This window comes from Alteromonas sp. ABH2_165, assembly GCF_056159945.1.
Genome location: NZ_JBSWWF010000008.1, coordinates 1 through 115,343, shown reverse-complemented (window position 1 = coordinate 115,343; position 115,343 = coordinate 1). Strand labels below are relative to the sequence as shown.

At 47.8% G+C, this 115,343-nt stretch carries 103 protein-coding genes and 2 pseudogenes (1 of these 105 running past the window's edge); 52 read left to right on the top strand and 53 right to left on the bottom strand.

The window, feature by feature from the left end; genetic code table 11:
- From ACXAFQ_RS15910 to ACXAFQ_RS15880, 7 genes are all read left to right on the top strand, one after another.
- Positions 1-654: the end of a tetratricopeptide repeat protein gene (locus tag ACXAFQ_RS15910; protein WP_474824379.1), read on the top strand. Its footprint begins 1,953 nt before the window's first position; the window shows 654 of its 2,607 coding nt (coding positions 1,954-2,607); the start codon falls outside the window, past its left edge; its stop codon occupies positions 652-654.
- 248 nt (positions 655-902) lie between these two features.
- Positions 903-1,226 (top strand): serine O-acetyltransferase, encoded by a 324-nt coding sequence (locus ACXAFQ_RS15905; protein ID WP_474824377.1) that lies wholly within the window; start codon positions 903-905, stop codon positions 1,224-1,226.
- Positions 1,223-2,410, top strand: coding sequence for a glycosyltransferase family 2 protein (locus ACXAFQ_RS15900; RefSeq protein ID WP_474824375.1), 1,188 nt, complete (start codon positions 1,223-1,225; stop codon positions 2,408-2,410). The genes ACXAFQ_RS15905 and ACXAFQ_RS15900 overlap by 4 nt, the downstream gene beginning before the upstream one ends.
- The gene (locus ACXAFQ_RS15895) at positions 2,410-3,585 is read left to right on the top strand and encodes a hypothetical protein (RefSeq protein WP_474824373.1); all 1,176 of its coding nucleotides are present in this window, start codon (positions 2,410-2,412) and stop codon (positions 3,583-3,585) included. Before ACXAFQ_RS15900 ends, ACXAFQ_RS15895 begins: the two co-directional genes overlap by 1 nt.
- A 1-nt stretch (position 3,586) precedes the next feature.
- Complete coding sequence (locus ACXAFQ_RS15890) at positions 3,587-4,570, top strand: polysaccharide deacetylase family protein (protein WP_474824371.1); 984 nt, start codon at positions 3,587-3,589, stop codon at positions 4,568-4,570.
- Position 4,571: 1 nt separating this feature from the next.
- Positions 4,572-5,624 (top strand): glycosyltransferase family 4 protein, encoded by a 1,053-nt coding sequence (locus ACXAFQ_RS15885; protein ID WP_474824369.1) that lies wholly within the window; start codon positions 4,572-4,574, stop codon positions 5,622-5,624.
- Positions 5,621-6,739: a glycosyltransferase gene (locus ACXAFQ_RS15880; RefSeq protein WP_474824367.1), complete on the top strand. Its 1,119-nt coding sequence runs from the start codon at positions 5,621-5,623 to the stop codon at positions 6,737-6,739. The genes ACXAFQ_RS15885 and ACXAFQ_RS15880 overlap by 4 nt, the downstream gene beginning before the upstream one ends.
- A 59-nt stretch (positions 6,740-6,798) precedes the next feature.
- Here the strand turns inward: ACXAFQ_RS15880 and ACXAFQ_RS15875 are convergent, their stop codons facing one another.
- The 3 genes from ACXAFQ_RS15875 to ACXAFQ_RS15865 all read right to left on the bottom strand — a co-directional run bounded on the left by ACXAFQ_RS15875 (position 6,799) and on the right by ACXAFQ_RS15865 (position 10,789).
- Complete coding sequence (locus ACXAFQ_RS15875; RefSeq protein WP_474824365.1) at positions 6,799-7,869, bottom strand: GNAT family N-acetyltransferase; 1,071 nt, start codon at positions 7,867-7,869, stop codon at positions 6,799-6,801.
- 7 nt (positions 7,870-7,876) lie between these two features.
- Positions 7,877-9,304, bottom strand: a complete 1,428-nt coding sequence (xrt, locus tag ACXAFQ_RS15870; protein WP_474824363.1) for an exosortase — start codon at positions 9,302-9,304, stop codon at positions 7,877-7,879.
- 72 nt (positions 9,305-9,376) lie between these two features.
- Positions 9,377-10,789 carry a TIGR03013 family XrtA/PEP-CTERM system glycosyltransferase gene (locus ACXAFQ_RS15865; protein WP_474824361.1) on the bottom strand — a complete coding sequence of 471 codons (1,413 nt, stop codon included), beginning with the start codon at positions 10,787-10,789 and terminating at the stop codon, positions 9,377-9,379.
- 198 nt (positions 10,790-10,987) lie between these two features.
- Between ACXAFQ_RS15865 and ACXAFQ_RS15860 the strand changes: the two genes are divergently transcribed.
- The 4 genes from ACXAFQ_RS15860 to ACXAFQ_RS15845 are packed head-to-tail and all read left to right on the top strand — an operon-like array spanning position 10,988 to position 15,749.
- A complete protein-coding gene (locus ACXAFQ_RS15860; protein ID WP_425388382.1) occupies positions 10,988-11,575 on the top strand; it encodes an XrtA/PEP-CTERM system exopolysaccharide export protein in 588 nt (195 codons plus the stop codon).
- Positions 11,576-11,600: 25 nt separating this feature from the next.
- Positions 11,601-13,175 (top strand): XrtA system polysaccharide chain length determinant, encoded by a 1,575-nt coding sequence (locus tag ACXAFQ_RS15855; RefSeq protein ID WP_474824359.1) that lies wholly within the window; start codon positions 11,601-11,603, stop codon positions 13,173-13,175.
- Positions 13,175-14,104 carry an XrtA-associated tyrosine autokinase gene (locus tag ACXAFQ_RS15850; RefSeq protein WP_474824357.1) on the top strand — a complete coding sequence of 310 codons (930 nt, stop codon included), beginning with the start codon at positions 13,175-13,177 and terminating at the stop codon, positions 14,102-14,104. The genes ACXAFQ_RS15855 and ACXAFQ_RS15850 overlap by 1 nt, the downstream gene beginning before the upstream one ends.
- Entirely contained in the window at positions 14,070-15,749 is a 1,680-nt protein-coding gene (locus ACXAFQ_RS15845; protein WP_474824355.1) for a porin family protein, read from the top strand. Before ACXAFQ_RS15850 ends, ACXAFQ_RS15845 begins: the two co-directional genes overlap by 35 nt.
- Positions 15,750-15,827: 78 nt before the next feature.
- On the opposite strand, the gene ACXAFQ_RS15840 is transcribed toward ACXAFQ_RS15845, so the two are convergent.
- A complete protein-coding gene (locus ACXAFQ_RS15840; protein WP_474824353.1) occupies positions 15,828-16,919 on the bottom strand; it encodes an XrtA/PEP-CTERM system-associated ATPase in 1,092 nt (363 codons plus the stop codon).
- A gap of 112 nt (positions 16,920-17,031) precedes the next feature.
- Positions 17,032-18,459, bottom strand: a complete 1,428-nt coding sequence (gene hldE, locus ACXAFQ_RS15835) for a bifunctional D-glycero-beta-D-manno-heptose-7-phosphate kinase/D-glycero-beta-D-manno-heptose 1-phosphate adenylyltransferase HldE (RefSeq protein ID WP_474824351.1) — start codon at positions 18,457-18,459, stop codon at positions 17,032-17,034.
- Between the two features lie 23 nt (positions 18,460-18,482).
- Here hldE and ACXAFQ_RS15830 point away from each other — a divergent pair, with 23 nt between their 5' ends.
- Positions 18,483-18,833 carry a GIY-YIG nuclease family protein gene (locus ACXAFQ_RS15830; RefSeq protein ID WP_474824349.1) on the top strand — a complete coding sequence of 117 codons (351 nt, stop codon included), beginning with the start codon at positions 18,483-18,485 and terminating at the stop codon, positions 18,831-18,833.
- 25 nt (positions 18,834-18,858) lie between these two features.
- Here the strand turns inward: ACXAFQ_RS15830 and ACXAFQ_RS15825 are convergent, their stop codons facing one another.
- Positions 18,859-19,779 carry a DUF350 domain-containing protein gene (locus ACXAFQ_RS15825; RefSeq protein WP_474824347.1) on the bottom strand — a complete coding sequence of 307 codons (921 nt, stop codon included), beginning with the start codon at positions 19,777-19,779 and terminating at the stop codon, positions 18,859-18,861.
- A gap of 106 nt (positions 19,780-19,885) precedes the next feature.
- Here ACXAFQ_RS15825 and glnE point away from each other — a divergent pair, with 106 nt between their 5' ends.
- Positions 19,886-22,768, top strand: a complete 2,883-nt coding sequence (gene glnE / locus ACXAFQ_RS15820; protein ID WP_474824345.1) for a bifunctional [glutamate--ammonia ligase]-adenylyl-L-tyrosine phosphorylase/[glutamate--ammonia-ligase] adenylyltransferase — start codon at positions 19,886-19,888, stop codon at positions 22,766-22,768.
- A gap of 11 nt (positions 22,769-22,779) precedes the next feature.
- Here glnE and ACXAFQ_RS15815 read toward each other — a convergent pair whose 3' ends face one another.
- From ACXAFQ_RS15815 to ACXAFQ_RS15785, 7 genes are all read right to left on the bottom strand, one after another.
- Complete coding sequence (locus tag ACXAFQ_RS15815) at positions 22,780-23,394, bottom strand: TcpQ domain-containing protein (RefSeq protein WP_474824343.1); 615 nt, start codon at positions 23,392-23,394, stop codon at positions 22,780-22,782.
- A 122-nt stretch (positions 23,395-23,516) separates the two neighbouring features.
- On the bottom strand, positions 23,517-24,446 hold the full coding sequence (lpxL, locus tag ACXAFQ_RS15810) for an LpxL/LpxP family Kdo(2)-lipid IV(A) lauroyl/palmitoleoyl acyltransferase (protein ID WP_474824341.1): 930 nt from the start codon (positions 24,444-24,446) through the stop codon (positions 23,517-23,519).
- A gap of 141 nt (positions 24,447-24,587) precedes the next feature.
- The gene (locus ACXAFQ_RS15805) at positions 24,588-24,845 is read right to left on the bottom strand and encodes a DUF3081 family protein (RefSeq protein ID WP_070125657.1); all 258 of its coding nucleotides are present in this window, start codon (positions 24,843-24,845) and stop codon (positions 24,588-24,590) included.
- A 93-nt stretch (positions 24,846-24,938) separates the two neighbouring features.
- On the bottom strand, positions 24,939-25,496 hold the full coding sequence (locus tag ACXAFQ_RS15800; protein WP_474824339.1) for an outer membrane beta-barrel protein: 558 nt from the start codon (positions 25,494-25,496) through the stop codon (positions 24,939-24,941).
- An 18-nt stretch (positions 25,497-25,514) separates the two neighbouring features.
- Entirely contained in the window at positions 25,515-26,750 is a 1,236-nt protein-coding gene (locus tag ACXAFQ_RS15795) for a hypothetical protein (RefSeq protein WP_474824337.1), read from the bottom strand.
- Positions 26,719-27,516, bottom strand: a complete 798-nt coding sequence (locus tag ACXAFQ_RS15790) for an outer membrane lipoprotein-sorting protein (RefSeq protein ID WP_474824335.1) — start codon at positions 27,514-27,516, stop codon at positions 26,719-26,721. Before ACXAFQ_RS15790 ends, ACXAFQ_RS15795 begins: the two co-directional genes overlap by 32 nt.
- On the bottom strand, positions 27,513-29,819 hold the full coding sequence (locus ACXAFQ_RS15785; RefSeq protein ID WP_474824333.1) for an efflux RND transporter permease subunit: 2,307 nt from the start codon (positions 29,817-29,819) through the stop codon (positions 27,513-27,515). The genes ACXAFQ_RS15790 and ACXAFQ_RS15785 overlap by 4 nt, the downstream gene beginning before the upstream one ends.
- A gap of 274 nt (positions 29,820-30,093) precedes the next feature.
- Between ACXAFQ_RS15785 and ACXAFQ_RS15780 the strand changes: the two genes are divergently transcribed.
- The 5 genes from ACXAFQ_RS15780 (at position 30,094) to ACXAFQ_RS15760 (ending at position 37,037) form a co-directional block, all read left to right on the top strand.
- Positions 30,094-32,337 carry an acyl-CoA dehydrogenase gene (locus ACXAFQ_RS15780; protein WP_474824331.1) on the top strand — a complete coding sequence of 748 codons (2,244 nt, stop codon included), beginning with the start codon at positions 30,094-30,096 and terminating at the stop codon, positions 32,335-32,337.
- 198 nt (positions 32,338-32,535) lie between these two features.
- On the top strand, positions 32,536-34,548 hold the full coding sequence (locus ACXAFQ_RS15775; RefSeq protein ID WP_474824329.1) for a putative bifunctional diguanylate cyclase/phosphodiesterase: 2,013 nt from the start codon (positions 32,536-32,538) through the stop codon (positions 34,546-34,548).
- 6 nt (positions 34,549-34,554) lie between these two features.
- Positions 34,555-35,145 (top strand): thymidine kinase, encoded by a 591-nt coding sequence (locus ACXAFQ_RS15770; protein WP_474824327.1) that lies wholly within the window; start codon positions 34,555-34,557, stop codon positions 35,143-35,145.
- Between the two features lie 41 nt (positions 35,146-35,186).
- On the top strand, positions 35,187-36,776 hold the full coding sequence (locus tag ACXAFQ_RS15765; protein ID WP_474824324.1) for a serine hydrolase: 1,590 nt from the start codon (positions 35,187-35,189) through the stop codon (positions 36,774-36,776).
- Between the two features lie 114 nt (positions 36,777-36,890).
- A complete protein-coding gene (locus tag ACXAFQ_RS15760; protein WP_474824322.1) occupies positions 36,891-37,037 on the top strand; it encodes a hypothetical protein in 147 nt (48 codons plus the stop codon).
- Positions 37,038-37,089: 52 nt separating this feature from the next.
- On the opposite strand, the gene ACXAFQ_RS15755 is transcribed toward ACXAFQ_RS15760, so the two are convergent.
- The 3 genes from ACXAFQ_RS15755 to ACXAFQ_RS15745 all read right to left on the bottom strand — a co-directional run bounded on the left by ACXAFQ_RS15755 (position 37,090) and on the right by ACXAFQ_RS15745 (position 39,795).
- Positions 37,090-38,118, bottom strand: coding sequence for a LacI family DNA-binding transcriptional regulator (locus ACXAFQ_RS15755; RefSeq protein WP_474824320.1), 1,029 nt, complete (start codon positions 38,116-38,118; stop codon positions 37,090-37,092).
- Positions 38,119-38,396: 278 nt separating this feature from the next.
- Positions 38,397-39,026 (bottom strand): uracil phosphoribosyltransferase, encoded by a 630-nt coding sequence (gene upp / locus ACXAFQ_RS15750; RefSeq protein ID WP_474824318.1) that lies wholly within the window; start codon positions 39,024-39,026, stop codon positions 38,397-38,399.
- A gap of 37 nt (positions 39,027-39,063) precedes the next feature.
- A complete protein-coding gene (locus ACXAFQ_RS15745; protein ID WP_474824316.1) occupies positions 39,064-39,795 on the bottom strand; it encodes a class I SAM-dependent methyltransferase in 732 nt (243 codons plus the stop codon).
- A 332-nt stretch (positions 39,796-40,127) separates the two neighbouring features.
- Between ACXAFQ_RS15745 and ACXAFQ_RS15740 the strand changes: the two genes are divergently transcribed.
- Positions 40,128-41,672 carry a S10 family peptidase gene (locus ACXAFQ_RS15740; RefSeq protein ID WP_474824314.1) on the top strand — a complete coding sequence of 515 codons (1,545 nt, stop codon included), beginning with the start codon at positions 40,128-40,130 and terminating at the stop codon, positions 41,670-41,672.
- 131 nt (positions 41,673-41,803) lie between these two features.
- The gene (locus ACXAFQ_RS15735) at positions 41,804-42,397 is read left to right on the top strand and encodes an acyl carrier protein phosphodiesterase (RefSeq protein WP_474824312.1); all 594 of its coding nucleotides are present in this window, start codon (positions 41,804-41,806) and stop codon (positions 42,395-42,397) included.
- A gap of 29 nt (positions 42,398-42,426) precedes the next feature.
- Here the strand turns inward: ACXAFQ_RS15735 and minE are convergent, their stop codons facing one another.
- The 5 genes from minE to ACXAFQ_RS15710 all read right to left on the bottom strand — a co-directional run bounded on the left by minE (position 42,427) and on the right by ACXAFQ_RS15710 (position 48,032).
- A complete protein-coding gene (minE, locus tag ACXAFQ_RS15730) occupies positions 42,427-42,681 on the bottom strand; it encodes a cell division topological specificity factor MinE (protein ID WP_070125643.1) in 255 nt (84 codons plus the stop codon).
- Positions 42,681-43,490, bottom strand: a complete 810-nt coding sequence (gene minD, locus ACXAFQ_RS15725; protein ID WP_474824310.1) for a septum site-determining protein MinD — start codon at positions 43,488-43,490, stop codon at positions 42,681-42,683. Before minD ends, minE begins: the two co-directional genes overlap by 1 nt.
- Before the next feature lie 30 nt (positions 43,491-43,520).
- Positions 43,521-44,273, bottom strand: coding sequence for a septum site-determining protein MinC (gene minC, locus ACXAFQ_RS15720; protein WP_474824308.1), 753 nt, complete (start codon positions 44,271-44,273; stop codon positions 43,521-43,523).
- Positions 44,274-44,469: 196 nt separating this feature from the next.
- Complete coding sequence (locus ACXAFQ_RS15715) at positions 44,470-45,876, bottom strand: zincin-like metallopeptidase domain-containing protein (RefSeq protein ID WP_474824306.1); 1,407 nt, start codon at positions 45,874-45,876, stop codon at positions 44,470-44,472.
- Positions 45,877-46,148: 272 nt separating this feature from the next.
- Entirely contained in the window at positions 46,149-48,032 is a 1,884-nt protein-coding gene (locus ACXAFQ_RS15710; RefSeq protein ID WP_474824304.1) for a DUF885 domain-containing protein, read from the bottom strand.
- 178 nt (positions 48,033-48,210) lie between these two features.
- On the opposite strand from ACXAFQ_RS15710, the gene ACXAFQ_RS15705 reads away from it, so the two are divergent.
- From ACXAFQ_RS15705 to ACXAFQ_RS15660, 10 genes are all read left to right on the top strand, one after another.
- Entirely contained in the window at positions 48,211-49,026 is an 816-nt protein-coding gene (locus ACXAFQ_RS15705; RefSeq protein WP_474824302.1) for a sugar phosphate isomerase/epimerase family protein, read from the top strand.
- 121 nt (positions 49,027-49,147) lie between these two features.
- Entirely contained in the window at positions 49,148-50,380 is a 1,233-nt protein-coding gene (locus ACXAFQ_RS15700) for a methyl-accepting chemotaxis protein (protein WP_474824300.1), read from the top strand.
- Between the two features lie 821 nt (positions 50,381-51,201).
- On the top strand, positions 51,202-51,273 hold the full coding sequence (gene pqqA / locus ACXAFQ_RS15695; RefSeq protein WP_083273040.1) for a pyrroloquinoline quinone precursor peptide PqqA: 72 nt from the start codon (positions 51,202-51,204) through the stop codon (positions 51,271-51,273).
- 166 nt (positions 51,274-51,439) lie between these two features.
- Entirely contained in the window at positions 51,440-52,363 is a 924-nt protein-coding gene (gene pqqB / locus ACXAFQ_RS15690) for a pyrroloquinoline quinone biosynthesis protein PqqB (RefSeq protein WP_474824298.1), read from the top strand.
- Positions 52,364-52,378: 15 nt separating this feature from the next.
- Positions 52,379-53,134 carry a pyrroloquinoline-quinone synthase PqqC gene (gene pqqC, locus ACXAFQ_RS15685; protein WP_474824296.1) on the top strand — a complete coding sequence of 252 codons (756 nt, stop codon included), beginning with the start codon at positions 52,379-52,381 and terminating at the stop codon, positions 53,132-53,134.
- Positions 53,131-53,397 (top strand): pyrroloquinoline quinone biosynthesis peptide chaperone PqqD, encoded by a 267-nt coding sequence (pqqD, locus tag ACXAFQ_RS15680; protein ID WP_474824294.1) that lies wholly within the window; start codon positions 53,131-53,133, stop codon positions 53,395-53,397. Before pqqC ends, pqqD begins: the two co-directional genes overlap by 4 nt.
- Positions 53,390-54,535: a pyrroloquinoline quinone biosynthesis protein PqqE gene (gene pqqE / locus ACXAFQ_RS15675; RefSeq protein WP_474824292.1), complete on the top strand. Its 1,146-nt coding sequence runs from the start codon at positions 53,390-53,392 to the stop codon at positions 54,533-54,535. The genes pqqD and pqqE overlap by 8 nt, the downstream gene beginning before the upstream one ends.
- Before the next feature lie 3 nt (positions 54,536-54,538).
- Positions 54,539-55,789, top strand: a complete 1,251-nt coding sequence (locus ACXAFQ_RS15670; RefSeq protein ID WP_474824290.1) for an insulinase family protein — start codon at positions 54,539-54,541, stop codon at positions 55,787-55,789.
- Positions 55,790-55,953: 164 nt separating this feature from the next.
- Positions 55,954-57,855, top strand: coding sequence for a monovalent cation:proton antiporter-2 (CPA2) family protein (locus tag ACXAFQ_RS15665; RefSeq protein ID WP_474824288.1), 1,902 nt, complete (start codon positions 55,954-55,956; stop codon positions 57,853-57,855).
- A 41-nt stretch (positions 57,856-57,896) separates the two neighbouring features.
- Positions 57,897-58,355 (top strand): GNAT family N-acetyltransferase, encoded by a 459-nt coding sequence (locus ACXAFQ_RS15660; RefSeq protein WP_474824286.1) that lies wholly within the window; start codon positions 57,897-57,899, stop codon positions 58,353-58,355.
- Positions 58,356-58,393: 38 nt separating this feature from the next.
- Here the strand turns inward: ACXAFQ_RS15660 and ACXAFQ_RS15655 are convergent, their stop codons facing one another.
- The gene (locus ACXAFQ_RS15655; protein WP_474824284.1) at positions 58,394-59,410 is read right to left on the bottom strand and encodes a M48 family metallopeptidase; all 1,017 of its coding nucleotides are present in this window, start codon (positions 59,408-59,410) and stop codon (positions 58,394-58,396) included.
- 5 nt (positions 59,411-59,415) lie between these two features.
- The gene (locus ACXAFQ_RS15650) at positions 59,416-60,687 is read right to left on the bottom strand and encodes a YjgN family protein (protein WP_474824282.1); all 1,272 of its coding nucleotides are present in this window, start codon (positions 60,685-60,687) and stop codon (positions 59,416-59,418) included.
- 179 nt (positions 60,688-60,866) lie between these two features.
- On the opposite strand from ACXAFQ_RS15650, the gene ACXAFQ_RS15645 reads away from it, so the two are divergent.
- Positions 60,867-61,361, top strand: a complete 495-nt coding sequence (locus tag ACXAFQ_RS15645; protein WP_474824280.1) for a DUF411 domain-containing protein — start codon at positions 60,867-60,869, stop codon at positions 61,359-61,361.
- A 55-nt stretch (positions 61,362-61,416) separates the two neighbouring features.
- Here ACXAFQ_RS15645 and ACXAFQ_RS15640 read toward each other — a convergent pair whose 3' ends face one another.
- Positions 61,417-63,039, bottom strand: coding sequence for a PAS domain-containing sensor histidine kinase (locus tag ACXAFQ_RS15640; protein WP_474824278.1), 1,623 nt, complete (start codon positions 63,037-63,039; stop codon positions 61,417-61,419).
- 332 nt (positions 63,040-63,371) lie between these two features.
- Between ACXAFQ_RS15640 and ACXAFQ_RS15635 the strand changes: the two genes are divergently transcribed.
- Together ACXAFQ_RS15635 and ACXAFQ_RS15630 are read left to right on the top strand one after the other, a co-directional pair.
- Entirely contained in the window at positions 63,372-65,651 is a 2,280-nt protein-coding gene (locus tag ACXAFQ_RS15635; protein ID WP_474824276.1) for an InlB B-repeat-containing protein, read from the top strand.
- Positions 65,652-65,831: 180 nt separating this feature from the next.
- The gene (locus tag ACXAFQ_RS15630; protein ID WP_474824274.1) at positions 65,832-66,734 is read left to right on the top strand and encodes an alpha/beta fold hydrolase; all 903 of its coding nucleotides are present in this window, start codon (positions 65,832-65,834) and stop codon (positions 66,732-66,734) included.
- A gap of 132 nt (positions 66,735-66,866) precedes the next feature.
- Here ACXAFQ_RS15630 and acuI read toward each other — a convergent pair whose 3' ends face one another.
- The gene (gene acuI, locus ACXAFQ_RS15625; protein WP_474824272.1) at positions 66,867-67,850 is read right to left on the bottom strand and encodes an acrylyl-CoA reductase (NADPH); all 984 of its coding nucleotides are present in this window, start codon (positions 67,848-67,850) and stop codon (positions 66,867-66,869) included.
- Between the two features lie 52 nt (positions 67,851-67,902).
- Positions 67,903-68,604, bottom strand: a complete 702-nt coding sequence (acuR, locus tag ACXAFQ_RS15620; protein WP_474824270.1) for an acrylate utilization transcriptional regulator AcuR — start codon at positions 68,602-68,604, stop codon at positions 67,903-67,905.
- Between the two features lie 173 nt (positions 68,605-68,777).
- On the opposite strand from acuR, the gene ACXAFQ_RS15615 reads away from it, so the two are divergent.
- Together ACXAFQ_RS15615 and ACXAFQ_RS15610 are read left to right on the top strand one after the other, a co-directional pair.
- Positions 68,778-69,653: an EamA family transporter gene (locus ACXAFQ_RS15615; RefSeq protein WP_474824268.1), complete on the top strand. Its 876-nt coding sequence runs from the start codon at positions 68,778-68,780 to the stop codon at positions 69,651-69,653.
- Positions 69,654-69,659: 6 nt separating this feature from the next.
- The gene (locus tag ACXAFQ_RS15610) at positions 69,660-69,959 is read left to right on the top strand and encodes a Fis family transcriptional regulator (protein WP_474824266.1); all 300 of its coding nucleotides are present in this window, start codon (positions 69,660-69,662) and stop codon (positions 69,957-69,959) included.
- A gap of 21 nt (positions 69,960-69,980) precedes the next feature.
- On the opposite strand, the gene ACXAFQ_RS15605 is transcribed toward ACXAFQ_RS15610, so the two are convergent.
- On the bottom strand, positions 69,981-70,148 hold the full coding sequence (locus ACXAFQ_RS15605; RefSeq protein ID WP_474824264.1) for an entericidin A/B family lipoprotein: 168 nt from the start codon (positions 70,146-70,148) through the stop codon (positions 69,981-69,983).
- 13 nt (positions 70,149-70,161) lie between these two features.
- Complete coding sequence (locus tag ACXAFQ_RS15600; RefSeq protein WP_474824262.1) at positions 70,162-71,154, bottom strand: mechanosensitive ion channel family protein; 993 nt, start codon at positions 71,152-71,154, stop codon at positions 70,162-70,164.
- A 429-nt stretch (positions 71,155-71,583) separates the two neighbouring features.
- Between ACXAFQ_RS15600 and ACXAFQ_RS15595 the strand changes: the two genes are divergently transcribed.
- Positions 71,584-72,969 (top strand): amidohydrolase family protein, encoded by a 1,386-nt coding sequence (locus ACXAFQ_RS15595; protein WP_474824260.1) that lies wholly within the window; start codon positions 71,584-71,586, stop codon positions 72,967-72,969.
- A gap of 154 nt (positions 72,970-73,123) precedes the next feature.
- Here ACXAFQ_RS15595 and ACXAFQ_RS15590 read toward each other — a convergent pair whose 3' ends face one another.
- Positions 73,124-73,627, bottom strand: coding sequence for a fasciclin domain-containing protein (locus ACXAFQ_RS15590; protein WP_474824570.1), 504 nt, complete (start codon positions 73,625-73,627; stop codon positions 73,124-73,126).
- Positions 73,628-74,055: 428 nt separating this feature from the next.
- Between ACXAFQ_RS15590 and ACXAFQ_RS15585 the strand changes: the two genes are divergently transcribed.
- Entirely contained in the window at positions 74,056-76,296 is a 2,241-nt protein-coding gene (locus ACXAFQ_RS15585) for a TonB-dependent receptor (RefSeq protein ID WP_474824258.1), read from the top strand.
- Positions 76,297-76,337: 41 nt separating this feature from the next.
- Here ACXAFQ_RS15585 and ACXAFQ_RS15580 read toward each other — a convergent pair whose 3' ends face one another.
- Positions 76,338-77,903, bottom strand: coding sequence for an FAD-dependent oxidoreductase (locus ACXAFQ_RS15580; RefSeq protein ID WP_474824256.1), 1,566 nt, complete (start codon positions 77,901-77,903; stop codon positions 76,338-76,340).
- A 456-nt stretch (positions 77,904-78,359) separates the two neighbouring features.
- Here ACXAFQ_RS15580 and ACXAFQ_RS15575 point away from each other — a divergent pair, with 456 nt between their 5' ends.
- Both ACXAFQ_RS15575 and ACXAFQ_RS15570 read left to right on the top strand, forming a co-directional pair.
- Positions 78,360-80,462: a prolyl oligopeptidase family serine peptidase gene (locus tag ACXAFQ_RS15575; protein ID WP_474824254.1), complete on the top strand. Its 2,103-nt coding sequence runs from the start codon at positions 78,360-78,362 to the stop codon at positions 80,460-80,462.
- 159 nt (positions 80,463-80,621) lie between these two features.
- Positions 80,622-80,894 carry a hypothetical protein gene (locus ACXAFQ_RS15570; RefSeq protein WP_474824252.1) on the top strand — a complete coding sequence of 91 codons (273 nt, stop codon included), beginning with the start codon at positions 80,622-80,624 and terminating at the stop codon, positions 80,892-80,894.
- A gap of 61 nt (positions 80,895-80,955) precedes the next feature.
- Here the strand turns inward: ACXAFQ_RS15570 and ACXAFQ_RS15565 are convergent, their stop codons facing one another.
- Entirely contained in the window at positions 80,956-81,918 is a 963-nt protein-coding gene (locus ACXAFQ_RS15565) for a hypothetical protein (protein ID WP_474824250.1), read from the bottom strand.
- Between the two features lie 83 nt (positions 81,919-82,001).
- Between ACXAFQ_RS15565 and ACXAFQ_RS15560 the strand changes: the two are divergent.
- Both ACXAFQ_RS15560 and ACXAFQ_RS15555 read left to right on the top strand, forming a co-directional pair.
- A pseudogene (locus tag ACXAFQ_RS15560) lies at positions 82,002-83,144 on the top strand (TonB-dependent receptor domain-containing protein).
- Between the two features lie 421 nt (positions 83,145-83,565).
- Positions 83,566-83,757, top strand: coding sequence for a hypothetical protein (locus ACXAFQ_RS15555; RefSeq protein WP_474824248.1), 192 nt, complete (start codon positions 83,566-83,568; stop codon positions 83,755-83,757).
- An 86-nt stretch (positions 83,758-83,843) separates the two neighbouring features.
- Here the strand turns inward: ACXAFQ_RS15555 and rluF are convergent, their stop codons facing one another.
- From rluF to ACXAFQ_RS15510, 9 genes are all read right to left on the bottom strand, one after another.
- On the bottom strand, positions 83,844-84,611 hold the full coding sequence (rluF, locus tag ACXAFQ_RS15550) for a 23S rRNA pseudouridine(2604) synthase RluF (RefSeq protein WP_474824246.1): 768 nt from the start codon (positions 84,609-84,611) through the stop codon (positions 83,844-83,846).
- A gap of 85 nt (positions 84,612-84,696) precedes the next feature.
- Entirely contained in the window at positions 84,697-85,524 is an 828-nt protein-coding gene (locus ACXAFQ_RS15545) for a hypothetical protein (RefSeq protein WP_474824244.1), read from the bottom strand.
- A 35-nt stretch (positions 85,525-85,559) separates the two neighbouring features.
- Positions 85,560-86,291, bottom strand: a complete 732-nt coding sequence (gene fabG / locus ACXAFQ_RS15540; RefSeq protein WP_474824242.1) for a 3-oxoacyl-ACP reductase FabG — start codon at positions 86,289-86,291, stop codon at positions 85,560-85,562.
- Complete coding sequence (locus ACXAFQ_RS15535; protein ID WP_474824240.1) at positions 86,284-88,470, bottom strand: MMPL family transporter; 2,187 nt, start codon at positions 88,468-88,470, stop codon at positions 86,284-86,286. The genes fabG and ACXAFQ_RS15535 overlap by 8 nt, the downstream gene beginning before the upstream one ends.
- Before the next feature lie 129 nt (positions 88,471-88,599).
- Positions 88,600-89,310, bottom strand: a complete 711-nt coding sequence (locus ACXAFQ_RS15530; protein WP_474824238.1) for an outer membrane lipoprotein carrier protein LolA — start codon at positions 89,308-89,310, stop codon at positions 88,600-88,602.
- On the bottom strand, positions 89,292-89,708 hold the full coding sequence (locus ACXAFQ_RS15525) for an acyl-CoA thioesterase (RefSeq protein WP_070125611.1): 417 nt from the start codon (positions 89,706-89,708) through the stop codon (positions 89,292-89,294). The genes ACXAFQ_RS15530 and ACXAFQ_RS15525 overlap by 19 nt, the downstream gene beginning before the upstream one ends.
- 4 nt (positions 89,709-89,712) lie before the next feature.
- On the bottom strand, positions 89,713-89,967 hold the full coding sequence (locus ACXAFQ_RS15520) for an acyl carrier protein (protein ID WP_070125610.1): 255 nt from the start codon (positions 89,965-89,967) through the stop codon (positions 89,713-89,715).
- 12 nt (positions 89,968-89,979) lie between these two features.
- The gene (locus ACXAFQ_RS15515) at positions 89,980-90,843 is read right to left on the bottom strand and encodes a lysophospholipid acyltransferase family protein (protein WP_474824234.1); all 864 of its coding nucleotides are present in this window, start codon (positions 90,841-90,843) and stop codon (positions 89,980-89,982) included.
- The gene (locus tag ACXAFQ_RS15510; protein WP_474824232.1) at positions 90,836-91,774 is read right to left on the bottom strand and encodes a chorismate transformation FkbO/Hyg5 family protein; all 939 of its coding nucleotides are present in this window, start codon (positions 91,772-91,774) and stop codon (positions 90,836-90,838) included. The genes ACXAFQ_RS15515 and ACXAFQ_RS15510 overlap by 8 nt, the downstream gene beginning before the upstream one ends.
- Before the next feature lie 239 nt (positions 91,775-92,013).
- Between ACXAFQ_RS15510 and ACXAFQ_RS15505 the strand changes: the two genes are divergently transcribed.
- Entirely contained in the window at positions 92,014-93,378 is a 1,365-nt protein-coding gene (locus ACXAFQ_RS15505) for an AMP-binding protein (RefSeq protein WP_474824230.1), read from the top strand.
- An 86-nt stretch (positions 93,379-93,464) separates the two neighbouring features.
- Here the strand turns inward: ACXAFQ_RS15505 and ACXAFQ_RS15500 are convergent, their stop codons facing one another.
- The 10 genes from ACXAFQ_RS15500 to ACXAFQ_RS15455 form a co-directional block, all read right to left on the bottom strand.
- Positions 93,465-94,700 carry a beta-ketoacyl-ACP synthase gene (locus tag ACXAFQ_RS15500; protein ID WP_474824228.1) on the bottom strand — a complete coding sequence of 412 codons (1,236 nt, stop codon included), beginning with the start codon at positions 94,698-94,700 and terminating at the stop codon, positions 93,465-93,467.
- A gap of 15 nt (positions 94,701-94,715) precedes the next feature.
- The gene (locus tag ACXAFQ_RS15495; RefSeq protein ID WP_474824226.1) at positions 94,716-95,171 is read right to left on the bottom strand and encodes a hotdog family protein; all 456 of its coding nucleotides are present in this window, start codon (positions 95,169-95,171) and stop codon (positions 94,716-94,718) included.
- Positions 95,171-96,178: an LpxL/LpxP family acyltransferase gene (locus ACXAFQ_RS15490; protein ID WP_474824224.1), complete on the bottom strand. Its 1,008-nt coding sequence runs from the start codon at positions 96,176-96,178 to the stop codon at positions 95,171-95,173. The genes ACXAFQ_RS15495 and ACXAFQ_RS15490 overlap by 1 nt, the downstream gene beginning before the upstream one ends.
- 10 nt (positions 96,179-96,188) lie before the next feature.
- Complete coding sequence (locus ACXAFQ_RS15485) at positions 96,189-96,935, bottom strand: glycosyltransferase family 2 protein (protein WP_474824222.1); 747 nt, start codon at positions 96,933-96,935, stop codon at positions 96,189-96,191.
- Positions 96,932-97,315 carry an ApeI family dehydratase gene (locus tag ACXAFQ_RS15480; RefSeq protein ID WP_474824220.1) on the bottom strand — a complete coding sequence of 128 codons (384 nt, stop codon included), beginning with the start codon at positions 97,313-97,315 and terminating at the stop codon, positions 96,932-96,934. Before ACXAFQ_RS15480 ends, ACXAFQ_RS15485 begins: the two co-directional genes overlap by 4 nt.
- Entirely contained in the window at positions 97,308-97,901 is a 594-nt protein-coding gene (locus ACXAFQ_RS15475; RefSeq protein WP_474824218.1) for a COG4648 family protein, read from the bottom strand. The genes ACXAFQ_RS15480 and ACXAFQ_RS15475 overlap by 8 nt, the downstream gene beginning before the upstream one ends.
- Positions 97,898-99,469, bottom strand: a complete 1,572-nt coding sequence (locus ACXAFQ_RS15470) for an NAD(P)/FAD-dependent oxidoreductase (protein ID WP_474824216.1) — start codon at positions 99,467-99,469, stop codon at positions 97,898-97,900. Before ACXAFQ_RS15470 ends, ACXAFQ_RS15475 begins: the two co-directional genes overlap by 4 nt.
- 3 nt (positions 99,470-99,472) lie before the next feature.
- Positions 99,473-100,282 carry a beta-ketoacyl synthase chain length factor gene (locus ACXAFQ_RS15465; protein ID WP_474824214.1) on the bottom strand — a complete coding sequence of 270 codons (810 nt, stop codon included), beginning with the start codon at positions 100,280-100,282 and terminating at the stop codon, positions 99,473-99,475.
- A 1-nt stretch (position 100,283) separates the two neighbouring features.
- Positions 100,284-101,462 (bottom strand): beta-ketoacyl-ACP synthase, encoded by a 1,179-nt coding sequence (locus ACXAFQ_RS15460; RefSeq protein ID WP_474824212.1) that lies wholly within the window; start codon positions 101,460-101,462, stop codon positions 100,284-100,286.
- Between the two features lie 62 nt (positions 101,463-101,524).
- Positions 101,525-101,788 (bottom strand): phosphopantetheine-binding protein, encoded by a 264-nt coding sequence (locus tag ACXAFQ_RS15455; RefSeq protein WP_474824210.1) that lies wholly within the window; start codon positions 101,786-101,788, stop codon positions 101,525-101,527.
- 90 nt (positions 101,789-101,878) lie between these two features.
- Between ACXAFQ_RS15455 and ACXAFQ_RS15450 the strand changes: the two genes are divergently transcribed.
- The 5 genes from ACXAFQ_RS15450 (at position 101,879) to btsR (ending at position 107,975) form a co-directional block, all read left to right on the top strand.
- On the top strand, positions 101,879-102,634 hold the full coding sequence (locus ACXAFQ_RS15450; protein WP_474824208.1) for a 4'-phosphopantetheinyl transferase family protein: 756 nt from the start codon (positions 101,879-101,881) through the stop codon (positions 102,632-102,634).
- A gap of 164 nt (positions 102,635-102,798) precedes the next feature.
- The gene (locus ACXAFQ_RS15445; protein ID WP_474824206.1) at positions 102,799-103,701 is read left to right on the top strand and encodes a MaoC family dehydratase; all 903 of its coding nucleotides are present in this window, start codon (positions 102,799-102,801) and stop codon (positions 103,699-103,701) included.
- A gap of 232 nt (positions 103,702-103,933) precedes the next feature.
- Positions 103,934-105,427, top strand: a complete 1,494-nt coding sequence (locus tag ACXAFQ_RS15440; protein WP_474824204.1) for a carbon starvation CstA family protein — start codon at positions 103,934-103,936, stop codon at positions 105,425-105,427.
- Between the two features lie 98 nt (positions 105,428-105,525).
- Positions 105,526-107,241 (top strand): LytS/YhcK type 5TM receptor domain-containing protein, encoded by a 1,716-nt coding sequence (locus ACXAFQ_RS15435; protein ID WP_474824202.1) that lies wholly within the window; start codon positions 105,526-105,528, stop codon positions 107,239-107,241.
- Entirely contained in the window at positions 107,235-107,975 is a 741-nt protein-coding gene (gene btsR / locus ACXAFQ_RS15430; protein WP_474824200.1) for a two-component system response regulator BtsR, read from the top strand. Before ACXAFQ_RS15435 ends, btsR begins: the two co-directional genes overlap by 7 nt.
- A gap of 25 nt (positions 107,976-108,000) precedes the next feature.
- Here btsR and ACXAFQ_RS15425 read toward each other — a convergent pair whose 3' ends face one another.
- Positions 108,001-110,094: a UvrD-helicase domain-containing protein gene (locus tag ACXAFQ_RS15425; protein ID WP_474824198.1), complete on the bottom strand. Its 2,094-nt coding sequence runs from the start codon at positions 110,092-110,094 to the stop codon at positions 108,001-108,003.
- A 204-nt stretch (positions 110,095-110,298) separates the two neighbouring features.
- On the opposite strand from ACXAFQ_RS15425, the gene ACXAFQ_RS15420 reads away from it, so the two are divergent.
- Together ACXAFQ_RS15420 and ACXAFQ_RS15415 are read left to right on the top strand one after the other, a co-directional pair.
- Positions 110,299-110,943: an MBL fold metallo-hydrolase gene (locus ACXAFQ_RS15420; RefSeq protein WP_474824196.1), complete on the top strand. Its 645-nt coding sequence runs from the start codon at positions 110,299-110,301 to the stop codon at positions 110,941-110,943.
- Between the two features lie 183 nt (positions 110,944-111,126).
- Positions 111,127-111,276 (top strand): annotated as a pseudogene (locus ACXAFQ_RS15415) (hypothetical protein); the annotation flags it as partial.
- 82 nt (positions 111,277-111,358) lie between these two features.
- On the opposite strand, the gene ACXAFQ_RS15410 reads toward ACXAFQ_RS15415, so the two are convergent.
- Entirely contained in the window at positions 111,359-112,243 is an 885-nt protein-coding gene (locus tag ACXAFQ_RS15410) for a LysR family transcriptional regulator (RefSeq protein ID WP_474824194.1), read from the bottom strand.
- A 120-nt stretch (positions 112,244-112,363) separates the two neighbouring features.
- Here ACXAFQ_RS15410 and ACXAFQ_RS15405 point away from each other — a divergent pair, with 120 nt between their 5' ends.
- Entirely contained in the window at positions 112,364-113,041 is a 678-nt protein-coding gene (locus tag ACXAFQ_RS15405) for a type 1 glutamine amidotransferase domain-containing protein (RefSeq protein WP_474824192.1), read from the top strand.
- A gap of 242 nt (positions 113,042-113,283) precedes the next feature.
- Here the strand turns inward: ACXAFQ_RS15405 and ACXAFQ_RS15400 are convergent, their stop codons facing one another.
- Positions 113,284-113,505 carry a M61 family metallopeptidase gene (locus ACXAFQ_RS15400; RefSeq protein ID WP_474824190.1) on the bottom strand — a complete coding sequence of 74 codons (222 nt, stop codon included), beginning with the start codon at positions 113,503-113,505 and terminating at the stop codon, positions 113,284-113,286.
- A gap of 18 nt (positions 113,506-113,523) precedes the next feature.
- Between ACXAFQ_RS15400 and ACXAFQ_RS15395 the strand changes: the two genes are divergently transcribed.
- Together ACXAFQ_RS15395 and ACXAFQ_RS15390 are read left to right on the top strand one after the other, a co-directional pair.
- On the top strand, positions 113,524-114,105 hold the full coding sequence (locus ACXAFQ_RS15395) for a YceB family lipoprotein (RefSeq protein ID WP_474824188.1): 582 nt from the start codon (positions 113,524-113,526) through the stop codon (positions 114,103-114,105).
- A gap of 108 nt (positions 114,106-114,213) precedes the next feature.
- The gene (locus ACXAFQ_RS15390) at positions 114,214-115,083 is read left to right on the top strand and encodes a lysostaphin resistance A-like protein (RefSeq protein ID WP_474824186.1); all 870 of its coding nucleotides are present in this window, start codon (positions 114,214-114,216) and stop codon (positions 115,081-115,083) included.
- Positions 115,084-115,343 lie beyond the last annotated feature (260 nt).

Below are 115,343 nucleotides of genomic sequence, written 5' to 3'. Positions count from 1 at the left end.
CCGGTTTACGAAGCGTTTTTCGAAGCAACCATGATGGCAGATGGCGACCGCGCGGCGATTCGCGCCATGAACAATGCGCCTGAGAAAATAAAAACCGACCCTCAAATTCTGCTATTGCGCAGCCATATTTTGGTAAACCAAAAAGCTTACGGAGAGGCAAGGCAAGTACTGGCATCTTTACCTGCTTCTGTAGCCAATTCGCCAACAGCACAAGAGATAGCCGGGCGAATCAGCTCAGCTGAACAGAATTACGACGAGGCTATTCCTGCGCTCACGGCAGCGTTTAAGAATATGCGTACAACCAAATCAGCCCAACTGTTATATAAAGCGCTCGTTGAAACCGGCGAACCGGAAAAGGGTTTGGCCGTGTTAGAAGAACTTGCCAATGAAACCCGTGGCTACGATGACGCAGATTTACTTTACGTGAGTGAGCTTTCCCATTTCCATCCTAAGAAGGCTATCGCGTTTTATGAAGGTCTGCTTGGCGAACAAACGAGAAACTGGAAAGCAATGAATAATATCGCGCTGCTATTGTTGCAAGACAAACAGCCAGATAAAGCTTACAAGTGGATTTCTCAAGCGCTGAATATCCGTCCTGGCAATCAAACATTGTCAAATACAAAAAGTCTGATTGAAGACGAACTGAAAAGTTAGATTTAACGTAAACAGCCGCGGGCACAACCTTGTGCTCGCAGTAAGCGAAAATATGGAAGTACAAGTTAGTGTTAAACATTTTCAAGAGCGACCTCAAATATAAACAAGCTATCTTTGCCGATGATGGTGCTCACCTCTCACTACTCAGACTTTTATTGACTGACGGAACAAGTGCAACATTTTTGTTCCGTTTATCTCACCTGTGCAGTCGAGGATTACTCAGCCCTCTCGGACTCTTTTTTCAAATTTTGAATAAATGGTTCAACGGTTGCGTTATTGGTGTGAAAGCTCAGTTCGGTAAAGGTTTGGTGATCATGCATCCTGTGGGTGTGGTGATTAACAGCAAGGTCGTAACCGGTGAGCGTGTGGTTATTGAAAGCGGCGTGGTTATTGGTGATGAAAAAGGACTATCACCCACTATTGGTAACGATGTATTTATTGGCGCTGGGGCTAAAATAATCGGTGGGGTGACCATCGGCGATAACGTGAAAATTGGCGCCAATGCAGTGGTAGTAAAAGATATACCTTCTAACTGCACCGCATTAGGCATACCAGCGAAGCCTAAACAATGACGACTTTTCTTACAACCGTCTTCTGGCTAAGTGTTGGTGCAATCCTTTACACCTATGCTGTTTATCCGGTTCTGCTCATTCTATTAAGTAGCTTAAAACAGGCAATCAAAGACACGAAGTTCGTGCTAAGTAAACAGGGGCGTCGTAAACGCGACAGCGAGCTGCCTGAAGTCACGGTGGTTATTGCTGCCTATAACGAAGAAAAGTGTATAAAAGCGCGGGTTGAAAATTTACTCGCGCTGAATTACCCCGCTGAAAAGTTGAGTATTCTTATTGGGTCTGACGGGAGCACAGATAATACCAATGCGCTATTAAGCGAATTTACTGACTCGCGTTTTGAAGCCGTTTTATTTGAACAAAATCGCGGCAAGATCAACGTACTTAACGATTTGCTGAACCAGGTAAAAACACCCATCACCGTTTTTTCCGATGCTAATACGTTTTTTCAGCCTGATGCAATTACCAAGTTGGTCGCTGATTTCCGTGAGCCCGAAATAGGTGGCGTATGCGGCGAACTCGAGCTTGTAGACGCATTTTCCGGTAACAACAAAGACAGCCTTTATTGGCAGTATGAGCAGGTGCTTAAATTCCATGAATCTCGCATCAACGCAATGCTCGGGGCAAACGGTGCCATTTATGCTATTCGTACTGAACTTTATGAACCCTTGCCAGAGAACACCATCATTGATGATTTCTGTGTATTTATGGGCGTAGCGAGGCAAGGATACCGGTTAACGTATAACCCGGAAGCCAGGGCCATTGAAGAAATTGCCCCTAACCTTAGCGAAGAAGCAAGCCGCAGAGTGAGAATTGGTGCCGGCAATTACCAAGCGATGAGTCGTCTTGGCTGGGTACTTAGCCCAACGGCAGGTGCCCGTTGCTTTGCCTACATTAGCCACAAAATTGTGCGCTGGTTTGTGCCTCACTTCATGCTTTTAGCATTAGTAACCAATATTATGCTTGCTTTTGGCAACCCGATTTACAGTGTTTTGATGTGCGGTCATGCCCTCTTCTATCTGGCGTATTTTTATGGTTTAAATATGTCTGAAAACAAAAAGGGAAAACTCGCTGCCATCATTAAACTTGTCACATTTTTTGTCTCTATGAACGTTTCCCTCGGACAGGGATTCATTCGCTTTTTAACATCAAAGCAGTCTGCAACCTGGAAAAGAACGGCCCGCTAATGACTTTTTATATTCTTCTTACCTTCGTGTTTCTTTTACTGCTGGCTGTGTCCTTTGCAGTCGTGCTTATTTATAAAAAAGATATGCATCCTTGGATCCTCGGGTATTGGAGAAAAGCTTTTTTTTCCAGTAAACCTCAAACATCCGGCACTACGCATGTCATGTTTTGCTTTGTCGATCACTACGAACCTCAGTGGTTAAATAAAGACAATATTGAGCTTGAGAGAGAGCGTGTTGATCGTTGGTTTAATGACTACCCCAAAATGGCGGAAAAATTCACTGATGCCGACGGCTGTCACCCTAAACATTCGTTTTTCTTCCCTGAAGAAGAATACCGCGAAGAACACTTGAACAAGCTGTCAGATTTGTGTGCCAGAGGATTTGGTGAAATAGAGATACACCTTCACCACGAAAACGACACCAGTGATAATCTGCGTATGGTCTTGAGCAATTTTGCACAGACACTGCATGAAAAACACGGTGCCCTGGCGACAGACCCCGTAACAGGAAAGCCTGTTTATGCATTTATTCATGGTAACTGGGCCCTTGATAACTCTCATCCCAAAGGCCATTGGTGTGGCGTGAATGACGAGCTCATTGTGTTGAAAGAAACTGGCTGTTATGTCGATATGACATTCCCCTCACCAGATTCAACACAGCCGTCACTGACTAACTGTTTTTATTACGCCAAAGACGATCCAAATAAGCCCAAGTCCTATAATACGGGCAAGCTTATGCATAAAAACGGCAGCGCAAGCGGTGACATGCTCATCATGCAAGGCCCTATGGGCTTCAACCGTGAAGCCTTCAAATTTGGTATCCTGCCGAAGATAGAACGCGCTGATATTCGCGATAATATGCGTCCATCACCGGCACGTATTGATAACTGGGTAGATAAACACATTCACGTTGAGGGGCAGCCAAACTGGATTTTCATTAAAATTCATACCCACGGCGCTCAAGATGTCGATATGCCTGCACTACTCGGCGAGCCTATCGAAGCCATGCACCGTCATTTAAATGAAAAGTACAATGATGGTGAGCAATATAAATTACATTACGTAAGTGCAAGGGAAATGTACAACATCGCCAAAGCAGCCGAAGCTGGTGAACAAGGCGATCCGAACGATTACCGCGATTTTATTTTGAAAAAGCCAGCATTTAAAAGGATGTAGTGTGCTAGCCAAAAGGATACAGTCAAAAGTTGAGTCATTATTGGGCGTTTCCGATTTTCGTTGGAAACACTTGCCCAATGGTGTTTATGTACTCAACCTGCACCGGATAGGTGATGTTGCCAGCAGTAAACTGGATCCGAATGTTTATTCCTGCTCTGCAGAAAAACTTCAACAACATCTCACTTACCTCAAACAGTACTTTGATATTATTAGTCTGAGTGAGCTTATTGAGTTAGTCAGCAACAAATCGCGGGCTAATGGAAAGTATCTCGTTGTGACTTTTGACGATGGTTACCGGGACAATTTTGAATTGGCCTACCCGATCCTCAAGTCATTGAAAATCCCAGCTGTGTTCTTTATTGCTACGGGCCTTATTGAAAATGCGGAGCTTCCCTGGTGGGACAAGGTCGCTTATTTAATTCAGCGTTCTCATATTAAAAAGATAAAACTCCCTTACTGGAAAGAAACTGTAGAATTAACCGGTAACCGACAAATTTTTGTACGCTTGATACTCAATCAAATTAAGCAGTCTACATCACCAATTTGTCAACAAATCACTGACATTGAGAACTTTGTAGGCAAGCCCACTGCTTACCCAAATTCAGAGTTTATGACCTGGGAGCACATTCGCGAACTGAGTGCGAATGGTATGGATATTGGCGCACATTCGCATAGCCACGACATTCTCGCCAAACTGGATGATGAACAGATGCTTTTCGAGCTCAGTCATTCGAAGTCGATTTTGGAAGAGAAGCTTGGTAAGAAAGTGCGCGCTTTTAGTTATCCGGTTGGAAGTAAAAACACCTACAATGACAGTGTCATTGAAGCACTGATAAATAATGGCTACGAAATTGCCTTTAATTTTCATCCTGGCGTAAATGTGAATTTGACGAAGAATCGATATGACCTCTGTCGGTTCCCCATCGAATACATGATGGATGACACAGCCCTTAAGAAAATGCTCACCTACGCCAAACGGATATAGAATGAAGACTCAAAAAATACTGCACTGTGTGAGCAGCTTTCAGGTTGGAGGTGCAGAAAAGTGTGCTGTAAACCTCCTGACTTATCAACATGAGCAAGGTTATAAAGTGGCAGCTCTGAGCTATGGGCATGTAAATGATCCTTTTCAAGCTATTGTAGAAAAGCGAGGGATCAGAGTGATTAACAATACGCAAAGTGTGCTTAAACGCCTGGCAACAGCCAAGCGCCTCATCCGCGACTTCGACATCATTCATATCCATTCTCCTGCAGTAATTCGAGCACTCATGCCCATTTTCCCATTTTTGCTGGATAAAAAGGTCATCTATACCCATCACGGTGAAGATTCTCCTTCTCAAAGAGGCATGCGTTTAAGTCACTGGATAGCCGCACTTTATATCGATCAGGACTTTGCAGTATCAGAAAAAGTGAAAACCAGTGTGAAAGTACGCTATAACTGGTCCCCTGAAAGTACTGTAGTGATTCAAAATGGCGTAATAGCTAATTCAGCCTTACCACAACCGCCATCTCGCCCCTTCCGCTTTGGGTGTGTTGCCAGAATGGTACCACTTAAACAGATTGATAAAGTTGTTCATGCCTTTGCTGAACTAAATGGTGAATATGCATGTGAATTGCATCTTTTTGGTGATGGACCAGAAAGAGAAAATGTTGAGCGGGCGATTGCGCAGCACCAGTTACATGATCAGGTATTTACACACGGTAATGTGTTGGATGAAGACGACATTTACAAGCACCTTGACTGCTTGGTTATAAATTCAACCACGGAAGGTCTGCCAATGGCGCTCATTGAAGCCCTTGCCAGAGGAATACCGGCCATATCTACCCGAGTGGGTGAAATACCCAACCTCGATCAACAACAGCACTTTTGTCTGTTTGTCGATGATACCCAGGCATCGCTCACTGCAGCGATGAATAAAATGGCGACCAATGAAATTCAATGGCAAGAACTCTCAGCCAGTGGTTTGGCGCTAGTGAAATCTTCTTTTGACATTAGTCAGGTCTCTGACATTTATCTAAAAGCCGTCAATGCATTATGAAGCGCAGTGCAATTACCTATTTTACCAACTTGTATCCTTCACCCTGGGAACCAACCAGAGCGGCATACAACTATCAAATAGTAGAGGCTTTACGCGATTTTGCAGACGTCGATGTGCTGGTACCGGTTCCAGCACATATTTATTTTAAGCAACTTTTAAAAGGCAACCTAAAGCAAAGCCGTGCCTGCTTTTTCCCGTTTCTTTTTTTGCCTGGTTTTGGGCGTCGTACCTATTCACTGACCTTGCTGGTTTCAATGCTTTGTTGCATTTTTCCTTTCATCAAACTTGCCCGTTCAGAGAAGATTGTTGCCAGTTGGGCGTTTCCTGAAGGTGTGGTCGCCACTTGGTTTAAGCGTATTTTTGGAAACCGCGTTGTGATTCATTGCGTTGGCACTGATATCAACCTCCATTTCCAACAAAACGGTAGACAGTCGCAAATGCTCAATGCTTTTCAAAGCGCAGATGCAGTCATCACCGTAAGCAAAGACTTGGCAAATAAAATCTCTCAGAAAGCCACCTCTCCCCTTCCGCTCTCGACGGTGTACAACGGCGTGAGCTTTGATGCTTTTTCAGCAGCCCCCGTTGCACAGCACACACCGCGTTTGTTGTTTATAGGTAATTGGCTGCGAACCAAAGGAGTATTTGAACTGATAGACGCCATGGCGCTGCTGCAAGAGAACGGCATTCAGGTGACCTTAGATATCGTCGGTAAAGGCCCTGAAGAACAAGCCATGGCAGAACGGATCGCCCAGTTAAACCTTGGTGATCGAATAACGCTTCGCGGCCCTGTTATGCATAAAGATATTCCTGGCGTACTAAAGAATGCGACGGCACTCATATTGCCTAGTTATCGCGAGGGCGTGCCCAATGTGATTATGGAAGCGCTAGCTGCCGGCATCCCACCGATAGCAACGGCCGTGGGTGGCATCCCGGAAATCATTACTGATGGTGTTAACGGAATATTAATCCACGAGCTAACGGCTCTATCCGTTGCCAATAGTGTTGAAGCTGCATTGAATAACGCCTGGGACCCAGACGCATTAAGACACTCTGTGGCAACCTATACATGGGAAAATTGTGCGAGAGGCTTTTTAAAGGCGTTTGGCGATGAGTAGCGACGTTGAATTGAGTTTAGTTTCAATTGAGACTAGTTAACGTTACGGCTAGTTGAGTGTCACGAAAGTCGTCTCATGACTTTGCAGGCTGTTACGCGCAGCCTATCAATCCATTGCTGTGCCTGATTATGATAAGCGTTAATCGCAACTAATGGCTCGCTATTTTCAGTGAGTCGTTGTTTATAGCTATCATTGATAGACGCTCCCAAAAAATCATACTCTTTAAAACCTCGCCATGCTGCCTCCTGGGCCACCAGAAAATGAATAACCGTTCCTGGTGAAACATTCGGCGTAAAGCCATCATCAATGCCACTTTGATAAAAATACACTGAATCTGCCGATGTCATGCCGTAAAAAGCCGCAACGGGCTGACCGTTGACTTCTAACGTTGCTAATATGAGTTCATCACTATCGAAAAGGGATTTCGCCAGAGCCTGATGAAATTGTAAAAAGTCGCGGTTATCGAATATGGTTGGTGTGTTTGCTTTGCCCCAGCGCTTTTTATGCAAGCTGACGAGCTCATCGAAATACTGCGGCAAATCCTGTTTGTCTTCACAAATACGTAATTGCCCGCCAAGACGGTGAACTAGGTTAAGGTAGCGTTTTGATTTCTTGTTAAGTTTTGATTTAGCCAAGCCATCATTTATCAATGGAATATAAAATCGTGATTGAACCTGTACAGAGTGCATCAGTGAAGCGCTATAAAGCTGCTTACATAGCCGTAATAACAGCGAGTCAGATCGTAGGTTGGCAAGCACTAGGCCTTTGCCAGAAGCTAACAGCGCCGCTTTCAGCGCCTTTAAAACGTCTTCCTGATTAGCATTGTGCATTAGAATATCGTGGTATTCCGTACACACTTCACTTTCTTCCGATTCTCCAGTACCAATAAAACGAAGTTGAAACCATTCATGCTTTCGCTGATAAAGAGGTAACACGGCAACCAATTCGTCACCGCGGAAAACTGTAAATATCTTCAGCTGACGAATGTACTTTTTATATTGACGAAGCCAGCATAAATGCCATTCGGGATGTAGAAAAATTTGGCGATTCCCAGCGGCCTTATACAACTGACGCCACAAGGGCGCCAACCCTATTAATTCGTCAGCCGAATCGATAACGCGGACACGCATAGTGCACTCAGAACTGTTGGAAGCTGAAAGCTTGAGATACTGCCGGCCACTGTTGAATTACTGCATCACAGTTATTGGGACATTGCGCGTGTGCCCATAGTAAGCCCGCTCGCCGTTCCCCTTTTAGCGCAGCTGAAACCCTGGCTTTTTTCATTGCCGTTTCACTGGCAACCTGCTCTGTGGGGGTTATGTAGCTATAAGCGATAAAATGCTGTTCGCGGCCATTTCGAAATATGCGGATAGTCCAAGAGCCATTCTCTAACCGACGCAGCTCCTGCCACGACTCCGGCGCTAGGCGGACTTGATATTGCGTTGGCTTACCGTCAGGATCTTCACCATTGTAGAGGGCTGAAAGCGTATGATATGCAATGCCACCGGCACGTTGTTGTGTTGTGCATATTGTTGGGCCATAAGGAAGATACGGCGCGTATTCACTCTCCAATTGATATTGGTTGCAGTTTTCTTTGTCAATTGGCGGCGTTAGGACATTCAGTTGCAGTACTGAAGAAGAGAGGACAATTAAGCAGCACGCAATAATAACATTGGGCATATGTTGACGGTATGTTTTCAGTGCCGCAGCCTCTTCTTGCTTTTGCAACACATCAGCGAGTTCTTGTTTAATCAATTTCTCGCCGTACCAAAAGAGCAATATGATGAAAGGCGCGTAGATGTACCAGCCAAAATTATTGTGGTCATGCATCAGGTCGCTCTGCATTTCGGTAAAGTGGCCAATCAACACCAGCGCCACGATTCGAATCCAGTTTGTTATGAGTGCACCGATAATCGCCAACGCTATAAACTTAACCACAGAAACTCTGTTTCTAAGGTTAAGAAAAACAAACATTGAGCCAATGGCGAGAGAAACAATGAAGTAACGCAGACCACTGCACCCACCGGCTATAATAAAGGTGCCTTCCGGAATCATTACGGAAGTCCCTTCCACATAGGTGGGAATTCCGGTCAGATTCATTAAGTTCATCACCGCAAAAACAGACAAATGTTGTAGCACATATTGTAACGCACCCCACATTGGATACATGAACAATAAGAAGCCAATTGCGTAAGCCAGCCCTAACGTATAATGGACAACGATCCAACACGCACTAGCCAACAGTAACAAAGAAAACGTCCAATATAGCAGCGACAACTGTGCAGTAAGTGCAAAGTAAAAGCCTACGGCACAAATTATAAAAGCAAACACTGCGGGCAAGTACACGGATTGTCGGGGCTGCAATTCCCCCCGGCGGGCAAGTACAATTAGCAGATAAATAAAAATGAAAGGAATAAGGTAGGAATGGGAGTAGGTACCATCGTCGAAACCATGGCGCCATAAGGTGAGCATAACTGGCGCATTAACCAATGCCCAAAAAAGCGCTAACCCAACAAGCGTCAGCAATATATTTCTTGCTGGATGCTTAGCAAAAAAAGCCATCATACCCATCTCCTTATTCATACTTCTACCCTGATGTTATACAACGGCTTTTTAAGCAATAGCGATTGCGGAAAATTAGCGCCCTTTACCAAATAAAACGATTTCTACCGTACGAATTAGAATGAGAATATCCAGCAGTAGACTCTGATGTTTGACGTAATAGAGATCAAACTTCAGTTTTTCCATTGAATCTTCAACGCTCGCACCGTAGGGATAATTTAGCTGAGCCCAGCCAGCAAGGCCCGGCTTAACGTTGTGGCGCTGATTATAATACGGCACTTCACGTACCAGTTTCTCAACGAATTCAGGCCGTTCAGGACGAGGACCGATGAAAGCCATCTCACCTTTGAAAACATTAAACAGCTGCGGTAATTCATCAACCCGGTACTTACGGATGAAGTGACCAATACGGGTCACACGATCATCATTTTTACTGGCCCACTTTGCACCGTCTTTTTCAGCGTCAGGCCGCATACTTCTGAACTTAATGATCTTAAACAGCTTTCCGTTCAGACCTACACGCTCCTGTTTATAAAATACAGAGGCGCCTGTCCGTCGGCCGTCATCCAACCAAATGATGATGGCGGTGATCAGCATGAATGGCCAGGTGAAGAAAAACACAAACGAGGCAAGAAATGCATTGAGAAAGTAATCCATTGCATCACGCAGATAGTTCTGACTATGGAAACCATTAGAGTAAATAACCCAGCTTGGATACATGAGGTTGACAACGATTTGTCCTGTTTCACGTTCCATGAAGTCGAGTAAGTCTGTCACTTCAATACCGCGTAGTCTGCATTCGAATAGGACATCTATGGGTAACGTACCTCGACGCTGGTCACAAGCAATGACAATTTCTTCGATTTCATTGTCGGCAATAAACTGCTGAAAATTCTCATCGACTTTAACGTGAATGATTTTTTCATTTTTGATGCCGTCTTCCCGGTTGTCACCAGGTATGGGAATAAATCCCAACAGATCAAATCCGATACGGTCCACATCGCGGCGCATTCGCTTTTCTATAATAGATGCACGCTCACCCGCACCCAGCACGACAATGCGCACTTTACCTAGGCCAAGTAGGCCCAAGCGGTTGGTGAAGTAGCGGAATATCACCAGCGTGATAATAATGCTAGATACAGCCGCTGGCAGGAAATAAGAATGCATCGTCAGTTCGTCGAACAGCGCGCGACTGACCACTTCCACTAGAAAATAACTCAGACCCACACTCACGAAAATTCGACGAATAATACCGCGGAATGTTTCTCTGAGCTTAGCTTCGTAAAGCCCCACAGACAGTGAGCAAAGCAGGATACTAACAGTGAGCATGCCTACATTTACCACTAATTTCTCAATACTTACCGGTTCACTAATACCGATCTGAACCAAAATGAACTGCGTAATGTATCCCATGTACGCAACGAGCAGAGCTTCGGTTAGAACAAGAATGTTTGAACGCTTGCTTTGATTGTGCTTATTTATCGCCACCCTTGGCCCCCTGATACTGCAACATCTTTGTACATGATAAAGGTTATTATTGTAATAGACTACATAAGATGATGGCATTATAGTGGTATTTGCCGTAGGGTAAATTACATTAAGGCAAAAAAATTAATTAAACCGAGTGTAGGATGAACTCTCATGTATTGGTCTAAACAAGTTTTAAGTTTGACGGTTGTCGGCGCCATGACAGCCCTTTCTGGATGCACAAGCCACTCTACGTTGCCAACTGCAACAGCACACCCATCAAAGACAACAAATGTTAATGATTATCAATACCTTATCGGTCCTGGTGATTCGTTAACTATCTTTGTGTGGCGTAACCCTGAAATTTCTGGTCAGTTTATCGTTCGTCCGGACGGTAAAGTGACGACTTCATTAGTAGAAGACGTTGATGTTGCAGGAAAAACCCCTTCTACATTAGCCCGAGAGCTTGAAGAAAAGCTGTCTACTTTCATTAATAACCCTCGCGTTACGGTTAGCCTGAATAATTTTTCTGGTCCTCTCAGCGAACAGGTTCGTGTTATTGGTGAAGCCACTAACCCACGTGCTATTAGCTACACCGAAAACATGACATTACTGGATCTCATGATTGCAGTGGGTGGATTGACCGAGTTCGCTAACGGTAATGACGCCAAACTGGTTCGAGTCGTAAACGGCGAGCAAGCGACCTACGATGTGAATATTGATGATCTGATCCGTGACGGCGATATTTCTAAGAATATTGATATCCTGCCTGGCGATATCGTAATTATTCCAGAAGCCTGGTTCTAGAAGTAAAAAGTAGTTAGGACATTCAATGCAGGATTTACAGCGCGCCCTCGGTCACTTTAACGACTATGTAAAGGGAATTTGGGTCAAAAAGCGTCTTATCATGGTGTGTACCTGGATACTCTGCCCGATAGGTTTCGCCTACGTGGCGATGCTTCCAGACGTTTACCGATCGCAGGCCGTGGTTTTCGTTGATACCCGCTCCGTGTTACAGCCATTGTTGAAGGGTTTGGCCATACAGACAAACCCTGACCAAGAAATACAGACAATGGCAAAAACACTGCTTAGCCGGTCAAACGTAGAAACCATTGCTCGAGAAAGCGATTTAGATTTAACCACTACCAGCGACAAAGAATTTGATAACCTGGTAAATGGCTTGTCTACCGATATTCAATTAAGAGCTACCGGTCGCGACAACATTTTCACCATTTCCTACGAAAACAGAAGCCCGGCTATGGCGCAAACTGTGGTTCAGGAAACGCTGAATTTATTCGTAGAAGGTGCCCTCGGCAACAACCGTCGCGACACCGATACCGCAAACCGTTTCCTTGATGAGCAGATTGCTGAGTACGAGTCACGACTTTCTGAAGCAGAGCAACGCCTTGCCAACTTCAAACGTCAGTACAATAATATTCTCCCGCTTCAAGGTACTTTCTATTCAACATTGCAAACGCTGAATAACGAGCTCGAAGCCACACGCTTGTTGATAAAGCAAACAACGCAGCAGGTTGAATCGTTAACCAATCAGCTATCACGTTCTAAAGGCACTGGCGATAGCTTTGGTGTGAGTAATCAGTCTGATTCGGTGCTTCGTACTCGCTACGATGAACGAATCAAAACCTTGGAAGAGCGTCTTGACGATCTTCAATTGCGTTTCACTGATCAACACCCTGACGTTATAGAAGCGAAAGCCTTGCTTGCGAATCTGGAAGAAGCCCGTCAGAAAGAAATCGATGATTTTCGAAATGCAGACGAAAGTGATTCTGATGGCGTGCCCATGAGCGATTTAAACCAGGAACTTAAACTGGAAATCAGTCGCCATGAGAGCTCTGTTGCGGCACTCACCGTTAAAGAACAGGATTTACAACGCCGTATTGCTGCTCTCGAATCTAAGATAGATTTAGTGCCGCAAATCGAGGCCGAGTCAGCTGCGCTTAACCGTGACTACTTTATCACTAAAGACAAGTACGAAGACTTACTGGCTCGACGTGAGTCAGCAGACCTGTCTCGTCGCGCTGATGTTTCAGCTGAAGAGTTGCAGTTCCGAATCATTGAGCCTCCTCTTCAGCCGAACGAGCCTTCCGGCCCTTATCGCATCATCTACTACACAGTTGTGCTGCTTTTAAGCTTCGGTATTGGTATTGGTCTTGCGTTCCTGTTTAGCCAATTGTCTCCACTGTTGGTCAGAGCGTCGCAGCTCAATCAAATTACAGACTATCCAGTCTGGGGCACGGTAACTCACCTGAACATTAATGAAATCAGGAAGACAAACCGGGTGCGCATGGCTGTTTTCCTTGTATCTTCAGGAATATTAGTGATGGCGTATGGCCTATTAGTTGGAGCAGAATTGCTTAATATCGATCTACTGCAGGGTATCTTGTAATGAGCAGTACAATTGAAAAAGCGCTGCAACGGCAGCGTGAAGCCCAGAAGAAGAAAGCTGAACTTGAAGCTCAACAAGCAGCTTCTGCCTCTTCTGAATCGCCGGCAGTGTCTGAAGAGGAAGTTATTTCTGCTACTCAGCCTGCTGCGAAACCTAAACCTGCACCTTTAGGTAAGTCATCGACTCTCGAACCGTTTGAACTTGATATTCAACGTTTAGAAGAGAACGGTCATATTTCTATTAATGGTGTACGTAAGCAAATTAACGAAGAGTACCGTGAAATCAAGCGGAAGCTCATCAACAACGCCTTCGGTAAACTGTCTTCAACACTGAAAAACAGTAACATCATTATGGTTACCAGTGGACGCCCGTCAGAGGGTAAAACGTTCACGGCGTGTAACCTGGCAATGAGTATTGCAGCCGAGCAGGACAAAACCGTACTGTTGGTGGATGCTGACGTGTTAAAGCCGAATGTTTTAAATACATTAGGCTTACAACGTCGTGAAGGTTTGATGGAATATCTCACAGGTGAAGTGGACGATATATCTGACGTACTCTACCCCACTAACCTTGATAAGTTGAAAATCATTCCTGCCGGTCGTTCTCACCATTTGACCACTGAGCTTCTGGCCAGTGAGAAGATGGCCGAAACAGTAAATGAGTTTGCCAACCGCTATCCAGATCGTATCGTTATCTTTGACACACCGCCCCTGATCGGGATTACAGAAACGGCTGTACTGGCAAACTTCGCCGGCCAAGCTGTGGTAGTGGTTGAAGAAGGTAAGTCAAAACTAAATGATGTTCGTCATGCAGTCGAACGTTTGAACCCAGACATGGCAATCGGCTTCGTTGTTAACAAATCGGTGAATAATGATCCGGAAGGAACCGGCTACTATGGATACTACTACGCAGAAAGGCAAAACCCTTAGTATGCGAGCATCTCAGCGTAATAAAAAAAATTGGTTACCTGTGCTGTCGCCGTTAGCTTTAGTGCTAACGGCTCATTTCGCGCATGCTGAAGGCCTTAATGTATCAGCTTCGGTAGAAGCTAAATCACTTTTGCAGAATCGTCATTCCAATGTGCGAAATGAGGAACTGTTGACACTTGCCGTTACGCCCGAAGGTCGTATTGGTTATACATCACGTACATTTCGCGGCTATGTAACTGGTAGTGTTACGCAGATGGAACGGGATTCCGACGATGTTGTCCGTAAAGATACCTACGCGGAATATGGCTACGGTGCAAGTTGGGAAGCTATTGATAATCTGCTGACACTCGAAACACGAGGCAGCCAACGCTTCCTCGACAATACAGGTGCTAACTTTCTAATTTCAGATTACTTTCTCTACGCTGAAGAGTTGGTGAAAGTTGAAACGCAAAGCTATAGCGCCAAGCTCACTTTACCCCAGGGTGATTACATCGCTGGTGGCGGTTCAGTTAACTACTCAGCCGGTGACTCAAGCGAGTCAGAATTTCGACCAACGACAACGTTCAACAACGACTCAATGACCTCAGATTTTTATCTGATGAACGGCAATGACGCACAAAATTACTTTTGGACTGCCACAGGCATGTACCGTGATCTTGAGCGCGACGAACAAACCAGTAACGGGGACTACTCAGGTACCTACCTGACCGGTTCACTCGATTCAATGGTTTACGGCCCCATTGGCATTCGTCTTAACGCCAGTTATGACGCCAATGAACTTACCGACCGTACCGATGAATTCAGTAACAAGCGGCAGTTCAGAAGTTATGGTGTGGGGTTAACTTACCGCCAGGATGCTGGCCACTATGTGGCAATTACAGCTAACAAAGTCAATTCAGATGTAGAAAGAGACGATGGCGACATATTCGTTGGTATCGACACCCGTTGGGCGATAACCCCACGTACCAGCTTCCAGGCTACCTATGGACGACGTTTCTACGGTAAATCGGGCAGTGCAGCACTGACCTATAACTCCCGTAAAATACGCGGAGCCTTACGATATAACGAACAAGTCACGTCATATAGCCAGCTTGTAGCCAACCCTCAATCACTTGGCATTTTTGTCTGTCCTATTGGTCAGTTTACTGCTGCAGACTGTTTCCAGCCACCTTCGCTTGATTACTCGCTGGGTGACGGTGAACAATATCTTCAGTTTATCGATTCGGGCGTTGAATTATCTAATGCTGTTATATTGAGAAAATCAGCGGCTGCAGAAATGGGGCTTCAAGGGCGCCGGGCAACTGTACTATTAAATTTGCAGTATGCTGACGACAACTTCCTTGAGTTCAATCGACAGCGAACCATTTACTCTGCAACCGTGAGTGGTACTTACGAACTCGGAAGACGCACAACGCTACTTGGGAGCCTTCGCTATGGAACTACTGAGCAAGACAACGGAACGTCAACTGCAGATAACGAGCAGTGGCTATTATCAACGGGTCTTCGACGTAAGTTTGGTAAGAGCCTCAGTGGCGATATCGAGGCTGGTTACATGAAGCGTACCGGCACGCTTGCAACTTCGGTTTATGGTGCGAATTACGATGAGCGAAGAATTACATTGACGGTTCGTTACGAATACGAATAGTGTTTAACGTTTAATAAAAACGCCGCTTGAAGCGGCGTTTTTTATTGGCTGACGGTTATTGAGAATATCCCAATGCCATCATTCCTCGTCTTTCATGCGGACGTACGTCTGATACTTCTTCTTAAGCATTTTGTCGATGTATTGCGTGAGTTTAACCTTATGCGCAATCGCATCGTCCAATGCATCCACCAGCTCAGCAAGCATTGCCTTATAGTATTCGGCGTCCTGCACTTCTTTACCTTTTGGCGTAATCAATTTTGAATGGGGGCCTTTTTGCTTCAGGCTCGCCATGACCTCTGACAAATCCATTTCTTCGTCGTCATCGTCTTCATCCATCTCAGCTAACGGTGAGTCAGGTACAAACATCTCGTCTTTGACTTCGCTGATCACTGCATTTACCGCTTCTTCGTCCAGGGTTTCCAACTCTTCAAGAAATCCGTACAGAAGGATGCGGTCCATGAGCGTATTAATTTTTCTTGGTACGCCCCGGGTGAATTCGTGAATACGAGAATACGCTTCCTGAGAGAACAACGCGCCACGATTCCAACCCGCATGCTCCATACGATACTCGATATAGCGAACCACTTCGTCGGCAACCAATGGAGCCAAATGACATGATGCAACAATACGCTGACGGAACTGCTCCATGTTCGGCGCACGTAAAATAGGCTGAAGCTCTTCCTGACCTAACAGAAAGCTCTGCAACAAGGGTTTACCGTTCTGCTGGAAGTTAGACAGCATTCGCAATTCTTCGATGGTTTCCAGCGGCAGGTTCTGCGCTTCATCCACGAGTAAAAGCGCGCGACGGCCTTGTTGGCTTAAGGCATAAAGGAAAGACTCAAGTTCTTTGAGAATATCGGCTTTAGTCAGACCCGCTGTATTGATCTCGAACTTCGATGCCACCATTTTCACCAGTTCGTCTGGCGTGAGTTTGGGTGTTACGATTTGAGCAGCAACGATATCATCTTCAATTTCAGCCAGCAGGCTGTTAGCGATGGTGGTTTTACCGGTACCGATATCACCGGTGATAACGATAAATCCTTCTGCTTGTGACAGACCATACTGTAAGTATGACATCGCCCGTTTGTGCCACTTACTGGCAAAGAAAAACGCCGGATCCGGGGTTAACTGGAATGGCTTGGAATCGAGTCCATAAAAACTTTCGTACATGAATATACCGCTATGCTTAAACCACGTCTTGTGAAGATTTAAGGGTATCGTAAAGCCGTGAGTATCGCTATGCCTGAAGCCGCTTTATTGACGAATAAAGCGGGATTTCTGCCTACTGCTGTTTACTAACGATTTGGCTGATTATTCCCGTTGTCGACACACCCTCTTCAAAGTGCAATACCCGCACTTCACCGCCATTATCCATGACTTCCTGGCCGCCGGCGATTTCCTCTACCTTGTAGTCTCCCCCTTTCACCAGAATGTCTGGGAGCAGCCCGGCGATCAAACGTTGCGGCGTGTCTTCGCTAAATGGAACAACCCAATCTACGGCTGCTAAGCCGGCCAACACCGCCATTCTTCGACTGACATTATTGATGGGTCGACCCGGCCCTTTCAGACGCGATACCGATGCGTCGTCATTCACGGCAACGATCAAACGGTCACCAAGTTTAGCGGCAGCTTCCAGATAGCTCACATGGCCCGCATGCAGAATGTCAAAGCAACCATTGGTCATCACAATACGTTCGCCACGATGACGGGCCTGGGCCATGGCAGACAAGAGCTGCTCTTCGGTCATCACGCCGCCATCCAAATGGCTGGATTGTTCACCCAGTGCAACAGCGAGTTCCGTGGTTGTTACTGTAGAAGTACCTAGTTTGCCAACGACAATACTTGCAGCAATGTTAGCTAATACGCAGGCATCTGGCATGCTCACGCCGGCTGCGATAGAAGATGCCAGCACCGACACGACGGTATCACCTGCACCGGTCACATCGTAAACTTCTTTTGCTTTCGCGGGTAAATGGAACGGGGCTTCATCAGCACAAAACAGCGTCATGCCCTGCTCAGACCGGGTGAGTAAAATTGCGTACAGTTCAAGTTCATTTCTTAATGACTCGGCTTGAGCAACCAGAGTGGTTTCATCAGCGGCAGGGCCTTTCACTAATTCAAGCTCGGCTCGATTAGGTGTAATGAGCGTGGCACCCGCATAGCGGGAGAAGTCTTGCCCTTTAGGATCGATAACGACAGGTTTTCCCGCCGCTTTCGCAGCTTTGATAAATACCTGGGCATCCGACAGACAGCCTTTCGCATAGTCGGAAAGCACCACTAAATCGTGATCTGCCAGCGCTTTTTCGTAAGCGGCGACAAGTGCGCTTTTATCCACATCGGCAAAGCTCTTTTCGAAATCCAGGCGCAACAGTTGCTGATTTCGACTCATAATACGCAATTTGGTAATCGTATCGTGCCCCGCACAACGGACTAACTCATGTTGAATATCAAAAGATGTCAGCCTTTCTGCAAGAATAGCGGCATTTTCATCGTCACCGCAAAGCCCCAGCAAAGTGACATTTGCACCTAGTGATGCCGCATTAATTGCCACGTTAGCAGCACCACCGGGACGGTCTTCGATACTGTTCACATTGACCACAGGAACCGGTGCTTCAGGGGAAATTCTGCCGGTGCCGCCGGTCCAGTACCGGTCGAGCATCAGGTCGCCGACAATCAGAATACGCGTTGCGCTAAAGTCTGGTAGAATCATCGTTTTATTTACTAGCTTTTAAGTTGCAGCAGAGTATACCAGTCATCGATACAAAAGAGCAGACAACGGCGCCGCAGTGGTATATCTACATCGTTGAAAATCGTCTGGGCCAGCTTTACACCGGCGTGACCACGTCCCCGCAACGTCGTATTCGACAACATCGCGGGGAAATTAAAGGCGGAGCGAGAGCTTTGAAAGGTAAAGGTCCGATAAAGTTCAGATGGATTGCGTCAGTGTCTGGTAAATCTGACGCCATGCGCTGCGAGTATAGTTTGAAACAGTTAAAGCGGCCTCAGAAACTGGCGCTGATTAAAGGCGTACGGCCACTCCCCTTCGAAGCAGAGGTTTGCACCCACCTTTTTCAAGATAACTAAGCGCCCCTCTGCAATGAACTTGCCGTTAAGCGCTAACGTCCAGAAAAGCCAGAATACCGTTTACCACCAGTGCGATACCGATGCTCAGCGTAAGCTCTAAACACGCTACGCCCACGTTATGTTGTTGATCGACTTCCTGGCGATAATCCAGGCCAATCAAGAGTAACTTTTTACTGAGCGTCACTAACACCAACAGCGCCAATGACAAGATTGCCCCCGTAATCAACCAGCCGGTGATGTTGCTCACGTAACCGGAAGGATTATAGGTAAGCAGGTGACTGGCTGACGACACAATCATAGCAATCCCCAGCAAATTACCGGCATGTTCCACGGCTAGTGCAAGCTGACCTTTTCGCAATGCTCCCTGAAACGAGTCGTTTTGATTATCTCTGGCATAGCGGATTTCGTAGAGCCGGGTCATCATCATTAATAGCGCCAACACCACGGTAAAGCCAGTGATAATCGCTATCAGCGCGTTCATATCACTGCCATCGACCCACAGCATCATACTACGCAGAATAATGGCGCTGGCAATGAGACTGGATGCATCCACCAATGCCACACTGACGCTGCGATCTTCAATAAGCCCCATGGTATCGAGTCGGTTTAGCACAATTTTGTCGTGGGCGAAGCGGCCGAACTTCACCAGGACGACACCTACAAGACCAAAGGTAATCATACCAATTGCCGCTTCCGTGTAGCCTTGTCCTACATGACGCCCTACAACAGATGCCAACACGATGCAGAGTGATAACATGCCACCGGCCATGCTAATGCCGAATGCGAAGTTATCCTGAACCCCTAACTCTTCTACTACGGAATGTTTGCGAAAAGCACCAGACAGCCACTTCATCACCATCAAAAGCGCCAGCGCGATAGCAATATCAATCAGCAGGTATATCCATATATCGTGGGGAACCGGGTTTAACTTAACCAACGCATCCATGAACTATCACTCCGAAAATAAAAGGAAAGTTGTAACTGTTGAACTGGAGACCATCCGCATCTTATGCCAGACTCGGCGCATACCGATATAAATGATCCCGCGTATTATGCCTACGACAAAACTAAAAAACAGGATTATCCAGAAAAAGGGTGAACAAGCCTGGCAAACCCTTTGCGAACGACATCCGCACCTCAGTGAATTCAGTGAACACGAAGAGACAATTATAGCTGCTCTGGGCTGTAGCGATTTTATTTTCCGTCAATGCCTTGCTCACCCGACCTTGCTGTCTGAATGTCTGTCAAAGGAACCTGTTGCCGATACCGTAGATGCGTTTAGCGATGCGCTCTCGCCGTTGCTAGCGGAACAAGATGAAGCCGGCCTGACAAAAGCACTGCGGGTTTTCCGCAATCAGCATATGGCCAGAATAACCTGGCTCGACATGCTGAATCAGCAAACCATTGAAACCTCACTCACCCAGGTTTCAGCACTGGCTGACGCACTAATTCTAGGCGCCTACAACAGCTTGTACCAACAACACTGCCAACGCTACGGCGTTCCCATGGGCGAACACGGTGCGCAACCTATGTTGATTCTGGGCATGGGAAAACTAGGCGGCAAAGAACTGAATTTTTCCTCAGATATCGACCTGATTTTTGTTTATCCAGAAAAAGGCGAAACGGAAGGGGCGAAGAAGCCCATCGAAAACCAACAGTTTTTTATTAAACTCGCGCAGAAACTGATTAACGCACTCAATAAAATTACCACAGATGGTCAGGTTTACCGTGTTGATATGCGTTTGCGTCCGTTTGGCGATAGCGGGCCTCTTGTGATGCACATGGCAGCGTTCGAAGACTACTATCAAGAGCAAGGCCGTCACTGGGAGCGCTTTGCCATGATCAAGGCCAGGGTGCTGAATCCTCCCTCCCCGTATCGTCAGGACGTTGAAAACATTCTGCGCCCATTTACTTTCCGACGCTATCTGGATTTCACCACTATTGATGCCCTACGAGAAATGAAAGGCTTGATAGCCTCAGAGCAGCGTCGGCGTCAGTTAACCAGTAACATTAAGCTAGGCGCCGGCGGGATCAGGGAGATTGAATTCTTCGCGCAAAGCTTCCAACTTATCCACGGCGGACGCGAACCGGCATTACAGGTAAAAGGCTTGAAACAGACGTTACAAGCCATAGCAGGAAAAAACCTGGCATCAGAAGAAGATATTAGCGCCCTTTACCGCCATTACCTGTTTCTTCGCAAAGCCGAACACACCCTGCAACAAATCAATGACGAACAAACCCAGCTGCTGCCTGATGACGACATACGTCGGGCCATTGTTACTGAAGTGATGGGCTTTGAAGGCTATGAGGCCTTCTTAAAGGAATTGGCTGATGTCTGTGACAGTGTCCACATCATGTTTCGTGGCCTTATTGATAACAGTGAAGACAGCCATGATGCCGACGACAGCGTATTCAAGCGGTGCCAGGATGCCTGGAATCTGTCGCTGAGTCCTGCTGAATTCTCCGCTCTGCTGTGTCCGCCTATTCACCCTGACGATGCTGATGTTATTTACACACGATTTATGGCATTTCGCGACAAACTCAGCCAGTCGAGACTGGGGCAGCGTGGGCGGGACACACTCAATAAACTCATGCCGGAAGTGCTTTATGTGCTTATCGAGCAAGCGCCTCAAAAAGCACGAGTCGTATTAGATCGGGCGCTATCGGTGATCAGCGCAATAACCGGCCGAACTACCTATCTCGACTTATTGTTGGAGAACCCGGATGTTCTCAAACAACTCCTTAAACTCTGTGACCGTAGCCAATGGATAGCGGACCAAATCCAGCGCTTCCCCCTATTGCTCGACGAGCTACTCACGCCGCTCTACCTTCAGCAGCAAAAAACGGATTTCAATCAGAGCTTGAGTATCTATCGTGACGAGTTGCGACAGTCGCTAATGCGCATCGAGCCGGAAGATGTGGAAATGACCATGGATGCCTGGCGGCAATTTAAGCTTTGCCAGCAGCTCCGTATTGCCGCCAGTGATATCAGTGGCTCGTTGCCTATCGCCAGCGTGAGTGACAAACTGACCGCATTGGCAGAGGTCATGCTAGAAAACGTTCTTGCCAGCGCGTGGCAACATACCACGGATAAATATGGCAAACCGGCACATCTGCAGGACGATGAATACGGATTTGCGATAATTGGCTACGGCAAACTCGGCGGCTACGAATTGGGTTACGGCTCTGATCTCGATATGGTATTTATTCATAACGCCCCGCGAGACAGTTACACCAACGGTAAACGCCAACTCGATGCCAATCAGTTTTACATCAAATTGTCGCAACGCATGATGCACTTGCTCAGTACTAAAACCCTGTTTGGTCAACTTTATGAAACCGATCTTCGCCTGCGCCCGTCGGGCAATTCCGGGTTGCTCAGTTGTCACCTACAAGGGTTTATTAAATATCAGAAAGAAGATGCCTGGACTTGGGAACATCAAGCATTGGTGCGAGCCCGCGGCATTACGGGTGACAGTAACCTGCTGGGCGATTTTGAAGCCGCTCGCAAAGACATTCTGTGTCAGCACAGAGATGTGAACAAATTGGCCGCTGAGGTTAGCCAGATGCGTCAGAAAATGCGCGAGCATTTGCTGTCAGATACCGACGCAGGAATCGATTTGAAGCAATGTAACGGTGGTATCACAGACATTGAGTTTATTGCTCAGTTTTTAGTGCTTGGTCATGCCAGTAACAATGCTGCACTTACCCGCTATCCAGATAACCTTCGTATTATAGATGCTGCAAGAGATGCAAATTTGCTGTCAGATTCGACGTCACAACAGCTGCAAGAAGCATACTTACAACTGCGGGATCGTTATCATCAGCTTACCTTAGCCGACCATCGATTTGCTGATCAAAGTGACTTGAGTGATTTACGCGTAGAGGTGAAAAAAGTGTGGTCAGAAATATTTGGTGACGCGGAAAATACCTGACATGTCGGCGGTTAATTCACCGCCGAACAGTTCTTTTTCAGAAACGCAGTTTCTTCCTCGGTCACCACCAGCGAACGCTGTTGAGGACAAACGTAAGTACCCACTCCGTCTTCAAAGTTTGCATTTACGGCTTTGGCGATATCAGACAAGGAACCAACAATGGTATTGTTCATCTGAAATTGATATTTGATCACGAAATCCTGATCTAAATCCCAAATCACCTGCATGCCTTCCTGCTCGGCATAGCGGGTGATGGCTTCCCTAAGCGTATTTCCGGCCTTGAAGCTGCGAAACTTATGCTCCCCCACCCAACGCTTATTGGCAGGTTTCAAATCACTAGACATGCCAGCAAGTTGAGCATCAAGGCTTTCCTCACTGTTATTGAGTTCGAGTACAAAGTCACTGCTCTCGTCTTCAATAACATCGGTACTCGTCATCCGGTATTCTCGATAGAACTCCGAAAGACCACTGGAAATCGATTTTTCCTGGCTGGCCGCTTCAGGTGCAGATTCAGCCCCACTACTTCGATAAAAATACACCACAATGCCTGCGACAATCAGCACAGCAATGGCTACGCCAAGGTGTTTTGCCCAGAAAGCGGCATCAGACTGAGGTTGCTTCGCCATAGCTCATCCGTACTACTGTTTTTTTTGGCTTGCCCGCAGCGGCGAGCAAGCGAAAGAGATATTTCAAACTATCATAGTTTAATTTTAGGTTCTGCAACACCGATGTAAAGCGGGCAGCATATTTAATTATAAAGCGAAGGAGTGTCTTCAGTAGGACGGGTCTTAAACCTTTTGTGCATCCACAGGTAACTTTCCGGCTGTTCAGAGACAATGGTTTCGATGTGCTCATTCAGCAGGGTGAGCGCTGGAACATCATCGAGTTCACGTAGTGCTTCGAGAGGCGGATAGATTTTTACTTTGTAACCCGTTTTTGTGTATTGAGACGTGATAATCATAGGTACCGCATCTGTACGGCGAACAAACATTAGCGTTGCTGTTGTCGTGGCTGTTTCAGCGACGCCACCGAACGGGACAAAAATACTTTGTGCACGACCATAATCTTGATCGGGCAGATACAGACACAATTCCTGTTCACCCAGTGCCGCAAGTAAGGCTTTGGCGTTACGTTTGTGAATCATGTATTTATTTGAACGGGCGCGACCGTGGTATTGCAGGTAGTCCATCAGCGGATTATCGTGCTTACGGTAAAATGCGATAGCAGGATGGGTGTACCCCAAACCGCGACAGGCAATTTCAAGGTTCATGTTATGCAGCGCCATGCCAAACACGCCCTTGCCCGCAGCCAGCGCGGCCTCTACATGTTCATAGCCCTCTACATGGAAATGCTTTTTCACTCGCCATGCTGGCCACCACCAGCCCATACCCGTTTCGAACAGCGCCATACCAGTGCAACGAATATTGTCTTTTAGCAGGCTTTCACGCTCCGATTCGCTGATATGGGGATACGTTAATTCTAGATTACGACGGGCCACTGCAACGCGTTTCGGCACGATACGGGCAATGAGTCGCCCTGCTCCAGCACCAAGAACACGAATAACCGGCAGCGGTAACCAGAGCAAAAGATAAAGTAAACCCGCGCCAATCCATACGCCCCAATATTTTGGGCCAAGATATGCGATTTTGAAAACAGGGGGTTTGATTGCAGCAGCCAAGAACAATATTTCCGAAAAATAAACCGGAGCACATTGTACTCATTTGTCGCCCGCTAGCCTACCAGCGGGCGAAGGAAAGTAGAAAAACTCGGATCAGTGAATGATTGCGAATAAAAAGGCACGCCTGACATTTCCCGTCGGCTAATATTCCTTGTCGATTTGCTTGAGTTTCTTTTCAAATTGGTCGAAGGCATCCTGGTTGGGATAATCGAAGTGGTATTGGTTGTGAAAGCCAAACTGCAGTTTGGTTTTGGCGTCTTCCACAAACACATTATAACCTTCAAGGTCGGTAAACGCGGTAATACCGTTGAGCTGGTATTTCTCGCCGTCTTTTTTGCCGTGCTGGCGAATCTTATCGAAAACCTTGAGCAGAAACTTACTGTCTAATTCGTTTTTCATCGGTAGTAATCCATCAACTTATGTTACTGGTTTATACGGCGACACAAGCTGATGGATTACTTTGATGCGTCTGAAGCTTTTTTAATAGGGAAATTAGTTGAAGTTGTAACGATACCCGATGCTCAGCACCGTCGCGTCGAAGTCCTCTTCGCCACGTACGTACAACGCTTCCATTCTCAACATGCTGTTTAAACCAATGTGATAGTCGAAGCCCAGCCCGACCATGCCCGCCACAATACCATCATCATAAGCGCACATGCCCACTGGCGCGGTGGCTAAATCAGTGGCAACGCAGTCATTACCTTCGGCAGTCTGGAAACCCTGTACATCGGCATTCATCACACCAAGTTTGTAGTACAGCTCGCCTAATCGACCGCCAGCTTTCCCCAGTACCGCAAGGTATAGGCCTTGGGCTTTCAGCGCATCGGTGCCGCTATCTTCATCGACCAGATTAAGATAGCCGCCTTCCACATACCATTTGCTGCTGAATTGATGACCCAACGCCAGGCTATAAGCCACACCATCGTTACTTGTTACATCGAAATCGGCGTCAGCATAACCGGCTGTCGCCACGCCGTACATGCGCTCTGTGGCATTCACATTTAGGCTAACTACACCAGTGAGTAAAACGGCAAGAAGTCCTTTTTTCATGTTGTTTTATTCCAACGTTTAAAAATAATATTCGAGGGCAACCTGTACGTGATCGTCACGACGGAAATAATAGAAGGTGTCGTCAGTTTGATCAGAAGAGAAGAAATACGCATCCACTTTCCAGCGCCAGTTGTCTGTCATCCGGCTTGATGCTTCAACAAAAGCACTGTAGGTGTCGGTATTATCCAGATCCTGAATGTAGCCAGTGAGTACCTCAGTGCCGTCGATGTCATTCCATACCCAGCGTAAACCCGCCATGATATCGTTTTGCGCCACAGCGAAGAAGTTATCTTCTCGCTCGTCGTACTGATATTCCATTAGGAAGCCCAGATCATAACTGGTATCGAATACGCCAACAAAAGTACGCTCGAAGCCACCCACTGCGGCAAAAAAATCTTCACTTTGACCGGTACGATAAATACTCTCAAATTTCAGCAACCAGCTGCCCTGCACTTTTAACAGGTCTACTCCATATTGCTGTATTTGCGCGTAATATGGGCGAATCGCGGTAATACCCTCACCGGCGGTTTCAGCAAGGAGTTCCGGCTCTCGGGTGGTTCCGTCGAAATAGCTAAGGCCGATTTCCCAATCTCCCAGCGAGCGCTGCCAACGTAAGGCAAAATCAACATGATTTTGCTCATCGTCAGACTCATACAGGGCGTTATCTTCTTCAATAGGCAGAGGCGGTCTTAAACGCCCCTCTTCACCCGGGAAAGTACGTTCGCGAAAGTAAGGCAGAATAAAACCAGAGATGGTGCCGTAATCACCAAATACGTTGAGGTTAATCATAGGCTGACCCAGCTTATCCTCACCGTCGATGTTTTCTACCGCATCGGTCTGGTTAATAATATCCACCAGATGCACCGATTCGGTTTGTCCCCAAAACACTTTACTGACACCCACGCGGGTTTCCCAGTTGTCTGCCGCGTGCAGCCACATCAACTCCCGTAAATCTACGTGAGTACGGTTTGAGTCTTGCTGATCTAAACGAACAAACGGTTTGAACAGAATACTATCAACGCGGTCATTCCATTCGGTATACATTTCTGGTTCCAGAAATACCGACGCTTGAGAGCGCGGCTGCCCGGTGTAAGCCGCGTCTTGAATGTAGTAGCGATTTTCCACGCCTGCAGAGCCACTGATACTGATATCTTTAAAATCAGCCAGCGCACTGCCTGAAAAACCCATCGCCAGAGCGATAAGCGACAATCGCTTCTTCATGTTATCTCGCCCTGCGTAAACTCTTACTGTCAAAGTCCGATTCCTCTAATTCCGTTCCAAATTGCAGGTCGTGTGTAACCAGCTTTGTCGATTTGTTTGTTTGGAGATTGTACATAAAACTCTCCATCGGACGCCAGAACTCATCTTTGAATAAACGGTAATCTCTGAATTCCAGTTCTTTCAGCTCATCACCTTTGCGGTCGAAAAACAAGACTTTGCGGGGGCGATAATGGGTTTTGTCGATCCACAAGCGTTGCTTGGAATACCCTGAAAATTCATCCACAGGCACTTGCTCAATGACATACACGTCATCGCCTTCGAATTTCTCATCACCAATATAGTCGTAAGTGTATTTCGGTACTTCAAAAGAGGTCATGTCTTCGAAGGCATATTCGCTGCCTAAGAACGGGCCAGACTTATTGCTAGTGGAAATACGGCGTACCATTTTTGGACCCGGTAGGTAAATCCATTGCTCATCGGCTTCACTAACGTGACTGAAGCTTAAAAACGCCGTGCCGCTGATATCTCTTGGCGAATCAAAAATGGTTAAGGCCTTGTCGCCATCGGTGGGCACTTCGAGTGTTTTCACCCGCATCTCCCGGGTGGCTTCTTGTCCTTGTGCGTTACGTAAGGTCATAGTAATACTCGCTACAGTATTATCCCAACCACGGTTTACCTCTTTCCTTGCTTGTGCGATGCGAAGCCCTTCTTTTTCCGATGCTTCATCTGCTATTACCGGTACTGACAGCATTGCTGTCACTGCCAGTGCCGCAAAAGAAAGTTTGCGTAACTGTGTCATATTGCCTCCGTCGCCTTGCTTTTTTTATCTTTGTCCAACCACATTAAAAATGACGGTAGGAACAGTAAATCTATTAGTAATGCTGCAATGAAAATGATTGTTGTCATAAGCCCCATGTCTGAGTTCAGTCTAAAATCAGACAACATCAAAACACTGAAGCCAGCTGCCAGTACCACTGTGGTGGTAATCATTGCTCTACCCACAGTATGGAAAGCATAGTTCACCGAGTCTTTCACGCTCATGTTGTCTTTCCGGGCAGCCTGGTATTTCAGTAGAAAATGCACCGAATCATCCACAATGATCCCCATGGTCATACTCAGCTCCACTGACAATGCCATGTTAATTTCACCTGACATCATGCCCCAAATGCCAAAACCCACACCGGCAGGCATTAAGTTAGCGATCAAACTGACCAAGCCAAGTCGCCAGGAACGCAGTGCAAGCGTAATTAGCAGCGAGATCACGACCAGCGCTGCTAGCGAGCCCCACACCATACTTTCCATGTTGCGTGCACCGATGTGCGCAAACATGAGTGCAGGACTGGCCGCCTCAAGACGCAAATGTGGTGCCAGTTTATCAAACCAGTCTTTCGTTCTGGTCTCAAATTCGGTGAATTCATCACTTCCTAAGTTTTCAAGCACGGCAATGACACGCACTGCAGACTTATCCAGATCGATCTGATTGTTCAAATCGAGGCCGTATGGCAGTGACATTTCGTAGATCAATAGATACTGCGCAGCCAGTTCTTTCGATTCCGGCAATTTGTAATAATCAGGATCATCGCCGTGCATGTTCATATTTAGCCGCTTGATGATGTCGGCAAAACTCAGCACGTGCTTCACCTCGGGCTGACTGCGCAACCATTTCACCAGCGCGTCAACCTCAATCATTGCTGCAGGGTCGTTAATGCCGTACACCTCGTCGGTGTATACCGCTAAGTCGATATTTGACATACCGCCCATGTATTTCTTTTGTATTTCAACAGATTGTCTAAACGGGGAAGACAGATCGAAATACTCTACAGCCACATCATTCAATCGGTTATTGAAACAAAAGAGCACAGATACGGTGAGGATAATTGCTGAGTAAGGCAGGATACGGCGATGATGATTCATCACCCAATGGCCCAATTTATCTACCTTCTCGTTATTCTCATCGACCACAATACTCTTTGGCACAGGCAGAAGCATAAGCATTGCTGGAAGTACCGTAAGGGAAAGAATGCAGGCCAGCACAACACCAAGAGCGGTTAAGTTGCCCAAGTGCGACAAAATAGGCACTTCGGCAAAGTTCAGCATTAAAAAGCCGACCGCAGTGGTAATACTGGTGAGCAATATGGCTTTTAAATTAATCACAAAGCTTTCTGCAAGGGCCTGCTCTTTTGCCAGGCCTTTTTGCAGTTTTTGGCGGTAGGTCACAATAATGTGTAGGCAATCAGCAACAGCCAATGTGGTTACCATGGTCGGCACATTTACCGTAGACGGGCTTAAAAACACTCCGTACCAACCGCCAATCCCCATGGTCATAATGATGGTACCGCCAACGATGGCGAACACCACCGCAGAGGCAGCCTTTGAGCGAGTGAGTAAGGCGATCATCACGGCAATAATGACAAACATAAGCGGGATTAACGTGCTTGCGTCGTCCATTGCAGTGAGGGCAAAGGCATCGTTCATACTCACGATGCCCGAAAGGTGTATTTCGTGGTCGGGGAATTCGGCTTCGTACTTTGCTTTTAGTTGCCGTGAGAATTCGCCGATTTTCATGATATTCGGCGTCTGGTCCCCATCGGGTAACTGAATGGTAACGTTAATCACAGCCATCTGATCGTTATCGGATATCAGCCGTCCACGCACGTTTTTCAGCGGCTCAATGGATTTTCTAACGTAATCAATATGGGCCCTATCGTACTGGCCCTTTTTAATTAAATCTTCAACCACCAGGCCTTCGTCATCAGCATAGGTGTACTGATAATTCGATAGCGATTCAACCCTGATAGACAGCGGTATATGCCAGACATCTTTGGTTAGCTTATAAAGTAATTCGAAGGTTTCAGGCTGATAAACATTTTCGCTTTTAGGAAGAATAAGAAACGTCACGTTCTCGCTTTTGCTGAAAACGTTTTGCATTTCTTCATAGGCGAGTTTCTGCGGATCGTTCTCTTCAAAGAAAACTTTGTAATCGCCACGGAAATACAGGTTAGTTGTACCGAAACCCGTCACAATGCAGGCGAGAAGAAAAAGCACCACCACTGTTTTCGGTTTTTCCATGCACCAACGCGCCCAGGCAGGGAGGTTTTGCATAACGCTTTGTGTCCTTAAAACATGAATCTTGCACAGTGTATCTGCTAAGCATACCAAGTGTAAGTATAGCTACTAATACGGAAGTCACTAGTTAAGACATTTTCCAAACAAAATTTTAATGTTCAAAAAAACGCCAGCGAATCAATTACTCAGCCAATCTAATGGTCATTTAAGCGGTTAACGTTAACACAATACTTACATTACGTTTGATCTTGGAAAGCGTTTGTGTAATATTTAGAAAATACAACTGGTCAGATGAGCGGATGAGTAAAAAATGAGTATTCGAAAAAGCCTTAAAAAAGTTCTCCCACCTATTTCTGTAACCGAACAGGAAGCGCTGGATGCCGGCGATATTTGGTTGGAGGCCTCCATTTACCAAGGCAAACCAGACATGCAGGCCCTGCGTGCTATTCCGCAGGCCAAACTGAGTGCCGATGAAGAAGCGTTCATTAACGGTCCTGTGCAGGAGTTGCTGGGTCTGATTGACGATTTTGAACTGGCAAACAGCAAACACATTCCTGATGAGATCCTGGCGTTTCTTAAGAAACACCGTTTCTTCTCTATGATCATTCCAAAGAAATTCGGTGGTCTGGAATTCAGCCCTTACGCCAACTCTACCATTGTTGCCACTATCGCAGCTAAGAGTGGTGCCATTGCAGTAACCGTGATGGTGCCTAACTCATTAGGTCCAGGCGAACTGCTGATGCACTACGGTACAAAAGCGCAACAGGATTACTACTTGCCTCGTCTTTCAGAGGGTGTAGATATTCCGTGTTTCGCATTAACCAGCCCAGAGGCCGGTTCTGACGCAGGCGGTATTCCTGACGCAGCCATTGTGACGAAAGGTCAGTGGGAAGGTAAGGAAGTGATTGGCCTGAAAGTTAGCTGGGACAAGCGTTACATTACCCTTGCACCGATTGCGACTGTGCTTGGTTTAGCATTTAAGGTGTTCGATCCTGAGCAACTTTTAGGTGACAAGCTGGAGCTGGGTATTACCTGCGCATTGTTGCCGAAAACCCATCCAGGCGTACAGCTTGGTAATCGCCATGATCCAATGGGTCAACGTTTCTACAATGGTACAACCCGTGGTACTGATGTCTTCATTCCGATGGATTTCATCATCGGTGGCCAGAAAAACATTGGTCGCGGCTGGCAGATGTTGGTGAGTTGTTTAGGTGCTGGTCGTGGTATTTCACTGCCTGCTATGGGTGTTGCTACCGGTCAGGCAGCATTGAAAGCGTCTGCTGAATACAGTTTCGTTCGTGAGCAGTTTGGTCTGCCAATTGGTCGGTTTGAAGGTGTCCAGGGCAAGTTAGCCGATATTGCCGGAAAAACGTTCCTGCTAGAGTCTATGCGCGTGCTCACCACCGAAGGCTTAGGTATGGGCCTGAAACCTTCCGTTGTTACGGCCATTGCAAAATATCACATGACTGAGTTGGGTCGTGACGTAATGAACTCTGCAATGGATATTCTTGCAGGTAAAGCGATTCAACGTGGTCCGCAGAATACACTGGCAGGTGGCTACAATGCGCTGCCGATTGCGATTACGGTTGAAGGTGCGAACATCCTGACCCGTAATCTGATGATCTTCGGTCAGGGTGCCATGCGCTGTCACCCTTACTTAAAAGAAATGGTCGATCTGATCCACAGCGATGACAGTGCGGCAGACCATGACTTTAACCGGGTACTGAAGAAAACCGTATCGTTCAGCGTGAAGAATGCCTTCCGCAGTTTAGGTAAGAGTTACCTGCCCTTCCTGCGTAGCAGTGATTCAGCACTGCCAGAAGTGGCAAAGTATGAAAAGCGTCTGAATGCGATGTCAGCGAAACTGGCTCCTATGGCTGATTTGTCTCTGGCAGTACTGGGTGGCGATTTGAAAAAGGCTGAGTTACTGTCTGCCCGATTAGGTGATGTAATGAGTTACCTGTATGGAGCTATGGCAGCGATTCGTTTCTATGAGCAGCGGGTTGAAGATCGCAAAGCGGCGCAACCGTATTTTGAATACGCCATGGAATGGACACTGCAACAAGCAGAACAGGCGTTGGTCGATTTCATTGCCAACTTCCCGAACACAGCTACCCGTAGTCTGATGCGTCTGCTGTCTTGCACGTACACCAACTCGGTAAGCGGCATTAGCGATAAGCTTGCCAGCAAGTTAGCGCTAGCTTCTATGCAAGATGACAGCATTAAAGCACAGCTAACCCACCTGGTACGTGTTGTGCCCGGAGACGGCAATGACATTAATGAGCAAGCCTTTAAAGCTAAACACGCCGTAGCCCACCTGTTAGGTAAAGTACAAAAAGCGCTGCGCAAAGAGCCAGTTGTGCCATTCTTGTCATTTGAAAATGCACTGAACAAATTGCAGGAACGTGGCGTGATTAACGCACAGGAAGCGGAAGCACTTCATGACTACAACGAAAAGCGCAAACTGGCAGTACGTGTAGATGAGTTCGATTTCGACCTTGAGCCATTAGCTGAAACAGGCGAGACCGAAACTGCGGATCGCGATGCGGCTTAATTCACAACCGTCTTAAGTACAACTTATTTAGTAAAAAGGTGGCTTCGGCCACCTTTTTTTATTGCGTTATTGGCAATCTGAACTATACCTACTTTAAGCGATGATCGATTTTGCTTTTCAGGGAACTTAGCAATGTCACAACAGGAGTGAATCAAACATCTGACTAAGCGATAGTTTTTAGCCTTTCAGGATGCTGTAGTGCGCACATATTTTAAAACCGCTTACCGCGACGATAATACTCTGCGGGACGTTGTCCACTTGCTCCATTCCAATGCTTTCAACGGCATGATTATCTCTATCGCGGCGATCAGCGCCCTCACCTTCGGCTTTGATTCACCAGAAACTGCCGACACCAAACAAATGTTTTGGTTCGTGATGGTTTGTCTACTTTTGCTGCGTTTTTTCGATGCCGTATTTTGGATGAAAGTGCTTAAAAAGAAAGACAAGTCACCCTGGCCTGCTTATCTGCGTTTTGGAGCGGGCGTTACCTTCACCGCATTATTCTGGGCGGCCTATAGCGTAAGCTTATTTCGGCAAATGTCCATTCTGGAGCTCGCCACTACCATGGTGGTGCTTTCAGCTCTCGCGGGAGGCGCGGCAACAGTTTTGGGCGCCAGCCGCCTGTTTGTATGGACCTATTGCACCCTGCTGCTCATACCGATTTCAGTGACCGCAATGGTTGATCCCCGAGAGGAGCTGTTTATCCTTGGCGCGCTTGGCATCGCCTTCTATGTCACCATGCTTGGCACCTCACGTCAAACCAATGCGTTTTTCCTCGAAACCATCGATCTGAAAGAACAAAACCAGGCGCTGGTGGAACAAATGGCAGAAGAGCGCAATGACGTGGTGCGCGTAAACAAAGCGCTAACCAGCAGTAACCAAAAACTAGACGCCTTGAATGCCTCGTTAGAAGTAGAGGTACAATCACGTACTGACGACATACTGCGGTTATCGAATTTAGATCCACTGACATCGCTGACGAACCGTTCAGGTTTTTTACGCCATCTGCGACAGGAAATCAGGGAAGCCAGAGAGAATCAGTCAAAACTCGCCGTGTTGTTTATTGATCTCGACGGCTTTAAACAAGTGAATGACAGCTTGGGCCATCAGGTGGGTGATCAGGTTTTGGTGGCTGCTGCAGCCCGGCTCGGCCGCTTTGCCTCTTCAGACAGGTTATCCCGCTGGGGAGGCGACGAGTTTATCGTATTGGCCACTTTTAGCCAGCAAGACCGGCTACTGAAACTCGCGGCGGATATTCGCAGTAGCATTGCTCAAGGCATGGCGATTGAGAAAAACCAGATAAACCTGGATGCGACCATCGGCATTGCCGTATACCCCGACCACGGTGATGAAGAAAGGCAACTTATTCAACGTGCCGATATCACCATGTACCATGAGAAACGCCGCAAACTCAGCCACGTTGGTATATTCAACGACACCATCTTTGACGCTGTACACAGAGAAATCACTTTACGTGAAGGGCTTCGCAATGCCATAAGTAAAAACCAGCTCTATTTAGTCTATCAGCCGCTTATCTGCTCAGGTACCGGCAAGGTCTGGTCGTTCGAAGCCTTGCTGCGATGGCACTTTGAAGGTGAAGACGTGTCACCGGTGGATTTCATTCCAATTGCAGAACGTTCTGGGCGTATTAATGAAATTGGCATGTGGGTACTGTCTACCGCCTGTAATAATGCAGCCAATTGGGTAGATAAATCTGTCGCGATTTCGGTAAATGTGTCGGTGATTCAACTCATGGAAGACAGCTTTGTCGAGCAACTAGATAAAGTACTGGCCACCAGCGGGCTGGCCCCCGAACGCCTGCACCTGGAAGTGACCGAATCGGTTTTTGCAGACAATAAACAGAAGCTCTCTGAACAAGTTAACGCGATTAAATCCCGGCAGGTTGCTGTATCTATCGATGATTTCGGTACCGGTTTCTCGTCGCTCAGCCAGCTACAGTTACTGCATTTTGATCATATAAAAATTGACCGTTCATTTATTAACAACCTGGATTCCACTGGTGAGCCCATCATACGTGCGACCCTGTTGATTGCCGGTGAATTTGGCTGCAAAACCATTGCTGAAGGTGTGGAAACCGAAAATCAAGCTACAAGGCTCAAAGCGATGGGTGTAGACTGTCTGCAAGGATATTACTACGCCAGGCCCGAGCGGGAAGAGTCCCTTGGTCGCTGGTTCGACACAGAAAAATAATAAATTATGGCCCAGCTATATTTCTACTACTCCGCCATGAACGCGGGGAAGTCAACTTCACTGCTTCAATCTGCATATAACTACCGTGAGCGCGGCATGCACGTGATGATCTTCACCGCAGCAATCGATGATCGCTATGACGTGGGGAAAGTCACATCGCGTATTGGCTTACAAGCCGATGCGGCACTCTACGCACCAGAAGACAATTTATTCAAAGCCGTGTTTAAGGCCCACCGCACCCAACCGCTGGATTGTGTGTTTATTGATGAAGCTCAGTTTCTGACTAAAACCCAGGTTAAGCAACTGGTTGAAATTGTTGATGAGCTGGATATTCCTGTGCTTGCCTACGGCCTGCGTACCGATTTTCTCGGGGAAACCTTTGAAGGCAGTCATTACCTGCTGGCTTGGTCAGATAAATTCACCGAACTGAAAACGGTTTGCCATTGTGGGCGTAAAGCGACCTTTGTGGTGCGAATGGATGAACAAGGGCAACCCGTAACCGGCGGGAATCAGGTTGAAATAGGCGGTAACGACAGGTATGAATCTATGTGCCGTAAACATTTTAAGCAACTGGTTTGGGATAAGCCACGAGACTAATCACCTTCTGCATCACCTCAATCAACATTAAGGAAGATTTCATGCGCACACTGTTACCAATCGGTTTTTCACTGGCGGCCCTGATGCTTGCGCTGCCAGTGCTTGCAGACACCCGGCCAGTGAATCAGCTTCCTCCGCAACTAAGCGACCTGCCAGCCACCATCGATAAGTCGCTCAAGCAGTTTTACACCCCGGGAATGAGTGTTGGCATTATTCACGATGGTAAAACCGTGTATCTTGCCGGACATGGTTTGCGAGATGTAAAAAATCAGTTGCCAGTAACACCTGACACCTGGTTTCGCCTTGCCTCCACCAGCAAAGCATTTACCGCTGCGACTGTGGCGCAGTTAGTTGATGAGGAAAAACTGGACTGGCATACGCCAGTAACCGATGTACTGCCTGAATTTCAGATGCAAGATCCATGGGTAACCCGGGAAATGGACGTGACAGATTTGCTTACCCATCGCAGCGGCCTGGTGTCGGGAGCCGGTGACAGCATGTTGTGGCCTGAGCCTAGTGGATTTAGTCGAGCCGAAATCATTCACAACCTACGTTACCTCACGCCGGGCTACAGCTTTCGCCGTCACTATTCCTATTCCAACGTAATGTACATCACGGCCGGAGAAATGGTTGGCAAGCTAACTAAGACAAGCTGGGAAACGCGCTTACAGGAAAGTATTTTTTCTCCCCTCGACATGGAATGTTTCGGGGGCGACGTACCAGAGCACGTACTGGAAAATCGCGCGATTAGTTATGGCCACAATGATGAACGTGGCATTTATCAAATTCCTCGCAATCAAATTGCCCGTCAAGGCATTGTGTCTGCTGCAGCGGGTGGTGTGAGTTGCAATGCCAGTAGCATGCTCAAATGGTTACAGATGTGGCTAGATGGCGGGAAGCTGCCCTCCGGCGATGCTTTATTGTCTGAGTCTGCTTACAACACGATGCTTACCGCGCAGACCCTACTTTCCATCGACGAAACCGATGAAGCGTGGGACAACACCCATTTCAAAGCTTATGGCTTAGGCTGGCGGTTAATTGATGTATATGGGCACCAGGTGATATCTCACACTGGCACCTTGTCTGGCTATCAGGCTTACGTGGCTTTTGTGCCAGAACTAAAGTTAGGGGTGGTGCTGTTGAACAACGGGTCAAACTACGGTGCCCGAGGCAGTATCATGCAAACAATTCTAAAAGCCTATATGCCAGATACCGGCGACAAACAAGATTGGATTGCCAACTATCAAACTTATCAGGACAAGCAGGAGCAGAAATACCTGGCCCGTCACACCGTGCCCCGGGGCAATGGCGACATGCTACTTGAAGCAGATGCGTATAGTGGTGTGTTCGAAGATGCGTGGTTTGGCGCCCTGACTATTTCTGAAAGTCGCCACGGTCTGCGTATTCAGTCTGAAAAGATGCCTACCCTCGCAGGTACCCTTGAACCGTTTGAAGGGCATACCTGGGTGATTCGGTGGGACAACCAGAATGCCGCCAGCGATGCGTTTATACGCTACGAGGTAAATGGCGCTCACCAAGTAACGGGGTTTACGCTACACCCGTTTAGCGAGCGTGAAAGCAACAATCACGAGTGGCGTGATATGCACTTTACTAAGTCGCTACGTGAGTGAGTTTGAGATTGTGCTTTAAGATCTTTAAAAATCGATTATAACGATTAATAAATAAGATTTTAATTCATCAATACAATCTAATAATCTGTACTCAACTTAACGAGGAGCAGACAAATGGCTAAAATGATTCAAAAATTGGTAAAGAAGCAACAATCCGATAATGGCGTAGCAGTAACCTGCAATTATCAAAATAACTATTATGGTGATCAGGTTTGTGTGGCTTGTAAACCTACTCCGCTGTATCAACAAGCTGGCAAATAACTCGACCTATTATCAGCCCAGCACGAGTAAACCCAATTCGCGGTGAGGTGAGTTAAATCGTCTCACCGCTGAGTAACTCAAAGCTCAGTACTTCGGACTTAGCGTCGTCTCCGGCTAGCAATAATCGCGCTGCAACCTGACCCTTTTCAATACTCGACTGGCACACGGTCGAAAGTTGTGGACGGGTCCGAGCCGCTTCATCAATACCATCAAAACCAGTGATTTTTAGTTCGCCTGGCACATCAATGCCCATGCCCAACGCACATTGCAAAAGCTCGATAGCGATAATGTCACTCATACAAAGAATGGTTCGCGGCCGATATGTAGTACTTAATGCTTCTTTTGCAGCCTGGCGAGCGAAATTACCCCCACTCTCAGGAAGATGCCATATCCAGTCGTTACTGATTTTTGCATTGCGATCTTGAATTGCCCGTATGTAACCGTCGAGTCGACGATGGGAGATAGCAGTTTCTGCATCAAGTAATGGGCTGTCGTAAATACGGCATGTACTAGGAGAATCGATAAGTTTCAGGCCTAAAATTGCGACGCTGTCACCTTCTTCGATTGCAGATAACGCCATTTGATAGGCAGCTTCTTCATTATCGATATTTACCGAAGGGCAACCTTCTAAGTTAAAGTCTACGGTAACAACAGGTTTACTCTGTTGTTTAAGTTCATCACCTAACTTCGTATTCTGCGGTGCACCGTAACAAATGAATCCATCGACAAAATCGGCGACATCCAGAATCGTGGTAGCATTACCAGCATAAAGCAACAAGTGCTTACCCGCTTCCTGTAACACCGACGACACGCCTCGAATGAAGGTGCTTGCCACCGGGTCACTGACCATGTATCCGATGTTATCTGCCAGCACCACTGCCACAATATTAGAGTGACCTTTACGAAGAATTTGTGCCGCTTTGTTTGGACCGCTATAACCGATTTCCTTACACGCTTTCAAAATCGCATCACGCCGGGTAGCAGAAAGCTGATCTGGCCGATTAAACGCATTAGAAATGGTTGCCGTGGAAACACCGAGTTTTTCGGCCACGTCTTTAAGAGTGAGTTTTACTTTTTTCATACCGCGACTTCGCTCACAACAAGCAGCCAAACAGAGTTACGTCAGGACGTACTTCCTAACAGCAGCGATCCGCATGGGCAAACTTAAACGATTAACATTTTTTTAAAATATTAGCACAGAGATTGCGGGCATGACGATCTTATTTTGCCACTTACACAGTGTTAGCAAGTTCTTACGGGCTGAAGTAGTGTTTAAGAGAAAGCTAAAATTTTCAAAAAGCCGGTTTTTGTGTCAGATATCCGGCTTACTAAAAATTTTAGGTGCAGCGAGAGAACAGCTTAGCGCGTGCCGAAAATTCTGTCGCCAGCATCGCCCAGCCCCGGCAAAATATAGCCCTGCTCGTTCAAGCGTTCGTCAATGGATGCCGTGAAAATGTCTACATCTGGGTGCGCGTGTTGTACCGCCTCGATACCTTCTGGCGCGGCCACCAGAAACAGCCCCATAATTTGCTCACAACCTTTTTGTTTTAACAAATCGATTGTCGCGATGAGCGTGCCGCCGGTAGCCAGCATAGGGTCTACAATCAGTGCAGTACGAATATCGATATCCTTCACCACTTTATCAAAATAAGGAACCGGCTCTAACGTTTCTTCGTCACGATATAGCCCAACTACACTAATTTTGGCGTTAGGGATAAGTTGCAATACACCATCCAGCATACCTAGCCCGGCACGTAAAATGGGTACAACGGTAATTTTCTTGCCCTTTATTTGCTGCACTGACAGCGTATCACCACTCCAGCCTTTAATCTCAGCAGTCTCAGTTGGCAGTTCCCGGGTAGCTTCGTAGGTAAGCAAATTACCCACTTCAGATGCCAGTTCACGGAAATCTTTGCTGGAAATGCTGGATTCCCGCATCAGACCGATTTTGTGTTGAATAAGCGGATGTTTAATTTCATGGACAGCCACGATGAATTCCTCTGTAACTTGCCTAGTTGCCTGCTATTTAGCTGACTGGTTTTTGAATAATGAAAATAACATCATTATAGCGCCAGGCCAATTTCCCCATCGATAACGCGCTGAGTATTCTGGCGAAGAAGCCAACAACTTTGTCTTTCTTTGAGCGCTTACGAAGATAATTATTTTTCCCCATTTCCATACTTAGTTGCAGGCCGTTTGCATCACAAAAGGCTTTAATACCGCCGCGGGATAATTGGGGGTCGTACACAATGGGATACGGAGCATGACCCGGTTTACCGGCCTGGGTTTTCCCTTTGATAAACCGGTAATAGCTTACATGTAACCAATGCGGGGTCATGCGTGCCAGGAAACCATACACGGTGTATCGATCAGGTACTTTGATGACGATCAGGCCTCCGGGTTTTAGCCATAAGGTAAAATTCGTCAGCACTTTATTGATGTTCTCAATATGTTCAAGCACATATGACGTGTATATCACATCGAAGTGTTGGGCAGGTAAGTCCAGCGCGCGCAAATCGCCTATCACAATTTCATGCAAATCATTGTGTTTAGCTTTTCGTAGCGCCAACGCCGCTTCGTCGATGTCTACACCGGTAATGAACCGGTCTATCCCTTCCAGCTTAAGCGGCCATTTCTGTCCGCATCCCGCTTCCAGAATAATAAGTTTACCGTTGGCTTGTTCTGCAACATTGCGGATGTGTTGCTCAATAAGCCGGGTTTCCTGTTTGGTATTTTCTAACAGTGTGAGGCGTTCCATTGCATTCCTGTAGAGGTAAAAGACGAGAAAACAGTCAGCTATTGATACGCCTTCAAAGTTTACACAGTTCAGTGACAGATAAAATAGCAAAAAACTTATAAGACCACCGTTTCGTCTGGTATTTTGATTCCCACTGTCTGGGTGTACTGGAATTACTTTACCGCCGCCTTTAGCCGGTACGTCGTTAAACCTTTGCTTTCAATTATCACTCTTCGTTAACTTAGTATTTAGTATTGCGCAGGTAAACATTGCGTAGCACATGAATAAATAATGCGGGCCAGGTAGCGCACGCTAATAACAAAAACGACAACAATTATTACAGAGGAAACAACATGACATTTCGTCGTACTTTCACTGCCCTGACATTGGCACTGAGCGTCGCAGGAGGCCTCGCTGCACCATCGGCTCTCGCCGCCGAAACCCCAGGCGTAAAACGCAGTATTCCGGTGGAAACCGCGGTTACCACTAAACATAAAACCACAGTTAAAGGTGAGAAATTCAGCTATACCGCTACCGCCGGCATGCAGCCCGTGTGGGATGAAGAAGGTAATCCGACAGCCACGCTGCAATACACCTACTATCAGCGTGATGATGTTAAGGACCGAGCTTCCCGTCCGCTGGTGATCAGTTTTAACGGAGGCCCGGGCTCCGCTTCAGTTTGGATGCACATTGCCTACACCGGCCCAAAAGTACTGAACATCGATGAGGAAGGCTATCCGCTGCAACCCTATGGAACCAAAACTAACCCTTACTCCATTCTGGATGTGGCTGATATTGTTTATGTGAATCCGGTGAATACCGGCTATAGCCGCGCCCTGCCAGATAAAGACGGTAAGATGCCGTCGAAAGATAAAATCGCCAAGATGTTCTTTGGTGTGAATGTGGATGTGCAGTACCTCGCCGAGTGGATTAACACTTTCGTGACCATCACTAACCGCTGGCGTTCCCCGAAATATCTGATTGGTGAAAGCTACGGTACTACTCGGGTTTCTGGCTTGGCACTAGCGTTACAAGAACGTCAGTGGATGTACCTCAACGGCGTTATTCTGGTGTCGCCCACTGAGCTTGGCATTAAACGTGAAGGCCCGGTAGAGGCAGCTAACCGCCTGCCCTATTTCGCAGCCGCCGCCTGGTATCACAATAAATTAGCGCCTCAATACCAGAACATGGATTTAGAAGCACTGCTCCCGCAGGTCGAAAAATTCACCCTCAACGAATTACTCCCAGCCTTGGCGAAAGGTGCCTGGATCAGTGATGAAGAGAAGCAGTCTGTGATTAATCAGTTTGCGGCCTACTCTGGTTTAACGGCTAAAGAAGTTGAGCAGAGTAACCTAGACGTTAGCACCTGGTTTTTCTGGAAAGCACTGCTGCGTGATGAAGGCAAAACCATTGGTCGTCTGGATAGCCGTTATTTAGGTATCGATAAGCAGGAAACCGGTGATCGCCCCGATTACAATGCAGAGCTAACATCCTGGCTGCATTCGTTCACGCCAGCAATCAATGATTATCTGCGTAACGACCTGAAATTTGAAACCGACACCAAGTACAACATGTTCGGTATGGTGTATCCATGGGATCGCGACAACGATCACACCGGCGACAACTTGCGTCAGGCAATGGCTACCAACCCTTACCTGAATGTGATGGTGCAGTCTGGTTATTACGATGGTGCTACCAACTATTTTGATGCCAAGTACACCATGACCCAACTCGACCCCAGCGGCAAAATGAAAGACCGCTTGCGCTTCAAAGGTTATCGCAGTGGTCATATGATGTATTTGCGCTATGAAGACTTAAAAACCGCAAACGAGGACATCCGTACCTTCATCAGCGAGAGTCTGCCAGCAAAAGACGAAGCGGCCAAATACGACCGATAGCACTGAGCAGGACTTCCGATTACCGCAGTGATTGGCAAAAGCCTGTTAGCGCAAGCTTGGCTAGCGAAAACCAACCCATAAGATCTAAAAATGCCAGCACGTGATGCTGGCATTTTTGTTACACTCACACCATGAATTATCTCGCCCACCTCTTTCTGGCTCAGCCAACCGCAGATTCCTGCTACGGCAATCTCTTAGGCGATTTCCAAAAAGGCATTGATGTCACTCAGCTACCTCAAGCGGTTAAAAATGGCCTTGAGAATCATAAGCTGGTCGATAAATTTACCGATTCTCATCCTTGGGTAACAGCGCTCAGACAGACATTCAGCCCCCGGCGACGTCGCTTTGCCGGCATCACGTTAGATGTGCTCTTCGACCACTTTCTCATTCAACACTGGCAACAATTCAGTCGCCAGCCTTTTCAGACATTCTGCGATAACCGCTATGCACTACTGGCAAAACGCCACAATGACATGCCGCCACGCATGCATCAGGTAGTGGGAAGCATGCTGGAAAACCGCTGGTTAGATGTCTATGAGAATGTGGAAGGCGTGGCAATGGCACTAGACAGAACCGCATCACGCATTCGGTTTCGTCATCGGTTTGAAGGCAGCATTGAAGAAATTCTGCCTGCGTATACGCAAATAAATAAGGAATTTCCTGCGTTTTTCAGCGAGCTTGAAGCGCACATAAAAGAAAAGGGGCTCGAGGCCCCTTCTGCGTAATGCGTCTGTGCCTGTAAGACACAGAGCACTTATTTTTCCGGTAAGGTGATATTTAGTTCCAGTACGCTGCAGTCTTCACTATTTTCTAGCTGCACTGACACGTCGTCATCGGCAATATGCACGTATTTGCGGATCACTTCGAGGATTTCTTGTTGCATCATCGGCAGATAATCCGGTTGCGAACGTTTACGACGCTCATGGGCAACGATGATCTGCAGGCGCTCCTTGGCGACAGCCGCAGTATTTGGTTTCCCTTTTTTCAGCAGATAATCGAAAATGCCCATTACTTACCTCCCAGCAGTCGCTTGAAGAAACCCTTTTTCTCAACATCCAGGAAGCGATGAAGCACTTCTTCACCCAACAGGCGTTTCACCGAGTCGGAATAAGCTTTACCTGCGTTCGACTCGGTATCCAGAATAACCGGCGCACCTTGGTTCGATGCTTTTAATACGGCTTCTGATTCCGGGATGACTCCCAGCAGCGGCACAGCAAGAATTTCTTCTACATCGGCAACACTCAGCATTTCTGCAGTGGCAACACGCTCAGGATTGTAGCGGGTTAATAGCAAATGCTCTTTAACAGACTGACCTTTCTCTGCGCGCATGGATTTGCTTTGCAAAATGCCTAGAATGCGGTCTGAGTCACGCACGGAAGACACTTCCGGGTTTGTAACCACGATGGCTTCATCAGCGAAGTACAGCGCCATCTGTGCGCCCTGCTCTATACCGGCAGGAGAATCGCAAATGATGAAGTCGTAGTCTTTCGACAGATCATCAAGTACTTTCTGAACGCCTTCCATGGTCAGTGCGTCTTTATCTCGGGTTTGAGAAGCTGGCAGGATATAGAGGTTATCCGTGCGCTTGTCTTTAATCAGTGCCTGATTAAGCGTGGCTTCTTTATTAATTACGTTTACAAAGTCGTATACCACACGACGTTCGCAGCCCATGATCAGATCCAGGTTTCGCAGACCCACATCGAAATCAATCACCACGGTTTTATGTCCGGCCAGCGCCAGACCTGTAGCAATGGCAGCACTTGACGTGGTTTTGCCTACGCCGCCCTTTCCTGAAGTTACTACAATTATTTTAGCCATTTACTATTCCCCAATAGCATTTGCACCGCGTTAGGATAATGCTTCAATAAGAAGTGCATCTGCGTCTAAATATGCCTGTGCTGGTTTTTTCCAACACTTATTTTGTATGTTTTCCTGCATCACGAAGCGTCCGGCAATAGAAACCAATTCAGCTTCCATATTCTGACAAAAAATTCGTGCCTGCTCATTGCCCTTAACGCCGGCCAGCGCCCGTCCACGTAGTGTTCCGTAAACGTGAATATTACCATCAGCGAGAATTTCAGCCCCTTCACTTACGGCGCCCAGAATCACCAGATCACTGCCTTCCGCATAAACTTGCTGACCAGAACGCACGGGTCTGGCAACAATCTTAGCAGGTTTCACCACTTCTACTGTTTGCGTAACGGTTTCTGCTTGTGCAGGCGCTTCTGTGGGTTCGGGCTGATTTTGTGAAGCTGAAGCCTCAACAGGTTTGCTTTCAGCAAGTGGCTTTTCGCTGATTTTGCTTTGACTAATATCAGCCATGCCCAAATCATTGATGGTAGATTTTAGTCCTTCAGTAACACCCTTTATCGCCATGGGTTGTAAATCATGGCGACGACATAACGCCACCAACAGTTCAAACTCGGTAGCAGACAGCGGCGCATTAAGATGAAGGATCAGTGAAGAGCGGGTGAAAAAGAGCGGCGCACTGGCAATTTTTTCCGCCAGTTGCGATTCAAATTCATCCGGTTCAAAGGAGACAACCTCCAGTACAATACTGGTAAGCGTGGTGCCTTTCATTCGAAAGCACGGTTGAGACATGTAGCGCATCCTGAATTATAATTATAATCCCGCTACAAGCTAGAAATGACAAGGCGGGAACTGATGACACAACTCTATCAAATTCCCGGCTTACGGCAACATAAACGCCCGGATTTACCCCTTGAGCGTTGAAAAATCATACAATATTGTTATTCGCGACCTGCTAGGCCAAGCATTAACAAAGAAAAACCGTCAATTAAACGGTTTCTCTGTCTTCGGGAAACAAGAACAAGCAAAGTCGATTTGCACATTCCGACGCACTGGCAAGGATGTCAAAGCGCCCCTGGGGTGACAATTCGTCAATCCAGTTACCAATTCGCTGTACACTCGTTTGGCAAGGTTTTCTGTCTAGTCCAAAGCGCACCGACAAATTGGCCGCAGCCACTTCCGTTACCAGCGTGGTGTAGGCATCGAACTGCACGGGGTCACGTAAATGTGCGCCTACATTCAAACGCTTTTTATGCCCTGCCCAACGGATTAACAGAGGTAAGATTGCCTGATAGTAGGCCGCCGTTACATGCTTCGCATACAAGCCGGTATCCGGTGGCATTTCAATGTAATCTTCGTTCGGGTGCCATTTCGGCTCATTGCCTTCCCGTACATCTACCTGCAAACGTTCCAGTCGGGCACGCAAGGTAGACAGCGGCTCAACAAAACCTTCTTCATAGGGCATGCCGTTGTAGTCGAGCAATTCACTGGCGTTGTACACCAGCGAAACCCTTCGTCCTTTTTGCGGCGCGCCTTCATCCCCTTCACCTAACGACAGCTCTGCTGAAGGCATAGAGAAGTAATGAAAAACCGGGGCCGGACGGGCATCCTTGCGTAGTTTGAACCCCTGCTTTTTCCACTGGATTTTGGTTGCCCACTGGTTACTGGTGTAACCATAGGTGCGTGAAATCAGTGACAGAATAACCCACGTTAACATTGAGTTATAAGGGACTTTCGAGCGCACATTAAAATGGGCAACAGGTTCTGGCTGCTCTATCCAGCGCAAAATACAGTCGTCATCTTTGGCGACAAGATCCTGCAAAATTGTCTGATAACCAGATTCGTCCAGGTCCCAGCTGTCATTATTGAGTAAAACCACATCGGCCAAACTCTGACATCCCGCGACCGGATGACGGCGCAAGAAATAATGTAAACTAAGCGCAGACTCTGCATCTTTACGCATGATGTCCAGATCGTTGATGTACACCACCCAGTAATGCAGCTCTTTCAGCAAAGCTTGAAGTTCGCCGCGGGTGACGCCTTCCCATTGACCCGGTGCCTGCAAGTCAAAAATTTTGCTCACCGAGGTTGTGCTATAAGACCCACTGATTTTTTGCAGAATATCCTGGTAGGACAACCCCAGCCATTCTTCAATATCAGCAATTTGTTTACTGATTTCACTTAAGTTTCTGACACTGGCATCTAAACTGCGATCATGGCCAAGAAAATGAATCGGCCTACTGCTGCTCGCGGTTTGTTCAACAAAATGCCAGAAAGGATCTCGACCGTTAAATTTCGCAGACAGTCGCAGCAGCGTTTTGGGGCTGCTTCCTGTTGCAAGGGAACATTCCAGTTGCAACGGGTAACTGTTTCGAAATTGGGACAATGTCAACATTAGCTAATCCTTCTTAGGCTATTCAGGTCTATAAGCGCAAATACGCCCGGCAGAAATCGACCGGTATCCTGATTAGTTTGGAGTGTAGCTAAGGTATGAAATGTGTTCGATATACGAATTGATAATCAGATGTCGATACTGATAAGTACCGATACCTACGCTAAGGTATAGATAAAACAACGCATTGAGAGGAAAGCCTGTTTTATTGCACAAAAAAAGGCCAAAAACGCACTTTGACCTTTAGTGACATTTGCGACATCAGTTTGACGTTATTATTCGTCAGTCGACTTTGCCGTTATCCAGGCTTCAACGTCTTGTCTCACCATGGCCATAGGACGGGCGCCCGGTAACAAGATAATGTCATGAAATTGTTTGATATCGAACTTAACGCCCAGCGCTTGTCGCGCTTGCTTTTCCAATGCAACAAATTCGAGCATACCCAGTTTATAACCCAGTGCTTGCCCAGGCATGGCCATATAGCGTTCAACTTCTGGCACAACGTCAGATAACGGCGTCCCCGTAGTATCGTGGAAATACGCTATTGCTTGCTCTCTGGTCCAGTGCTTAAAGTGCATTCCCGTGTCGACCACTAAGCGAACTGCCCGGTAAAGTTCGGCTTGAAGACGACCTAAATTACCCAATGGATCGTCGTCATACATGCCCATGTACTCCGCAGCCACATATTCAGAATACAATGCCCATCCCTCGACAAACGCATTGTAAGGCGCATTCTGTCGCATCAGACCGATGTCAGTTTGCGCCATGTTCAATGCGATTTGAAAATGATGCCCTGGTACGGCTTCATGGTAAGTGAGCGTTTTTAAACTGAACTTAGGTACTGCCTTCATATCACGCAGGTTGATCCAGTAGACGCCAGGTCGACTGCCATCCAGGGAAGGCTGGGAATAATAACCTCCCGCTTCACCCGCTTCCGACACCGGCGGAATACGGTCAACCTCTACCGGCTGTGTGGGCAATGTGCCATAGAATTCAGGCGCCCGAGCCATCACCGTTTTCACTTCATCGTTCAGGTAATCAAGGAGTGCCTGACGCCCCTCATCTGTGGCATCAAAAAGCTGTCCAGGAACGTCAGCAAGCGCAAGCATGCGCTCACCAACTGTCCCTTCGGAATAACCGTTTTGCCGCAGAATAGTATCCATCTGCGCAGCAATCCGCTCAACTTCAGATAAACCTAACTGATGAATTTCTTCCGGTGACAATGTCGAATCCGCCAGGAATTTAATTTCATGTAGATAAAATGCCTCACCGCCTGGCTGCGCCCATATGCCGTCGCTGTTACCCGCCTTTTGCTCGCTTTCAAGTACCGCATCTCTGGCACGATTAAACGCCGGATAGACCACCGTGGAAACCAATTCACCAGCGTGCTTCACCATGTCGCTTTTAGTTGTCGCATCCAGTTCACTGACCTTTTCAAGCTTGCTCGCAAAAGCAGTTACCAATCCATGAGAGTCGGGCTCGGCGGCCAAAAAGCCATTCAGGTAAGCCAAGGTTTTCGGGCGCAGTTTTTTCGGCAGTACAATACCTTTCGCCTCGTCGGCCTTAAATTTCGCCACCACGCCATCTACAAATGCGCCCATTTTTTCCAGCCGGGTGAGATAGTCCTCGGCATCTTTTTTTGTCGCCACGGCCTGCTGTACCTGCATTACCTTGGGTATATCAATCAATGGGCCCGTGATCTGATTAATAATATAAGGCAGATGCGCACTCCAGGTATCAATATATCCCCCAGGAAAGGTGCGGTCACCGGTATAAAAGTCGAATATGTTAATGAGGATTTGTTGATGCATGCGGTCTTTTTCAGAAAGCAATGTACAATCAACCTCTTTCAGCGCGGTTGCGGCCTGCGCCATACTGCTCTGGAATTGTTCCATACCGGCGACAGAATAATCAGGGAACCTGTCGTTATAACTACCCCCAGTCTGCTGAATCGGCATTGCCAACGTGGTTGACAGCGTCGGATATTGGTCAAAGAAAACCCGGGTGTACGTATCGGCGGTTTCAGTAAGCGCAATGTCCGCGGCTTCTTGCTGCGCGGGCGTCACCTTTGTTTCCTGTTTGGCGGTTTGACTGGCATCGTTACAGCCCGACATCAAGCCTGCAGTGATAAGTGCAATAAAAACGTTGGAGAACTTCATACCTATTCCTTCTTCTTCGTTGTTATCCCATTCTGTCTGAATCTGCTGCACAGCACAGCGTCACTGAACGCAATTCAGGCTGTTTTAAGCGATTGTAAGACGCTTTATAAGTAAACATCTGATCTCTTCATCAATCTCCAAGGTACGAAAAAGTTCACAAGTAAAGGAGATTATAAACATGACTAAGCCTGTATTTGGTATCTGTAGCTGGACACTGGGCATTGATGACTTAGACACGCTAATGTCTACCATTGCCAGTATGGGGCTAAATGCAATTCAATACTGCGAAGGAGCCCACGCGCACCCGGCTGAAAAAGTAGTAGCGAGTGCGAAAGAATATAACCTGGCTATTATTGCTAATGATCCTTTTGACTGCGCGCCCGGCGAACAACATGGTGCCGCCACACTGGAAAATGCTATCGCGTTTTACAAGAAGGAAATAGATTTTGCGCACAGCCTCGGATGTTTACAGACATTGCAAGGATTGAGCGCCTGGACTAAAGACTGTAAGGACGATAAAACAGCCTGGCAATTTATCATTGACGCTGTTCAAGAACTGTCCAAGTATGCAAGTGAAAAATCTGTACCTCTGACTTACGAACCGTGCAATTTTTATGAAGTTGCATACGTACATACGGCAGACGATTATCAGCGGCTGATTAAAGACAGCGGCTGCGACAATATCAGTGTGTTACTCGACAGCTTTCATATGAATATTGGTGAAAAGCGTCCATTAACCACTCTTCGACAGTATGGCAGTCGCAACGCAATTTTTCATATTTCGGGATCAAATCGGGAAGGCATCGCCCAAGGCAATATCGATTTCAGCGCTTATAAAGAAGCATTGAAAGATTCAGGATTCGATGGACCGTGTGTATTCGAGTTTGTATTAAGTGTAACTGGTGTCAATGAGCCTCCTCGAAATAAAGAAGAAATGCAAATGATGAAGAATATAGTTATTGAAAGTATGGACTTATGGAAAAGCTACGGCTGAGCCGTTTTGCATGATGTAAATCAATTAATTACCAGTTACATCGGCCTTCAGCGATCATTTTGTTACCTAAAATGACCGGCTAGGCTATGGTTGCACTCTGACTCGCAGATTCTGTAATTGTATGTTCTGGACGCTCTACTCCACCATTGAGAAAACCTTCTTCAATACGTTAACGAAAAAGATTGCGGGCAACATTGGCTTTCTGTTTCTCTGCCAGATAGCCACCCTGTATTTTTTCTACCTTTATGCACATGCAAATGAAGCAACTCGTGACACCGCTTTTCTGTGGCTAGCCACTATGTTGGTATTGAACGCGGTTGGTTTTCTGTTCACCCTCTTTTACTTACGCTTTTTAATCGTGCGGCCTGTAAGCGCACTCGTTCGCACCCTTGATGAAATCAATCATACTGAGGGCGACTTAAGAACCCGGTTGCCTGCGTTTACCCAAGACGAATTCAGCGACTTGTCACAGGCCTACAACCTGTTTGCTAACAATTTGAACAAATTGTTGAATCGCATCCACGGCGATGCACAGCTTACTGCTTATAGCAATGCTGCCATGTCGTCACAAATTCATACCACCAGCGACCAAGCCAACCAGCAAAAGCACCTGACCCAGGAAGTGGTTGCCGGCACCACCACAGTAACCCAAGGGATAAACGACATTATGCAGGCGAGTAATGGCATGGCGCAGAGCAACAATTCAAATCTGCATACGGCATCGCTGGCCAACACCACACTATCTGAATCACACACGCAGCTGGGCGATATCTCTACGCTGTTATCTTCGTTTTCTCACACTGTGGGTGGTTTGCAGGAAAATGCTGCCAATGTGAAAAGCATTCTGCGCATGGTGGAGTCTTTCGCTGACCAAACCAACCTGCTCGCGCTAAACGCGGCCATTGAAGCCGCCCGTGCCGGCGAGGCTGGAAGAGGATTCGCGGTGGTCGCTGACGAAGTGCGCGCATTGTCAGTAAAAGTGACAGACGCCACCCGGCAAATTAATGCCTTTCTTAACGATATGGATTTATTAGTTAATGAGACCCAACGCGAATCAGATTCACTATTAGATGCGTCTTCGAAAATGAAAAACAGTCTGGATAGTACGATGAAAACTTTCAGCGATATGATGACTGACTTTCAGAAAAACAGTGATGAGTTTGACTATATTGCCCGGTCGGTTACGCAATTAAACCGGCAATCTCAACAAACCTTAATTTCAGTCACTACAATAACGGCGTTGGCGGAAGGCATGCAGGAGAAGTTAGTGACGGTAGATACCGAGGCCAGACAAGCACAAACACTGGCCTCTGCAACAACGACACAACTTGCCCGCTTTGTTAGCCAGGCGTGACGAGAGGATTAAGCGAGGCGTAGTTTTGCCTTCGACTTTACAGGTTGAGGGAAGGGATAACTTGAATCAAGAATTAGACGACTGCCATCATTAAACTCATAAGAAGTAAGGGTTTCTGATAACACTTCACATTTATAGCACGTTCGGAAACAGTGTAGCCAAATATGGGATTGCTCTACACTTAACGCTTTGTCGGCCTGGGTTAGACGCATTACAGTCATGGTTGCTCTCCGGGTAAGAATCACATTCTTTCGTCTAACTGCATGCGAAAGATCACATTTTTTTAAAGTAACAATTCCTTTAAGAACTCGCTCTTACACTTGCTAAAAAAAGACTGATAAGTCCGTTGCAGACGCTACTTTAGTCTACACCCACATTTTTGTTCTATTCCAGGAAAGATTACAAGGTTAAGAATAGATCTAAATCAAAATAGTTCGATATCGTTATCGCACATTGTCATGTTCAGAAGTTATATAGTTTTCATTGACAGCAGCATGTCTTTTTCGCGTGCTTAGGGCGGCGAGAATTGCACTGGCAGAATTAAACCGTACGACTATATTTAACGTAGCTATTTTTGTCTGAAAAGATTGTCTGGAAGCCGGACTCGGGGTGGTGAGCTTTAACCAGGAAGATATTCTTAGAAGGGTATAGCATTGTCGTCGGGCTAGCATGAGTTGCTAACTTGACGATCCGATGCCTCCCTCCCAAAGAAGTAGAAAGTTCATCAGAAGTCCTCCCAAAGTAGGATTTTTTTCCGAAATCCGCTTTCTTATAATGTGATCGAATGTTAAAACATCGTTAATAAACATAGGAGTCGCACCATGTGGACCAAGCCTCAATATACTGAAATGCGTTTAGGTTTTGAAGTTACTCTGTACATCAAAAACCGCTAACAGCCCATACGAGGCAGGCTGTCGTTAAGCCAGCACGCTTCTTCTATGGCATTACAATCGGGTAGTCAAACTGCCTGATTGGTATGAAAAGAGGTTGCCTTTGGCAGCCTTTTTTATTCCGGCTCTTCTGCTCATGCTTTCAGGCAACGACGTTGACAGGTGAACTATGCAAATTCTCGTTTTAGGTTCAGGCGCAGGTGGAGGGTTTCCTCAGTGGAACTGTCACTGCAAAAATTGTAAAGGGCTGCGCGAAGGCAGCATTAACGCCCAGGCCCGAACCCAATCCAGTATTGCCGTTTCGGCCAATGGTGAAGACTGGATACTCATTAACGCTTCGCCAGACTTACGCCAGCAAATTAATCAAACGCCACAATTATGGCCTGCCGATCCCAACCAGCAGCGGGGCACTTCGATTCGTTCCATCGTACTCACCGACAGCCAGATAGACCATACCACCGGTTTGCTTACCCTACGTGAAGGCTTGCCCTTACCGGTCTACTGTACTGATGTGGTGTACGAGGATCTCACTGAAGCGTTCCCGCTGTTCCCTATGCTTAAACACTGGCACGGTGGCCTTCAGCGCCACGGCATTGATACCGAATATGATTCCACATTCACACCGATAGGCGCAGACGGACTGTCGTTCCGCCCCGTTGTACTGGCGTCAAATGCACCGCCCTACTCTTCATACCGCGACAATATTGTGCCGGGCAACAATATTGGCCTGCACATTAAAGATGAGCACTCTGGTAAGTCAGTGTTTTATGCGCCAGGCTGCGTGCAAGCCAATCCACTGGTTGAAAATATGCTTGAACAGGCAGATTGCGTGCTGTTCGACGGTACCTTGTGGCTCGACGATGAAATGATCAAGAATGGTTTTAGTAATCGCCTGGGTACACAAATGGGACACATGCCGGTGAACGGCGATGATGGCGCGGTAGCCTTGCTTAATCGCTTTGATATTTCCCGCAAGGTGCTTATCCATATTAACAACACCAACCCGGTGTTAAATGAAGACTCCGGTGCCCATCAGTATCTTGAAGACAATGAAATAGAGCTCGCCTACGACGGCATGCATATTACGCTTTAAATCCGAGGATTTTTTATGTCAGACAAGCCATGGTCTAAACAAGAATTCGAACAAAAACTTCGCGCAAAAGGCGAGTATTACCATATTTATCACCCGTTCCACATTGCCATGAATAAAGGTGAATGCAGCAAGGAGCAAATTCAAGGGTGGGTCGCGAACCGCTTTTATTATCAGGTCTGTATTCCCGTAAAAGACGCCGCGGTACTGGCAAATTGTCCAGACATGGCAACACGCCGTAAGTGGATCCAACGCATTCTTGACCACGACGGAGAAGAAGGTGATCCACGTATGGGCGGTATCGAAGCCTGGTTACGACTGGGTGAAGCCGTGGGCCTAAACCGTAACGATATGCTGGAAGAAAAGTTTCTGCTGCCCGGCGTGAAATTTGCGGTGGGTGCTTATGTGAATTTCGCCCGCCGTGCATCTTGGGAAGAAGCCGCCTGTTCATCGCTAACAGAAATGTTTGCACCTGAAATTCACCAAAGCCGACTTGATACGTGGCCTGGGCACTACCCGTGGATCGATGAAGCGGGTTTTAGCTATTTCCAGATGCGACTGAGTCAGGCTCGTCGCGATGTGGAACACGGTCTGCAAATTACACTGGACCATTTTGTGACTCGCGCCCAACAGGAAAAAGCCTTGAACATTCTGCAATTTAAGCTGGATGTCTTGTGGTCGATGGCTGATGCTATCAGTCTGGCCTACGAGTTTGATCGTAAGCCTTTCACCGGCATTGCCGATCAGTCAATCTGTCACAAGGGGCTGTTATGAGCCAAGTACCTAAACGCAACCGACTTTACAAACTACAATTTGAAAAAGCACAGGACAGCTATGTTCTGCTTTATCCAGAAGGCATGGTGAAGCTGAATCCCAGCGCGGCAGAAATTTTGTTACAAGTGGATGGCGAAAAGTCAGTTGACGACATCATCATGTCACTCAAAACCAAGTTCCCGGAAGCGCCAGATGACATCGGCGATGATATTACTGCGTTCCTGAGCGATGCCGAAAGCAAAGACTGGATTCACTATGTCTGAGATTAACAACGGTCAAAGCGAAACACGGGTTATCGAAGCGGGTCCGCCACTTTGGCTTTTAGCAGAAATCACCTACGCTTGCCCGCTGCACTGTGCCTATTGTTCTAACCCTCTGAATCTCATCGACAAGAAAGACGAGATCGGTACGGAAGACTGGCTTCGCGTGCTGTCGGAGGCCCGAGACATGGGAGCAGTACAACTGGGGTTCTCCGGCGGTGAGCCTTTACTGCGCAAAGATTTAGAACAAATGGTCGCACATGCCAGTGAGTTGGGCTTCTATACCAATCTGATCACCTCCGGCATTGGCATGACCGAAAAACGTATCGCGGGGTTAAAAGACGCCGGCCTTGATCACATTCAGCTAAGTTTTCAGGCTGCCAATGCAGAAGCCAACGATTTGATCGGTAATCGTCGTCATTCCTTCACGCAGAAGCTGGAAGTTGCCAAGCTGATTAAGCAATACGAATACCCGATGGTACTGAATTTCTGTTTAACGGCGCAAAACATCGACCAGATTGATGATGTACTGGCCCTTGCCACCGAGTTAGACGCCGATTTTGTTGAACTGGCCACCGTGCAGTATTACGGCTGGGCTTACGTAAATCGCGATCAATTGCTACCGTCGAAAGCCACCCTTGAAGAAGCGGAAGCCAAGGTCAATGCCTTCCGCGACAAGCAGAATGGTAAAGGACCTAAGTTTATTTTTGTTTCACCGGATTATTACGAAGATCGTCCAAAAGCCTGTATGAATGGCTGGGGCTCTACGTTTCTCACCGTTACGCCGGATGGGTCAGCCCTGCCCTGCCACAGCGCGAAAATATTGCCTATGACGTTCCCGAACGTGAAAGACAAATCGCTGCAGGACATTTGGTATCAGGATTTCTCATTCAATAAATTTCGCGGTTACGACTGGATGCCATCGCCTTGTCGTGATTGCGATGAAAAAGAGAAAGACTTTGGTGGCTGTCGCTGCCAGGCTTACATGCTAACCGGCGACATGTATCAGGCCGATCCGGTATGCAGTAAATCACCGCATCACCACACCATAGAAGCGGCCATTGAAAGCGCAGCAAAACAGCATGATAAAAACGTGATTCTGCGGGACCCAAAAAATAAGATAGATATCGTCACGGTATAATTAATGACCCAAGAAGCCCGGACGTCAGCAAACACCAGGATCCTGCTATGCCACACTGACTCGCAGGGGTTCAGTGCGGTATTTGCCGTTGCCACACCTATTCCTGATGCCTCGGGCATCGCGCACGTGGTCGAGCACCTGGTGTTTCGTTCCTCTACCCGTTATCCCGAAGCACATAATTTGTTTGCCGCGTTGGCTCTGCTTCCGGTAAAAATCAACGCCACCACGCTGACTGGCATTACTTACTATTTTATAGAAACCGCACATGAACGTCTGTTTTACCAGGCATTAGAATTTGTATACGCCGGACTCATTCACTGCACCTATCGGAGCGATGACATCAAGCGAGAAAAAGATGGCGTTATCTTTCAGGAATTATCCTTTCGTGAACGTCAGCCCGGCTATGAGGCACATCTTACTGATTTATTGGCACGAGGCAGACACACGGAAGCCGTGGCCGGGGGCTTTAGCGGCGGACTAACGCAACTCACCGAGTCAGAGATAAATACATATAAAGCGACCTGGTACTCCCCGCAAAACATCACCCTTCTGGTTAATAACGGTGATATTCATAACATCACAACGTTACTTGACATTGCCGCCGCACAGGAAAGCATTCGGCCCTATGCTGAGCATAGCTTCGTCGATGATGACGCCAGGCAAAAGCAGCACCCAACAAACACCAATGACAGCAACACCACACGCAAAGAACAACCCCGCCCTGAACGAAGCAAAATGCTCTCTAGAGGAATTGCTGCGCTTATTGAATGTTTCATTAATGAAGGGATACAAACAGATTCTGCGGAGAGTTCACACTATGAAAACACAGAAATCAGTGTGCCATTTGAATATCTCAATAGCACCAGAGCCGCCTTGTTCCCATCAGTCATGACGAACAACCAGGCTTCGTTTGTGCGTGAAGCCAAAAGCAGCGGACAGTTTCCCTTCAATACGTTACCCGCGCTACCCAAGTACGTGCTAAATAACTGGGAGAGATTTCCCCCTTTTCTTCAGGTAACAAATGCGCACAACGACTGGTACTACGCGTTTCCAATGGCCGACAAAATTCTCCCCCGCTTAGAAGCACTGCTGATGAGAGAGAAATTTTGGTCACCTCGCATTAGTGGTGATTGTTATGCGCAGGGCATTGGGCTGCACGAAAAAAATGTGGTGATATACGCAATCAATGATGCGGCCGCCGCGAACAGAAAAGCCTTTTGTGAACAGTTACGCACACAACTTTTTGATGTTTGAATTTTCACCTGTTTTTTTGCATCGACAAACGTGAAACCATTGCCAGCTCAACCACCTGCAGACATAATGCGATTCAAAGCAGGCGCTTCCTCACAGCGCTCTGTCTGCGCCAAATTGCTACCGCAACGATTCATATAACCACTTCTTAAAGGACGACTGCTTCAATGACCAGCTATTTCCTGCAGGCATTTATTTACCTTGTTGCTGCTGTAATTACTGTACCCATGGCGCGTCGCCTGGGTCTCGGTTCTGTACTGGGCTATTTGGTTGCAGGCGTGGTCATTGGTCCGGTTCTACATTTAGTCGGCGATGAAACAGAAGCTATTCAGCATTTTGCTGAATTTGGCGTAGTAATGATGCTGTTTTTAGTGGGCCTTGAACTTGAACCAAAGTCGTTATGGGCAATGAAAGCAAAATTGTTTGGTCTTGGCGGCATTCAACTTCTACTCACAACTATAGCTATTACCTTTATCGCACTTGAGTTAGGACAGCCTTTCTCGGTGTCGCTCACTATCGGACTCATTTTTTCACTTTCATCAACGGCCATCGTACTACAAAGCTTTCAGGAAAAAGGGCTGGAACAAACGGAAGGCGGTAAAAACGCCTTTTCAGTGTTGTTATTCCAGGATATTGCCGTTATTCCTATGTTAGCGCTAATTCCGCTACTAGCACTGCCCGAGCTCATGGCTGCGGGAAATACGGCCGATGACTCTGCACACAATTACAGTTTAGTAGATGGTTTGCCTGCCTGGCTCTATGCCATTGTGATTATGGGCTCAGTCGCCGTAGTAACCGTTGGCGGCCACTACCTCAGTCGTCCGTTATTTAAGTATGTGGCATCGTCGGGATTGCGGGAAATTTTTACGGCTACCTCCCTCATGCTAATGGTGGGTATTGCGGCACTAATGAGTCTGGTTGGGCTGTCGCCAGCGTTAGGCGCTTTTTTGGCCGGGGTAATGCTGGCAAACAGTGAATTTCGTCATGAATTAAAGTCAAATATTGAGCCCTTTAAAGGCTTACTGCTGGGGCTCTTTTTCATCACCGTGGGCGCGGGTATCGATATGCAGTTGCTCACGGAAAAGCCGATGATCATTCTGGCACTGACAGTGGGCGTTATGCTGATCAAAGCTGTCATTTTGTTTATTGTTACTTTGTTATTTCGTATTCAGGGGCCTAACCGCTGGCTTTTTTCACTTAGCCTCGCGCAAGCCGGTGAGTTCGGTTTTGTGCTACTGAATTTTTCGTCGCAAAATTCCGTGTTGCCTCCTGAGCTCGTTGAGATCTTGTCCCTCGTCGTCGCCTTTTCCATGTTTCTCACTCCGGCGTTGTTCATTCTATTTAGTCATGTGATTCTCCCTGCCTATACCAATAGAAGTAATCGACGTCAGCCCGATAGCATTGATGACTACGGCACGGTCATCATTGCTGGGATTGGCCGCTTCGGTCAAATTGTTAACCGGTTGCTGCTGGCCAACAACATTAAAACCGTGGTGCTAGATGTACGTGCCGAGCAAATAGACAACATGCGCCGCATTGGTACTCAAGCTTATTTTGGCGACGCTGCCCGGCCAGGCATGCTGCACACCGCAGGCATAGACAAAGCTTCCATGCTGGTTATTGCCATTAATGATAAAGAAGCTGCCATCGAAATGGTGAAGTACGTTAAACACGCATTTCCTCGGGTGAAAGTGCTTTCACGGGCATTTGACCGCGGTCATGGATATCGTTTACGCCAGTCTGGAGCAAACTTCATTGTATCTGAAACTTACCACTCTGCCCTCGCCATGGGTGCCGAAGCATTACGTTCGTTAGGCATTCACGCCGTGCAAGCAGAAAAGCAGGTTGCAGCTTATAAACGCATTGAAGACAAGCAAAGCGATACACTTTACGAAGCCTGGTTAGACGATGCCAGCGGCGAGCGCATCGACAACAACTACATCAAACTGTTTATTCAACTGGAAGCGTTAATTCAGCAAGCCCTAAAAGAAGCTGAACAAGAAGCGAATTCTGCGTTGCATGCTAAAGAACAAGATCCGCAGGCTCGCGCTATGGAAAAAGAACAGTAGTCATAGTCTGATTAAATAGCTCAACAACAAGGATTGCAATCATGGAGATAAGCCAGGAAAAGGTAGTAAGTCGCGACATCATTGCCCTACTCGAAGAGCACCTCGCAGATATGCACGCTACTTCACCCCCCCAAAGCGTACATGCACTTGATATAAGTGCGTTACAGGCAAAAGATGTCTGTTTTTTTACCGCTCGGGAAAATGGCGTGTTGCTCGGATGTGTGGCGGTAAAGCAACTGTCAGCTATGGACGCCGAACTTAAATCTATGCGTACAAGTCATGCAGCAAGGAATCGCGGTGTGGGTGCGGCACTGCTAAACGCCGCGCTAGCGTTTTGCAAACAACAAAAATACTCCTCATTAAGCCTCGAAACCGGCACCCAGGATTACTTTAGTGCTGCCCACCGGCTCTATCATCGTCATGGATTCAGCGACTGTGGGCCCTTCGGGAATTACCATGACGATCCTCACAGTCGTTTTATGACTATTGCCATAGCCTGAACTTGCAAAAAAGCCCCTAATGATAGATAGGGGCGTTTTTATTCCTGCTCAGCGAATGCTTCTGCTTTTCTGATCCGCGATTGAATGGCCGGATGACTGGAAAACCAGCTATCCATGGTTTCGCTGGCGGAAGGGCGCATTTCACTCAACTTTTTCATCGCATCAGCAAACGCCATAGGATCTTCACCGGCACTACGTAACTGACGTAATGCGAATTCATCGGCATCGGCTTCGTGGGCTTGCGTAAATTTGTTATTTACCACCGTGGAACCAATGCCGAAAAACGCCTCCAGCGATCCGCTAATATCACCAAAGAAATAGCTCACGGCCAGTGTGGCAAACAACGATTCTGCAACCAGTTGCATCGAATGGTTGTTTTCTACATGACCGACTTCATGAAGAAAAATAGCGTTTAATAACGCTTGGTCACCATCGACCAACGCTATCATTTCATCAGTAAAAATTATCGTGCCATCAGGTAACGCAAAGGCATTAGGGCCAATTTGCGGCGCATGGCGAAACTGAACACTAAAAACCTTGTGATTCGTGCTGATGCTATCTTTCACATCATAGAACCCTGTACGTATTTTTTCCTGCTCAGTTACATCCAACTCTGACGGGTCAAGCAACGTCGCATCTAAAGCGGATAACGATTGCTGAGAGGCAATGACTTTGGCTTTGTTTGGCACCAGGTTAGCGAAGTGCACCGCAGCCCAGGGCATTAACCAGCCAAACACAAAGTAAAGTAACGCTGGCACCAGCACCACACTGCCGAAAATCCAGCGCCGGTTAGTTTCTAATTTAGCAACCCCACCTTGTTCGCCGTCCAGCCATTGATTTAATAGCTCAGATTGGTCGCAGACAAGCTGCTCCCGTGTGGGTAAGCGGATTTCCCTCGGTAACCGCCCCAATTTAGGCGCGGTATCCAGAGAGTCGAGGGTAAACACCCGTGCTTCACCGACATTATCGGTAATCACCATGTTTTGGGCTTCAAACTTAACCGAGACGGTTGAAGACTCCGCACTTTGTTCAGAATAAAGCTGACCGGTGATCACGTCGTCTACCCGAGCGCTATATCGACATCGAACAGGTTTGCGGCTTCTTCTCCAACCGCTTCAGCACTGTTCCCTCTCGCCGCCATTACCTTTTCAGGTTCGGCCAACACATCGACATTTGATACGCTAGCGTACAATTGCGCCTTGCGGATTTTGGCCCAGGGAATAGCAAACCCAAGGCTGAAAATAATGGCCAGGGTATTAGTGACTCTAAGTTTGATCAGTTCCCACATTGCTAACGACGATTTAAAACCTGCTACGCCATCAAGTTCAGTGGCGCTGAATATATGATTACGGATCCGCGATGTATAAAAACTGCCGGCAATGATAAAGGTAAGAAAGTACAGCGCTACGATACCGAAACCCAGCACGTTAGTTACACTTTCAGTATCTGAAGCTGTCATCACACTGGTAACACCAATCACGATACCGCCAACCATCATGATAACCATGCCTATTGCAGCAGCAGCGATACCCGTTCCGAAGTATTCACCGGTGTTGAGACGCGGCTTAAACTGGCGGTCGCCATACCAGGAACCCTCCAGCAAATATTCGTCCATCTTTTTCAAGTTGATAGGAAGGAGCAGGTACAGCGTGCACAAACTGATAATGGGCCAGACTAAAAAGACCATATAGGCCCGACCGATTCGACCTCGAAAACTAAAGCGCACATTGCGGTAGGCTGTCATACGCAACCGGAAACGATAGCTAAGTACAATCAGTACCGGGGCAAGCAAAGCCAATAGGCCCGCCACGATCAGACCGGCGGCCGGGCTAATATAACCGGCAAGAAAATAGCTGGCGAACAGCACTACGGCAATAATTCTGCCTTTTAATATTTGCAGCGGTTCTGCCAGGTAAGAGAAACGATGACCGTCTAGTTCCGTGTTGCCGTAAAAGTAGCGGTTAGTCCGCACCTTCGCCCAGGCAGAATAGATACCCAGGGTAACAATGGTCAGCAGTAAGTTAACTATCCAGATTGAAAAAAACTCAGACGTGATACCAAGAAATTTAACGGGTACCGTTCGCAACACGGGTTTGGCGGGTCGAGTTACACCGGCTGCTGTAACCACGTCGGTTTCAGGCGTTGATGCTGCAAGCGGTTCTTCTGCGGCCAGTGGCTGGGCACTTTCCTTTGCTGAAATAACGTGTTCAAGTTGTTCTATTTGCTGTTGCTGGGTTGTCGAAGGCGTGTTGGTTTGTTCCGAAACAAGTTGTTGGTGTAATTCTTTTATTTCGGCCAGCGTATAGCTGGAATAGTCGCTAGGCTTATCCATAGTTTTATTCTCTACTGCTTATTCATTCCATTGAGCGGGCTAACCCGCCCCTTAACATTACGCTTAACCAACAAAACCGACAAGTTTTTTCCCTGTTCGGCTGCCTGGGATGAGGTATAGTTAAGGTACTATTCCAGCTTATAGTTACTGCTGGCTGACGCTGCTTTAAGGAAAAATCGATGAAACAATCCATTGCTCTAACACTCTCATCATTCATGCTCGTTGCACTCCCCGCTTTTATGGTTGCAGCAACCGAAGAAGATAACGTGTCAGCACAAGCCACTACCATGGAAGTGCATAAAAGCCCGACGTGCGGTTGCTGCAAAAACTGGATTGCTCATATGCAGGAAGCGGGCTTTGCCGTTTCTCCCGTTGATCATGCCAACCTGTTCTCATTAAAGATGGAGGCGGGCGTTCGCGAGCAATACCAGTCTTGTCACACCGGCATTATCGATGGCTACGTATTTGAAGGCCATGTACCGGCCAAGTTTGTTCAGCAATTTCTGCAATCACCGGCAGCAGACGCCATTGGCCTTTCTGTGCCGGCAATGCCTGTGGGTACACCTGGAATGGAAATGGGCGGCCGCTTTAGTCCCTATGACATCCTGCTTCTAAAGAAGGATGGAAGCGCAGAGGTTTACACCAGCATTGCCAGTTACGATGAGCAATTTTGATTACAAAAACGATACCCTTATATTCGATGGTGCTGTAGTCAGGCGTGAAACAGCACTAATCGAGGCGCGCTTTCACTTTGAATTTGATGATAAATTCAACGCCTTTGTTTTCCTCGCTGTTACAGGTAATCGAGCCACCAAGGGCATTGGTAATAATATTATAAGTAATATTCAGCCCGAGCCCGGTGCCGCCATGACTGCGGTTCGTTGTAAAAAACGGGTCAAAAATGCGGCTTAAATTTTCTTTACTAATTCCCCTGCCATCGTCGCGATATTGCATCATGAACATATTATCTTCTTGTTCACTAATCCCAATGTAGATATTGCCAGAGTCGCGGTCTTTAAAACCATGATTGACGGAATTCATAATAAGGTTAGTGACCACTTGGGAAAGCAGGCCTGGGTTTGTCACCACATTAATATCGTTGCGGCACTCCGTTGCTACGACCACTTTCGCTTTGCGTAACACAGAACTTAAACTGTAGAAGATTTCATCGAGATACTGATTAAGATTTACCTCCCGGTCTTCTTCACTGGTCTGATCCACCGCCACCTGTTTAAAGCTACGCACTAACTGCGCTGTTCTATCAATATTTTTCTTAATCATGCCCGCCAGTTCACTGGCGCTATTAAGATAATCCTCGAAGTCATTTTCCGTTAGATTTCCCTGTTCGTATCGGGTTTGGATATCGCGACATTCTTCCATTAATTGGGTAATACCGGTGAGTCCTATGCCCACCGGCGTATTAATCTCATGAGCAACACCCGCCACCAGCGAGCCCAAGCTGGCCATTTTCTCTGACTCGACCAATTTACTCTGTGCCAGCTTCAGACTTTCAATGGTTTCAGACAAGCTGCGGTTAGTCGCCTTTAGCGCTTCGTTCCTGCTTATTATTTTATCTTGCAGCGCTTTCTTTTCTGAAATATCACGGGTAATAGCATAGATGGCGGGGCCACCATTTAGCTTTATCTCTATCACAATAATTTCAGTCCAGAACAGCGAACCATCAGCCCGTTGATGCTGCCACTCCAGCATCTTGTTCCCATAGCCAGCTACCTGTTTTGCATTGTCTGCTACCACATCTACAGAGCGACGACCGTCCGCTTGATACTCTGGTGATAGATCCATTGGCGTGAGACCGAGGATTTCCTCTTTGCTGGAATAGCCGAACATATCTAACAGGGCTTTATTGCAATCGATGAGCTTGTGATCAATGAGCAGGCTCAGCCCATCTTGAGATTCATTAAATAAGGTCTCAAAGGTATTTTTCTGCTCTTTCAGCGCCAGCTCAATGGCTTTACTTTCAGAGATATCACGCCAGCTCGCATAAATGACTTCCTCACCGTCCATAGTCATTTGGGTGAGAATAATTTCTACCCAGAGTGCATCGCCATTAAAACGTTTGATGATCCATTCAAAACGCACGCTGCCTTCCTGATGACAACGGGCCACCAGGGCGAGCCCTTTAGTTACCGATAAGGTGCCGTCGTGTTGTCGCGCTGGGGAAAAGTCGAATGGGGTTTTACCAATAAAATCATCTCTATTGTCAACGCCGACCAGCGTTAACATAGACGCATTACAGTCGATAAACACTTCGTCTTTAAAAATTGCCAGACCATCTTTCGAATTTCTGAAAACAGCTTCGAATCCGTTCTCACAATTGTTTACATCATTCATCAAGGCAAACCTGCAAAAAGTCAGTGGCGGCATCAAAAAGACGCCCCTCAACAGCAAAAAAATAGATCGTACTTAGCGGCTAAGATTCTTGTTTAAAATTAGCAAAGACCAGCGAGTTTGCCACCTTCTGCAATGGGTTGTTCGTTTAATAGGTTTACCAGGTCCGCATTTGAGAACGTTGAACGCTGCTTAGCTGTAAAGAATTATCTAATACGTTACGTTTTTATATCTTTTTAGCAAAACGTAAAAATAGTTTAAAAAGTGCATGAACCTTAATGAAAAGCGGGCGTAGAGAATGTAACCCTCTTGGCCTGCTTTTTTAAGGATGATGCATGAAAAGGTCTTTCTCCCTTATTGCACTTAGTTTATCGATTACTGCCTGTGGTGGCGGTGGTGGTTCTGACAGCACCCCAACAACACCGGTAACACCTACACCCACTCCGACAACCTATACGGTTACCGTTACCACCAGCGATGGCGGCTCATCTTCAGTCACCAGTGAAGCGGTAAACGAGAACAGCACGCTGTCAATCACACTTACGCCAGACTCGGGCTATGAACTCACCCGTGCTGAAGGCTGTGACGGCACACTGAACGGAACCACCTACACCACAGGGGCAATTACTGCTGCCTGTACTGTGTCCGCCACCTTTTCAGAAATCGACACCACAGTAAATGTTACCAGCGCTGAGCTAAGCGGCGGTGTGCTTTACCCCAGTTCTGTGACGACGCAGCAAGGTGAGCGTGTATCGATGACACTGGTACCCGATGTAACCAACATGATAGATGCGGTAAGCGGCTGTAACGGGTCATTGAAAGGTAACGTGTATAGCTTTACCGCCAGCGAAAGTTGTGAGGTTAGCGCAACCTTTACTCCCCAATCTGATACTACAACCCGTAGCAGCACTGGCGGTCAGAAAACGCTGGTATTGCCAGTGTCATTCGCAGGGCGCGATAGCCTTGAAGACTTTGGCACAGATGATCTGACAGCCCTGTTCATTACAGATGACGATGCAATTAATCAGTATGTGGTGAATGCGTCGGAAGGCGCTGCGTGGTTAGAGCCTCACGTGATGTCGAACTACACCCTTACCGCAACCGACACCACCAGCAGTGGCGAAACATATGGCTTTTCCCTTATTGATAACGAGGTAATGTTAGGCGATGCGCAGTTGCAGGAGATCTACGCCTGGATTGCTGAAAACGTGGAAGACTACACCAGTTTCGACCGCCTCATTACTGTTATTAACGACAGTCCGAATACGCCTTATGTTTGTTATGCCTCGCTAAATCACAGCAATGTACTGGAAAGCTGGGACCATTACGCGGCGTATACGGCAAGTGAATGTGTTAGCAAAGCTACGCTGTTGCACAACTTAGGTCATACCTTTGGCATGCGTCATGCGAATGCCAGTCGTTGTGAAACCTTGCCAGCCTCAAGCTTTGCTTACCGCAGTACAGAGGACTGCGCAGAAGATGGCGATGAAAGCCCCTTTCCTATGGGTGACATCGACGATCATGAAGCTGCATTTACTGCCCCTATGCGTAATTTAGCCGGTTGGCTTACCACCGGTAACGTGATGATTGCCACGGCTGCAAGCGACGTGGATTTAGCGCAATCATCGTCACCCGCAGGTGGCGTGCAACTCTTGCGCGTACCCTATGCCCGAGACGACAATGGTGATGCGGTATACATTAACTTTGAAGTGAAAACCCCCATTGGTCCTGATGCTTCACTGTTTGAAGAAATTGACTCAGATGCTGCGTATCAACTACTGGTTTCCATCCCTCAAACCCGAAATACCACCGGCACCAATAGCCCGTTAGATGCGCTTTATCTTATGACAGAAGATGAAACGACATTAGGCATTTCAGAAGATTACGTTGATACCTATCGCGGTATTACAGTGAATGTGAACGGCACCCAGGGCACCGGTGAAGCACTGACTGTCAGTTTGTCGGTAACACCACCCGCACTCATTCCCCAACCGGCATTATCGACCCTACCCGGGGCGGCTGCGAATGAAACCGTTACCGTTATGCTCACCAATGAATCTGACAGTGCGGTTAGCGGACTTAGCGAAACTCTGGACGGGTTAAATGCGGCTTATTTCACTATTCAGTCGTCTACCTGTGCTGGCGCAACATTGGCACCAGATGCAAGCTGCGCCGTTGTCGTTGCCCGCACGTCGAACAATCCAGCATTGGCGGCAGTACGCTTTAGTTCAGATAGCGGCGCCGTGCAGCAAGCAGAAGTCGAGGCCATTGCGATAAATCAAACCTACGACAGTGCAGCCACACTGGAATGGATGGCACTGAGTGACTACCCGCGAATGTCACTGTTTGAAGCGGTCGCCTTCTGCGAACGCCGGGAAGATGGCGGCAACACGGATTGGCGCGTTCCGATGCAGGAAGAACTCAACGCGGCGTTCGTAGAAAGCGCCACGCCACCACTGGATTTAGGCTCTACCACCTATGATCGCTATTTCTGGTCGGTGTCTATTGCAGCAGATCTGTCGATGAATACGTTGGCAGTAACGTCTGAAGGAAACAGTATGGCAGATTCACCGCGCAGTTCTATTCGACACGTGGTATGTACCCGCACACTCTAATGTGTTGGGAAAATCGATAGCAAGAACAGGCGTGCAGCAAAAACTGCGCGCTTTTTTTATAGCCTGTATAGCTCACACACCATAATATCCAGAAGTAAACTCACGCCAACTGGTTTGTCCAGTTGACCTATCCAAAGCAAGCTGGCATGCTTTACTAACAATTCATTAACTTGATACCTTATGGCCGACAGCCCACTCCCGTTGCAAGAGTCGCTTTTCATTGCTGACAAACACCATCAGCTTCACTTAAGGCACATTCATCAAAATGACAACGGTGCGCCAGTGCTGATGATTCACGGCGCTATTGAAAACGGTAAAATTTTCTACACTGAGTCTGGCAAAGGTCTTGGCTGCTATCTCGCAGAACAAGATTTTGATGTTTTCGTCGCAGACATGCGTGGTCGAGGGAAAAGTACACCACCGATCAGAGACGATCGGGCACACGACCAAACCGACCAAATCACCCGCGATATACCGTTGATGATTGAGTTTATCTGGCAGCGCACGGGGCAACCCGTTCATATTATTTGTCATTCCTGGGGCGGCATTCTGGTGGCTTCTGCCCTCGCCCGCTTTCCAAAGCTGGTTGAGAAAGTGCGCAGCCAGGTGTGTTTTGGCAGTAAACGCAGTGTGTACGCCAGAAATCTCGAAAAGCTGATAAAAGTCGACTTGATCTGGAAGTGGTTGTCCCCCCTCATTGCCAGACACAAAGGCTACCTACCGGCCAAACAATACAAAATAGGCTCCGATGACGAAACCCGGGAGTCGTTAAGACAAAGTGTACATTGGGTTAAACACACCCCGTGGCGAGATATTAAGGACAGTTTTGACTATGCGGCAGCAGCGGAATCTACCACCTGGCCACCAACCTGGCACATTGCAGCCGTGGCCGATCATGCGTTGGGACACCCTGAAGATATCCGCCGGTTTATCCGTGAGACAGGAAATACTGACAGCTTTTTCACTTTACTGAGTAAAGCCAATGGCAATGCTTTGGATTACGATCATATCAATATGCTTACTCATCCTGCCGCCAGAGAAGACCACTTTCCAGACTTAGTGGCGTGGTTGAAAGAACGCTAAGCAAACTGCGGTGACCATTAATAAACAAACAGCCGTGAGCCAATGAGAAACAAACGGCTAACAGGGCTGGCGGGGCTGGCGATATACAGCCTCATCCGCCTCTTCACATTGGTTCGCGACTATCAACCAGGACTAGCGGGACAAATTCACCACTACACGTCCGCGCACTTTTCCTTCCAGCAGTTGTTTACCGGTTTCAATAACCTCACTAAGCCCAATTTCATGTGAAATCTCAGCCAGCAAATCATCATCAACCAGTTCTGCTAGTTTCGACCATGCAATTTCCCGATCTTCCAGCGGACGCATCACACTGTCGATACCGGCTAATGTCACGCCGCGTAAAATAAATGGCATCACAGTGGCAGGTAAATCATATCCCTGTGCCAAACCACATGCGGCGACGATACCGCCGTAACCTGTCGATGCGCAAACATTTGCCAGGGTATGACTTCCTACTGAATCGATGGCTGCAGCCCACCGCTCTTTTGCCAATGGACGGCCTGGCTCAGACAAGGTATTGCGGTGGATGATCTCCGTGGCCCCCAGCTTTTTCAGGTAATCAGCTTCTTCCATGCGCCCGGTAGAAGCCACTACGGTATAGCCAAGCTTCGCCAGCAGTGCCACGGCAAAGCTGCCAACCCCACCGTTAGCGCCGGTAACCAATACATCGCCGCTGCCCGGCTCAATGCCATGATTTTGCAGCGCCATCACGCACAACATAGCCGTATAGCCCGCAGTCCCAATTGCCATTGCATGCCGTGGTGACATTCCCTCGGGCAACTTAATCAGCCACTCATTCTTCAGTCGGGCCTTTTCCGCCAGTCCGCCGCAGTGCGTTTCACCTACACCAAAGCCATTTAACAATACTCTATCGCCAGGCTGAAAACGTGAGGAGCCCGACTGGGTAACGGTTCCCACTAAATCCACCCCCGGGATCATCGGGAATCGCCTTACTACTGGACTTTTTCCGGTAATCGCGAGGCCATCTTTGTAGTTCAGAGTGCTATACATCACATCAATACTCACATCCCCGTCCATTAGCATGTCTTCGCTAATGCTGGTAAGTTCGGCCTGATAATTATCGTCCACTTTGTCGATAACGATTCCTCTGAACATATTTCCTCCAATATAGACTGATCGTCTATTAACTGATAAATAAAAAGCCGCCCTACTTTGGTAAACCGGCTAAATAGAACTTCGAATAGCTTGCCAATGGGCGTGCTGACTTTTCCAGTTTGGCCCGGCTTACTGCGCCCTCCCAACCAGTCCAGAACACTTCTGCCAGCCAATCGCAATCGGCATGCGCCGCTAATTCTCCTGCATCAATAGCTGCTTGCAAACAATCGCGAAGATGTTCCTGCCACTCAGTAAATATCTCAATTAAGCGGCCACGAAAACTTTCTGGTAGTGAATCGACTTCCTGCCCTAAATTGCCGACTAAGCAACCTCGGGTGAAATCATGCTTCTTCATGCCTGCTGATGCATCATCTACAAACAAAGCGACCCGAGCCAGGGGCGCAACGCTCTCATCATTGAGTGTACGCTGTAGCTTTTCGGCAAAGTAGCTGGCATAGCTGTTTAACACTGCATGACCGAAGGATTCTTTACTGGCGAAATAAAAATAAAATGAGCCTTTGGGTACACCGACTTTTTTCAGGATCGTATCGATACCCGATGCTGAAAATCCAAATTCAGTCAGGTGTTCAAGGCCGCTGCGGATCAATTCAGCCCGGGTGTCGGTGTTCTTTCGTCCAGCTTTAGGCGGACGCCCACGTCGCGGCTTTCTGTTAACAAGCTCAGTGCCAGATGACTTGGCGTCAGAAGGCTTTGTGCCAGAAAGCTTTTCTTTAGAAGATATGTAAGTACTCATGGAATACATATTAGACCGATCGTCTATTTAATTGCAAAGAATATTTTTTGCCAATAAACATACTCGCTCTAAACAACCTCACTACTTTTGCGTGCGCGTAAGGTAAACTACGCAGCCTGATTTACAGCGGTCCAGCGACCGTGCGCTGACGTTTCAATTAAAAGGTTGTTTCTGTGTTTTATCTTTCCGCTGTCACAGTATTGTGGGCGCTTTCATTCAGTCTTATTGGTGTATACCTTTCTGGTCAGGTAGACAGCTATTTTGCAGTGCTTACCCGTATTGTGTTGGCGGGGGCACTCTTTCTCCCGTTTTTACGGCTTGGTGGTCTGCCACGTCCATTTATTCTGGGCATGTTAGGCGTAGGCGCATCGCAATTTGGTATCACGTACGTTTGTTTGTACCAATCGTTTACTTACCTCACTGTACCTGAAGTGTTGTTGTTCACTATTTTCACACCGCTTTATGTTTCCTTGTTCAACGACATTCTGGCCCGGCGCTTGTCCGTGCCCGGACTGGTTTGTACGGCAATCGCTGTAGCAGGTGCGGCGGTTATTCGCTACGACGACGTAAGCAGTAATTACGTCACCGGATTTCTTATTTTACAGTTAGCCAATCTTACCTTTGCCATCGGCCAAGTTGGCTACGCCCGACTTATGCGCCATTATCAGCCTAAAACGCCGCCCTGGCGTAGCTTCGCACTGTTTTTCATTGGCGCGTTAATTGTTGTACTGCCGTCGTGGTTAATGTTTGGCGATGCCGACAAACTGCCGTCCACCACCACGCATTGGACAGTACTGATTTGGCTGGGTGTAGTGGCTTCTGGCCTGGGCTTTTATTTCTGGAACCTCGGCGCAGTAAAAGTGGATGCGGGCACCTTGGGCATCATGAACAATGCACTCATCCCTGCGGGTCTTATCATTAACGTATTGGTATGGAATCGTGATGCAGATTTAGTTCGCCTTTGTTTAGGCGGAGGCATTATCGTGGCGTCATTATTGATTAATGCGCATTGGAACAAGCGCCTTCGACTATCTCAACAGCAGGCCTGAATGTAGATGAAAAAAACGTTTAAAAAACTCGATAACATGGTCATTAAAGCGTTAACGAATGCCTGTGAAATTGCGAAAGATTGGGATTGCGGGTTTGAATGGCTAACGCATACCGCAGACTATAACAAGTTTCCAGAAAGTCTGATGGTTACTTGCGTTTTCGCCAGCGAGGAGGATATTGCGAGGGTGAAAGAACAAAATATCGAACTTAAGCTTTACCAGCTTATTGCGTTCAATTTGTCAGCCGAACAAATCGTACTTAAAAATGTGAGCAAACATGTTCAGTTTGTTGCGGACGAACCCTGATATCAGGGTCGTCCGGCACTTTTAGTTCTGGGCGTCTTCGGAAGCATCTTCTAGTGCTTCACCGGCAGACTGCACGTCTTTGCCCACGCCTTCCACGGTAGCACAGCCGCTAAGCAGGCTAACCAGGAATGCCGATAGAATTACCAGATATTTACCGCGTAACGCCCGTGATTGTTGTAGTGAACTCATTTTAACTCTCCTGTTAACTTTCCGGTGCCGCATCACCCGGACCGGCTTGATCAGCACTGTCTTTTTTTACCTGGCTTTCGCCAGACTCGCGCTCACGACTTTTATCTGAAAAGTTCGATGAGCTCAGCATCGCGTTAAGCTTCTCGCCGCCTCTGGCATCAAAGTCCAACGTTCGAATTGGGAATGGAATAAGGATGTCTGCCTCGTTCAGCGCTCGCTGAATGGTCACAATGGCGTCGTGCCTCACTTCCATATAATTGGGTTCACCGGGATAGCGTATCCAAAACCACAACAGCAGGTTTACGCTACTGTCACCAAAAGATTCGGCATAAACATTGGTCTCATCTTTGTTGATGACATAGTCTTTTTCATTCATGGCATCCACAATGACCTGACGGGCTTTTTGTGGGTCGTCGGCATAGGAAATGCCCACCGGAATTTCGATTCTGCGATGACGTAAAACGGTGTAATTGGTAAGGATATTTCGAAACAAGATCTTATTCGGAATGATAACCCGCTGCCCGTAGAACGTCAGAACGCAGGTGTTACGTAAATTAATCTCTTCCACGTTACCGAATACGTCATTGGCCTGAATCACATCGCCAATTTCAAATGGCTTGCGAATGCCCATGGCTACACCGGCAATGAAGTTTTCTGTAATGTCCTGGAAGGCAAAACCGATGGCCAGACCCACAATACCGGCACCGGCGAGCAGAGACGTTACCGTGCCCTGTAAACCGATGAAATCCAGCGCAATGAAAATACCCGCACAAACGATAAACGCTTTGGCTATGGAAGTAAGAAGGTCTGCAATTTGCCGGGATTCAAACGCCCTTCGTAAGCCTTTACGAAGAATATTTCCAGCCACTTTAGCAATGAGTCCGAATGCAATGGCGATAAACAACGCAACCACAATATTGGGAAGATGCTTAATGCCACCTTCCAGCCAGGTTTGCAGTTTTTCGTTGATAAGCTCGTACGCTTTATCGATTTGCGGAAACTCCATGCCTCTCCCTATTCATATTCATTGAGATTTAAAGCGAGCATTTGCTCTACTTTCGCGTGGTAGTGGCAATTCAAGTTATGTACCGGTTTTTCTGCCTGGAAACCAGAAAGCAAACATGACTATAAGATCATAAACTTCAACAACTTAATTAATTCCACCTAAAGATTAGGGTGGAAAAATGAATGAAAGAAAGTAAGACCAAAGAGAAAGAGATTCACAGACTATGAAAATATATCCCGATGGGGTCGATAAAGTGTCGGGTCAGATGGCGTCTAACTGAACCTTGTTTTCCTGCTTATGGGTAGCGTTTACCCGTGCTTTCTATTTCGGGGAAATCGGCTGGTTTCCGGTAGTTCAATCTTACTTGTTGCAAGTGACGCTAAGAGTACATAAATTGACCATTCATTTATAATAAAAAAAGGATGTTATATGGGCTTACGTAATCGCATTGTAGCGCTTGCCACAATGGGTATATTCAGCTTTCCGGTAATGGCAGAAAATGTGGCTTTGGTAGGTGGCCGTTTGATTGACGGAACAGCAGAGCTCCCCTTACGTAACAGCGTTATCCTCATCAAAGACGGCATTATCGAGCAAGTCGGCAGCGTTGATACTCTTGATGTACCGCCAGGGTATCGCGTTGTCTCTACCGAAGGTCAGGATGTTTTACCTGGCCTCTGGGAAAGTCATGCTCATATCATGCTGAATGGCCATGCTAACTACACACATTGGCAGGAAGCGTATCGCGATCGTCAGGTTGATGAAATCATGCCCGCATCTTTGATCCAATTATTGTTAGCGGGTGTGACGAGTGTGAGAGATCTTGGCGCGCCCCTTGACGATTCAGTGGCCATTAAAAAGAAGCTGGCAGAGGGTGAAATACCTGGACCTAACCTCTATACCTCAGGCCCATTTTTGCAATACCACGTGGACGAATGGCAAAGTCACTATCGCTGGGAAGTGAGAGATATCAAGGATGCAGCAAGCAAGGTAAAACGGCTGCACGATGCGGGAATGGAGATCGTGAAGCTTATTGATCAGGATGATTTGCCGCGCCCGGTTGCCCAAGCAATTGTAGATGAAGCACACAAATACGGCATGAAAGTAGTCGGCCACGCTCACAAGCCTGACGAAATTCGTCTCGGTGTAGAAATTGGCGTAGACAGCTTTGAACACACTGGTCTCACCACTGCGCCGGGATACCCTCAGGATGTGCTGGATGCATTGAAAGAACGCACTTCCACCGGGATCTTCGACGGTCTGTTATTCTGGACACCCACCATGGAAGGGTTGTTTACCTACCCTGATTTAGTCGCTAACCCGGAAGAACTGGATGACGCTTGTTGGAAACGTGGATTGAAGGACGACACCATTGCAGATATTCAACAGTCTATCGCCAAGCCAGGTCACCTGAGCTACATGCAACTCACACCACTTCGCACGCCAACGATTAAGAATAAAATTAAACAGTTAAAAGAAACTGGCGTGATGATGCTAGTAGGTACCGATTCGGGTATTCCGATGAAATTTCACTGTCAGTCCACCTGGCAAGAAATGGCGGTGTGGGTACACGATATGGGTTTTGACCCCATGGAAACTATTCGTTCGGCCACCTATTGGCCTGCAGTCATGATGGGAGTTCAAGACAAATACGGTTCTGTTACCCCTGGAAAAGTGGCCGATATTATTGCCGTTCGCGGCGACGTATTGAAATACATGAACATTATTCGTGATGTGGATATGGTAATGAAAGACGGCGTTGTATTTAAATATAACGGCGTAGTGGATGAACAACTGCTACAAAATTACGGCAATTAACACCACAACAACTTCACCCGAAAGCGGATTACCTAATCCGCTTTTTTCATCTCCAAAGGCGAAGCAAGCGAAGAATAAACAAAAAATCCGAACGCATGTCCGGATTTTTACTTTCACCTTGTCACAGGGGATTTCACTAAACTTTTACGCGCACTTATAAACCGGCTGACATCTCGGCAGGCATAATCACTTTATCAATCACGTGAATCACGCCATTCGACGCTTCAATGTCTGTTGCCATGACTTTGGCATCATTCACCATTACTTCACTACTGGTAGCCGTAATATCAATTGGCGCACCTTCAACTGACGTTGCTTCGTCCATTTCAACGACTTCTGAGGCCATCACTTCATCGGCGACGACATGGTAAGTCAGTATTTCCACCAACTTGTCTTTATTTTCCGGCATCAGCAGTTCGCCGAGCGTTCCTTCAGGTAATGCTTCAAAAGCGTCGTTGGTTGGAGCGAACACAGTGTAAGGACCTTCACCCTTCAACGTGTCTACCAGACCAGCCGCTTTCACAGCAGCCACTAATGTAGAAAACTGAGAATCCGAAGCCGCGGTATCAACGATGTCTTTTTCACCTTTATGATGGTTAGCCATTGCACTGAAGCTCAATGAAGCGGTAACAAGAAGTGCGCTGGCGGTTTTGAACATTTTCATTTCGTTTCTCCTGATAATTAAAAAATGTGCACGAACGTGAAACGGCTTCGAACGTGTCATTAATGGATACCTGCGCTTTTATATTTTGGTTGATTAAAGATTGTTAACATACGACTCACAACAAAGATATTTGAGAAAAATAATGGCTTTTCATCTACCTACAAAACCAGTATGGTAAAAATTGAAGTCAAATTTTGTACAGGAGGTACGATGACATGCGAAGCGGGATGTTTGGTATTACTGGCGGACCTAGCCCGACTACCATGATGAATGACGACGGAACCTACTGGATGTTCATGTTATTCACATTCTAACGCGCATTATTTCGCTATTTGGCCTGTTCAAACCGAATTAACCCTATTTCCTGAAATGTTCTATAACTAGATATACGTTAATTCAGACCATTCGTTGCAGGCCAGGCAATGCCCAAACAGTTTACTTCCGTTATATGTCTTTTTACTGCCGCATCGCTACCCTCGTTTGCACAATCGACGAACGACAATTCTGAGCAAGAACGCACGGAGGTCATAGAAGTCACGGCGCAGAAAAAAGTCACCACATTGCAATCGACCCCTATTGCGATTTCGGCTTTCACTGGCAATATGCTGCAACAGCGAAACATCGATGATTTATCCAATTTACAATCTTATGTACCCGCACTGCATGTGGGTCAGGAGCAGGATGGATTTAAAATATCTATCCGAGGCATTGGACTGCAAGGCACCAGTTCTATCTCCGATTCCGGGGTTGCCTTTTACATCGACGACAATTACATCGCGCGCCCTGCTGGCGGTTCAGCCATTCTTTACGACATTGCGCGAGTGGAGGTGCTACGCGGCCCACAGGGCACCTTGTATGGCCGAAATGCAACAGGTGGCGTGGTAAACGTAATATCCAACACACCCAAGGATTATTTCGTAGCCAAGGCAGGTGTCAGTGTGGGGGAACGCAACTTAAGAGAGCTCAGAGGGCTCGTCAACTTACCGATTAACGAAAAAAGTGCGGTGCGATTTTCCTCTGTGTATACCGAAGAAGACGGATATGTTCGAAACCTTTCCGATGAACCGGGAACCGATGATTTCTTCGGTACCGATGGCGATGTGACGATAAAAGGGCAATATCAATACAACGCTGACGATGATTTGCAGCTACTGATTTCTGCAAACTACAGCGATTTGAAAGGCACCGGGGTGAACATGACCTACCTCGAGCGTAACATTGGAGGGCCGCCCCCTGTCCGAGCGCTACTCGTTACCATGCCTGAAGATCCGCAAGATCCGTTGATTGCAGACAATAATACCGAGGCCTATAAACATACAGAAACCGCCAGTACGTTTGTGCGACTCACCAAAACATTTGGCGAACTGGAAGGCTTTCTGCAAGCGTCGTATATGGATCAAAAGTCCCGTCTGCAACAAGATTTCGACGCCTCGCCGGTTGATATCAGTATATTCAACAAAGAGCAGGACAGCATTGCCAAAAGTGTTGAAGCCCGTTTGTCTTCAAGCAGCAACGATGTATTGACCTGGCTTCTTGGCGGCTACTATTTTGTCGAAGATACCTTTATTTTCCGCCGGGTTCGACTAAACGGCCTTACACCAGGTGGCCTTATCAGCTTACCTGACTTTCTTCTCGATGAAGACGGAACAAGCGAAACCACGGCAGCGTTTACCTCGGCCACATACACGTTAACAGATACCCTGAATTTGTCTGCCGGATTGCGCTACACCAGCGACAACAAACGCGGTGTGAAAGTGACACGTGGCAACTTCGGGCTCCCGTTTCCACCCGATATCCCGAATGATATTTATTCTGGCGACGCTTCGTTTTCAGAAACCACCTGGCGTTTGGGGGCGGAATGGTCACCGTCTTCAGACATGTTGGTGTATACCTCGGCATCCACTGGCTATAAAGCCGGAGGCTTTAACCTCACATCGAATGGTTTACCTTACGATGCTGAGCAACTGATGGCCTATGAATTTGGAGTTAAATCTGAATGGCTGGATAAGCGATTGCGCGTCAATCTTGATAGCTTTTACTACGACTATGAAGATATGCAATTGACTACGCTCACCACCGTGAACAATGCGCCCGGACAATTTACTTCAAACGCCGCTAGAAGCACCATTCAAGGCTTTGAAATAGATAGTCGTTATATCGTTGATGCCAACTGGAAGTTGTTTTTTAATTACACGTTAACCGATGCGGAGTTTGACGAATTGTTCAGTACCGATACCCGCGATCCGGCGCCCGTATTTAATGAACAAGATCCCGCTGGCCTAGGCCGCACAGATTTAGCCGGAAACAAAATCCCTTTTGTGCCGCAAAGCAGTGTGCAGGCTGGCATAGAATTCGGTACCGAAGTGAGTAACGGTGGCTACATTACCGCTGCATTGAATTTCCTGTGGCAGGATGACATGTACTTACGCGAATTTAATCATCCTGAAATTGATAAAGTTGAAGCCTACACGCGTACAGATGCCACCGTCACCTATGCCTTTCCCGGCGATGCACTTACCCTTACGGCTTTCGTTACCAATATTGAAGACGACACGCAAAAAACCAGTGTTTATGTAAGCCCCGGCTTTCTCGGATTCAGTGCTACGTCAGCCTATTCGCGACCGCGTACTATTGGGCTAAAGCTTGATTATCAGTGGGAATGAATATGGCGTGGCTGCTGACCGAAATCAGCAGCCATATGCCGTCAGGCAGCTTCCAGCTTAGCCATTATCGACGATAATGGCACATGGTCATCCATTTCGATGACCATTTTTGCTGTCAGTTTGGGATAACCCTTTGCCAATGCGGCAACCACTTTGCCTTCCTGTCGGAAAACTGCCAGAAAATGCTCGTCGCCTGGCGCCCCCACCGTTTCAATATCATCCCAGCTTTTTGCATGTCCGACATATTCAAACTTGTCATCATATTGTTTTGTCCAGAAGTAAGGCGTTTTATCAAATGCCTGAAGCTCTCCTTGCTTCCCGAGACTCCTCAGCAAATTTAGTGCTGCGTGTTTACCTTGCTGTTGGGCGGTACGCCAGTGCTCTACATGCATCACGATACCCTTGTAGGGGTAGCTGATAATATCGCCCACGGCATATACATGCTCTGACGCTCGAAGGTATGCATCAACGTTAATCTGACCATCATTGTTCAGGGGTAAACTGTTAAGAAGATGTCTATCTGTTTTGACACCGGTAGCCAATAACACCAAATCGGATTCGATAAATTGGCCTGATGCCAGTTCTATACCAGTCACCTTTTCTGCACCGGTAAATGCAGTCACCTCGTCATTAACGAATTCCACTCCTTTGCCTTCATGTAAGTTACGGAAATATTGTCCCACTGTTCTGCCAAACTGCTTTTCAAACGGCACCGGATCGGGCGCTATCACCCGCACCCGGATCCGGCTATTGCGTTGCTTCAACGCGGCGGCAACTTCCAAGCCAATAAAGCTGTTCCCCACTATACTGATCTGATTAGTGTTCTCCACATCGTCAATAACGTGCGTAACCTGCTCCACATTCCTTAGCGTATGAACGCCTGAGAGATTTACGCCAGGCAAATCTGGTCGAACCGGTACGCCACCAGTTGCAATAATAAGGCGATCAAAGTTAACGGTTTGCCCGTCTTTCAGTTCAACCCGTTTCGCTCGGGTATTGATTTCAGCCACTGCCGACATTAAGCGGGTCACTTCTGTGCGCAGCATCGCATCAACAGCATCTAAGGTTGGAACGTCTTCAGGTTCCATATCACCCGCTGGCACGGCTTTTGTGAGTAAGGTTCTGTCATAAGGCGCGTGCTGATCTGGGTCTATAACGGTAATCTGCCCGTTGAAACAATTATTTACCAGAGTTTGTAATGCGGCACTACCAGCTGCGCCAGCTCCGATGATCACTACGTGGGCACGGTCGCTGACTGCTGTTAATCGATTTTGTCGATCCCCAGTACTGTCTGTTGCCACGCTGGTATCGACAAAAATTTCACCCTCTCTAATTTCTATGGCGTAGCGTTTCAGACCGGTAAGCGCCGGTGGCTCGCATACATCTGCAGAAGTAATATCGAAAGCCGCTTTGTGCCACGGACAAACCAGCTTGCCACGACATACCGCCCCGTCTTCCAGGGGCGCGCCTTTATGTGGACAGTCAGGGCTGCTGGCAATAACTTTACTACCATCTCGTATAATAAGAATGTCGGTATCGTCGAGTGTTTTACGAACTGGAATGAGATTTTCAAACTGTTGCAAATGACCGGCAGAAATAAAAGACATGACTTGCTCCTTCGAAGGATTACGCTGGAATTAAAAGAGGACTAATCAAAAGAGAGTTTCAAATTCTGTTCCGGATAAGATGCTGACACGATTAAATCCTGTCTAGTGTTCACTGAATAGGCTACCAAGTTCATTTATATCAATTAGTTATGAAAATAAAATTGTCGTGATTTAGGAATATTAGTGCAAATGATAAATAAGATATGCCAAGTCTCTTTTGTTTTAACCGTTACCATTACGCGCCGGTCGGGCAACTTTTACACCGTTTAAACAGGCGGTTTATACGTGAACAAGGTCTGCACTTGCTTCAATTCCACCTCCCCGTTTATATTGGTATTTGACAATAACAACAAACAGGGACAGCGAATGCGCCACCTAACCAGGAAACTCACTCCACTTTTACTTATACCCGCACTTACGGCTTGTCAGCCGTCTGCAGAAAAACCGGAAACCGCGATGTCAGAAACCGCTTCAACGAAGAGTCCGCTCAACTACCCGCAAACAAAGAAAGGCACTGTGGTAGATACCTACTTCGGTACTCAGATTGCCGATCCCTACCGCTGGCTGGAAGACGATCGCAGCACTGAAACTGAAGCTTGGGTAAAAGCCGAAAATGCGATTACCCAGGCTTACCTGAGTAATATTCCTTATCGGGAGAAAATTGCCGAAACGGTCAGTACCCTTTTAAACTACGAACGCATCTCCGCGCCTTTCAAGGAAGGTGAGTACAGCTACTTCTATAGAAATGACGGTCTGCAAGACCAAAGCGTGTTATATCGTCAGAAAGACGGTGGTGAGCCTGAAGTCTTTATCGATCCGAACACATTCAGCGATGATGGCACGGTCTCTCTGGCTTCCGTAGAATTCTCAGAAGACGGCACCTTGGCTGCTTATATGACCTCAACCGGTGGCAGTGATTGGCGCACCGTCTATGTGATGGACACAATCAGTAAAACGCTGCTTGAAGATAAACTGGTAGACGTGAAATTCAGCGGCATTTCCTGGTTTAAGAACGACGGCTTTTATTATTCCAGTTACGACAAGCCAAAAGGCTCAGAGCTAAGCGAGAAAACCGACCAGCATAAAATTTACTATCATCAGCTAGGCACGCCACAAAGCAACGATGATAAGGTATTTGGACATACCCTTGAACAGAAACACCGCTACATCGGCGCAACGGTAGCCGGAGACAACCAATACCTGCTGATTTTCGCTGCCGAATCTACCTCGGGCAATCGCCTTTTTATGAAAGATTTAACCAAACCTGAAAGTGATTTCATTACCCTGAAACCCTCACTGGAAGCCGATACCGATTTGCTGCTGATCAAAGACGGCTATGCTTATGTGAAAACCGATCTGGACGCACCTAACGGCAAATTGATTCGTTTCGATGTAAACGCACCGGCACTGGAAAACTGGGAAGATGTAATTCCTGAAACCGACAATGTGTTGTCGGTTACCACCGTTGGCGGCTATTTCTTTGCCGAATACATGGTCGATGCCATTTCACAGGTTAAACAATACAACCTCGACGGCAGCTTTGTTCGCGACATCGACCTGGCCGGTATTGGCTCTGTTGAATCTTCGGGGCGCAGCCTGGGTGACATCGGTTCATTCACTGGCGGCAAAGATGCCACCGAAACATATTTTATGTTCGAGAATTACAGCACGCCGCAGGCAATCTATAAGCTCGATATCGAAAGTGGTGAAACCGAATTGGTGCGCGCGTCGTCCACCAGCTTCGACAGCGATGCGTATACCTCTGAGCAAATATTCTATACCTCTAAAGATGGTACGAAAGTACCCATGATCATCACGCACAAGAAAGGGCTAAAACTGGACGGTAAAAATCCCACTATGCTTTACAGCTACGGTGGCTTTAATATCAGTCTACCGCCTCGCTACAGTGCAACCGTGGCGGCCTGGTTAGAACTGGGCGGTATCTATGCTGTGCCAAATATTCGTGGTGGTGGCGAGTACGGTAAAGCCTGGCACAAAGCGGGTACGCAGTTGCAAAAACAAAACGTGTTCGATGACTTCATCGCAGCCGGTGAATACCTGATTGAAAACAATTACACCAGCAAACAATATCTGGCGCTGCGCGGTGGTTCAAACGGGGGCTTGCTGGTAGGCGCAGTGATGACTCAACGTCCTGATCTCGCCCAGGTGGCGTTGCCTGCTGTTGGTGTACTCGACATGCTGCGCTATCACACCTTCACTGCTGGCGCAGGCTGGGCTTATGATTATGGTACCTCTGAACAAAGCGAAGAAATGTTTAAATACCTGCTTGGTTATTCGCCCATTCACAACGTTAAAGAAGGTGAAAGCTACCCGGCTACGCTTATCACTACAGCAGATCACGACGATCGCGTAGTACCAGCACACAGCTTTAAATTTGCTGCGGAACTGCAAGACAAGAATGGCGGCCCCAAACCCATGCTTATTCGCATCGAAGCTGACGCCGGACACGGTGCTGGCACGCCAGTACACAAAACCATTGAACAATATGCCGATATCTATGGCTTTACCTTGTATTCGATGGGTATACAGGAACTGTAGACCGGCGCGTAATACACCTCGTGCAAGATCGTATAATATTAATCACGGTCAGATCCGCCCTTCGGGGCGGATTTTTATTTTCTTCACCGCAATTGCTATCCATCGGAAAAAGAGCGTTACGACCCATTTTTCCTGGCCGATTATCAAGGCGGTATTACCATGCCTGACACCTTCCAATATCGCTTCGATGGCCGGGGAATTACGGTAATTGCTGACGCGCTTGGCAAAGATGGCGACGTGATCACGGCAACTATCAAGATTGATGACAAGCCAGCAAATACGGAAACCGCGCCGGTGAACTATCTCACCCGCCGCTTCTTTCTGAATTGGGGTTTTGACCTGGCCCCCGGCAATCACACCATGACCATTACGCTGGATAACCATAATACCGATGCCACACTGTTATTAAATAGTATTGCGGTATACCAATAGCGACTTAAGCACTTGCTTACAGATATGAAAAAAGGGCGTTATCGCCCTTTTTTCATGTGGTTTATTGCGGTTCTGGCGCCAAGGCTTCGGGCTCTTCGTCAGCCACGGTATCCGATTGATAACGGCGAATTCGCTTGCGCTTTGTTTCATCTAGTTTCACTACATAGGCGTTACCCCCTATGCCGTTGAACTCTTCGTCGGTAAAAACAATGGTATTGCTGTCGTAGAAAGACACTGCTTCTTTTTGCGTCACAATCCCCAAGTCAATCCGCGACACATCACCCGAGAAAAAATTATCGCCTTCAAAATTCTCAAAAATCCAAAGACTGGTGGAGTCCAGCAATACCAGCATTTTGCGATCAGGACTTAATGCCGCTGAGGTTATCCAACACAGTTTTTCTAGCGTTGTGCAGGTTTTAAATGACCCTATCAGCTCAGCGTCAAAGTTCGCGGCAGAATCACCTATGCGATAAAGATTGGTAATGCCGTCGAAGGGTGACGTCCGGTTTTTGGTAAACAGGTACAGGTTATGATTGAATTCCACGAAGGCTTCTAAATCGAAATTTCGTTGATCAGGGGCGATCTCCGAACCATCCATTTCAGGATAGGTGAACTTGATAATCTCCGCTTCAGTTTCGTCTGACTTTATATCGATTGGGTTTTCGATTTTATAAATGGTCAGCCACTTTCGCGATTGGTTGTTATTGCCGAAATCACCTAAGAAAAAATGCCCGAATGCATCCTGGGTCATGTCTTCCCAATCGATGTTCTTTGCGTTGGTCACCGCTACTTGGCGAGCAATAGAACCGTCGTCATTAAGTTGATACAACACCGGATCATCACCGCTGTCATTAATTGCCCACAGGCGGCCACGCTTATCAAACTCAATACCGGAGATTTCACTAAGCTGAGGATCGAAGGAAATGCGCTTCATGCTGTATAAGTGGTGAATGGCGTTAATGGTTATCGCGGAGGCCACCAGAATACCCAAGCCAATGAAGCCAAACGTTGTTTTTCTAATCATGTTATTCAGGAAGGGAAAAAACTTCAGGCCCAATTATGTAGCAGGTTGACCAGTGATGCCAGGAAAAGGTTTTTATTGCAGTTGTGCAAGTGGCTGCAGGCTTAGAATACCGTGAAGAAGATGTTGCCGATAACCCGGATGAGCAATTCCAACGTGGCCTGATTTTCGGTACCGAAGCCATTTCTGCTGCGGCGTCTCGTGACATTTCTGCCGCCTACGTAGAGTTCCTGGTGCCGTTCACCGACACCTTCGACGTCACACTGGCTGGCCGTTACGATGATTACAGCGATTTTGGTTCAACCACCAATCCAATGGTGGCCGTGTCATGGCGTCCACTTGATAACTTCTCCGTACGTGCCTCGTGGGGTCAGGGCTTCCGCGCGCCGTCTCTGGCACAAATTGGCTTAGGCCCATCACAAGACTCACCATTGGTAGACGACTATTACCGCTGTTAGTCAGACGGCATTTGTGAAGGCGAACGTGAGCGCGGCGTTATCTACACATCGGATGCGGTGCTGCAACCAGAAGAATCTACCACCTGGAACTTCGGTATTGTTTGGCAAGTCACTGACGAGTTTGACTTCACTGCCGACCTGTGGAGTATTGAACAAGATAACAAGATTGATCAGAACCCGGTTGAGAACATCTACGCTGCCGAATGTAACAACCAAGACAGTACGGTGTGTATCCGTTTTGATCCACTTCCTGGCGAAACGCTGGGGCAAATCGACCGTATCTACAACATTTACGTAAACCTGAGTTCGCAGGAAGCCAGTGGTTTAGATTTATCTGCCGGTTATTTGCTTGATCTGGCCGATATGGGCCAACTGAAGTTTGGTCTCGACTGGTCTTATATTGATTCGTTCAAAAAAGACGGTATTGAATACGCCGGTGAGCTGAATTATCCGAAAAACCGCGCTCGTATGACAGCAGACTGGACCTTCGGTGATCTGGGTCTGACGGGTATTGTGCGTTACATTGGCGAATTTGAAAGCTTCCAGGCTTTATCTGAAATTGAAGCGTCTGAAGCAGATATGGTTGACTCTCAAACGCTATTAGACTTACAGGCTTACTACCAGTTTAACGATGAAACCACCTTTACCCTGGGCGTCAATAACCTGTTCGACACCGATCCTCCCTTCACTGCCCGCGGATACGGCTATGTGGCTGAAACCCATATGCTGCGCGGCCAATACGTGTACGGTGAAATTAAATATAAATTCTAATTGTTAGATTCAAACAAAGCCCCGGCGCGGTAACACTGAGTTAGCCCAGCCGGGGCTTTTTTTATGCCTTTATGGCGACGAAACACCTTTGTTCTTATAGTCATTGCTGTAATCGTTTTGCAACACCACCGCCCTACTCTGAGCAAGTAAGCTAAGCGCCACCGCCGGTGGAATAAAAATTCCCGGTAGTTGGAATAAAATTCACGCTGCTTAACACATTCACGTGAATGTTGGGCTATGATGATATTGTCTTCCTGTGCATTTTTTCAGCCAGACAACTTTTCAGATATTTATGAAATGCCATAACACAAGGAGCGGGGCTGCGGTAAAGGTTATTGCCATTTCTTTCGGTGTCATTCTGGCAACGTCCTTGCTTTATCTTTTGCAGTTATCGCACTTGTACAACCACAGAGAGATTACCATGATGAATATCCAGGTACATGACAACAAAGGAATTGAAACGCATAAGCTGTCGGCAGCAGACATCACGCCACAGGTGGAGCGTAAACTGAAAGCGCTTTATGCGTTTGGTGGATTCTGTAAGGTGGGAAATCAGAAATATCCGAGTGCTGAATCGTTACTCGCTGACTGCGCTCCGCGCATGGCAAGCTAAATCGATTTTATGTGAATTGCGTATTATCGCCGCCTGAACTGTTGCTGCAGTCAGGCGGCTTTTTTATGCGTTGATAAAATGGGAATCTAGCGTTTTTCCGGCGCTGTCTTCGATGAACCTTCCACGGCTTTATTCAGCACATCCAGTTCTTTCTGCGTAAGATTACGCCACTGTCCGGGACGTAAATTGCCTAAGGTAATGTGCATAATGCGCGTACGCTTTAGCTTCAGTACGTCGTAACCTAAAAACTCACACATACGACGGATTTGTCGGTTAAGTCCTTGGGTCAGAATAATGGTGAAACGGTCACGGCCTCTCGACTCTACCGTACAAGGCTTCGTCACGGTGCCGAGAATAGGTACGCCGCGAGACATTTTTTGCAGAAAACGGCCGCTGATGGGCTGGTTTACGGTCACATCGTATTCTTTGTCATGGGCGTTTTCCGCCCGCAGAATTTTATTCACGATGTCGCCATCGCTGGTCAGTAGGATTAGCCCTTCCGATGGCTTATCTAATCGCCCAATGGGGAAGATGCGCTCTTTGTGACCAATGGCATCAATGATGTTGCCTTTCACATGGCGCTCGGTAGTGCAGGTGATCCCCACCGGCTTGTTATAAACAATATAAATCCGGTCAGACTTGTCTGCAGCAACAGCCCCAATGAGCTTGCCGTCGACTTTCACTTTATCGCCAGGCTGCACCTTGGTGCCAAGTTCAGGCAATTGGTTGTTTATGGTTACCCGCTCTTGTTCAATCAGCTTGTCAGCCTCCCGACGGGAACAATGGCCGGTGTCGCTGATGTATTTATTGAGGCGCTTTCCCTGACCGGAACTGCTTGCTTGCTCGGAACTCATGTTGCGGGGTAACCTTTAACTAACTAGTAAAATTAAGGCGCTAAGCATACAGCATCAGCGCCCAATTTTCTGTGATGATTCACTATCAGAATGCGTAATCAGGCAGAGGCTCGTCGAACATGCCTAACTTGTATTGTTCTGCCGTCTCTTCATTGAGCGCTTCGCGGTTAGATTCCGCATATCTGCGCAGCTTTCTCGTTTCACTGTTTTCTTCAACTTCCAGTAACACATCGTGGTAGCGGGCCATGCCGCTGCGTCCAATGGCATTCATTAACCATGCAAAGGTATCAAGTTGATTTTTCTGTGCTGACGCATAATTTCTCAGCAGGATTTCAGCTGCGATGTCACAGAGCGCCTGGCTCTTCAATTCTCTTGAAGTCATTTCTTTCGCAGCCTGCTTAAGGTTAGACAGATCACCCGCTGTCATTTGCGACTTAAGGCGGCTAATTACTGAGCTATCCAGCTCCTTGCTGTACAGCTTTTCAGGCAACATGTACATGCCGTAAGCGAACTGTTCACCTTCAGCACCAGGAAGGTCATCTAAGGCTTTATCCGCATGACGTTCCAGTTTGTCGATGGTGGTTTTTTCCACCACTTCAGACAACACGCTGTAATAACGTCCATTTTCAGATGCGCCAATGGCACGGGCTACCCAAGCCAGTGAGTCCACTTCACTGCGGGTCGCATGAGGGTACTTTTTCAACAGAATGGCTGCAGCGATATCCAGCAATTCAGGGTTTGCTATTTTCGCGCTGTAAATTTGTTTGGATGCCGCTCGAAGTTGCGTCATGTCGCCGGAAAGCATCATATCCGCTAGTCGTTGCTCTTGCGGCGTCAATTCTGCAAAGGCTTTTGAGGACAACACGCTGAGTGTTAGTATCAGTGCCATCATGGCTGTCGTTAAATATCTCATCATTTCTCCATTAATTGAGATTCACTCACAAAAAGTTAGTACATGCCGCCGTTTACGCTAATCACTTGACGGGAGATATATCGGGCTTCATCAGAAACCAGAAATCCAATCGTATTGGCAACATCATCCACGTTACCAAATGTCCCCAGCGGAATCATTTTTTTCGCTTCATCGGCCACCGCACCTTCAATCATGCCGGTTTCGATAACACCCGGCGCCACACAGTTTACGGTGATTTTTCGCTTACCGAGTTCAATAGCCAGGGCTTTGGTTGCACCAATAATTCCCGCTTTAGATGCACTGTAATTGGTTTGTCCGCGGTTGCCCATGAGGCCAGATACAGACGATAGCGTTACGATGCGGCCACCCTGGCGCAGCCTGATCATTGGCATGATCACCGGATGCAACACATTGTAAAATCCATCAAGATTGGTGTGAACAACGCCATCCCATTCATCACCTGTCATGGCTGGGAACGCAGTATCCCGGGTTACACCGGCATTACACACCACACCGTAATACGCGCCATTTTGTTCAATATCCGCTTCAATAGCCGTTTTGGTTCCTTCTCTGTCGGCAATATCAAACTGCAAAGCTACAGCATTTCCGCCATCAGCAAGAATGTCGTTGACCACTTTTTTCGCGGCCTCTTTACCACTGCGGTAATGCACCGCCACGGCGAAGCCTTGCGCCGCCATCTTGTAAGCTGTTGCTTTACCAATACCACTGCTGGCACCTGTGACGAGGATTCTTTTTTGCTCAGACATGAGATCCTTTTTCCTTATTTTCCGGCTTGCCGTTAAACAGGCTTATCGCCGCAATAAAATTAATCGTATTTCCAATCAGAATAATGCTGCCAAAGGCTTGCACAACCGGCATGGCGCTGAATGCCAACAAACCGAATGACAACAAACTGGTGATCGCCGAGAGTAAAATAGCCTGCTGGGTGGTATCAGGCTTGTCTGCCATTTCCCGGGCAAAAATGATGTAGTCCATACCCAGGCCAAGTACCAAGAATAACGCCATGATGTGAAACACATTCAGCGCCTGACCGGCCAATAGCACAGCAGCAACGGCAATCAAACTGGCAGAAGCGGGGATAAGTAAAAGTTGAATAACAGACGCACTGCGGTACCACAGCGCCAGCAAAAGCGCGACCAGTACGTAAGCAATGACTAACAGCATAGCCCCAGTTTCGCGCTGAGACTTAAGTGCCTTCGATGCATTGCCCAAAGTGTTCACATACTCAATGGCAGGAATCGCCTCGGCAGCGGCTTTCAATGCCGTTAAATCACTGTTTTTGCGAATAAGTACGAAGCTGTATATCTGCCCGTTTTTCTCACTCCAGAGCGGTGGAAGTGTGGCGTTCTGGCTTGATAGCTCGGTAAAATCAAGGACCTTTCCGGCAGCGTTTGTGTATTCAGTTTTTACCGGTGACACTGACTCAGCCGGCAATCCCAAAGCAGCAAATACATCAAGAACGCCGCCCTGCCCATAAAGTTTAGCCTGGGAAGCGTAATCTGCTCGCTGCCTTTCAGGCGAAGGCAACCAGTCGCCAATACCGCTCACCGCGGCCTTGTTCACGCCGGGAAAAGCATAAAAATCTTCTAGCGCATTGAATATGTCTTGGGATTCTTGCCCGCGTACAAGCAAGTACCGACCGGGCTCGTAAACCTGGGTGAGCGAAGATACAGCTTGTTCCTGCTGCAGTAACGTAAGAGATACATGGAAAAAACGGCGAGGATCATCATTCACCTGAAGCCCACCACTCAGCACATACAGCAGACTACCGGCAGCGAGCAATAATCCAGTGGCGGCGAGCGCTTTCGGGCGTCGGGCAACAACACGTTGCAACGACGCGATAACCACTTTCAACATGGCCTGGCGGGCTTCAATAGGACGGCGCACCACCCAAGGGCCCAGCAGCATCACACACAGCCAGGCCATGCCCAAACCGGCGCAAGAGAAAAGCGCAATTTTCTTTAGAATGGTTAAATCGGCAATACTTAAGGCGCCATAACCTACTAGCGAGGTAATCACACTAAGCACCATAGCCCGATAAAGTACGCCGTGGTGTCGTGAAGTCTGCGCGTTTACTTGCGACGCGCTCGATAGAAAGTGATAAAAATAATGCAGTGAATAGTCCACCACGATACCAATAAGACTCGCACCGAACACAATAGTAAGTACATGCACAGAGCCAAACACCCACACGCTGGTAAGTATGCCAAAGCCAACGCCGGCGGCAATGGAACTGAGCGCCAGGGTAAGCGGTAACAACGAGCGAAATACCAGCAGCATGAGCACCAGCACGCCAGCTATCGAACCCACTGCAATCAGTTGAATGTCAGCTTTTGCAGACTGCGCAGAATCAACAGCGAAAAAGAACATGCCGGAGTGCAGTACCGACACATTGAATTCATCGCGTACAGATTGCTCTGCTTCGGTAATTTGCTGATAAACTTGGTTTTGTTCAGCCATACCGCCAGGAAAGTCATTAAAAATCACGGTGAAGGTGTTTACGTATTCCCCTTCCGCTTCGATAGACTCGGTGGATTCAATTTGCTCGGTCAGCCCCAATAGATAATCGGAAAACCAACCGAGGGGATCTTTTTCGAACGGCACCATTCTGATCCCTTCCCCCAGTTGATAGAGCTTGCGCTGGGCGGCCTTCGCCATTTGTTCCGGGGTGTCGGATTCAAGTGCGTCTCGTTGAGCGTCGGAAAGGAAATTAAACCGGTAGGGCGTAATCGCAGAGAGGTAGCCACCCTGTTGATTTTCGTTGGTGAGTGCTTGTAAGCCTGGCAGCGTGTTGATGGCAGACTGCAACGCCTTGGCGCCGTCTGCGGCGTGTTTTTTGTTGTCGCTTTTCACCACCACAATGAAGCGCTGGCTGATATCGTTGGTCAGCGCATCCAGAGCGAACTGCAAGCCGGGGTCACTCACTTTCTCCGGATTTAAATCATTGAGGTTGGTATCAATCTTAATAGACTGAGGATTTACGCAAGCGAATACGATCCCTGCCACAAGGGTAAAAACGAAGCACAGCCGAATAAAGAGCGACATAAGTTGTAATTAATAGGTTTCAAAACGGCCTGGAGAGCGCAACACGCGGCACCAGTCGGTTTTGTCAGCATACAACGCTTCGCATTGTTCGTACGCCTTGCGCTTACCGTCAAACTCGTATGCTTGAATCTTGTCGATGAGCACTTGGGTGTTTTGGCCAGTGGCATCGGTCACTTTTATGGTAACGGCTGGCTGAGCGTTATCGGTGTTTTCCTGACTAATGCGAATGGCATCCAGCCCTTTGCGCATCATGTCGCTTTCCGGTATAAGTAGCAGAGCACCACTGTCTTCCTGCGTGATCGCAAATTCGTCTGTAAAGTAGCCGGTATCACCCTTAAGTAACCGAATAAAAATATTCGACATGATATAGCGGGCTACTCCACTCAACGGCGTGAGTGTACCGTCGTCCTCTGCCCTGAAGTTGTTAGTACCATTTACGTATAAAATAGCTTCACTGAATGGCTCGATGGAGTGCCATACCAACCCCAAATCGCAGGAATAATAAAAGTCTCCTGCCGATTTCAATGGTACCGGTAGCCCTTCCATTGCTTTTTGCTGGCTGAAGTGTCCGGAAAAGTGACAACCCGAAGGAAACATCGACGACAGTAAGGTTTCTTCATTGGCGGAGCTCTGCTCTGCCAAGGCCGATACACTCACAACACTGAAAAGGACTAAACCCAAACGGGCTGGCGAAAAGCGACTCATGATTGACTTATCCATGCATTGATTGCGTCAGTGAGAAAGGCTGGAGACTCATATTGGGTGATTTGTTCTGGCATCGCAACCGCAAACTGGGTCGTTTTGGCTTTGGTGAACACTTCGCCGGTGTCGCGATCTTTTATCACATAACTGATCTTCAGCCGGTTTTCCCATTCAGTCAACCAGGATTCCACTACTACTTTTTGTTCAAACAGCAGAGGCTTAATGTACTTCACCTGAATATCGACAATGGGAAAAAAGAATCCCTGCTCTTCCATGACGCTGTACGGGCAGCCTATTTCAGACAACAATGCACACCGGGCCATTTCGATGTATTTTGGATAATTACCGTGCCAAACCACGCGGTATGCATCCACATCGAAAAAAGGAATATCGATATTCAGGCTATTTTTTTTCATGGTATTACGCTTTTGCAGGTAACTCGGCGAGTACGTCGACCACGTCTTGAATTGTTCTTACCTGCTTGAACTGCGACGGTGAAATTTCAACGTTAATGCTCTTTTTCAGATCTACCAGCAAATCGACCGCATCGATACTGTCGATATCTAAGTCTTCGTAAAGACGGGCTTCCGGCACGATTTCCGCTGGCTCAAGCTCGAAAAGATCAACCAGAGTGTCTCTGACCTGATCAAGAATATTTTGTTTTTCCGCATTCATTTCGCATTCCCTCTATGAATTTTCCAGCTGTTCCGGCGTTGCCGCTATCTCTGTTGACAGCTGTTTGTTGTAATAGTTTTCCAGAAATTGAGTGAGATGTCTGTACTGCTTAGGTCGTGGTAGCGTGGTGTCGATACATTCGTCTAACGCCATCAACTCACCTGAACGCAGTGTAAAAGCCGGGCCGCCTGGTGGAATATCGTACCACTTATCGCCTTTTTTCAGCGCCCGCGGATAACACTCTATCATCACCGGCATAATAGACGCATTAACAGCCACCGCCATATTGGCCGCGCCTCGCTTAAAGCGTAAAACGTTATCTTCTTTGGTGCGGGTGCCTTCGGGAAAAATAAGAATATTCTCACCGGCTGCCAGCTTGGCCGCGGCCATAGGTAATATCTGCTCGGCATTATTAGGAATGAACCCGGCCTGACGCACCACTGCACCGGTAAAAAAGTTATCCCACACCGCGCTTTTCACAAAACAGCACATTTGCTCGTTGACGGCGAGTAACAATACCACATCGATTAACGACGGATGATTCGCAATGAGAATATGCCCGGGGCGTGCGGTATGCATTGAGTCTAAGTCGAAGGAATAGCGGATCAGCCCAAAGAAACGCATGATACGGATGAACGTGAGACACCCTTTATGAATACACCAACGGATCATGCGCTGCTTTTTCGCCGGCGAAATAATAGTAACCGGACTCATCAAGCGGAAGAAAACCCCAACCAGCAACGCGCCTACACCAAAAAGGATATAGCTCACGCCAGCACTGAAGATTTGCCAGGCTTTGCGCAGCTTTGTGGCTACCATGCCTGCGCCCTTACGTGATGAGAGCGCCGTGGCTTCAGAAGAGAGCGCGCTAGACACAGAAACATTCTATTTCGACCAGCAAGTCTTTGCGGCAGATATCCGCAAGGGTGTACACCGCATCGACGTCTGGATATTGAGTCGAAAGCCAGTCGCGTACAAAAGCCGCATCTTTGGCGTGACGAATATAGACTTTAAAGGTAGACAGCTGACAACCTTCCGGGTTTGCCGTTTCCAGCAGGTGACGAATATTAGACATTGTCACCGTAAGCTGCATTTCCAGGTCGCCCTCGCCACGGGTTTGATGACCGGTAATGCTGGCGGTACCTGAAATGAACAGGAAGTGAGAATCAGCAAGGGTTAGCGCGGTAGCACGAGCAAACGAAGGGCTGGAAATACCGTACTCACGAGGATATTCGTAAGCGTTAACTTGATGATGATTGTTATAGTGACGTGGCTCCACCTTACTGGCAAACACGTAAAAAACCGCACCGTCGGTATGATGACCGAGCGCTGAGGCTGACGGAAAGCTTTGCGGCGGCATACCAGCAGCCTCAAACGCATTCAAACGTCCGGTACAAAACTTCTTGTACAACTCATTGTCGCCTTCACCCACGTTTATCGACGGCAAATAATTCCAAAAGCGAAATGGATGTACAAAACCCTGGGCTTTTAAGATATTCAAAATGGAAGAATAGGCCGCATAGGTTTGTTGTTCGATGTCTTCACATTCGTCTTTGGTGAGCCAATGGGCAACACAAATTACGTCGTCGGTTTTAGACCAGAAGCATTTACCCGTTTGCCCTCGGCTAACCTCACCTTCTATTAACCACAGTTCATTGCCGGCATTTTCAACCGCGCCTTCTAACCCGGTAGCAATAAGACCATTACCAAACGGTTCACATTGATTAGTAAGTGGCATTACCGCCAGCGCGTTTACACTGGAGATTAATTCGTTAGCGGGCGAGGAACAAAATTGCTGTTTTAACATGGGACAACTGAATTTGGTGTGACTGCAAACACGAATGATGGTGCAAACAGGCAGAGAAAAACTGATTTAAACCAACTCCCTGACGCTCTGCTTGCTTATTTTCAGACGATCATTCCATGATACAGAATTAGTTTTTGACTGGGCGGTAGTTTAAACTAGCGAAAATCGAAAATAAAGCGAATGGACGCATCCTTTACCTTGGCTGTTAACATTCGTGAACACCAGTAAATCAATTATTCATGTCAAATACGTTTCCGCTAGTTACCCGCACATCTGAAGATGCAATTGCCTTTCTTACACAGCCTATAAACGCCGTTGGCCTTGATGTAGGGCCCGTGTCTACGAATCAGTTTCTCAATCATGTCAATCAGGTGGCTGAAGCGCTGACCCATCGTGGTCATGCTATTAATCTTTGTGAAAACCGCTACCTCTTCCTGGTGGGACTTTGTGCCGCAATTTTACGCGGTACAACCACCTTATTACCGTCGAGCAAAAATGTCGCCACGCAGGATCAATTAAATGAAGATTATACTGATTGTTTTATCATTCATGACGGCGGAGAAATTAGCCCAAACCTGCCGGCATTCGATATTCTGTCTGCAAACGCACCGGTTCAAAATCGCACTGTGGATGTGCCTGTTGTTGAAGATGACTTTCTAGCTTGTATTAGCTTTACTTCCGGCTCTACCGGAAAGTCGAAACCGAATCTTAAGTACTGGCGCACCTTGCACCGCAGCAGCCTGATTAACTACACCTTCATGATCCCGGATTGTGAAGAGACCTTGTATCAATTGGCCACCATGCCGGCACAACACATGTGGGGGTTTGAAACTTCCGCGTTATTGCCGTTATTCAGTAAAGTTTGCATGAGTGATGCAAAGCCGCTGTTCCCACGGGATATTCTGGATTCCTTCGCGGCTTTGCCGGAACCCAAGCAACTGGTTTCCACCCCTGTACATTTGCGGGCGCTGTGTGCCGATATGACCACTGACGTTCACGCCCACTCCGTGCTGTGCGCCACGTCCCCGCTTACCACTGAACTTGCCACCGAAGTGGAGCAGAAATTCAACGCGCCATTAAGAGAAGTGTACGGTTGCAGTGAAGTGGGCTCAATGGCGGTACGACGTTCTGCCAAGGAGCAAGCCTGGTTTAAGTTTGAAGGCATTGATTTTGCGCAGGACGACGGTACCACCACTGTACGCGCTGAACATTTGCCCTCAGATACCCTACTGCAAGATTTCATTGAATTTAAAGATGACAATCACTTTGTGTTGTCTGGCCGGGCAAGCGACTTGATAAAGATTGCCGGTAAACGGGGTTCACTATTTACCATTAACCAAACGCTGCTGACGTTTAAGGGCCTGGAAGATGGCATTGTGATTCATCCTGAATCAGCAGGCCCGGTAACCCGCCTTGTCGCCATTGTGTCGCTGAAGCAAGGTGTAGAAAAAGCGGAATTGGTGCGCTTCTTACAAGCCCGTTTAGACAGTGCTTTTGTGCCGCGACCTGTGTACGTGGTAGATGCCCTGCCCCGCGAACCTAACGGTAAGCTGCTGCGCAAAAACATTGATGCGCTCCATGCGTCACTGAAAAAGAAAAGATAATCAGTTTACCGGCAGTTAAATAAAAAGGGCGTCCCGAGAAATTCGTGACGCCCTTTTTGTTTGTTTTTCACGGCAATGTTTTGCGTTTAAACCCGCTTTATGATCAACGAGGTATTGATACCGCCAAAGGCAAGGTTATTACTCATAAAGCAATCGGTTTTGATTTCGCGGCATTCCTGGCGGATGTAATCCAGCGGTGCACATTCTGGATCAACGTTATCCAGATTCAATGTGGGTGCAAACCAGTTTTCTTTCATCATATTAATGGTTGCCCATACTTCAAATGAGCCGCAAGCACCCAACGTATGGCCGGTATAGCTTTTCAGCGAACTAATTGGCTTAGCGCCCACAACCTGATAGGTCGCATTACTTTCCACAATATCACCGTGCTGCGTTGCCGTGCCGTGTGCCGATACATAACCAATGTCATCGGCGGTTACACCGGCATCTTTCATGGCTGAGGCCATCACACGTTGCACCGTTTCTGGATTAGGTTTAACCAAATAAGCACCGTCGGTATTGGTGGCGTAACCCGTGACTTCAGCCAGGATGTTCGCACCACGGGCTTTTGCATGTTCGTAGGACTCAAGAATAAGCGTACACGCACCCTCACCCAGTACCAGGCCGTCACGGTCGCGATCGTAAGGCCGAGGCGTGGCTTCCGGGGTATCATTTTTGGTGCTGGCCGCGAACAGGGTATCAAATACCGCTGCTTGGGAAGGACACAATTCCTCTGCGCCACCGGCAATCATCACATCCTGCTGACCAAACTTAATGGCTTCATACGCATAGCCAATGGCCTGGCTACCCGCCGTACAGGCACTCGATGTGGTGTACATGCGACCCTGGGTACCAAAATACACACTAATGTTCACCGCAGCGGTGTGGTTCATCATGCGCAGATAGGTGCTGCTGTTAATGCGAGAAGTCGAAAAGTTCTCAAGCATAGGGGCAAATTCTAGTGCTGCTTCACTGCTGCCTGTGGCGGAACCGTAAGCAACACCCGTCGCAGAAGAGCGGATCACCGGATCATCTGTTAGGCCAGCATCAGCCAGCGCACGCTCTGTGGCCAGCACACCCATTTGGGCAACACGCCCCATGCTGCGCTTTTTCTTTTTGGTGTAGTGATCGGGCAACGCAAAGTCGTGAATGGGAGCAGCCAGATAGGTGCCAAGACCGTCATACTTTTTCCAGTCTTCCATGTAGCATACTGCTGATTTCATCGACTGAAGCGCAGATTTTACCTGCGACCATTCATCACCCAGTGCAGACACTACACCGGCACCGGTAATCACAACCCGTCTGTCATTATTGTTACTCAAACTACATCCTTTTCTTTAAACCGGCCGGCGGAAAACCGACAAACTCGCCGTTGCCAAACACTGCACTTCGCTACCGTCTTGCGGCTCATTTTCAATGAAGCAATCGAACGTTGCAAGCCCATCGCCCACCAGCGCTTTTTCTTCACAGCGCACCGTGTACTTACCCGGCGCAAAGTAATCGCAGTGGGTTTTAAATGACCGCGTACCGAGCAGAAACCCTAAATGCGGCGACACTTTCCCCAGAGCAAGCTGATGCCCGGCGATAAGCGCGGCAGTCTGGCCCATGTATTCCAAACCAATCCAGGCAGGGACGCCCTTGTCAGCTTCAAAAAACGGGCTTTCTTCATCAACGTAGGTACGCGATGCCGATGAGGTTTCGGTGATATTCAGTACTTCGTTAATCAATAACATGGGCGGACGGTGAGGAATTAACTCAAACAACCGGCTGTCGAAACGGGTTTCCTGCGACATTACTTCCCTTCCCCTTTGGTGCCCGCTGTTAAAGACGTGGTGTCGCCGGGCTGCCAGAAATCATAAAAATTAAACCATTGATACGGTGCGTTAAGGCAATGTGCTTCCAGTTTCGACGCAAACTGTTGCGCATAATGCTGTAAATCCTGCTGGCGAGTTTTGCGGTTGATCTGCAATTTGTCACACAACGGCGCCACATCAAACAACACCTTGTTGTCTGCCGCTTTATAGCGATAAGCAAACATCAGCTTTACCGGGCAGGCCAACGCTTTTGCCAGCATGTAAGGGCCGATGGGTAGCGGTGCTTGTTGCCCTAAAAATTGAACATCAACGGTACGTTCCAGGCCGCTCAAGGGCACTCGGTCACCGGCAATAAACACCCACTCGCCAGCATCAATTTTTTCTTTCAGCATCATGATGGTGGTAACATCAAATTCATCAACCTGGAAGACATTAAGGCGGGATTCGTTATTTTCGTCTTGCATCATTTTAACGAAGTTGCCGGCGTGCTTATCGTACACCAGTATATTGATAACCTTGCTGCGATAACGGTGCATAAAGCCCCGGCAAAACTCCAGGTTACCAAAATGAGAGCCAATAATGAGTTGACCTCGGTCGTCATTGTGCAGGGCATCAATATTCTCTGGCGAGCTGAGTACGAAGTCTTTTTCGGTAATTTCGTCTAACCAGCCCAGCATCTTATCCAGAATCACTTCGGCAAAGGTTTTGAAATGCAGCAGAACATGTCGATAGCCAGGCTTACGCTGCAAAACTTCAGGTTTGAAGCGGTAGTGCGCATTCAAATATTGCAACGATGCTTCACGCTGCTCCTTGCGGCACAGGACAAAATACAGCGCCACCGGATACATGATGACCGAAAACACTTTACGGCCGCATACCCGGTAAATAAAAAACACCAGTCGCATGGCTGCCATGGTGCCGGCTTCACGGGTTTGCGACCAGTGAGCCTGCTGTTCTGTGGTTGCGGTTTTATCTGACGCCGTCATCGTGCCCCTCTTACTTACCTAACAAGGCACGAACGCGAGTGACTAACAATTTTGGCAAACGAACAAGCATGCCAAACATCAACCGTACATGCAGCCGGATCAGCATGAGGTTATCTTTCAGATAATGAAAATGGGATACGGTGTTTTCGTGATAAATCACCTTGGTAGGAATGAAATGCAAATCGATGCCTGCCCATACCGCTTTCACCAGCAGTTCCGGGTCAAAATCCATGCGTGGGCCAAGGTAGTAATTATCGAATACTCGCTCGATTTGTTTGATGGGATACACCCTAAAGCCGCACAGGCCGTCTTTAATTTGCAAAGATAGGGTTTCCAGCGCTACCCAAAAATCGGTAATTTTGCGGCCGTACTTTCTGGCGAACGGCGCGGTTTCATCAAAATAAGGCTGACCGGAGATAAAGGAATCCGGGTGAGAGCGACTGTAATCCAGCAGTTTTTGCGCGTCATCGATGTTGTGCTGGCCGTCTGCATCCAGTTGCAATACGTGGCTAAAGCCCATCGCACTGGCGTGATAACAGCCGGTGATCACCGAAGCACCTTTACCACGGTTCGTCTGGTGTCTGACAAGATGAAAATCTGGGTAAGGTTTGAGTAGTGCTTCTACCCTCGCCACGCTTTCTTCACCACTGCCATCATCTACCACAATGCAGGGTAAATTCAGTGACGCCAGCGCCGGCAGAAACTTTTCAAACAGCACTTCGTGTTTGTAATGAGGAACAATAATGCAATATTTCATGATGCGGAAAACTTAAAACTGCCCGTGGAGAATGAGTCCGTTTCGTTGGAGAAGTGAAACGAAACACTGCCTTTAGCTGCATTGTGATTGAGCGTGAGCTGCATCTTTGCACCCGGCATGACCATGGTTTTGAATTTGATGTTGGAGAGTTGATGAAAACGGCTATCGCTGATAAACAACGCTTTTGCCAGCTTTCCCGCCCAGTCTATCTGCACCACACCGGGCAGCACTTTATGATCAGGAAAGTGACCGTCGAACCAGGCAAGATCTTCGCTTACCTTAAGCATGATCTCAGCAGACGCTTCATCTATTTTTACGGCCGTAATATCTGGCCCTTCCTGCGCGTTAAACAGTGCTTTCAACGCATGTATATCAGTCATCAACAATCTTATGCTTCTTTTTGTAGTGGCGCCGAAAGAGTAATTCAGCAACCACAAATACGGCAAAAATCAGGTAGGACAGTAAACCGTTGTAGAGTGTCCATACAGCTAAACTGCTGAACCAAACTGTCCAGGCGGCCACTGCGGCATTGAATAACAGCAACAGCCCCCACGCCAGGCTCAGCGCCCTGAGATAACCTTTTGCCTGTGCCGGCGGATTATGTCCACCAGCCCGGGCGAAGCGCTCAATCAGGGTATGCTCATCAAGCAACGAAATCAGGAACAACATTCCCATTCCGGCGCTCATGATCACAGGGTAACATTTCAGCAGTATTTCACTGTTTAGAAATATAACCCCGACGCAATATAACGCAATCACGGCAGTCATCAACCAGTCACTGGTTTTACGATGCCTTCCTGCAACCACCAGCCTGAATATAGCTACTAACAGCAACGCCGCACCGAACCAGCGGGGGTCTATCTTGTCGATGTTGAGCCACACCACAAACGGGTAAGCCACAGACACAAGAACAAAGAGCAGCGGAATTAAATCCTTCGGGCCTCGCTGCCGCGGTGATGCACTCACGCCAGCACGCTTTGCCTGTAATTTCCCAGCACCGCACGTTCTTCATCATCAATCTTCGTGGTGGCTTCGTCGCTCAGCATATCTTCAAAGTACGGGACAATTTTCTGCATAATGGCAATGTTCTTCTCCAGTGCCATTTCCACATCAATATCCGGGTTTTTCAGTACGTCGTTGAGCTCGCCCAGACACGGCACCAGGAATTGATCCATAAAGCTGCCTTTGGCGGGTAAAACCAAACGCTTCTGTGCTCTTTCAGCCAGCAACATCTGCATTTTCTTATTCAGCTTCTGGGTTTTCAGCAGGTTCGGGGTAATTTTACGCATGGTGTCTAAGTCGCCGATAGCGTCGGTGAAAAACAGCAAGGCAAACACACCCCAGTAGTAGGTGTAATCCCAGACCAGCTTAATTGACATCATCTTACGATCGCCAAAACCGCCATACTGATCTTTGTAAATTGACAGGGTGTTCTCAAAGAACGAGTCGTAAAACTTGTGGAACAAGGCCGCTTCAAAACGAATGTCCTGCCCTTTCTTGTCACGCTCGATAAGATGGGTAACAAAGGTATTATTCAGCGCGATGAAATCGCTGCCCGGTGAATAGAAAGGGTCTGCAAAGGCACCGGCTTCGCCCGTCATGGCCCAGCCAGAGTCTGAGAACATTTGCTTGCAGCCGTAGGAATAGCCTTGCATGACTTTAAAGTCGAGCAGTTCCGCCCCTTCAATAGCCGCTGCGCAAAGTGGATGTTCTTGTTGTAGCCACGCCATGGTGTCTTCAAAGGTGCTGATTTTGCTGTCGGCCAGCGCTTTATCGTCCATGACGATACCAAAGCTGGTGGCGCCGGACGCAAGAGGAATAATCCACACCCAGTAACCGGGGCCCATTAGGTGATTGGTGCTTAACCAACGTTTGCCCGGTTCAAGGACACGATTTTGCCAGGCTTCATTATCAGACCATTCATCGATAATGACCCGCTTATTGATTCGGAAGAAAACCGCATTGCCTTGATGGCCGGTTTCAGTCTGCAAGTTCAGCTTATTTCGTAGCAATGCCTGACGGCCCGCTGCGTCGACTAACCAACGCCCCTGAACCGTAATTGTGTCGTCACCGCGACGGCAAACCACAGTGTGATTTTTATCGCCCAGTTCAATGTCTTCGGGTACTGCGCCATCAATAAATACCACGCCTTTTTCTTTCAGCATGGTGTAGAGGTAGTTTTCCAGCGTGCCACGTTCAATTTGATAAGCCGGAATACCGAAAAGCTCGCTTACGCCCAGTTCATCATAATCGCTGTAGTCGTTTTGCACTTTACCGAAGAACAGTCTGAGGCCGTACTTACGCAAATGCTTTTCCTTGAAATGGTCTTTCAGGCCAAGTACATCGGTAAAGTAGTGCGCACCAATTTCAACCGTAGACTCTCCCACTTTTGCCGTGGTGTCGTTTACCGGAAAGGTGTTCTTCTCAATTATGGTTATGGCGTAAGTGTCGTCGCGGTTAAGCAGCTGCAGCGCCAGGCTCATGCCTGCCAACCCGCCACCGGCGATGATAATATCCGTATTCATCTGATCCATCGTTTACCCTTCACATGCTAAAGAGAGACTGGTTCCACTGCTTAGCGGAATGGTGATTTGCCCGTTAGGTTGATTCAACAGCTCAGCAACACACAATACCTTTGCCGCTGGGTTCTGAGCGTACATCTCTGTGAGATACGTAGTGTCTGCATTGAGTGCCGGCCAGCTTGCATCTTCCTGCTGATTTACCATTGCCGTTAGCACCTGGCCTTCCACGTCGGCGTCGTGCGGATAAATCACCAGTGAAAACGCAAAGGTTTCCTGATTAGGCAACACGGGGGTCAGAATATCTGCCACCGGCGCATCATAAAACGTGAGCAGCATGGGCACATTTTCAGTTTCGCACTGAATCATGGCTTCAAGAATGGTTAACGACACCGACTCTTCATATCCAGCAACAGAATTGGCCGCGCTCATGGTGCCCGTACTGATAGTCCAGTAGCCGGCGGGCGCATTGTGTACAGAGTTATGGAACTTGGTCGGCGACAATTCTTTATGTTCAGACGCCAATGTTTTGCACATATAGTCGGTAAGGTCGGTATCGCCCAGACCAGAGACAAACACGCAGGTAAGCGTATTGGGCTCAACACCGGCATCTTGCGTAGCCTGCCATGAACTCTCAACCGCCAACTTAACCGGCAACGGGGCCCGGCGTCTTTCATTGGCGGGAATAATATCGGGTTTCGGGCTTTTCAGCTTTGCTTCTGGTAGGTCTGCGCCACCAAGCAGCGCTTGAAGTGCAGACCAGTTTTCAAAGTAGCTGCCCCAGGCACCAGTGCCTGCAATTTTACATTTCAGTGCTTTTGTCTGCATATTACTCTGCCCTGCTAAACAAAAGTGTACAGTTATTACCACCGAAGCCGAATGAATTGGTCATCACGTGCTGACACACTTTCTCTTCGTCTGAGGCTTTAATGGAGAAATCCAGTGCTTCATCTAGCGTTTCCAGGTTCTTCGAACCTGGGATCACGTTGGTGTGCAAGGTATCCATGGCAATAATGGCTTCTGTAATACCGGCTGCGCCCAGGGTATGCCCCATCCAGGCTTTGGTCGATGAACATCGTACAGACGCAGGGAACAATTCGGAAATCAGCTTTCCTTCAATTAAATCGTTAGCCCGGCTGGACGTGCCGTGAAGGTTAATGTAATCCACCGACTCAGGAGACAATGCGGCTCGTTTCAGCGCCTGTGTCATCGACAATCTGGCGCCTAATCCATCAGGATGTGGGTGCGACATATGGTGTGCATCTGAGCTTTCGCCATAACCGGCCAGCGTGATGCCCCGGCCATTGTCATTTTCGCCCGCGCGCTGCAGAACAGCAAAACCGGATGCTTCACCCAGGTTTATTCCGTCTCGATGCTGATCGAAGGGCTTACACGGGTTCGGCGACAGTAGCTGCAGCGAATTAAAACCGTGCAGCACACTCAGACACAGCGTATCCACGCCGCCTACCAGCACTGCATCGACAATACCGGTTTCCAGCCAGCGAGCGCCGGTGGCAAACACTTTGGCGGAAGAAGAGCACGCAGTGTTAATCGTGAGTGATGGGCCTTTAATGCCGGAAAGGTGAGCAGCAAACAAGGCAGGTGCGTGAGGATTATGCACAAACGGCTGCTTGAACGCTTCGGATAACCCATTGTCGCTGTTGAGTTTGGTATAGGCTTCTTCAGTACGGTCGATACTGGACGTACTTGAGCCCATAACTAAACCAATGCGGGCAGCGCCGTATTTGCTGATTAACGCTGAAACCGTGTGGCGAATCGTGCCCTGTTCATAACCTAATACAGCAAGAGCATTGTTTCGACTTTGCCATTGACCCAGGTCATCCACGCCATTGATTTGCTCAACAAGGCCAATCCAGGTGTCTAAATCTGAACCTGGCAGGTTGTTCTTAATCAGGCCGCTTTTATGCTGTTTGAGTGAAGTCCGTAAGGCGCCGAGGTTAACCCCAGCTGCCGAACAGGATTCGTAATCGATGATATCTATTTTCATGTCGTCAAAGATAACCCTCAAATAGCTTTATTTACCGCCGATCCGAGGGTAACCGCCCGATTTTATTTATTCTTTTCAACAAATGCGGTTAAGCTGCGTAAGGTCTCGAACGCTTCGCGTGTGCCTTCGTCTTCCGCTTTAATTTGCACGCCGTATTCTTTTGATATCGCTAATGAAATTTCCAGCGCATCAATAGAATCGAGTCCCAGACCGTCACCGAACAATTGATCTTCCGGATCAATTTCTTCCGCTTCCATGTCTTCTAAATTGAGGGCTTCAACTAAAAGTTCAGCCATTTTTAATTCGGATTCTGTATGTGTAGCCATAGTTGATACTGTCCTTACTATGTACGCTTCTCTCTGAAAGGGCGCTAGTTTAAACTAATGTTACAATAAAAACTATTTCTGCAACCCGGCATGTTTTCAGATTTAATTTTCGCTAAACCAGCGCAAAACATCGGTGTTCAAGACGTACACCTGTGGCTACTTGATACTCGTCAGTATGAAGAAAATCACCAATTAGCGCTGTTTCGCTCAGTGCTGTCAGATAGCGAACTTCGCCGTATATTGCAGTTCCGCAAGCCTGAAGCGCAACAGCGATTTCTCATAGCCCGGGGGGCTCTTCGCTTGCTTCTTGCAGCATTACATCCTGGCCTTCCGCCCGCTGATATAGCGTTTATTTTCAATGACTTTGGCAAACCTGCTTTACGCACGAATCCTCTTAACATTCACTTTAATGTTTCCCATTCTGGCAACATGATTGTGATTGCCATCGCTCGCGGCCGCGAGTGCGGCATAGACATAGAAAAACTCGATGTATCACGTAACGTACGTGACCTCGCAGCGTTTTATTTCCATCCACTGGAACATGCGTTGCTATTAAATGCACCCGATGAAACTGCGCAACTGAAGCACTTTTACGCGCTTTGGACATTGAAGGAAGCGTTCATTAAGGCAGAAGGAAAAGGCATGGCCATTGCCGGCGATAGTTTTTATTTTTCAGACATCGATTCTGCGCAACCAAAGGTGACGATAACCGCAAGCTCACAGGCCAGCGGGCGGCGGTGGCGTTTTGGCCAGCAATCCTTTGGCGATGATTTCAGCATGGCCCTGGCGGTGGCAGAAAATGATGAACCAGAACTGTCGGTAATGTGTAAACGTTTAATCGTTTGAGCGCCAGTGAACCTGATGCACTAGCCTGATTGTTAAAAGGTAACGTGTGCTAAATCATTGAAAGTACGCTAACGTAGGCTGTCGGTAAGCGTATTGCCACATAAATACATGCCTGAAAACAATGCAGGTTCAGGAAGTTATCACTGTAGTAAAAGGAGTTTGCAGTGCAGCAGTTTTTACAAACCATGAAAGCGGCAATGAAGCGGGCTGACACGCCATTGCTACAGCAGTGGATATCACAACAACAGGTTACTGAATTGCCTGATGTAAGTTGCGAAAAAACGTTCTCGGCGGCGCAAATTGGCGATGCGGTTCAAATCTTTCATCGTAATCACCACTGGCAGCACGACAACATACACCCTTGCTTTTCCCTTTTCCTGGGGCTATCGCAACACGTTGAAACCCTTTCCAGTAAGGCATCACCTTTCCCGCTTATGGGTTTGGTGCACATAGAAAACAACATTGAACAAACACGCCCGTTAACCCATGATGACATGCACATACATTGTCATTTCAGCAATATTCGAATGCATCCTCGCGGTATTGTTGTCGATATTGTCTTGCTGGTGAAACAGCACGGCAGCGTTTGCCAAACCATCACCAGCACATACTTATACCGGGCGGCATCCGATACGCTGGCGAAGGGCGATGCAGCCGATACAGAAAAAGCGTCGCTGGCACAAAGCCAAGAGGCAACTACCTCAGCGTTAACGTTCGCGAGCAATGCAGGCAGACGCTATGCGCGAATTAGTGGCGACTACAACCCTATCCATTTATACCACTGGAGTGCAAAGCTGTTTGGGTTCAAACAAGCCATCGCCCATGGCGTTCACGTGTTATCTCGCAGCGTGTCGTCATTAGATTTGTCGTTCATTCACCCACAAGAATCCTTCTCGATCACCAATACCTTTCACTACCCGGTCACATTGCCTTCTGAACTGACACTATGCAGTCATACACTGGCGAATAATGCAGACAACGGTTTGGTGTTTGAATTGCGAAACCCGCAGGTAAAACGCAGAAAACAAGTTTTACTGCGTGGGCAGGTAATTGCGGCAAGAACATAACCATCCCGCTCCTTAAGCGAAGTGTTAGTACGCAATTATTCTCAGTGTTTTGAAAAACGCTGGTTCTCGGTAGAGTTCGCGCGTTACATCTGTCTAAATTCCAACCATTCCTGGCCGCTTAATTCGCTATACGACCACTTAAACATTTAACCCATGCATCATCTCATTCACTTTATTAACCTAAATCAAACATTACTGCGTTAGCTATTTACAATTTATAAGGATGATGCCCGTGAGTTTGTTTCTTATTTGTGTAGCCGCTCTTATTGCAGGCTATTTTATTTACGGCGCCTTTGTCGAAAAGGTCTTTGGCACTAAGCCTGCCCGCCCTACACCGGCCCATACGCAGACCGACGGCGTGGATTACGTGCCAATGTCCACGCCCAAGGTGTATCTGGTCCAGCTGTTGAATATCGCTGGTGTTGGTCCGATATTCGGCCCGATTATGGGGGCACTTTACGGCCCTGCGGCCATGTTGTGGATTGTACTGGGCTGTATTTTTGCCGGTGCCGTGCACGACTATTTCTCCGGCATGCTGTCGGTTCGCAATAACGGTGAATCCGTTCCCAGCCTGTCCGGACGCTACCTGGGCCGCGGTGCTAGGCATTTCATGAACCTGTTCGCCATTGTGTTACTGCTGCTTGTTGGTGTGGTCTTTGTGTCCGCTCCGGCCGGCATGATCACCAATCTGGTTAACGAACAAACCTCCATGCATGTAGAAGTGGGTGTGATGGTGGCAGTGATTTTCGCCTATTACGTTCTAGCTACAATTATCCCGGTAGATAAAGTGATTGGCCGCTTCTATCCGTTCTTCGGTGCGCTGCTGATTTTCATGTCGGTAGGCTTACTGGGCGCGGCCTGGTTCTCTGACGAACATTCTATCCTGAGCCAGTTTACCGCCAGCGACATGCTGACGAACCTGAACCCGAATGACATGCCACTTTGGCCCGCGCTGTTCATCACCATTGCCTGTGGTGCAATCTCCGGCTTCCATGCCACCCAGTCTCCGCTGATGGCGCGCTGTATGGAAAATGAGAAGAATGGTCGCTTCGTGTTTTTTGGTGCCATGATTGGTGAAGGCGTCATCGCCCTGATTTGGTGTGCAATTGCCTTGTCCTACTTCGACGACTTGAACGGTCTGGCCAGCGCTGTGCTCGATGGTGGTCCGGGCAATGTAGTTTACTCAGCGTCATTTGGTCTGTTAGGTGTGTTCGGCGGGATCCTGGCATTCCTTGGGGTCGTTATTCTGCCTATCACATCCGGCGACACCGCTTTCCGCTCTAGCCGCCTGATCCTGGCCGAGTACTTCAACGTGGGTCAGAAGAATATCCGTAACCGTATTCTGATGGCTGCTCCCTTATTTGTACTGGGTGCGATTCTGACGCAGGTCGACTTCGGTGTGATCTGGCGCTACTTCGGCTTTGCAAACCAGGCAACAGCGGTAATGATGCTGTGGACCGCGTCAGCTTACCTGCTGCGTCACAACAAGCTGCATTGGATCACCACGATTCCGGCAATCTTTATGACCGCTGTGTGTGTGACCTTTATCCTGAACAACTCGACTCTGGGTTTTGGACTGGCAATGAATGTCTCTACCATCACTGGTGTTGTTGTGTCGCTGCTGACCACGGTGTATGTGATTCGTATTTCCAAAGGCAAAGGCGAAGAGCCGTTGCAGCCGCTGACTGTAAAAAGCGAAGAATCCCGCCAGCCGGTAGACGCTTAACAGTCTGACAGGCCATCTGCTTTGCAGGATGGCCTGTCCCTTTTCCACCGGGAAATAGGTTACACTACCCGCTTTACCCTGCTCTTTCTGACACCGTTATGGAACTGATCCTCTCACTGCTTCAACAAATGTGCGTCTATCTGGTGTTAGCGTACCTGCTGAGCAAGACCCCGTTGTTCCTTCCCATTCTCAGTATTTCGTCACATAAACGTCACCGCTATCTGGTGTATTTTGTATTTTCGTCGTTCTGTATCCTCGGCACTTACTTCGGCCTGCAAATCAACGATGCAATTGCCAATACCCGGGCCATAGGCGCGGTGATCGGCGGCGTACTGGGTGGTCCGGTAGTGGGATTCGCAGTGGGCTTAACCGGCGGTCTGCACCGCTACACGCTGGGAGGATTCACCGATCTCGCCTGCGCCCTCTCAACCACTGCTGAAGGATTGATTGGCGGCCTGATGCACGTATTTTACGTGCGGAAAAATCATCGGCTGGCGCTGTTCACGCCCTGGCGTATAGGCCTTATCACGCTGTTCGCAGAACTCGTACAAATGGCCATCCTGCTGACGGTAGCCAAACCTTTCGACAAATCTTTCGCCCTGGTCAGCGACATCGCTGCCCCGATGATTATTGCCAATACGGTAGGCGCTGCGCTTTTCATCAGTATCCTGTCTGATAAGAAAACTATTTTCGAACGCTATTCCGCCACGTTTTCCCGCCGCGCCCTGTCGATTGCAGACCGCTCAGTGGGTTTGCTTTACTCAGGTTTTAACCGTATCAACGCCGAAAAAGTTGCTCGCATTGTGTATGAGGAGACCAACGTGGGCGCAGTGGCGATAACCGACAAAGAGAAAATTCTCGCCTTTATCGGCATCGGCGACGACCACCACCTGCCCGAGACCCCTATTTCCTCATCCAGCACGCTGGAATCGATTAACAACAATGTCATCGTCCACGTAGACGGCGCAGAACGTCATTATCAGTGCTCGCTGGACAAGCACTGCCCGCTGGGTTCAGTGCTCATTATCCCTCTGCATTCCGGCTCCGAAGTGGTTGGCACCATCAAGCTGTATGAGCCGAAACGCAAATTTATGTCTACCGTGACTATGTCAATGGCCGAAGGCATTGCTCAGCTGCTGTCCAGCCAGATTGTGTACGGTGCTTATCAGCAACAGCAGGAACTGCTTTCACAATCAGAAATAAAACTGCTTCACGCTCAGGTCAATCCTCACTTTCTGTTCAATGCGCTCAATACCATCAGCGCCATTGTGCGGCGGGAGCCCGACAGAGCCAGAGAGCTTATCCTCAGCCTGTCGCGTTTTTTCCGTATTAACCTTAAGCAGAACACCGCGCTGGTATCGCTGAAACAGGAAATCGAGCATGTAAATGCCTACCTGTCTATTGAGAAAGCCCGTTTCGCTGAGCGCCTCAGCGTTCATATCGCCTGTGACGATGCCACGCTCCCGGTGCTCATTCCCAGTTTCACTTTACAGCCACTGGTCGAGAATGCGGTTAAACATGGAATCGCACAGCAGCTTGATGGCGGTACCATCACCATCAGCGCCAGACTCACCAGTGACAATCAGGTGTGTGTGATGGTTGAGGATAATGCCGGGCTCTACCAACCCCGCCATGCTGACAGCGAAGGGCTGGGCATGGACATTGTCGATAAGCGTTTGATTTACCAGTTTGGCGCGACATCAGGACTGATAACAGAATGTCAGCCCGGAGAATTCACTCGGATGTCTTTCAGCGTGCCGCTGTTAACCAGTCAGTCCGCGAAGCTGAAAAATGAGGAGATAACTGAATGCTAACCGCCCTGGTAATTGACGATGAGCCGCTGGCCCGCGATGCACTCTGCGAACTGCTTGAGGAAAGCGGCGAGATAACCATTGTGGGTGAAGCAGCAAACGCCATCGAGGGGCTGAAGATGATTCAGCTTCATCAGCCCGATGTGATCTTTCTCGATATTGAAATGCCGCAGCTTACCGGCCTGGATTTACTCGCTATGCTGGATGTGGACGCGCTTCCCGATGTGCAAACCCTGCCCCATGTGGTGCTTGTTACAGCGTTCGAACAGTATGCAATTCAGGCGTTTGAAGAAAATGCGTTCGATTATCTCCTCAAACCTGTTGAACCCGAACGCCTGGCCAAAACCCTGGCGAAACTGAAGAAGCGAACGCAACCGCTGAAAGTGATTGAGACGGTAGCGTCACCGACGCTGTCAATTATTCCCTGTGCCGGTCACCAGCGTATTCTGCTGGTGCCTGAAGCTGACATTGAATTTGCATTCAGTGACGTGGCAGGAGTGCATGTTAAAACAGCATCGCAACAGGCGGATACCCAGTTGACGCTGAAAACCCTGGAACAGAAAACCACTCTAGTGCGTTGTCACCGTCAATACCTTGTACGCCTTAGTCAGGTTGCCGAAATCAAGTTGCTCGATAACGGCCTCGCCATCCTGCATATGCGGTGTGGCGAGTCTATTCCGGTGAGCCGCCGTTACCTGAAGAAACTAAAAGACGGGTTACAATTGCACAACCACTAAGGCTGTGTTTATACACGATGAAACATCAGCAATTACCGGCCTGGCGATGAAATGCAGCAGACCCGATGTTAATCGAGTATTCCGGGCTCAGCAGTTCCTTCACAAACTCGGATGGCGACGAGGGGTCAGCAATGATGTAGCACTTATGTTTTGCCCGGGTGATGCCGACGTACATCAACCGCCGTTCTTCCGAGTAAGGATAATCATCTAGCGCGGGCAATAGCGCTTCAATCAGCGCGTTCTCCCTGCCCTCACTGGGAAACCCGTTTTTACCCTTGCTGAAGCCAATTAAAATACAGTGGTCTGCTTCCAGCCCTTTGGATTTATGAAAACTCCAGAAATGCACATGGTTGGCGAGATTAAGCCGAGTTAGTGTGGCCTTCGTTTCATCCAACAGAAAATTGTAGCGGGCGATAACAGCAATAGAGCTTGAAGATTCATTGCCACGGATTTTCGCGACCACTTCCGCAATACGCTCAAAAACACCATTGTCATTGCCCGGCTTGTTATCCAGCAAAAACACCTGAGGTGAATCGACTTTGGTGTGCGTATGTATGTATCTTCTGAATTGCTCGGGGTTCGCCATAATGAACTGCCCAGCGGTATCCGCAATACTGTTGTTATAGCGAAAGGTTTTCTGCAGTTTAGTTTCGGTATAGCTGCCCACCCGTTCGCCAAAGCGCGTGGTGAGTTCAAGTTTACCGCCGGAGAAACGGTAAATAGACTGCCAGTCGTCGCCCACCGCAGTAAGTGATACCTCATGACCTTTTGCCAGAATGGCTTCTAACAACGCCATGCGCGCGGTGGAGATATCCTGAAATTCATCTACCAGCACATACTTCCAGGTTGGCTTTATTACTCCGCAGTTGATGCTCTCTATGGCGCGGGTAATAAGATCATCAAAATCCATGCAGTCCTGACGCTTTAGTTCACTTACATAAGCCTTATGCAAGGCACTGAGTAAACTCGTTATCTTTCTGGCCGGTTTAATGCCTGCACTCGTCAGTCGCTTGCTAACATCGGCAGGTTTCAACTTCTCTATACGTATGGCTTGCAAGGCACTGACAAGCGTTTCCACACAAGACGACAAAGCGGCGTGCTCGTTTGCCTGGTTTGTTTTGCCCTTCGCTGAATGTGGCGAAAGCAAACCCGCGAGCTCCTGAAACACCGTTGGATTTTCATCGCTATAACCTTTAATCCACTTCAATACCCATTGCTTTAACCGTTGACTATTTTCCGCAAACTCACTCAGCGCGACGGGTACGCCAGCATGCTGCAAAAGCTCACGACCAAGACCATGAAAGGTGAAGATTTGTGGCGCATCGGCCAGAGCAATATTCCGACTTTTGGCCGTTTCCAGCAGACGTGATTTAAGCTCTTCCGATGCCGTACGGTTGTAAGCAAGAATCAATACTTCCGAGGGCTTTGCCAAGCCACGGTCTATCATATCCAGCGCCTTTGCCACCATTACCGACGTTTTGCCTGTACCCGCAGCTGCCAGCACCAAATTTCTATCGTTGGCGCGAAGCACCGCGAGGCGCTGCTCCTCGGTTAACGGGTTAGACTCTACCGTATCGAGAAATGTGCGGCGGGCTTTTAGCTGCAGGTGTTCATGGTAAGTTCGTAAGCTGGCCATATCAAACGGATACAGGCTCGCTATCTCTTCTACTTCGCGTAGGGCGTCTGCCGACAACAGCGCTTGCCAGTCGGCTTTGTAGTTACTGTAATGCTGATGCAGCGTTTCAATAAGCTCGCGCAGTTCGGCTTCCCATGAATCTCGCGGATATTGCAGCTTCACCTTGTTATTGAAAACAGTAAAAACCGTGTGTAGATACGCCTTAAAGTGGCTTCGAATGATTTTGTTGGCAGTTTCCTGCAATGCCACTACGTTGTCGGCTTTCAGAAACCGGTAACGCACCGATGTTTTTGCCCCCGGCAATTGCAATTCGTAGCCGAGAAAGCGTTTCTTTACCTGAAAAAGCGTACGTACAGAAGCTAGCGACAGCGTGTTTTCCCTGCCACTTTTTTGTGTGAAAACTAAATTTTCGTTCGTGAGACTGATTGAGGGTTTAGCAAAAAACTTTCCCAGAATATTGGGATGAACAACAAGAACTGGCAACAACACTATCCTTAAATCTCAGGTCATAACTTTTTATGTAGGAACCTTTTATGTAGTAACTTTTTATGCAGTAACTGGCGCGTTTGAGCAACTCAGTGACACCTTAGCGTTACTGCGGCAAAATGCCACGCGGGCATTCTACACTATCTTCAGTTATTCATTCGCAGTTGCTAGAATGCCGGAAACCTTTTTCTGGATTTGCCCGTGAAAATACAAGTTATCCCTGTTACGCCCTTTGCCCAGAACTGTTCGCTTATTTGGGACCCTGCTACCATGAAAGGGGCGTTTGTTGATCCAGGCGGTGACAGCGCTAAATTGTACGATGCAGCAGCGCAAAACAAAGTGACGATTGAAAAAATCATTCTCACTCATGGCCATCTCGATCATGTTGGCGCGACCACAGAAGTGGCTAAACACTACGATGTACCCGTAATCGGCCCACATGTTGGCGATAAGTTTTGGTTGGATGGATTACCGCAGCAAAGCCAGATGTTTCGTTTCCCGCCAGCCTCCCCATTCGCACCAAATCAATGGCTGAACGACAACGACACGATTACCGTGGGCAACCTCACCCTTGATGTACTTCATTGTCCCGGCCATACGCCCGGTCACGTGGCGCTGGTAGAACGAGACAGCAATACCGTGATTGTGGGAGATATTCTGTTTGCCGGGTCCATCGGTCGCACCGATTTCCCACAGGGCAATCATCAACAACTCATCGATAGCATTCGAAATAAGCTGTTTACCCTGCCCGATGAGATGACCGTCTACCCTGGCCACGGCCCCACCAGCACCATTGGTACCGAGCGCAAAACCAATCCGTTTGTGGCAGACAGTAAATTTGGGTGATGGGGCTGAGCTTAAAAGGACGAAGCCATGACATCCCTTCCTCGCCACATAAAATTGCTCTTATTATTAATGGTATTGAGCCTGATTGCCGCAACTGGGCACGGCGAACCGAATCAACCAGTAGCGGGCAATTCGCTGGTATGACAAAAGTGGAAACACAGCCCAGAGGCTAACCTTTCCGAAGATGGGCGATTTATGGTGGTGGCAGGTGAAAAAGCATCATCCGTTGGTTTATACCGGCTTAACGCTGAAACCGGTCTAGCGAAAAAAGTTGATGAAGCGCCCACGGATACAGGCGCTAACTGGGTAGAGATTATTACTGTTATTGAATAAGCAATGGTGGCTTATTCAGCGCTTTTACCTGGCTACAGGACACCATTGGCCCTGAGCGCAGAAACCAACCTGGTTTCTACCTTTACTCTTCCCGCCAATCCGCGAAATAATCCACCAGGTAATCAATCGTCATGCGCGTTCGCAGGGGCATGAACCGTCTATTCTGATACACGATCCAGCTGCCTGCGCCCTTGCCCCACCAAGGCTTCAGCACAGGCTGCAACCGTCCACTATCCACAGCGGCTGAAAAAGTACTCGCCGGCATGTAAGCAATGCCTAGGCCCTGCTCGCAGGCTTGTAGTACCGCATTAGCGTTATTGCTTCGCCAGCGCCCTTTAACTTTTATAGTCTCTACGACATCATTACGCTGAAATTTCCAGGTGTCGTTATTTGAGATAATGCAGCTGTGGTTTTTCAAATCTCCCGGTTTTTTCGGTTCGCTGCATCGCGCCAGATAGTGTGGGGCTGCAACCGCCATCATCGGGCGATTAACCAGCTTGCGGGCAATGAGGCTTGAATCAGTGAGTTCGCCGTAGCGAATAGCGAAGTCGACGCCGTCTTCCACAAAGTTAACCATACGGCTATTGAAATCCATTTCAATGGACAGGCCGGGATGGGCTTCGGTAAAACGCATCAGTGCCGGTGCGACATAATGTTCGGCAAATCCCCCGGCAGCACTCACACGCAGCGTGCCAGTAAGATTAACTTGCTGCACGTTCACCATTTCATTGGCTTGCTGAAGGCCAGTAAGCAAATCTTTTACCTGCTGATAATACACTTCACCGCTGTCGGTCAGACTCACCAGCCGTGTGGTGCGGGACAACAGCACACAACCAAGCCGCTCTTCCAATCGGGCAAGCTGACGGCTTACGTGACTTGTACTACATCCCAGCTGTCTTGCGGCAGCAGAAAAGCCCCTTGTTTCTGCCACCGCGATAAATTCCACAACACCTTCAAAACTGTCCATCTGCTTCAACGCCTGATTATTGCTATACAGCAACAGTGTTTATCAAATTCAGCGGATTATCAACCAACAGGTAGCATTATATAGTGGTCGCGAATAAATACAGCAACCGGAGGACTTCCGATGAAAAAGATACTAATTCCCGTCACTAATCACGCTACCCTGGGTTCAACCGATCAGGCTAACGGCACCTATTCACCTGAGCTTACCCATGCGCTGCATGTGTTCAATGAACACGGTTATGAATATGACATTGCCTCAATTACAGGTGGCGAGGTACCGATTTATGGCACGGATATCGAAGGTGATGAGATTAACGCGCAGGTGCTTAACAGCGACGATGTTAAGAGCCGGATTAGCAACAGCCTGCCTGTCTCAGAAGTGAACATTGATGATTACGCAGCAATCTTCTATCCCGGTGGTTTTGGTTTGCTGAGTGATTTAGCGACGAATAAAGACTTTGCCACACTGGCGGCCACCCATTATGAACAAGGCGGATTACTGGGCGCTGTATGTCACGGTCCTGCTGCACTGCTGCCAATCACCTTGTCTTCCGGGGAAACCTTACTGGCAGACAAGTCAGTGACCGCATTTACTCGCGAAGAAGAAATCGATTACGGTACCATCGACGACATTCCGTTCTTACTTGAAGAAGCGCTAGCGCGAAAGGCGGCGCGATTCAGTAAAGTACAGCCGTGGCAGGATTTTGTGATTGAGGATGGCCGCGTGATTACAGGCCAGAACCCGTCGAGTGCTCATAGTGTGGCAAAGGCGATGGTTAAACAGCTCAGCAACCACTGAAGACTTCGCGCCAAGGCTGCTCGTTAAAACTAGTAGGTTAGCAAGAGCACTATTTAAAAAGCGGGAGGCACTCTGATGTATCTCCCGCTTTCTGTCGTGCTTTAATCAAATAATGAAACGGAATTACCTCTCCTCTTCGCTCTCCGCTTCACCCAACCATGCACTACGGAATGATGTCGCTTTATAACTCACTTCGTCTTCCGCCATCTCGGTAATCTTCAAATCTGGCTTTTGATAAAACGTTACTTCCGTTTCCAGTTCTTTATCGAAACGCTTGTAGCGAATTCATGAATGGCATAACGCCCCGGCGATGAGCGGCTCATTTGAAAATCCAAATACTCCCCTTTCGCGCCGGTGAAGGTTGAGCTAATCGTAGCTTCGTGGTGCACCGCGTTGTTGAACTGTACCGCGTATTTAAATAAATTATCAGCTCTGCCAGCGTGTTTGGTAAACTGACGCCTCACCACGAATACGGAGTTTATATGAACCGCTTTTTAAATTTCCGCCTGCTCGTTGCTTTCGTTTGTATGGTTGCCCTGGCCGGTTGTAGCACCCTCGCCTCATTGGCTTCATACAGTGTAACCAATGCCGACCTTCAGCGGGTAGTAGATAGGCAGGTAGCCAGCGTGCAGGAACAAGGTTCGATTCTTGGCATTCCACTGCTTCTCGAAGTAGATGACATGCAAGTAAATATCGGGCCGGAAAACCGCCAGACCATTCAGCTCATTGCCGATGCCACGGCAACCGTATCCGTGCTCGGCATGAAATATCCAGCCAAAGTGAAGCTAGACGTTGAAGGTATGCCCTATTACGACCCAAGCAAAAAGGCCGTATTCATTCGCTCGCTGGTACTGAACGACACCACCGTCGATGCCATGGGTTATCGCGGCAACCTTGCGCCGGTGAGCAGTAAGGTAATGAGCCTGCTGAATCATTTTTTGATGGAGCAGCCCGTTTACGAAGTGAAGGATGTACCGGCTACCTACGCATGGCTGACTGATATGCCGCTAGTGATGACGGTTGAATCCGGCAAGATTGTGTTTAGGCCGCAAACTTCTGAGTAATGAAAGTGGCAATTTTAGTTGCACTGAAAAGAAGGTGTGAAGTAAAGCTAAATTGCTGACGCGCTATGGCGCGTTTGAGAATATTTTAAAACTCAGGGAAGAGAACCGTTGGCAGAACTCTATTTATCCGTATCCGCTTTATTGATAGCGAGCAGTTTTTCTGCTTCCCGATGGGTGAAGTTCGGGCTGCCGTTTGTGCTTTTATCGGCGCTCTGTTTTGTTTCCCTGTCTCCCGTATTTTTACTTTTCGTAGCGCTTTATATTTACGTCACCTGGCGATTGGCCGAACCTGACAACAACGCTGACAATATATGGTTAACCCGGCTTTATCAGCTGATTTGGATACTACTGAGTGCAGGACTCATCGTTCATCAACTCCCCGGTTACCATGGGCTTTTGCTGGCTGAAAACGAAGTGCTCAAAGCCAACAGTTTACCCATTAACCTGTATCTGAATGTTGATAAAGCCCTGTTTAGCTGGTCAGCGCTATGTTTTGTTCCGTTTTTTAAACGCAGTTTGCCGTCAGATAAATCGATTCACTGGTGGATACCCACACTCTGCGTACCCTTAGGGATCGCTGCTGTAGTCGCTATTGCAGTCAGTACAGGCATCGTCACCTGGCAAATCGCTTTACCAGGCTACTTTCCATTAATCGCCATTTCTAATCTCATCAATACCTGCGTGGCTGAAGAACTGTTATTCCGGGGTCTGCTGTTTAAGTTTGTTATGTCTAAGCTTCCAGACAAGCTCTCCCCTACAAAACGTACAACACTCGTATTGGCTTTCACCAGTGTGGTATTTGGTATTGCACATTTTGCAGGTGGCGCGAGTTACGTGCTGGTAGCTACTGTGGCGGGATTACTTTACGGTACGGTTTACGTGCTTACCGGGCGCATTGCTTTTGCCGTACTCACACACTGGTTACTGAACGTGACACATATGTTGGTGCTGACTTATCCGATGGCTGATTTTAATTAGATGGTCTGAATGCGTGTTAAACCTACTCTGTAATCTCTACACAGACATGAGCAGTATAGGTGAGTTTCATTGACTAACTAATGGGTGAAAAGCCATGAAATGGCTGGATTGGGAAAGCTATCTTAGACTCTTGTTAAAACAGCCGTAACTTTGAGGCAAGCAACCTCCTATTGGGAGATATGCAGAATAATTAAACCCGTCGAATTCGACGTGTTTTATCTGAGTCCCAGTCGTTGAACAATCGATGTCAGCTTTAGACA

Bases quoted from the DNA above. Each gene is read 5' to 3' on its own strand.
- ACXAFQ_RS15570 (WP_474824252.1), top strand. From the start codon at position 80,622: ATGCCTGACACCTTCCAATATCGCTTCGATGGCCGGGGAATTACGGTA.
- ACXAFQ_RS15605 (WP_474824264.1), bottom strand. From the start codon at position 70,148: ATGAGTTCACTACAACAATCACGGGCGTTACGCGGTAAATATCTGGTA.
- ACXAFQ_RS15740 (WP_474824314.1), top strand. From the start codon at position 40,128: ATGACATTTCGTCGTACTTTCACTGCCCTGACATTGGCACTGAGCGTC.
- btsR (WP_474824200.1), top strand. From the start codon at position 107,235: ATGCTAACCGCCCTGGTAATTGACGATGAGCCGCTGGCCCGCGATGCA.
- ACXAFQ_RS15765 (WP_474824324.1), top strand. From the start codon at position 35,187: ATGCGCACACTGTTACCAATCGGTTTTTCACTGGCGGCCCTGATGCTT.
- ACXAFQ_RS15545 (WP_474824244.1), bottom strand. From the start codon at position 85,524: ATGAGATATTTAACGACAGCCATGATGGCACTGATACTAACACTCAGC.
- ACXAFQ_RS15665 (WP_474824288.1), top strand. From the start codon at position 55,954: ATGACCAGCTATTTCCTGCAGGCATTTATTTACCTTGTTGCTGCTGTA.
- ACXAFQ_RS15900 (WP_474824375.1), top strand. From the start codon at position 1,223: ATGACGACTTTTCTTACAACCGTCTTCTGGCTAAGTGTTGGTGCAATC.
- ACXAFQ_RS15755 (WP_474824320.1), bottom strand. From the start codon at position 38,118: ATGAAAAAAGTAAAACTCACTCTTAAAGACGTGGCCGAAAAACTCGGT.
- ACXAFQ_RS15855 (WP_474824359.1), top strand. From the start codon at position 11,601: ATGCAGGATTTACAGCGCGCCCTCGGTCACTTTAACGACTATGTAAAG.
- acuR (WP_474824270.1), bottom strand. From the start codon at position 68,604: ATGAGTACTTACATATCTTCTAAAGAAAAGCTTTCTGGCACAAAGCCT.
- ACXAFQ_RS15455 (WP_474824210.1), bottom strand. From the start codon at position 101,788: ATGGCTACACATACAGAATCCGAATTAAAAATGGCTGAACTTTTAGTT.
- pqqD (WP_474824294.1), top strand. From the start codon at position 53,131: ATGAGCCAAGTACCTAAACGCAACCGACTTTACAAACTACAATTTGAA.
- ACXAFQ_RS15510 (WP_474824232.1), bottom strand. From the start codon at position 91,774: ATGTTAAAACAGCAATTTTGTTCCTCGCCCGCTAACGAATTAATCTCC.
- ACXAFQ_RS15600 (WP_474824262.1), bottom strand. From the start codon at position 71,154: ATGGAGTTTCCGCAAATCGATAAAGCGTACGAGCTTATCAACGAAAAA.
- ACXAFQ_RS15470 (WP_474824216.1), bottom strand. From the start codon at position 99,469: ATGGATCAGATGAATACGGATATTATCATCGCCGGTGGCGGGTTGGCA.
- ACXAFQ_RS15825 (WP_474824347.1), bottom strand. From the start codon at position 19,779: ATGGATGCGTTGGTTAAGTTAAACCCGGTTCCCCACGATATATGGATA.
- pqqB (WP_474824298.1), top strand. From the start codon at position 51,440: ATGCAAATTCTCGTTTTAGGTTCAGGCGCAGGTGGAGGGTTTCCTCAG.
- ACXAFQ_RS15580 (WP_474824256.1), bottom strand. From the start codon at position 77,903: ATGTCTTTTATTTCTGCCGGTCATTTGCAACAGTTTGAAAATCTCATT.
- ACXAFQ_RS15465 (WP_474824214.1), bottom strand. From the start codon at position 100,282: ATGCAGACAAAAGCACTGAAATGTAAAATTGCAGGCACTGGTGCCTGG.
- acuI (WP_474824272.1), bottom strand. From the start codon at position 67,850: ATGTTCAGAGGAATCGTTATCGACAAAGTGGACGATAATTATCAGGCC.
- ACXAFQ_RS15630 (WP_474824274.1), top strand. From the start codon at position 65,832: ATGGCCGACAGCCCACTCCCGTTGCAAGAGTCGCTTTTCATTGCTGAC.
- ACXAFQ_RS15815 (WP_474824343.1), bottom strand. From the start codon at position 23,394: ATGGCGAAGCAACCTCAGTCTGATGCCGCTTTCTGGGCAAAACACCTT.
- ACXAFQ_RS15585 (WP_474824258.1), top strand. From the start codon at position 74,056: ATGCCCAAACAGTTTACTTCCGTTATATGTCTTTTTACTGCCGCATCG.
- ACXAFQ_RS15670 (WP_474824290.1), top strand. From the start codon at position 54,539: ATGACCCAAGAAGCCCGGACGTCAGCAAACACCAGGATCCTGCTATGC.
- ACXAFQ_RS15565 (WP_474824250.1), bottom strand. From the start codon at position 81,918: ATGATTAGAAAAACAACGTTTGGCTTCATTGGCTTGGGTATTCTGGTG.
- rluF (WP_474824246.1), bottom strand. From the start codon at position 84,611: ATGAGTTCCGAGCAAGCAAGCAGTTCCGGTCAGGGAAAGCGCCTCAAT.
- ACXAFQ_RS15460 (WP_474824212.1), bottom strand. From the start codon at position 101,462: ATGAAAATAGATATCATCGATTACGAATCCTGTTCGGCAGCTGGGGTT.
- ACXAFQ_RS15800 (WP_474824339.1), bottom strand. From the start codon at position 25,496: ATGAAAAAAGGACTTCTTGCCGTTTTACTCACTGGTGTAGTTAGCCTA.
- ACXAFQ_RS15480 (WP_474824220.1), bottom strand. From the start codon at position 97,315: ATGACTGATATACATGCGTTGAAAGCACTGTTTAACGCGCAGGAAGGG.
- ACXAFQ_RS15495 (WP_474824226.1), bottom strand. From the start codon at position 95,171: ATGTCGCAGGAAACCCGTTTCGACAGCCGGTTGTTTGAGTTAATTCCT.
- ACXAFQ_RS15780 (WP_474824331.1), top strand. From the start codon at position 30,094: ATGAGTATTCGAAAAAGCCTTAAAAAAGTTCTCCCACCTATTTCTGTA.
- ACXAFQ_RS15450 (WP_474824208.1), top strand. From the start codon at position 101,879: ATGTTTTCAGATTTAATTTTCGCTAAACCAGCGCAAAACATCGGTGTT.
- ACXAFQ_RS15845 (WP_474824355.1), top strand. From the start codon at position 14,070: ATGGATACTACTACGCAGAAAGGCAAAACCCTTAGTATGCGAGCATCT.
- pqqC (WP_474824296.1), top strand. From the start codon at position 52,379: ATGTCAGACAAGCCATGGTCTAAACAAGAATTCGAACAAAAACTTCGC.
- ACXAFQ_RS15760 (WP_474824322.1), top strand. From the start codon at position 36,891: ATGGCTAAAATGATTCAAAAATTGGTAAAGAAGCAACAATCCGATAAT.
- ACXAFQ_RS15850 (WP_474824357.1), top strand. From the start codon at position 13,175: ATGAGCAGTACAATTGAAAAAGCGCTGCAACGGCAGCGTGAAGCCCAG.
- minC (WP_474824308.1), bottom strand. From the start codon at position 44,273: ATGTCTCAACCGTGCTTTCGAATGAAAGGCACCACGCTTACCAGTATT.
- ACXAFQ_RS15610 (WP_474824266.1), top strand. From the start codon at position 69,660: ATGAAAAAAACGTTTAAAAAACTCGATAACATGGTCATTAAAGCGTTA.
- ACXAFQ_RS15505 (WP_474824230.1), top strand. From the start codon at position 92,014: ATGTCAAATACGTTTCCGCTAGTTACCCGCACATCTGAAGATGCAATT.
- glnE (WP_474824345.1), top strand. From the start codon at position 19,886: ATGCCTACGACAAAACTAAAAAACAGGATTATCCAGAAAAAGGGTGAA.
- ACXAFQ_RS15575 (WP_474824254.1), top strand. From the start codon at position 78,360: ATGTCAGAAACCGCTTCAACGAAGAGTCCGCTCAACTACCCGCAAACA.
- minD (WP_474824310.1), bottom strand. From the start codon at position 43,490: ATGGCTAAAATAATTGTAGTAACTTCAGGAAAGGGCGGCGTAGGCAAA.
- ACXAFQ_RS15410 (WP_474824194.1), bottom strand. From the start codon at position 112,243: ATGGACAGTTTTGAAGGTGTTGTGGAATTTATCGCGGTGGCAGAAACA.
- ACXAFQ_RS15595 (WP_474824260.1), top strand. From the start codon at position 71,584: ATGGGCTTACGTAATCGCATTGTAGCGCTTGCCACAATGGGTATATTC.
- ACXAFQ_RS15490 (WP_474824224.1), bottom strand. From the start codon at position 96,178: ATGACGGCGTCAGATAAAACCGCAACCACAGAACAGCAGGCTCACTGG.
- ACXAFQ_RS15805 (WP_070125657.1), bottom strand. From the start codon at position 24,845: ATGAAAAACGAATTAGACAGTAAGTTTCTGCTCAAGGTTTTCGATAAG.
- ACXAFQ_RS15530 (WP_474824238.1), bottom strand. From the start codon at position 89,310: ATGGATAAGTCAATCATGAGTCGCTTTTCGCCAGCCCGTTTGGGTTTA.
- ACXAFQ_RS15590 (WP_474824570.1), bottom strand. From the start codon at position 73,627: ATGTTCAAAACCGCCAGCGCACTTCTTGTTACCGCTTCATTGAGCTTC.
- ACXAFQ_RS15395 (WP_474824188.1), top strand. From the start codon at position 113,524: ATGAACCGCTTTTTAAATTTCCGCCTGCTCGTTGCTTTCGTTTGTATG.
- ACXAFQ_RS15555 (WP_474824248.1), top strand. From the start codon at position 83,566: ATGATGAATATCCAGGTACATGACAACAAAGGAATTGAAACGCATAAG.
- ACXAFQ_RS15745 (WP_474824316.1), bottom strand. From the start codon at position 39,795: ATGGAACGCCTCACACTGTTAGAAAATACCAAACAGGAAACCCGGCTT.
- ACXAFQ_RS15710 (WP_474824304.1), bottom strand. From the start codon at position 48,032: ATGAAGTTCTCCAACGTTTTTATTGCACTTATCACTGCAGGCTTGATG.
- ACXAFQ_RS15885 (WP_474824369.1), top strand. From the start codon at position 4,572: ATGAAGACTCAAAAAATACTGCACTGTGTGAGCAGCTTTCAGGTTGGA.
- hldE (WP_474824351.1), bottom strand. From the start codon at position 18,459: ATGATTCTACCAGACTTTAGCGCAACGCGTATTCTGATTGTCGGCGAC.
- ACXAFQ_RS15790 (WP_474824335.1), bottom strand. From the start codon at position 27,516: ATGACACAGTTACGCAAACTTTCTTTTGCGGCACTGGCAGTGACAGCA.
- ACXAFQ_RS15875 (WP_474824365.1), bottom strand. From the start codon at position 7,869: ATGCGTGTCCGCGTTATCGATTCGGCTGACGAATTAATAGGGTTGGCG.
- ACXAFQ_RS15860 (WP_425388382.1), top strand. From the start codon at position 10,988: ATGACAGCCCTTTCTGGATGCACAAGCCACTCTACGTTGCCAACTGCA.
- ACXAFQ_RS15485 (WP_474824222.1), bottom strand. From the start codon at position 96,935: ATGAAATATTGCATTATTGTTCCTCATTACAAACACGAAGTGCTGTTT.
- ACXAFQ_RS15715 (WP_474824306.1), bottom strand. From the start codon at position 45,876: ATGTTGACATTGTCCCAATTTCGAAACAGTTACCCGTTGCAACTGGAA.
- pqqE (WP_474824292.1), top strand. From the start codon at position 53,390: ATGTCTGAGATTAACAACGGTCAAAGCGAAACACGGGTTATCGAAGCG.
- ACXAFQ_RS15840 (WP_474824353.1), bottom strand. From the start codon at position 16,919: ATGTACGAAAGTTTTTATGGACTCGATTCCAAGCCATTCCAGTTAACC.
- ACXAFQ_RS15895 (WP_474824373.1), top strand. From the start codon at position 2,410: ATGACTTTTTATATTCTTCTTACCTTCGTGTTTCTTTTACTGCTGGCT.
- ACXAFQ_RS15525 (WP_070125611.1), bottom strand. From the start codon at position 89,708: ATGAAAAAAAATAGCCTGAATATCGATATTCCTTTTTTCGATGTGGAT.
- ACXAFQ_RS15520 (WP_070125610.1), bottom strand. From the start codon at position 89,967: ATGAATGCGGAAAAACAAAATATTCTTGATCAGGTCAGAGACACTCTG.
- ACXAFQ_RS15640 (WP_474824278.1), bottom strand. From the start codon at position 63,039: ATGAATGATGTAAACAATTGTGAGAACGGATTCGAAGCTGTTTTCAGA.
- ACXAFQ_RS15645 (WP_474824280.1), top strand. From the start codon at position 60,867: ATGAAACAATCCATTGCTCTAACACTCTCATCATTCATGCTCGTTGCA.
- ACXAFQ_RS15635 (WP_474824276.1), top strand. From the start codon at position 63,372: ATGAAAAGGTCTTTCTCCCTTATTGCACTTAGTTTATCGATTACTGCC.
- ACXAFQ_RS15650 (WP_474824282.1), bottom strand. From the start codon at position 60,687: ATGGATAAGCCTAGCGACTATTCCAGCTATACGCTGGCCGAAATAAAA.
- ACXAFQ_RS15700 (WP_474824300.1), top strand. From the start codon at position 49,148: ATGTTCTGGACGCTCTACTCCACCATTGAGAAAACCTTCTTCAATACG.
- minE (WP_070125643.1), bottom strand. From the start codon at position 42,681: ATGGGCATTTTCGATTATCTGCTGAAAAAAGGGAAACCAAATACTGCG.
- ACXAFQ_RS15735 (WP_474824312.1), top strand. From the start codon at position 41,804: ATGAATTATCTCGCCCACCTCTTTCTGGCTCAGCCAACCGCAGATTCC.
- ACXAFQ_RS15880 (WP_474824367.1), top strand. From the start codon at position 5,621: ATGAAGCGCAGTGCAATTACCTATTTTACCAACTTGTATCCTTCACCC.
- ACXAFQ_RS15405 (WP_474824192.1), top strand. From the start codon at position 112,364: ATGAAAAAGATACTAATTCCCGTCACTAATCACGCTACCCTGGGTTCA.
- ACXAFQ_RS15660 (WP_474824286.1), top strand. From the start codon at position 57,897: ATGGAGATAAGCCAGGAAAAGGTAGTAAGTCGCGACATCATTGCCCTA.
- ACXAFQ_RS15770 (WP_474824327.1), top strand. From the start codon at position 34,555: ATGGCCCAGCTATATTTCTACTACTCCGCCATGAACGCGGGGAAGTCA.
- ACXAFQ_RS15435 (WP_474824202.1), top strand. From the start codon at position 105,526: ATGGAACTGATCCTCTCACTGCTTCAACAAATGTGCGTCTATCTGGTG.
- fabG (WP_474824242.1), bottom strand. From the start codon at position 86,291: ATGTCTGAGCAAAAAAGAATCCTCGTCACAGGTGCCAGCAGTGGTATT.
- ACXAFQ_RS15785 (WP_474824333.1), bottom strand. From the start codon at position 29,819: ATGCAAAACCTCCCTGCCTGGGCGCGTTGGTGCATGGAAAAACCGAAA.
- ACXAFQ_RS15705 (WP_474824302.1), top strand. From the start codon at position 48,211: ATGACTAAGCCTGTATTTGGTATCTGTAGCTGGACACTGGGCATTGAT.
- xrt (WP_474824363.1), bottom strand. From the start codon at position 9,304: ATGATGGCTTTTTTTGCTAAGCATCCAGCAAGAAATATATTGCTGACG.